Source organism: Streptomyces sp. NPDC030245 (assembly GCF_055572995.1).
In genome coordinates, this window is sequence record NZ_JBVICF010000011.1 from 106,148 (window position 1) to 214,933 (window position 108,786).

The window sequence follows — 108,786 nt, forward strand, 5'->3', positions numbered from 1 at the left end:
CGGCGTCGCCTCAGGCTTCCTTGACTGGACGCCTGGCACCGTCAACACGCAGGCGCTGGCGATGGCCGGGCTCGACCACCTCGACAGCTTCCTGTCGCGGATCGTGCCGTCCCACACGGGCGGCGGTGACGCCGGCGCTGCGGGCGCCCTGCCCCCGGGCGTCAAGGCCATCCTCGGCAACACCGTGTCGATCACGCGTGTGCGGGCGCTCGCACGGTGGGCGGGCCTGTACACCAACACCAAGGACGACCTCGGCCGCCAGGTCGAGCGGTACGGGCCCTGGACGCTGGTCGACCTCGGCGACAACCACACCGGCAGCGGACCGATCATCCCCACCGAGACGCGGGACGCGGACGGCGGCGGCGCGGGCGGCAACATCACCAACCTGACCGACCTGTACGCCGTCAGCTTCGGCCTGGACGCCTTCCACGGTGCGAGCGTGGCCAACCAGCCGCTCGTGCAGACCTTCATGCCCGACTTCACCGACCCCGGCGCCGTCAAACGCGGCGAGGTCGAGATGGGCCCGGTCGCCGCAGTGCTGCGCAACACCAAGGCGTGCGGCGTGCTCCGCAACATCAAGATCGGCTGAGGAGAGGGACCATGACGAAGTACAACATCACCGCGCCCGAGAAGGACTTCTCCGGCGAGGTCGCCGGGGTCAACTTCAGCAAGGGCGAGGCCACCCTCGACAGCGACCACGAGCACGCGACCGCGGCCCTGTCCTACTTCAGCCGCCGCGGTTACGGCATCAACGGCGATGCGGCGGCCGAGTCGCAGGAGCCGTTCGAGCCCACCGACCCGCGCACCGTCGCGGACGCCGGCGGCGGAGCGCTGCGGGACGGCGCCGTCGAGCCACGCGTCACGGACGCGGGCCTGCCGACGAACGCCGGCCGGGACAACCCGCACGGCCCTCGCGTCGTGTCGCCGGAGGCGCCGACCCCGCCCGGTGAGTCCCTGGCGACGGAGTCCGCGGTCGAGGACGGTGACAAGCGGCCCTCGCGGAGCGCGTCCAAGGCCGATTGGCAGGCATACGCGCGCTCACGGGCCGCCGACTCCGAGGAGGAGGCCGCCATCGACTCCATGACCAAGGAGGAGCTGGTCGCCAAGTACGGGGGCGGTAGCTGATGCCGCTGTCGAGCGCACTGTCCATGGCGGCCACGGTCAGCCAGACGAAGACGCTGGACCTGACCACGGTGGCCGATCCACTGATGTTCCGGCGGGCGGTCCAGCTGACCGACGGCACAGCGGCGGGCAAGGCCGACAAGGTCTTCCACGACCGCCGGACCCTGGCCGCCTCGGCGACAGAGGACCTCGACCTCGCCGGATCGCTGCTCGATGCGTTCGGCGCGGTCATCAACCTGGTCCGGGTGAAGGGCCTGTTCATCTCCGCCGCCGCGGCGAACACGAACAACGTGATCGTCGGAAACGCCGCGGCGAACGGCTGGGCCACGCTCCTCAACGCGACGGGCACGCTCACGCTGCGGCCGGGCGCCTCCGTCGGGGCGATGGCGGGGCAGGCGGACCCCACGGCGTACGCGGTCGCTGCGGGCACCGGCGACGTGCTGAAGGTCGCCAACTCGGGTGCGGGCAGCGCGGTCACGTACGACATCGTCATCGTCGGCGCGAGCGCGTAGAAGGGGGTGGCCCGGTGGGCAGGGTCTACGCGACACCAGCGGAGTACGAGGCGTTCACCGGGCAGCCTGCCCCGGCGAACGCTGTCCGGTTGCTGGCGCGGGCCTCGCGGCTCGTTTCGGGAGCCACGAAGGCCGCGCTGTACGACACCGATCCGGCGGGCTATCCGACCGACACCGACATCCGCGCGGCGTTCCGTGACGCTGCCTGCGCGCAGGTAGCGGAGTGGGCGAAGCGAGACGCGGCCGAGGCGGGGACGAGCGACGACCTCGTGGCGGGCCCGTGGACGTCGGTGTCGGCCGGGGGGCTGTCGTTCTCCCGCAAGTCGGCGCCGACGGCGACGGCCGAGGACACGGTCCTGGTCCCGGAGGCCGCCGAGATCCTCGCCGATCTGGACCTGTGCCAGGTGGTGTGGTCGCCGTGAGGATGCCGCGCTTCCTGCTCCGGCACGCGGTCATGGTGGAGCCGTACCTCGGCGTCTCCTCCGTCGGGGACGTGTTCGGCCCGGCCGTCGAGGTTCGAGGCCTGCTGGAGCAGAAGACCCGGCTCGTCCGAAACGCGGCGGGCGAGCAGGTCGTCTCGTCCTCGACGTTCCGGGCGCCGCTGGAGACGGTGGCGCCCGCCAAGAGCCGTGTGCGGCTCCCCGACGGCAAGAGGACCACCGTCATCGCGGCCGTACGGCAGGACGGCGCAGGCCTGCCGGTACCCGACCATCTGGAGGTGCAGCTCCAGTGACGCAGTACGCCCACATGACCTGGCAGGGCACCCGCCTGTGGACGTCGCGCGGCCGGCGCCTCGCCTCCGAGGGCCTGCAACGCGCGCTGGAGCACGGCCTCGGGGTCTCCAACTCCCGTGTCCCGCTGGAGGAAGGCACCCTCGAACGCTCCGGCCGCGTCGATGTCGACGGACTGAACGGCGCGATCAGCTACGACACCGTGTACGCGGTTCGTCAGCACGAAGAGTTGGAGTGGAAGCACCTTCCCGGCCGCCAGGCAAAGTACCTGGAGTCGGCGATGAACGACGAGCGCGAGGTCATGCTCCAGCTCATGGCCGTCTCCCTGCGCCGCTGGCTCCGAGGCTGACCCTTCCACCCTTTCGAACCCCCGCCCAGTGCGGGGGTTTTCGCATGTCGGGAGGTCGCCCGTGGGCCACACCAGCTCGATCGTCTCGGGGCTCGCCGAGCTCCTGGCAGCCGCCGGCCTCGGCGTGTACCGGCCCGCTGGGGTCTACGCGGACAACGAGACCGCGATCTTCCTGCACCGCATGCCTGAAGGCCCGGCTCGGGCGTATGCGATCACCCCGTACCCGGTCGAGGACACCGGCCTGAGCGACGTCACCGACGGCGTCCAGATCCGCATGCGTGCGGGCCCGGATCCGCGCGAGGTCCTCGACATGGCTGACGCCGTCCGCGACCTCCTCCACATGCGCGAGAACACGGTCGTCGGCGGGGTGCGGCTCTCGCTGATCTGGCGGCAGTCGCAGGCCCCGATGGGCCAGGACGAGCACGGCCGCGAAGAGCTGACCAGCAACTACTACGCGCGCTCGACGCGCCCCTCACCCCACGTGAACGAGTAGAAGGAGGCGGCCGTCATGTCGACGCCGACCGAGACCGCTCTGGCCCGCCGTTGGCGGCTGGAGATCAACATGGGCACGGTGGCTACACCGGACTGGCAACTGTGCCCGGCGATCACCGAATTCCAGTGGACCGCCGAGCCGAACCTGGAAGACGACACCAGCTACGACACCTCCGGCTGGGGCGAGAACACGAAGACGGGTCAGGACTGGGAGGTGGAGACGACCTTCAACAGGAAGGCCACTCCCGACTCGACCGCGTACAGCTCCGTGCACGAGAAGATCCGCACCGCGTTCTTCGCCTACGGCGAGGCCTCGAAGGTCCACCTGCGCTTCTTCGACCGCAACGGCCTTCCCGAGGCGTACGAAGGCCTCGGCCTGCCGAACTGGGAGCCCCAGGGCGGCGAGGCCCGCGACCTGGACCAGGTGCAGGTGACGTTCACCGGCACGGGTCCGCTTACCCCGATCACGAACCCGGTGGCCGCCTGATGGCCGGGGCATTCAAGGTCCTGGAGGAGTTCCAGGACGACGCGCTGACCCTGCCCGTACGTCTTGCCGACGGCACGGTGCGGGAGTTCCGTATCCCCTCCCCGTCCGCCGAGGACGGGCTCCGCGTGCAGAAGCTGATGGAGCAGGGCGCGCGCATGGCCGACTCCGGGGCCCCGATGGACACCGAAGTCCTCGATGACGCGGCGGAGCTCGACCTCTTCCAGACCGCCCTCGGCGACGCCTACGACGATCTGATGGGCGCCGGGCTGGGTTGGTCCCGCGTGCGGCACGTCGCGATGACCGCCGTCATGTGGATCACCGCCGGGCTCGACGTCGCCGAAAAGTTCTGGGAGGCCGACGGAGACCCTTCTCGGATGGCCCCGAATCGGGCGGCACGTCGGGCGGCCTCATCGGCTGCGGCGAGCAAGACCCAGAAACGGGGCTCTACGAGTGGTACGAGCACCCGCAAGGCCACCGGCCGCGCCCGAAAGGCCGCGAAGACCTGACCTGGGGCCTGCTCCTGGACGAGTGGGCCCTCATCGAGGCCGACCTCCACGAGGTCTACGGCATCGACCTCGACACCCCCGGCCTCATGCAGGCCCGCACCTGGCGATGGCTGCGCATCCGCATCCTCGGCCTGCTCTCCACCGAGTCCCGGCTGAGCAGGCACTTCGCCCCGCCTGAGCCCAAGCAGCCGCGGCGCCCCTCTCGACTTTGACCTACCCGAGGGGGTGCGCTCATGGCCCTCCACCTCGGCGATCTGGTCGCAGGCCTGCGCGCGGACGACAGTGGTTTCGTCCGCGGCCTGAACAACGCCCACCTTCGAATGGCGGGCCTGACCCGGGACGTCAACGGGCGGTTGCGAGACCTGCACGGGCGATTCGTCTCCGAAGGCGATGCGGCCGGGCGGGCGCTCGGGGACCGCATCAGCGCGGGCGCCCGCATGGCTGTGTCCGCGCTGCGGCGTGTGGGCCCGGCAGTGGCCGGTATCGCGTTGGGACTTCCGGCCGTCGCCGCGGCGACGACCGCACTGATGGGGCTGGCGGCCGCGGGGACGGCGGCCGGCCTCGCCGTGAAGGCGTTCAGCCTCGCCGCCGGCCCGCAGCTGGAGTCGGTCACGGAGGTCTCCAAGCTCGCGGAGGAGGCGCAGAAGGCCGTCGCGTCCGGGGCGTCGGACGCGGCTGAGAAGCAAAAGGCGTACGCGGACGCCATGGCAGATCTGCCGCCTGCGACTCAGCAGACGGCAAAGGCGTTCATCGGCCTGAAGAAGGACTATCAGGGCTGGTCGGACTCCATGTCCAGCACGACCATGCCCGTGTTCACCAAGGGCATCGGCATCCTGCGGGACCTGCTGCCCATGCTGACGCCGTTCGTGAAGGCGGCGGCCTCGGCGATCAGCACCTTCCTCGACGAGGTCTCGGTCGGGGTGAAGTCCGCCGGCTTCAAGGAGTGGGCGGCCGATATGGCGGCCGCGGCCGGGCCCGCGCTATTGAACTTCCTGCGGACGATCAAGAATCTGGCGGTCGGGTTCGGCGGGCTTCTCCAGGCATTCCTCCCTGCGTCGGCGGGCATGACCGGCGGCTTGCTCAGCATGTCGGAGGCCTTCGCGAAGTGGGCCACGTCCCTCAAGGGCTCGGAGGGGTTCGCCCAGTTCATGGAGGCGGCGCGGGCTGGAGGGGCCGCGCTCGGGGAGCTGGCGCTCGCCGTCGGGAATCTGCTGGTCGCCATGGCCCCCCTGATCGGCGTCACCGCCCAGGTGGCGCTCGTCCTCGCTCGGATCATCAACGCTCTGCCGCCCGGGGTGCTGTCGGTCCTGGCGACGACGATCACCGCAGTCGTCGTCGGGATGAAGGCATGGGCGATCGGCGCCCGCATGGTGGCCACCGCGAACGCCCTGATGGCGAGCAGCACGCTCGTCGCGGTGCGCGGGTGGGCGCGGATGATGGCCGTGGGCGTGGCCGCGTACGCGCGGATCGCGGCTGCGGCTGTCGCATCGGCTGCCCGCACTGCGGCGGCGTGGGCTGGGGCGGCGCTGCGCTCGATGGCCGTGTTCGCGGCGCAGATGATCCGCACCGCGCTGGTGGCGGTCGCGCAGTTCACGCTGATGGCGGCGCGCGCCGTGGTGTGGGCGGCGACGATGGCCGCGCAGTGGCTGATCGCGATGGGCCCGATCGGCTGGGTCATCGCCGCCGTCATCGCCCTGGTCGCGCTGGTGATCGCCAACTGGGACCGCGTGAAGGCGTGGACGCTCGCGGCGTGGAACGGCGTCGTGGCGGCCGTGCAGGGCGCCGTCAACCTGGTGCTGGCCGGGGTGCGCTGGCTCGCGCAGATCCCCGGCTGGGTCGCCCAGTGGTTCGGCGACATGAAGGACCGGGCGGTCCGCAAGGCCTTGGAACTCGCGGTCTGGGTTGCCACCCTGCCGGGCCGGATCCGGTCCGCGCTGGCTGGCCTGCTCGGCGTCCTGCGCTCGTCCGCGGTGAACTCCTTCAACGCCTTCAAGGTCGCGGCTGCTACCAGGGCCGTGGCGTTCATCTCCTGGGTTCGGGGGCTGCCCGCTCGCATCGCGCGCGGCATCGGCTCCCTGACGGGTCTCCTGGTCGGCAAGGGCAAAGACGTGGTGCGCGGCCTGTGGAACGGCATCAAGTCCATGGGCGGCTGGCTGAAGTCGACACTGACCAGCTGGGCCAAGAGCATCGTCCCCGGGCCCATCGCCAAGGCTCTGCGGATCGGATCGCCGTCGCGGCTGATGGCCGATGAGATCGGCCAGTGGATCCCTGCCGGTATCGCGCAGGGAGCCGAGGCGCACGCCGGGGTCCTCGACCGCACGATGGCCAACCTCGTGAGCACGCCGACCCCTTCAGCGTCCGTGGCGATGGGCGCCAGTGCGGCTGCGGCCGGTGGCGGCCTCGGCGCCGCGCGGGCGCCTCGGGTTGTGGAAGTCCGATCGGACGGCAGCGCCTTCGCGGACCTCGTTATCGGCACCCTCCGCGACGCCATCGGTGCGCGCGGCGGAGACGTGCAATTCGTACTCGGGAAGAGGTGACATGGCGTTCCCTGAAGACCCGTTGGGGCTGCGGGTCGAGATCCGTACCGGCACGGTGTGGACGGATATCACGGCGGACGTGAAGACCGCCGACCCGATCACGCACGCGCGCGGGATCCGCAACTCCGGCACGGCTGCGGATCCCGCCACGTGCCCGCTGAAGATCGACAACAAGGACGGCAAGTACAGCCCCCGCAACCCGATGAGTCCGTACTACGGGCTCATCGGCCGCAACACCCCCGTCCGCATCTGGATCGCCGGGGGCCCGCACTTCCTCGACCTCGACGGCACCACCGCCCACATCGCCTCCACCCCGGACACGGCCGCGCTCGACATCACCGGCGACCTCGACCTCCGCATCGAGCTGGAGACCTCCTGGTACGCGCCCGGCGCCCACACCCTGGTCGGCAAGTGGGATCCGGCCGGCAACCAGCGCTCCTACCTCCTGCGCCTCCAAGACGGCTCGCTGCGCCTCAACTACTCCACCGACGGCACCGTCGCGGGCGCGAGCTTCCACGCCCGCCCGCTGCCCGCACTGCCCCCGCGCGCGGCCCTGCGCGCCACTGTGGACGTCGACAACGGGGCGGGCGGGCGCACGGTGCGGTTCTACTGGGCACCATCACTGGCAGGCCCCTGGGCCGAGTTCGCGACGCCCGTCACCCTGGCCGGAACGATCAGCATCTACGCGTCCACGGCCGCACTCACCATCGCCCCCACCGATCTGACCAGCGCCCTCCCCCTTACTCCTGTCGAGGGCCGCGTGTACGCCGCGGAGGTCCGCTCCGGGATCGCCGGCACCGTCGTTGCCGCTCCGAACTTCGGGGAGCAGCCGCTCGGATCGACCGGCTTCACCGACTCGTCCGGCCGCGTCTGGTCCTACAGCTCGGGAGCCATCGCGGACCGGCAGGAGCGGTTCGTCGGGGAGATCGCGCGCTGGCCGCAGAAGTGGGTGCCGTCCGGCCAGGCCGTGTGGACCACGGTGGAGGCCGCGGGCATCCTGCGCCGGTACGGGCAGGGGCAGAAGGCTCTCGACTCGACGCTGCGGCGCCGGATCCCGTCCGGAGCGCCGATCGCGTACTGGCCGATGGAGGAGGAGCGGGAGGCAACCCGCGCCTACTCGCCGATCCAGGGCGTGACCCCGGCGGCCGTGACCGGGGTGGAGTTCGCGGCCGTCGACACCCTGCCGAGCTCGCGCGCCCTCCCGCGGCTCACCGCGGCCGCCACCCTCTCCGCGATCGTTCCCGCACACACCGACCTCGGGGAGTGGCAGGTCGAGTGTGTGTACAACGCGGACGACAAAACGCCCCCGGCAACCGGACCGTGGGCCGAAGTGCTCAGCGTGTCCAGCACGGGCACAGTGCGCCGCTGGGTGATCGCCATGCGCGCCGACACGGTTCGCGTCTACGGGTACGACGCCTCGGGAACAGACATCATCTTCCTGGCCATCAACGTAGTCGAGGACATCTTCCATGGCTGGTACCGGCTGCGCTTGTACGTGCAGGATCTGGGCGGCGGCCAGATGGAGTGGGTGCTCGGCTGGGCCAACGTCAACGGCGGCGTCCTCCAAGCTGGCAGGACCATCACCGGCTCGCCCGGCCGCGTCACCGCGGTCACCGCGAACTGGGGCTCTCTGACGGAGGGCTGGTCCGTCGGCCATCTGTCGGTCATGCCGACCGCGGCGAACACCATCTACGACGGCAGCGACTCCGCGTACTCCGGCGAGAGTGCGTGGGCGCGGATGCTGCGCCTGGCCAACGAGGAGTCCATCCCGATGGCCCGGATCGCGGGGCCGCTCACTCCCGAGCGGGTCGGCCCACAGCGTCCGCAGACCCTGCTCGCGCTGCTGCAGGAGGCGGCCGAGGCCGACGGCGGGATGCTGCTGGAGTCCCGCGAGCGGCTTGGCCTGCTGTACCGGGACCGCTCTTCGCTGTACACGCAGGAGCCCGCGCTCGTCCTGGACTACGCGGCGGGGCAGATCAGCCCGCCGCTCGACCCGGTCGACGACGATATGGCGACGAGGAACGACATCACGGTCACGCGGCAGGGCGGCTCGTCGGCGCGCGCGGTCCTCGAGGAGGGCCCGCTGTCGGTGCAGCCGCCGCCGGGCGGGATCGGCCTGTACGACGAGTCGGTCACGCTCAACCTTGACGACGACGTCCAGCCCGTCGCGCAGTCGTACTGGCGCCTGCATCTGGGGACTGTCGACGGCGCCCGCTACCCCTCGGTGCGAGTCCTGCTGCACCGACGACCTGCGCTGATCCCGCAGGTGCTCGCGCTGCGGGAGGGTGACGTCCTGCGGCTGAAGAATCTGCCCTCCTGGACGGCGTACGGCGATGTCGACCTGATCGTCACCGGCTACAGCGAGGTCATGCTGCCGCGCACGTGGGAGATCACGTTCACGTGCGAGCCGGGCAGCCCCTGGGACCTCGCGAAGATCAACACACTGCACGAGGGCTTCGAGGACGACACCTACGAGGTGCCCATCACCTTCGGCGGCAACCTGCCGTGGACACGGACCAGCACGCAGGCCCGCTCGGGGACCAACTCGCTGCGCTCCGGAGCGATCGGCAACAACCAGACGTCGGACGCGGCTGTGGCCCTGCCGCCCGGGAGTACCTCGTTCTCCTTCTGGTACCGCACGTCGAGCGAGACGAGCGGCCCCGGGTTCGAGGGTGACCGGCTCCTGGTCCTCGTCGACGGCGTGCAGGTACTGCGCGCGCAGGGCCTCACCCCGTGGACGAAGGCCACCCTCAACGTCACCGGGAAGGCCGCGGTGGTCTTCCGGTACGCCAAGGACAACTCGACCGTGTCGAGCGAGGACGCTGTCTACATCGACGATCTCCGCATCGTCCTCGGCGCCTATCAGCCCACGAAAGCGGACACGGACGGCTCCGAGCTGTCGGTCGGCGTGGATGCGGACGACACAGCGCTGTCCGTCGCCATCACCGCGGGCTCGCGGTGGACCACGGACGCGAACGAGATGCCGATCTTGATCGATGTGGGCGGCGAGCACATGTCCGTGACCGCGATCAGCGGCACCAGCAGCCCGCAGACGTTCACGATCGGCGCCCGCTCGGTCAACGGCGTCACCAAGTCGCACGCGAGCGGAACGGCCGTGCGGCTGGCCCGTCCCGCCATCGCCTCATTGTGAAGGAGGGCACGTGACCACTCCTGTTGTCTGGCAGCCCGGCATGGACGTCACCGCTGGCCGCCTCGGCGCGATGGCACAGTCCGCGTCGCTACTCGCCACGAACTTCGGGGCGGACGCGTCCGGCAGCACCAACGCGGCGCCGGGCATCCAGCTCGCCCTGAATCTGGCGCGGGACCTCGGCGGCGCGCAGGTCGTGGTGCCGCCCGGGGTGTACCTGATCGGACAGACCCTGCGGATCTACGGCAACACCAGGTTGTCCCTGATGGCCGGAGCGGAGTTCCGCCGCGCCCACGCCGGAACGATGCTGGTCAACGGCGACTCCGGGCAGACGTTCGGCGGCTACACCGGGCACTCGCGGATCGTCATCGAGGGCGGCCTGTGGAACATGCGCGGGACGACCTCCGGATTGACCGCGAGCGCCATGTGCATCTCGATCGGGCACGCCACGGACATCCTGATTCGCGACCTGGAGGTCCGCGATCTGCCCGGATTCCACGCGGTCGAACTCAACTCGACGTCCCACGGCGTGGTGCAGAACTGCAAGTTCAGGGGGTATATCGACCCCGGAGGCCGGGACTTCAGCGAGGCCGTGCAGATCGACTTGGCTAAGAGCTCAGGTGTCTTCGGAGGCTTCGGGCCCTACGATCACACACCGTGTGAGGACATCCTCGTCTCGGGCTGTCACTTCGGAGCGAGCGGCACCGCGGGCACGACCGCGTGGCCGCGCGGGATCGGCAGCCACTCGGCGACGATCACCAAGTACCATCGCCGGATCCGCGTCATCGGCAACTCGTTCGAGGGCACCCTGCAGTTCGCCGTCTCCGCGTACAACTGGGAAGACGCCACCATCTCGGCGAACACCTTCGTCTCCTGCGGGAGCGGCGTCCGCCTGCGGTCCGTGATCATCACAGACACCGAGGACACCAAGCTGCCCGATGGCACGCAGACCGGCGCGAGCCAGGTCATGCGGAACCTCGCCGTCACCGGCAACACCTTCCGCTCTGGCGGCGGCTACGACAACGTGATCGTCGCCCAAGGTGAAACCTCCGGGACGATCTTGAACCTGACCATCGTCGGCAACGCGATCGATGGGACCACCGGCAACCAGTCCGGGATCCGCCTCAACCAGGTCTCCCGGGCCACCGTCGCCAGCAACACCGTGTCGAACGTCGAGAACACCGGGATCTCCACCGAGAACCAGAACAACACCGTCATCAGCGGCAACGTCATCTGGACCCCCGGAGACCACGGAATCACCATGGTCGCCAGCGACAACAGCAACATCATTGGCAACCAGATTCGCGACCCCGGCGACTCCGGGATCTTCGTCAACGGGCCCGGCACGGACATTCAGATCAAGACCAACTTCGTAGACGGCGCCAACAGGAACAACTCGTCCTCCTACGGCATCCGCCTCTCCACCACAGCCGTCGTCGGTGCGGACATCGTCGGCAACAAGTGCCGCCCCGGCGGATCGTCCACGAAGGCCATCCGCGGCCTGTCCATCGCAGCCGCCCATACCGGCGTGCACCGCTGCGGCAACGACATGCGCGGCACCTGGTCGGGCTCAGGCGGCACCGGTATCGAGGACTCCTCGACGACGCCGAACACCACGGCGACCGACATCCAGTAGGCACACCCCATCGCACGCCCCGAGCCGCCCGGCCGGGGCCTTGTTCATGCCCTGGAGGGCCCATGTCACATGATCCGCTCCCGAGTGATCTCGGGCAGACGGCCTACGCCGCGTACGGCACGGCCACTGGCGGGCTCACTCACGATGGCCGCACGATGCCGCCGTGGGAGGAGCTCGGCGAGGACATTCAGGCGGCCTGGACGGTCACGGCCAGCACGCTCTACCAGGCCGGACTCGAAGCGGGCGGTGGCCGCTGATGGCCGCGCCGCTGTCCGCCGCGAAGGCGCTGACCGCGCTCCGCGCCGAGGGCGTGAAGGTGGTGGAGGTCTCCGGCTGGTCCACCCGCAACCGCAACCACAAGGGCGACTGGGGGCCCGTCCACGGGGTGATGATCCACCACACCGTCAGCAAAGGCTCGGCGGCCACCGTGCAGATCTGCAGGGACGGGCACAGCAGCCTGCCGGGCCCGCTGTGCCACGGCGTCATCACCAAGGACGGCCAGGTCCACCTCGTCGGCTGGGGCCGCGCCAACCACGCGGGCCTTGGCGACGACGACGTCCTCCAGGCCGTCATCGACGAACGCCAGCTGCCCGCCGACAACGAGGCGAACACCGACGGCAACGCCCGCTTCTACGGCTTCGAGTGCGAGAACCTCGGCGACGGCAAAGACCCGTGGCCGGCCGCGCAGGTCGAGGCGATCGTCCGCGCGAGCGCGGCCCTGTGCCGGGCGCACGGCTGGGGCAAGGGCGGCGACACCTCCGTCATCGGCCACAGCGAGTGGCAGCCCGGAAAGATCGACCCGCACGGGCCCGGCGTCTCCATGTCGGACATCCGCAAGCGCGTCGCCGAGCGCCTCAAGCACCCCGCCAGCTGGTCGCCCGGCGGCACGAAGCCGCCTACTCCGAAGCCAACCGTCGAGCAGCGGCTCACCGACATCGAGAAGCGCGTCACCGCGCTGGAAAAGAGGAACTGACCATGGGCACCACAGCTTTCTGGAAGGCCACCGCGGAGCGCGCGGTGCGCACCTTCGCACAGGCCGTCCTCGGCATCGCGGGCGCCGACGGCCTCGGCCTGCTCAACACGAACCTCGCCGACGCGGCCGCCGTGGGCGGCCTGGCCGCGCTCGCCGCCGTCCTGACCGCGATCGTGACGAGCGGCGGCCCCGTGGGCCCCGGCCTCACCGAGACCGTGGTCACACCCGCCACACCGCGGCGCCCGACGAGTATCTGATCGACAGGAGTTGAGCGGTGGCTGACGAGCCGACCCTCGGCGAGGTCGTCCGGCGTTTCGAGGACCGATTCGCCGACGTCCGCGACGACATCCAGCAGCTCGGCCACCGGCTCGACGAGAAAGTCGACCAGCGCATCTACGACCTACGGCACGAGGCCCTGTCCGCGCGCGTGGCCACGCTGGAGACCCTGCGCGAGAAGGAGTCCGAGAAGCTCGTCGCCACCAGAAGGTGGCTGATCGGCGCGGTGGTGGTGCCGCTGGTCGGGATTCTTCTGCCAGTGATCATCCTCCTCACCCGAGGGGCAGGGGCATGACGCGCGGGCAGATCAGGGCCGAGGAGCGCCGTTGGCGCCGCGGTGATGTCCTCGCGGTCTTGGGCGCGATCGTGCTGGGTGTCGCGGTCGCCTGGATCATCCTCACGGTGCAGGCGATGACGGACGACCTACGCACGGCGAACGAGGCGCGCGACCAGCTGGCGCGTCAGGTTGAGCGGATGGGAGGGACGCCCGTCGCCGGGCCGCCCGGTAGCCGCGGTGAGCCGGGCGAGTCCCGGCCCGGCCCCCGCGGCCCGCAGGGTCCGCCCGGCGAGGATGGGGAGCCGGGCCCGGTCGGTGCCTCGGGAAAGCCCGGCGAGGGCGGTAAGACCGGCAAGGATGGTGCGACGGGCGCTGACGGCGCGGGAGGTGAGCGCGGCAGTGACGGCCAGGCGGGCACCCCGGGCGCGGACGGCCCTGCGGGACCACCCGGGCCGCAGGGCGAGCCCGGCCCGGCCGGACCCGAGGGCCCCGCGGGTCCGCCGGGGAAGGACGGCGCCGACGGTCGGGACGGCCAAACGTGCCCGGACGGCTACTCGCTCCAGGCGCCGGCGTCCGATCCGGACGCCCTGATCTGCCGCCGTGACGGGGCACCGCAACCCGACCCAGACGAACCGGACCCCAAGACGGCTGCTCTCGATCCCGCCCGCCGCCAGTACCAATGAGGACCCGCTGATGAAGCCGGCATGCCAAGTTACTGACCGCTGAGGGTTTGCACGCAGTTCTGGCCCCTAAATGTGCCGTAGGGCGGACAGGGGACGGCAGCGGTGGGATTCTGGCAGTGGCCGGTCGCCGCCGCGGACGCGGCGGCGACCGGGGCGCGAGGGGCCCGAGGCTCCCCCTCGAACGGCCCTCGCGCGCGGCGCCCTCCTGGTGGCAGGCCGTGCGAGACCGCGGGAGGTTGTCCCACTGGCCGTCACGTCCGGAGGGCGCGGGCTGGAGCCGTGTTGTCGGCGATGCGGCTCCAGCCGGCCTCAGCAGTCGCTCACCTGGCTCGGGGGCTGGGAGCCTTGGACGAGTGCTCAACTTCGTCTGTTTCGAGCGTAGAAGGTCATTCGTGATGATCGGAAGTGGTTCCGTCACACCGCATGAAGAGCCGCTGCCGGGTGGTTCGGCAGCCGTAGGCCGCGTGGCGGCGGCTCATAAAACTCCCGTTTAGTGCCTTCTGATTCTCTGACAGCAGCCCCTTCCGTCTGCGGGCGGGAGGGGTGCCTCTTCCTGTTGATCCCGAACGTCCCCCTGGTTCGGACTCAGCTTCCTTCTGTGCCGTGGACGAAGGTTTCCGCAACCTGCGCTGGGGATAAGCTGAGGGACCGTGCGAAGGGGGCTCGTCATGACGCCTGGCCGGAAGATCCTCATCGTTGACGATCACGAGGACACGTTGTTCGCACTGGAGAGCGCGCTGGCTCCGCTGGGCTACGACGTGGCGCGAGCGATAGATGGCGAGGACGCCCTCAAGCAGATTCTGCGTGACGACATCGCGGTCATCTTGCTGGATCTGCGCATGCCGGGCGTCAACGGCCTGGACGTCGTCCGGTACGTGCGAGGCCTGGAGCAGACGCAGTTCATCCCCATCGTCCCGGTGACCGGGTATGCCGTGAACCGCGAGGTGTCCGCCGCCGCGTTCTCTCTCGGCGTCGCCGATGTGGTGCTGAAGCCGATCGATCCGTGGTCCCTACGCATCAAGATCCGTTTTCTATACGAGGTTCATGACCGACTGCACCGTCTCCAGCAAGAGAACGAAGCTCTCCGCGCTTCCCATTCCGATCTGTCACAGCCCCGGTTGCACGCACAACCCAGAGCCGTTTCCCGACCGAGCCCGGTAACAGAAAGCTGACGCTGCACCGCCCCCTTCCGCCTTCGGGCGGAAGGGGGCCTTTCGTCATGCCCGGTCAGCCAGCTGTCGCGCCTCCGCGAGCGCGACGTCCCACGGGTACGCCGTCGGCTTCCCAGATCCCGGCGGGTTGGGCGTGAACCCGCCCTCGCCGTACAGGACCGTGATGCCCTGCTCGCGCAGCTCCGTGATGCTGCGATCCAGCTGACGGTGCGCAGCGTAGGCAGCGTTCACGCACGGGACCGTCACGGTGGGGATGCCCTTGCCGATGCCCTCGGCGACGACACCGACCACGAAGGTCGAGGTGAGGCCGAGAGCCCAGGAGTTGAGGCTGTTGAACGTCGCCGGAGCGAAGAGGATCACGTCCGCCTTCGGCCAGACGTCAGGCTCGCCGGGCAGCTTGTACTCGCTGCGCACCGGGTGCCCGGTGAGCGCGGCCAGACCGTCGAGGCTCTCGTCGATCCAGCGGGCCGCGGTCGGGGTCAAGCCGAGGCAGACGTCCCAGCCGTCGGCCTGCGCGGTCTCGATCACCTTTGCCACGTCGAAGATGGGCGGCGCTGCCGAACCGAACAGGTACAGGGTCTGTGAGGTCATGTCCTCATCCCATCCTGCGCGGTCGATCACGTGCAACTGCCCCCGATCCAGGTGGATCGAGGGCAGAAGCCTGACCTGCGCCATCGAGCGCGAGTACCGTTCCAAGTGGTGAGCCAGGAACGGAGTTCCAGTATGCCCAGAGACAACCACCCCGGGAAGCAGATCGCGAAGTACCGGAAGCTGGCCGGGTACACACAACGCGGCTTGGCCACGAAGATCGGGTTCTCTTACAGCTTGCTCCACCAAGTCGAGGGCGGGCACAAGGAAGCGAGTCCCGACTTCACCGCGGCCTGTGCTCGGGAGCTGCACGTCTCCGTCCTCACCCTGAATGGACAGCCGTACATGACCGAGCTTCAGCAGGATCGCCTCGCCGAGCTGATCCGCCCCATCCGCGAATCACTCGACCTGTACGACCTCGGTGCCAATCCCGACGTTGCCACGCGCGAGACCCCCCAGCTGGTGACCGCGGCGGACTCCCTGTGCGAGCTGGTTCGAGCTACTCAACTCAACAAGGCCGCGCAGCAGCTGCCCGGCCTGATCGCTGAGCTGACGACTGCGGCGTACCGTAATCCGTCCAGCGAGCTGTGGGCTGCGCTGGGATCCGCGTACCGGACCGCCCATGACGTCACGGTGAAGCTTGGGTTCTACGACCTGTCCACCATCGCTCTGGACCGCATGGATTGGGCTGCGGAACGCGCCTCTGATCCGGTGCTCGCGGCGGTGCGGCAGTACATGCGGGGGCTCGTCTACCACCGCGAGGGCGAGCACACCATCGGGCTTCGCCTCGTGGACGCTGGCCACCGTCTGCTCAGCGCTACGCAGGAGACGCCGGAAGCGCTGGCGGTCGCCGGGCAACTGCACCTCGGCGCTACCGTCATCGCCGCGCGCGCCCGTGACGAGGCTGCGGTGAATACCCACCTGGGGGAGGCTAAGCAGATCGCCAACCATGCTGGCAGTGTCGAGCACGTCCACTGGTTGTCGTTCGGGTCGACGAACTGGGCCGCGCACGAGCTCTCCGCCTTGACGGAGATGGGGAAGTACGGGAAAGCCGTCGAGAAGGCACGCAAGCTCCGCATGCCTGCCTCGTGGCCGACCTCGCGGCGTGCGCATGTGTTGATCGACCGTGGGCGCTCGGAGATGGAGACGGGTCGCAGCGAGGCAGCGCTCAAGTCCATCGCTAAGGCCCGCAAGCTGGCCCCGCAGCAGACCCGGTACCACCCTGGGGCCCGGGCCACGATCGAAGGCCTCGTGCACCAGCAGCGCCGAACCCCCGACGCTCTGGGGCACCTGTCTGCCTGGCTCGGTCTGTGACAGCTGTCACTGAAGAGTGACAGTTAAGGGCCTTGCACGTCATCACCCTGGTCACAGAGCTGATCGGACGATGACGGCAGGGGTAGACAGTGAGCACCCAACAGACAGATTTTGCGATCGCGGAGTGGCTCGCGCGCTCACAGCGGGCGCCGGAGCAGGCGCGAAGGGAGTGGGCGACGACGGGCGTTGCGTTGTTGCCGCTCGGCAGCCGGTTCGATGCCGTCCGTTTGCCTGAGCACCTCGTGCACGCAGCGGTAGGGACTGTCGAGCCGCAGGGCGTCGCAGCGCGGCTCGCCCGCCTCCTCGGCGGCCCCGTGATCTACGACGGCCGGGCCATGGGCGGCACGTACTACGCCCTCATGCACGTGACACCGCCCACTACCAAGTGGCGGCACCAGGACGCCGCGGTCTGCCTCGGGCCCGGCAGCTTCCTCGGCGTGCCGAAGATTGACCGCACCGAGCCGCCGGGCGCGTACTGGGTGGTACCGCCCCGGGCGGCGCACGATCTGTGCGACCCCGCCACGGTGTCGGCTCTCGTCGTCGCCGGGCAGCGTGCCACCGAAGACGCACCGCTATGAGCGCCACCCAGGCCGCGCCCGGACGACGCGAGCAGGCCCTGCACCAGAGCTACCTCGCGCACCTGGACGAGTGCTCGCCCTGCCAGACAGGGGTCAATTTCTGTGAGGCCGGTGGCCGTATGCGGCGAGCGCTTCAGGCCGCGCGGTCGGCTCTGCGCGGCTCGTCGGAGGAGCCGATCCACTAACCCCCGGCCGTAGCGCTGTCGGAGCGGCTGCGGAGCGGGAAGGGGTGGCCGCCTCATCTGGGAGCTCACCTCGGGGCGGCCGCCCACCCCACACCCCCGCCCCGCCCGGGGCGGGTCATCCATCCACCATCACGGAGGTGCCACATGGGCACGCTCACGAACGGCAGCAAGACTGCTGCCTTCGACAACTCCCGACTGCCAGGGCTCGACTGGCGAAAGGCAGGTCGGACCGACCTCGACCCGATCGTGAAGGACTGCGTGATCCTCGCGGACGCCGGGACCGCCTCCGGGCATCCTCACCCGCGCATCCCGGACGGCACGCGCCTGATCGCGATCAGCGACGACAAGGACCCGGATTCCCCGGTGCTGCTCATGTCCCGGGTCGAGATCAGCAAGTTCTTCGATGGGGTGATCGCGGGTGAGTTCGACGACTTCCGGGCGAGCGAGGAAGAGCTCGAAGCCGCGTCCGCCACAGCCTGACCCAGAGCCCGGAGCGCACGAGGTCGGGCAGGCGCCGCGCGACAACCGCCAGTCGCTGGAGGGCGGTCCGGTGTGCACCACGCACACGGGCCCGCCGGCGCCGACAATCCGAAGCTCGGCAGGCACGCACATCTGCCCCATCTGTACGCCCTTGGGACGGACACCCGAGCAGACGTACGCCATCGTGCGTCGGGAGAACGCGGTCCTGGATAGCCCGTACTGGCGCGAGCGCGGGCCCGCCACGTAACGTCCGTCGGCCCCGTACCCCTGGGCAGGCGGATCTCAGGCCCCGGTCGGGACGGCGCTCTCCGGCCGGGGCCGCCCACCGCTACACGAGCCGCGGAGCGGGGCGATACGGCCTAGGGCAGATCACGCTCAGGCGACCGCCCCCACCACGACATCAGCTGGTAGGTCGACTGCAAGTTGAGCGCCGACCGCAGGAGCGCCAGCTCCTTGCTCACAGCACGCTCGCTCAGTCCGACCTGCGCCCCGACCTGCTGTTGCGGGTACCCAGCGTCCAGCTGGCGGAGGATCTGCCGCTGCCGCTCGTTCGTGATGGCCCCGCTCACTGCCTGAGCAGCCTGCTGCCAGGGCGTCGCGAGGTCCCAGTACCCGCAGAAGACCGTCCTCGACCACGCAACAGCTGACACGTCGAACACGTGCCAGCCCGCATCCGACTCAGAGTCAGGCACGACATGGTTTTCGATAAAGAGGTGTCGCCGATCAACGAGCACCATCCGCGGGGGCAGGTGGCTACCCACCCGCACCTCGCCGCCGCTCTCCAGAATCTCCGCCACGTACTCACGCGTCCCTGGGTGGGTGAGCGCACTGGCGGCGTACAACGACCGCACCTGTACTCCCCGGCTGGACGCTGCCCGGGCCCGCTCCACTCCGAGGCGCTGCACCGAGGGGTCGCGGTCCTCGGGCGGGCCGGGCTGCGACGTGAACAGTTCGGTGTCGGCCTCGCCCAACGCCTGTCCGATGCGGGTGTTCATGAGGCTCTTCGAGGGCAGGAATTCGGATCCTGGCCCCCCGTACATGCGGTTCGGGTCGAAGTGCGTGGCGAGAGTCTCCAGTGCTGGAATCCGCGCCATCCGGTCGATGGCCCGGGACATTACGGCGCGTTCTGCGGCGAGCAAACGCTGTGCGGCTGTGCGTGGATCGAGAGCGATATGCCCGCCGCCCTCGTACGGATTGCGATCGATCAGGCCCAGTGCCGCCAGTCGCGCCAATCTCGTTTCGTCGACTGGTTCTCCTGCCGCGACGGCTCTGTATGCCTCGATGTCGAGGTCAGAGAGCGGAAGCTCTGCCTCTTCTCCTGTACCTCCGCGCGCACCCATCTGCACCCCTCTCTGAAACACCCAGCGCATCTCAGTGCGCCCCCGTTACTCGCATGCGGGAACACGAACGTTCGGGTTTCCGCAGCGTGAACCGCTGGACCTTGCCCTGTGCAAATGCCAGGCTACGTACAGCAACCCAAAAGCGGAAGCATGTTCGATTCGAGGCTTCCTGTGTACGGGAATAGGGGATTCATGATCAAGAAAGCGATACGCGCCGGCGCCGCCGCACTGCTCGTCGCCGCCGCCATTGCGGGCGGCAGCGCCGCGACCGCAGCCCACAACGACCACGGCAGCGGAGCGGCAGTCAGCGCTGCGGGCGATCCCGGCTGGGGGGTCGCGACACAGGGCGGCGAAGAGGCCGCGAAGACGCCCGGGCGCGCGGGCGATCCCGGCTGGGGATGAAGCAGCCCCCAGCCCTCACGGACGCCGCCCGTCTGTCAGCACCCCAGTAGGCAGGCGGGCGGCTTTTTTCCCCGCGTGACGGACGGCAAGGTCCGTGACACGGCCACGGGGTATTCGTTGAGCTGAGCAGTCAGGGGGAGGGATCAATTCCGCCCCCCAGGTGGTAGCACCCGCCCCCTGACGCCAGACCCAGGGAAGCCCCCACCCCTCGTCCCCCATGGGAGAGACATGGGAGACGATCAAGAGCATTACGCTCGACCGGACTCTAGATAGCTCTAATAATCTCTAGTTTCCGGTTCCGCGGGTTTCCTGCTCAGACGCGGCATCCTCACCGGTCAACGCGCTGACCGGCTCTTTCTCCGGTTCCTTGAAGTCGACCTTCCGCATGTGCCGGTTCATCGACTTCATCAGGCCCCAGACGGCCAGGGCCATCACCGCGAAGACGATGAAGCCCAGGACACCCGGAGTCACCTTGTCGTCGTCGACCTCCTTGGCAAGAGGGACGAGATGCGTCATTGCCAGATGTGCGTTCACGCTAGGCATTGTCGCGGATGCCCGCAAAGAGGTCGTCCTCGGGGAGGGAAGTATCGACGAGCGACTTCGCGAGCTCGTACTCCTCCGTGGGCCAGACCTCCTTCTGGATCTCCATCGGCACCCGGAACCACCCGCCGTCGGGGTCGATCTGCGTGGCGTGCGCGATCAGGGCCCTGTCACGGACCTCGAAGTAGTCCGCACACGGAACGTGCGTGGTCAGGGTGCGCTCGACCCGCTCGAACTCGTCCCAGCGCTTGAGCCAGTCCCCGTACGGCGACTCCAGGCCACGGTCGATCATCGCGTGGTGCAGCGCCTCGGTGCGCGGCCGGTTGAAGCCCTGGTTGTAGTAGAGCTTCAGCGGCTGGAAGACCGGGCCGAACTCGCTCTCGGGGTACTTCTCGGCGTCCGCCGCACCGTCGAAGGCCACCATCGTGATCTTGTGGGTCATGATGTGGTCGGGGTGCGGATAGCCGCCGTTCTCGTCGTACGTCGTGATGACCTGCGGACGGAAGGACCGGATCTGGCGCACCAGCTCGCCGGCCGCCTTGTCGACGTCCTCCAGGGCGAAGCACCCCTCGGGCAGCGGCGGCAGCGGGTCGCCCTCGGGCAGGCCGGAGTCGACGAAGCCGAGCCAGTCCTGCTTGACGCCGAGGATCTCGCGGGCCTTGTCCATCTCCTTCCTGCGCACCTCGTGGATGTTCTCCTGGATGTAGGCGTCACCCTGGAGCTTCGGGTTGAGGATGTCGCCGCGCTCCCCGCCCGTGCAGGTCACGACGTGCACGTCCACCCCTTCGGCCACGTACTTGGCCATGGTGGCCGCGCCCTTGCTCGACTCGTCGTCGGGGTGGGCGTGTACGGCCATCAGTCGCAGCTGCTCAGTCAAGACTCGATCCTCAGGTTCTGGGCGCCCTCGGTGATTCGGCGCAACGGGCGGCTTCTATAGTGACGGAACCGGGGGGCGGAAAATTCCGGCATCCACTGTTCCTGGAGGACGATCATGGCGGCGGTGGGCTCGAAGCTCTCCGAGGGCCCTTCCGAGGGCCCCTCCACGGGCGTCCCCGAGGGTCGGTACGGCCGCTCCCGCACGGCCGACGAGGCCGCCGACCGCAAGCTGAGGATCGTCGGCTCGGTGCTCGGCGTGGTCCTGCTCGGTGTCGTCGGCTGGTTCGGCTACGACTACATCAACGGTACGAAGGTCAGCGCCGAGGTCATCAAGTTCGACGTCGTGTCGGACCGGACCGTCAAGGCTCATCTGGAAGTCCGCAAGGACACCGAAGCCCGGGGCTACTGCACCCTGCGCTCGCAGGCGGAGTCCGGCCGCGAGGTGGGCCGCGCGGACTTCCGCTTCGACCAGCGCACGGACCGTATCGACGAGGTCGTCACTCTGCGTACGACGAGCAAGGCGACCAGCGTCGAGCTGCTGGGCTGCCACTCCGACTGACGCCGGGCGACATTCCGGCGTTTACCGCGCTCACCTGCGTTGACGCAAATCTGATGGCTTATGTCCTCCCCGTTGGGCGCCTGAATTGTTAGGCTCGTGGTTTCGCCCACCCGTGAGGGAACATCCTTCTGGGTAGGGCGATGCTTTGTATTCCCAGTACCTACGAGGAGCACCTGTGACCCAGACGAGCGAGAACGTCACCTGGCTGACCCAGGAGGCGTACAACCAGCTCAAGGCCGAGCTGGAGTACCTGTCTGGTCCTGCGCGCACCGAGATCGCGGCCAAGATCGCCGCGGCGCGCGAGGAGGGCGACCTGCGGGAGAACGGCGGGTACCACGCGGCCAAGGAGGAGCAGGGCAAGCAGGAGCTCCGCGTCCGCCAGCTGACCCAGCTCCTGGAGACCGCGCGGGTCGGCGAGGCGCCGGCCGACGACGGGGTCGTGGAGCCCGGCATGGTCGTCACCATCGCCTTCGACGGCGACGAGGACGACACGCTGACCTTCCTGCTCGCCTCCCGTGAGTACGCGAGCGGCGACATCGAGACGTACTCGCCGCAGTCCCCGCTGGGCACCGGTGTGAACGGCAAGAAGATCGGCGAGAACGCGGAGTACGAACTGCCGAACGGCAAGTTCGCCTCCGTGAAGATCCTCGCAGCGAAGCCGTACGCGGCGTAGCGCTCCCTCGGAGCTCCGGTCATCACCGAGCCCCCGGCACCCTGGATGAGGGCGCTGGGGGCTCGGTCATGTGCGGTCAGGCCGTCGCCGAGCGGTACTTGCGGACCGACAGGGTGCGGAAGATCAGGATGATCAGGACCGAGTAGATCACCGAGGCCCAGACCGGGTGCTGCATGGGCCAGGCGTCGGACGGGGAGACCCCGGGGTTGCCGAAGAGCTCGCGACAGGCCTGGACGGTCGCGCTGAAGGGGTTCCAGTCGGCGACGTGCCGCAGCCAGGGCGTCATCTTGCTGGAGTCCACGAACGCGTTCGAGATGAACGTGACCGGGAAGAGCCAGATCAGGCCGCCCGAGGTGGCCGCCTCCGGGGTGCGGACCGAGAGTCCGATGAGCGCGCCGACCCAGGTGAACGCGTACCCGAGGAGGAGCAACAGGCCGAAGGCGCCGAGGGCCTTGCCGATCCCCTCGTGGATGCGCCAGCCCACCAGGACGGCCACGATCGCGAGGACCAGGAGGGTCAGCGCGGTCTGCACGAGGTCGGCGATGGTGCGGCCGGTGAGGACCGCGCCGCGCGCCATGGGCAGCGACCGGAAGCGGTCGATGAGGCCCTTGTGCATGTCGTCGGCGATGCCCGCGCCCGCGCCCGCGGTGGCGAAGGTGACGGTCTGCGCGAAGATGCCCGCCATCAGGAAGTTGCGGTAGTCCGCCGGATCGGTGCTGTTGCCGATCATCATGGAGCCGCCGAACACGTAGCTGAACAGCACCACGAACATGATCGGCTGGATCAGGCCGAAGATGACCATCTCGGGAATCCTGGACATGCGGATCAGATTCCGCTTGGCGACGACCAGGGAGTCCCTGACGGACTGGCCGATGCCGCCGGCGGGCCTGGGGGCCGCCGTGCGCACGGCGTCGCTGACGGTGCTCACTTGCCGGTCTCCTTTCCGTTGCCCTCGTCGGCCAGCTCGGCGACGTGCCCGGTGAGGGAGATGAAGACGTCGTCGAGGGTCGGGCGGCGCAGGCCGATGTCGTCGATCTCGATGCCGCGGGTGTCCAGCTCGCGGATGACCTCGGCGAGCAGCTTGGCGCCACCGGCGACGGGGACGGTCAGCTTGCGGGTGTGCTCGGCGACGGCGACCTCGCCCTTGCCGAAGCCGCGCAGCACCTCGGAGGCGGTGGGGATGTGCTCGCGGTCGTGCACGACGACCTCGACGCGCTCGCCGCCGGTCTGCGCCTTGAGCTGGTCGGAGGTGCCGCGGGCGATGACGCGGCCGTGGTCGACGACGCAGATGTCGTGCGCGAGGTGGTCGGCCTCTTCGAGGTACTGGGTGGTCAGGAGCAGCGTCGTGCCCCCGGAGACCAGTTCCTGGATGACCTCCCACAACTGCTGGCGGTTGCGCGGGTCCAGGCCGGTGGTCGGCTCGTCCATGAACATGACGGGCGGCGAGACGACGAGCGCGGCGGCGAGGTCGAGGCGGCGGCGCATGCCTCCGGAGTACGTCTTGGAGGGGCGGTCGGCGGCGTCGGCGAGGTTGAACCGGTCGAGCAGTTCGCCCGCCCTGACCTTCGCCTCCTTGGCCTTCATCTGGTAGAGCTGGCCGACCATCTGGAGGTTCTCACGGCCCGTCAGATACTCGTCCACGGCGGCGAACTGGCCGGAGAGGCCGATCGAACGCCGCACCTCATTGGGGTGCTTGAGGACGTCTATGCCCGCGACGACCGCCTTGCCGCTGTCCGGTGTGAGCAGGGTCGTCAGGCAGCGGACCGCCGTGGTCTTGCCCGCGCCGTTCGGCCCCAGGAGGCCGAGCACGGTGCCTTCCGGAACATCCAGATCGACGCCGTCCAGAGCCCGTACGTCGCCGAAGGTCTTCACCAGACCTTCGGCGTAGATGGCGCCTGGCATGTGATTCCCCCTGGTGTGGGTGACTTCCAGTGACTTTCTACGGAAAGCGTAGGTTTGCCGGACTTGGCACGCCCGACGACGAGTGACGCACAGCACACCCTAACGCGATACATCGCGTCGGCTCAGCTTATTTTTGAAAGATGATCCGGAGGCGCGGCTTCAGCCGATGACCGTGTAGCCCGCCCCCCGCAGGGCGGTGCCCACCTCGGTGCAGTGCTCGGGGCCCTTCGTCTCCAGATGGAGCTCCACCTCGGCCTCGGTGATGCCGAGCCGGGGGTCGGTGCGCACATGGCTGATGTCGAGGACGTTGGCGTCCACCTCCGACAGCACCCCGAGGAGCGTGGCGAGCGCGCCGGGGCGGTCCGTCAGCCGCAGCCGCAGCGAGAGGTAGCGGCCCGCCGCCGCCATGCCCTGCCGCAGGATGCGCTGCATCAGGAGCGGGTCCACGTTCCCGCCGGAGAGCAGCGCCACCACCGGACCCTCGAACGCCTTCGGGTCGCTCAGCAGGGCCGCCACCGGGCTCGCACCGGCCGGCTCCACGACCATCTTGGCCCGCTCCAGGCAGAGCAGCAGGGCGCTGGAGAGCTCGTCCTCGGAGACCGTGACGACCTCGTCGACCAACTCCTCGACCAGCTGAAACGGTACGTCGCCGGGGCGGCCGACCTTGATGCCGTCGGCCATCGTCGTGGGGTCGCCGATCGACACCGGGCGCCCCGCGGCCAGCGACGGCGGATAGGCCGCGGCACCCGCCGCCTGCACGCCGACCACCTTCACGTCCGGGCGCAGCGCCTTGACCGCGACCGCGATGCCCGCCGCGAGACCGCCGCCCCCGATGCCCACGACGAGGGTCCGCACCTCCGGGCACTGCTCAAGGACCTCCAGGCCGACCGTGCCCTGTCCCGCGATGATGTCCGGGTGGTCGAAGGGGTGGATGAAGACGGCGCCCGTCTCGTGGGCGTACTCCTGCGCGGCGGCCAGCGTCTCGTCGACCACCTGGCCGTGCAGCCGCACCTCCGCGCCGTACTCCCGCGTCGCAGCGACCTTGGGCAGCGGCGCACCGGCCGGCATGAAGACCGTGGAGCGCACGCCGAGGAGCGAGGAGGCCAGCGCCACGCCCTGCGCGTGGTTGCCCGCGCTGGCGGCGACGACACCGGCGGCGCGCTCCTCGGGGAGCAGGCCCGCGATCCGCACGTACGCGCCGCGCAGCTTGAAGGAACCGGTCCGCTGGAGGTTCTCGCACTTGAGGTGCACCGGCGCCCCGACCAGCTGCGACAGGTGTCTGCTGCCCTCCAGCGCCGTCATCCGGGCCACTCCGGAGAGCATCTTCTGCGCGCCGCGCACGTCGTCGAGGGTGACCGTCGGCAGGGAGTGGCGCGTGCGGTAGTTCATGACGGCAAGTCTTGCAGCCGGCGCCCGGGTCCTCCTGCGGCGACCAAGGGACGAGACCGTTCTGAGCGTGGGTTTGCGCAGCGCAGGTACGGTACGCGCCGCGGCCGCGTACCCTGTCCCCCAACCCACTGCCCTCGCATGAAGTGAGCCCCCGGCCATGCCCACAACTCCGGACATGACGACCGCCAGCGACCCCGCCCTCCTGGACAGCCTCCAGCACCAGGTGGCGGTCTTCGCCCGCCGTGCGGAGCAGACGCGCCTCGGCGGCGTAGGACAGGTCCGCAACTCCATGGACCGTGCCGCGTACCTGCTGCTCAACCGCCTCGACAAAGAAGGCCCCATGGGCGTCAAGGCGCTCGCGGCGAGCATGGGCATCGACTCGTCGACCGTCACCCGGCAGGTCGCCCCGCTGGTCGACACCGGGCTCGTCAAGCGCACCTCGCACCCCGAGGACGGCCGCGCCGTGGTGCTCCAGCTCTCCCCGCGCGGCCAGGCCAGGCTCGACGAGGTGCGCTCCTCGCGGCGCGAGCTGATGGCCGAGCTGACGCAGGACTGGGAGCCGGAGGAGCGCGAAAGCTTCTGCGCGCTCCTCACACGCTTCAATTCCGCCCTCTCGGCACGGCAGACGTCACAGCCGGCTCCCGGAGGGGAAGTTCCGGCCACTCCGGAGTCTTGACCCCGGACCCGCGTCAGGTCTCATATGAGACCGGAGGCCCCGTGCTCGTGGCCTCCGGCCGGGAGGCGCGGTGCGAGAGCGGCAGGCGTTGCGGAACGCCCGCCGTGCCCGGGAGTTCGAGGCGTTCGTCGCGGGCGCGGCAGGGCGGCTCCTGCATGCCGCGACGCTCCTCACCGCCGAGCTCCCCGACGCCAACCCACGCGCGCGTGCGCTGCTGACCGCCGCCCTCGCGCACACGTACGCGTCATGGGACCGGCTGCGCGGCGAGGATCCGTACGACCGCACCCGTCAGCAGGTCGCCCTCCGCTTCGCCCGCGCCGCCTGGCGGCGCCACCGCGGCCACGGCGGGGTGCTGGCCCGGCTCAGCCCCCAGGAGCGGCTGATTCTCGTCCTGCGGATGTACGAGGGAGTCGCCGAGGAACAGACGGCGGCGCTCCTCGGCCTGCCCGCCGACCGGGTCGCGTCGATCTGCGCCCGCGCGATGGCGACGCTCCTGCACCCGCCGCGCGGCCCCGCGCCGGCCGGGGCGCCGGTCGGGGCGGTGCCCTCATGAGTCAGTACGAGCGCAAGGAGCAGGCGGTCCGGCGCCTCCTGGAGGGCACGGCGCCCGCCGTGCCGCCCGAGCTCCACGACGACGCGGTACGGCGGGGCGGCCGGGCCCTGCGGCGGCGCAGGGCGGCACGGCGGCTGCTGTGGACCCTGCTGTTGGCCGCTGCGGTGGCGTTCGTCGTGTGGGCGTCGCTGGCCCGGCCGTGGGTGGAGCCGCCGTCGGACACGACTCCACCCCTGACGCGCTGGGGATGATCCCCCGCGGGGTCGGCTAGCCGAGCGCCTGCTGGAGGTCGGCGACGAGGTCGTCCGCCGACTCGATGCCCACCGAGAGGCGCACCAGGTCCGCGGGGACCTCCAGGGCCGAGCCGACCACCGAGGCGTGCGTCATGCGGCCGGGGTGCTCGATCAGCGACTCGACGCCGCCCAGGGACTCGCCCAGGGTGAACAGCTTCGCGCGGTTGCAGACCTCGACCGCCGCCTCCTCGCCGCCCTCGACCCGGAACGACACCATGCCGCCGAAGGACCGCATCTGCTTGGCGGCGATCTCGTGGCCGGGGTGCTCCGGAAGGCCCGGGTAGAGGACGCTGCTCACGCGCGCGTGCCGGGTCAGCATCTCGGTGACCTTGGTGGCGTTCTCGCTGTGCCGGTCCATGCGCACCGCGAGGGTCTTGATGCCACGCAGCACCAGCCAGGCGTCGAAGGGGCCCGCGACGGCACCCATCGCGTTCTGGTGGTACGCCAGCTCCTCGCCCAGGGCCGCGTCGCTGACGACCAGCGCGCCGCCGACGACGTCCGAGTGGCCGCCCATGTACTTCGTCATGGAGTGCACGACGACGTCCGCGCCGAGCGCCAGCGGCTGCTGGAGGTAGGGGCTCGCGAAGGTGTTGTCGACGACGAGGCGCACCCCGGCCTCGCGGGCGATCTGCGCGACCGCGGCGATGTCGGTGATGCCGAGCAGCGGGTTGGAGGGGGTCTCCACCCAGATCGCCTTCGTGCGGTCGGTCAGCGCGGCGCGCACGGCCTCCGGGTCGGAGGTGTCGGCCACCGACCAGTTCACGCCCCACCGCGAGACGACCTTGTCGAAGAGGCGGAAGGTGCCGCCGTACGCGTCGTTGGGGATGACGACGTGGTCGCCGGGGCCGAGCAGCGTACGGAGAAGGCAGTCCTCGGCCGCGAGGCCGGACGCGAAGGCGAGTCCGCGGCTGCCGCCCTCCAGCGCGGCCAGGTTCTCCTCCAGGGCGGTCCTCGTGGGATTGGCGCTGCGGCTGTACTCGTAACCGCCGCGCAGGCCCCCGACGCCGTCCTGCTTGTAGGTCGAGACCTGGTAGATGGGCGGGACGACGGCGCCGGTGAGGGGGTCGGCGGTGTTGCCCGCGTGGATGGCCACGGTTTCGAAGCTCTGCGTGCTGTGCGAGTCACTCATGCGGCCTGAGCGTAGTGCGCGCGGGGGCCCTTCTGCCGGGTCGGTCCGGGTACGTCCCGGCAGGTTGGCCAATTGTCCGACCCGTCTGGTTCGCTTGTGTCATGGAGATTCTCTGGTTCCTGTTCGCGGTGGTCATGATCGGTGCGGTCCTGGGGCCCGTGCTGCTGCGCAGGCGCGGCGGAATCCGGCAGGTGGCCCCCGGCTCGCCGGACGCCGCGGACCCGGCGGACTACGGCTTCCTGCGCCAGGAGGAGCTGGACATCCGCATGCCGGGACCGGACGCCGACCTCCTCGAAGTGCTCGACCTCGTGCAGCGCACGCAGGAGTGGAAGGCCGCGTCGCAGCTCCTCGCCGGCACGGAGACGCACGGCGAGCGGTGCTGGCAGCGCGTGCAGGCCTTCGCGGGCGCGGCCTCGCTGGAGCTCCAGCGGCGGCCCGGCGGCGTGAGCGACAACCCGGGCGGGCAGTGGCTGCGGGTGTGGCGCGCCGAGGCGCCCAAGGACGCGGGCGGTGCCGCGGTGCACGCGGAGTTCCTCGTCCAGCAGGCGTGGCGCACTGCGGTGCAGGGGACGGACGAGTTCCGGATCATTCTGGAGGAGGCCAAGGAGGCGTGCGCGCAGGCGGCGCTGCTCGCCCCCGGCGACCCCGTTCCGTACATCATCGAGCTCTCCATCGCGCGCGGACTGGCGTATCCCCGCGAGGAGTTCGAGCAGCTGTGGCTGAAGATCCTGGACCGCGCGCCCGCGCACATGGGCGCGCACCTGGCGGCGCTGCACTACTGGTGCGAGAAGTGGCACGGCTCCCGTGACCTCGCCCAGGACTTCGCGGAGGCCGCGGCCGCCCGCGCGCCCCGCGGCTCCCTGCTCGCCGCGCTCCCCCTCTTCGCGGTGTACGAGCACCTGCCCGAGGTCAACCTGGTGCGCGGGTTCTACGAGAGCGAGGTCGTCACCAAGGCCGTCGAGGGCGCGCTGTTCGCGGTGCACTCCGCGCGCGCGGACGACCCGATGCTGGCGCACGTCCGCCACCTCCTGGTGTTCTTCCTGGTCCGCTCCGAGCGCTGGGCGGAGGCCATGAACCAGCTGGTGCACGTGGACGGCCACATCGGCGCGCTGCCCTGGACCCTGTCCGAGGACCCCGCATCGGACTACGCGGTGTACCGCGCCCTGGCCGTCGCGGGCTACGAGGCGAACGGCGGCAGTCCGGCGACGCTGCCGCACTGACGGCGCCGGAGCGGGCGGGCACCGACCGGAATGCCCCGCCCTCTCCGTACGTTCCACCCGGTAGACCCCTGTCACCCACGAGGAGACCGCATGATCTTCGGACGCACGCCCGAGCTCCCCACCGCCGAGCAGGCCCTCAAGGGCCGGGCCACCCCGGAATTCGAGGTCCCCTCCCGCCACACGGTCCTCGGCAACCCCCTGCTCGGCCCCTACCCCGAGGGCCTGGAGATCGCGGACTTCGGGCTCGGCTGCTTCTGGGGCGCGGAGCGCAAGTTCTGGCAGACCGAGGGCGTCTGGACGACGTACGTCGGCTACCAGGGCGGTTACACGGAGAACCCCTCCTACGAAGAGGTGTGCTCCGGCCTCACCGGCCACGCGGAGGTGGTCCGCGTCGTCTTCGACCCGGCCAAGGTCTCGTACGCCGAGCTCCTCAAGGTCTTCTGGGAGTCCCACAACCCCACGCAGGGCTTCCGCCAGGGCAACGACGTCGGTACGCAGTACCGCTCGGCGATCTACACGCACTCCCCCGTCCAGGAGGAGGCGGCGACCGCGTCCCTTGAGGCGTACCAGAAGGTCCTGACGGCCGCGGGCCACGGCACGATCACGACGACGGTCCTGCCGGCCGACACCCGCCCCTTCTGGCCGGCCGAGCCGTACCACCAGCAGTACCTGGACAAGAACCCCGACGGCTACTGCGGCATCGGCGGCACGGGAGCGGTCCTCGACGCGCCGTCGGAGACGAACTGGGGCCGCGCCTGCCCCACCGGCATCGCACCGGCCCCCAGCCAGCCCTGACCGGCTCCTTGAGCCCCGACCGGGACCGCCCCGCACGGACGGTCTCGTACCGCATGCTGAAGACCGCCTGGGGCATCGCCGTGGACCTCACGGCGAATGCCTCGCTGACAGCGGTCCCGCCCGCGCACGCGGAGCGTGTCGCCGCGCACGTGTGGCTGGACGTCTCCCCCGTCCTCACCCACCCGCCCACCGACCGCACGGGCCTGCGGCTCGCTCCGGAGGAGACGGCGTGGCTGCACCACGGCGTGACGCTGGCCGCCCCCGCGGTGGCGGCCAGGAACGCCCCTGCGCACACCACGGTCACCGTCCGCCACGTCTGGTTCCCGGAAACGGACTACCAGCCGGAGGGTCTCGCGGCGGCGGTGCTCAAGTGGCTCGAAGAGGAGTTCACCCTGCCTCGCCACGAGGTGGACGCCACCTTCGACCGCTCCGCCAACCGGTACGTGTACACCTGGTAAGACCGCCTCAGTCGTCGACCCCGAGGTCCCGTCGCATCACGCGGCGCAGGTCGGCGATGGCCGCGTCGTTCCCGGCCTCCAGCTCCGCGTAGGCCGCGCTGTCGGCTGTCGCGCCCTCCAGGAGGCGGTCCCGCGTGGTCCGCAGGGCGATGAAGGCGGACCTGGCCGCCTCGACGACATCCGCCGGGGCGATGATCGCCAGCTGGTGGCGGAGTTCATAGGCGCCCGACGCCAGGAACCGGTCACGGATCTCGCGCGCGTGCTCCTCACTGCCGGGCGTCGTGCCCGCCGTCCCCTGCGCGCACTCGTGCAGGGCCGTACGGACGCGGGAGAGCGCCGCGGTGTACTCCGCGTACAGCTGCCGCCGCGTCGCCGTCTCACGGTCCGCGCTCTCACGCCGCCATCGGGCCCGGTCGGCGAGGAGCGTCGCGCCGACGCCGATCACCGCGCCCAGCACCGTACTCACAGGCGATATCCACTCCACGAGGACACGACCCTAACGGTCCTCTCCGCGCCCCTCTGCCCTCAGCGAATCTGCCACCGGCCGAGATTTCTGACAGCGGCCGTGGCCGGGGGCAACAGTGAAGTCACGCCGCGGCGTTCGGAGTCGCGGGGATTTCTGGAGGTGCCATGACAGGGGTCGGCAGCGGGTGGGACGCGGTGGTGCGGCCGCGGGGTGAGGACGGGGACACCGCTCCGTCGCGGTTCGACGACCATCTCGCCGCGCAACTGCTCAACCAGCGGATCGTGTTCCTCGGGACGCAGGTCGACGAGGTCTCGGCCAACCGCGTCTGCGCGCAGATGCTGTTGCTGTCCGCGGAGGATCCGAAGACCGACATCAGTCTGTACATCAACAGTCCGGGCGGGTCCGTCACCGCCGGGCTCGCCATCTACGACACCATGCGGCTCATCCCGAACGACGTGGCGACCCTCGCCATGGGGTTCGCCGCCAGCATGGGCCAGTTCCTGCTCAGCGTCGGCACCGCCGGCAAGCGGTTCGCGCTGCCCAACGCGCGGATCATGATGCACCAGCCGTCCGCGGGCATCGGCGGCACCACCGCCGACATCGCCATCCAGGCGGAGAACCTGGAGTTCACGAAGCGGACCATCGAGCGGCTCACCGCCGAGCACACCGGGCAGAGCGAGGAGACGATCTCGCGGGACGGCGACCGGGACCGCTGGTTCACGGCCGAGCAGGCCAAGGAGTACGGAATGGTCGATCACGTGGTCACGTCACTGGAGGACGTGCGGCCCGCCGGGTCGAAGCGCCGCATCGGGCTCGGAATCTGAGGAGGGGGAGGAAACGATGAGCCAGTACACCATTCCCACCGTCGTCGAGCGCACTCCGCAGGGCGGCGAGCGGGCGTACGACGTCTACAGCCGGCTGCTCTCCGAGCGGATCATCTTCCTCGGGACGGAGATCGACGACGGCGTCGCCAACGTCGTCATCGCGCAGCTGCTGCACCTGGAGTCCTCCGCGCCGGACCGCGAGGTCGCCATCTACATCAACTCGCCCGGCGGATCCTTCACTTCGCTCATGGCCATCTACGACACCATGAGCTTCGTCTCCGCGCCGATCTCGACGTTCTGCGTCGGCCAGGCCGCGTCGACCGCCGCCGTGCTGCTCGCCGGCGGCGACGCGGGGCGGCGGTTCGTGCTCGACCACGCGCGCGTGCTGCTCGGTCAGCCCGCGAGCCGCGGCCGGCAGGGCACGGTGTCCGACCTCGCCCTGGAGGCGCAGGAGATGCTCCGGATCCGCTCGCAGGTCGAGGAGGTCCTCGCCCACCACACGCACCACGACGTCGCCACGCTCCGCGCCGACATGGACCGCGACAAGGTGTTCACGGCACAGGAGGCCGTCGCCTACGGGCTCGCGGACCAGGTGCTCAGCAGGCGGACCCTGCCGGCCGCCGCGGCCTGAGCGGCGGACGGCGGGAGCGGCGGCGTCACGCCGCCAGGCGCACCTCGCCCTGGACCGACGCCCTGGCCGGCCTCGCGCGGGGAAGGCCGGCCAGGCGCGTCTGGGCCAGCGAGAGCACGTCGGACAGGCCGAGGCCGAGTGCGTGGGCGGCGGCCGCGAGGACCTCGGAGGAGGCCTCCTTGCGGCCGCGCTCCACCTCGGAGAGGTAGGGCATGGAGATCCGGGCGGCGTCGGCCACGTCCTTGAGCGTGCGCTCCTGGGCCAGGCGCTCGGTGCGCAGGACGTCCCCGACGACGTCGCGCCACAGGGGCTCCTTGGCCTCCCCGGACCGGCCGCCCTGCTGTGCGGGGTTCGGCGCCGCCTTGAGCGGGCGCAGGTGGATGACGCGGGCTTCGTTCGCCTTCTGGCGCTCTTGGCTGCTCACTTCCTCAGCCTAGGAGCGATACGGGCGCGGGCGCAGCGTGCGGGGTTCCGCCGCCCGCGAAATCACTCGGCCCCGGACGTCCTCGCCGAGCCGGAGCCCACCGACGCCGCGTCCCGGCCCCAGCTGGCGAGCAGCCGCAGGCCCTGCGCCGACGCCGAGTCCGGCTCCGCGTGGTACATCAGGAGCGACTGGTCGCAGTCGTCCGGCAGCCGCAGCGTCTCGAACGACAGCGTCAGGTCGCCCACCAGCGGATGGCGCAGGCGCTTGACGCCGTGGCCCTTCTCGCGGACGTCGTGGGTGGCCCACAGGCCGCGGAACTCCTCGCTCTTGACGGAGAGTTCGCCGACCAGGGAGGACAGCTCCGGGTCGTTCGGATAGCAGCCCGCGTCCATGCGGAGGTAGCCGACGATGTCCGACGCCTTCTTGTCCCAGTCCACGAAGAGCTCGCGCGAGCGCGGGTCGAGGAAGCAGATGCGCGCCCAGTTGCGCTCGGCGGGGGCGAGCTCGCCCCAGTCGCCGAAGAGCGCCGCGGCGAGCGCGTTCCAGCCGAGGATGTCGGAGCGGCGGCCCACCACGTACGCGGGGACGGTCACGATGGTGTCGAGGAGTTGCTGGAGCGCGGGCCGCATGTGCTGCTGGCGCGCCGCCCGCTTCTTCTTGACGGTCTTCGGCTTCGCGAGGCGCGTCAGGTGGGCCTGCTCGGCGTCGGTCAGCCGCAGGGCGCGCCCGATGGCGTCGAGGACCTCGCCGGAGACGTTGCGGCCGTTGCCCTGTTCCAGGCGGGTGTAGTACGCGACGGAGACCCCGGCGAGCTGGGCCAGCTCCTCGCGGCGCAGGCCCGGCACCCTGCGGTGCCGTCCGAAGTTCGGCAGGCCGACGTCCTGGGGCTGAAGCCGCGCCCTGCGGGTGCGCAGGAACTCGCTCAGCTCGGCCCTGCTGTCCAGCGGCCGCGCCTCGGGGATCTCGTCCATGGGTCCAGTATCCAGGGTCGTACGTCCATGAGCCTGACCCCGCCAGTGGTAGGCACAGTGGTCGTAGGCAGAACGGGTGGCTGGGTGACGTCGCAGGTCAGTGACAGTGTCGAAGACATGACTGAGCAGATCACCACCGTTTCCGCCTACGCCGCTCCCGCCCCCGAGGCGCCCCTGGAGCGGACCACCGTGCCGCGCCGCGCCGTCGGCGAGACCGACGTCCTGATCGACATCAAGTACGCCGGGATCTGCCACTCGGACATCCACCAGGCCCGGGACGGCTGGGGCGAGGGCATCTACCCGATGGTGCCCGGCCACGAGATCGCCGGTGTCGTCACCGAGGTCGGTCCGGGTGTCACGAAGTTCTCCGTGGGCGACCGCGTCGGCGTCGGCTGCATGGTCGACTCCTGCCGCGAGTGCGAGAACTGCAAGGCGGGCCTGGAGCAGTACTGCGTGCGGGGCAACGTCCCGACGTACAACGGGATCGGCAAGGACGGCGAGCCGACCTACGGCGGCTACTCCACGCACATCGTCGTGGACGAGGCGTTCACCGTCCGCATCCCCGACGGGCTCTCCCTCGACGTGGCCGCGCCGCTGCTGTGCGCCGGCATCACCACGTACTCCCCGCTGCACCGCTGGCAGGCGGGCCCCGGCAAGAAGATCGCCGTCGTCGGTCTCGGCGGCCTCGGCCACATGGCCGTCAAGATCGCGCACGCCATGGGCGCCGAGGTCACCGTCCTCTCGCAGACCCTGCGCAAGAAGGACGACGGCTACAAGCTGGGCGCCGACCACTACTACGCGACCAGCGACGACGCCACGTTCGAGCAGCTCGCGGGCTCCTTCGACCTGATCCTCTCGACGGTCTCGGCGCCGCTGCCGCTGGACAAGTACCTGGGCCTGCTGCGCTCGCAGGGCGCCTTCGTGAACGTCGGCGCCCCGGAGGAGCCGGTCTCCCTGAACCTCTTCTCCGTCATCGGCGGCGGCAAGACCCTCGCCGGCTCCATGATCGGCGGCATTCAGGAGACCCAGGAGATGCTGGACTTCTGCGCTGCGCACGGGCTCGGCGCGGAGATCGAGCTGATCCGCGCCGACCAGATCAACGAGGCGTACGAGCGGGTCCTCACCAGCGACGTCCGCTACCGCTTCGTGATCGACACGGCGACGATCTAGCGCGCCCGCACGTGGCGTGAACTCGTCTCGGGCACGGGGCCTAGTCCGCAGGGCGCAGCGGACCGGGTCCCGTGGCCGATGCCGGCGCCGGGCGCCCGCTCCTAACGTGGTCCGTGTCACCGCCGCCGTCACCGTCGCGCGGCGGGGCTCCGGACCAAGAGGAGGTCGCACGATGTCGATCGAGCTGAACCACACCATCGTCGTCGCCGAGGACAGCAAGGCGTCCGCCCAGTTCCTCGCGGACATCCTGGGCCTTGAGGTGGGTCCTCAGTACGGCCCCTTCTTCCCGGTGGAGATCCCCAACGGCGTGACCCTCGACTTCTACGAGGGCGACGGCGGCCCGTTCGTGCCGCAGCACTACGCCTTCCTCGTCTCCGAGGCCGAGTTCGACGACATCTTCGGACGCATCAAGGAACGCGGGCTCCCCTACTGGGCCGACCCGTACCACCAGCGCGCCAACGAGATCAACACGAACGACGGCGGCCGCGGCGTCTACTGGGAGGACCCCAACGGCCACAACCTGGAGATCATCACCAGGCCCTACGGCAGCGGCTCCTGACCCAGGAAGTCGAGCACCGGCCCGGTCGCGACGTCCGCGAACTCCTCGAAGTAGGCGTGCCGGGCCCCGGGCACGAGCAGCGTCCCGGCGCCCGGGATGCGGGCGGCGAGCAGCGGGGCGTTGGCGGCCGGGTTGAACGTGTCGTCCGTGCCGTGGACGACGAGCGTCGGCGCCGTGATCCGCGGCAGCGCGTCCCAGGCGTCGTGCCGGGCGCTGGCCCGCAGATGGCGGCGGCGGGCGTACGCGGGCATGGTGGCGTCGCCCAGCGTGTGGAACTCCCGTCCCGGGCGGGCCCGTTCCTGTCCGGCGAGCCAGGCCGGTGTGTACATGAGCTCCAGGAGGGCGCGGCGCACGGCGTCCGGATCGGCCTGGGTCAGGGCCGCGCGGACCTCGGGGCCTCGCTCGACGCCGTGCGGGCCGCCGGGCGAGGTGCAGCCGAGGACGAGGCGGCCGACGCGGGCAGGGTGGTCGGCAGCGAGCCACTGGGCGATGCGCCCGCCCATGGACGTGCCGTACACGTGGGCGCGGGTGATGCCCGCGTGGTCGAGGACGGCGAGCACGTCGCGGGCGAAGTTCGGGGTGCTGTACGTGTCGGTGTCGGGGCGGTCGCTCTCGCCGGTGCCGCGGTGGTCGAGCACGACGGTGGTGAAGCGGGCGGCGAAGTCGTCCCGTACCGGGTCCCACCAGTGGTGGTTGTTGGACTGCCCGGCGATCAGCACCAGAGGATCGCCGGAGCCGTGCAGCCGGTAGTGGATGGCGGCGCCGTCGGCCGCCCGCGCGAAGGGCACGTGCGGTCACTTCTTCCGCAGGTCGGCGACGAGACGGAAGCGCTCCAGGACGAGGGGCGTCGTGTCGTCCACGGTGAAGCCGGGGTCGCCGAGCCCGGCCCGCACCTCGGCGCTGTGCCAGAACTCCTCGTGCCCCGCCCGCCATTGCGCCACGGTCTCGTACCCCTCCCCCTCGTCGACGGCGTGGGCGAGGTCCACGTCGCCGAGCGGCACGACGCGGACGTCCGTGATCTCGATGACGGCCACGGGTTGGTCGGCGGAGTCGACGACGGCGGCGCGCTCCCCGACGGCGGGCAGCGGTTCGCCGTCCCGCTCGTAGCCGGTGAGCAGCCCGGTCGTCGAGGTCTTGGACCCGTCGAGGATGGCGGCCACCAGCTGGTCGCGCAGCGGTCCCGGGTAGGCGAACTCGGCCTTGGGCAGCGGCTCCTGGCTGCCGCCGGTGCCGCGCCCGTGCTTCGTGATCTCCGTCATGGGGTCACAGTAGGCGCACCTGCGCCCCAGTCCCACAGGGCTTGGAGCACCGTCGCCAGTTCCTTGCCGTGCGGGGTGAGTTCATAGGTGACCGTGGAGGGCCAGCCCGGGGTGCGGGTGCGCAGGACCGCGCCCGCGGTGGCCAGTTGGGCCAGGCGTTCCGTCAGGACCTTGTCGGAGAGTTGCGGGAGCGCGGCGGCCAGTTCGCCGTACGCGTGGGTCTCGCGGCGCAGCAGCTCGCGGACGACGAGCGTGGTCCAGCGGCCGCGCAGGGCGGCGAGCGTGATCTCCACGGGGCAGTCGGGGCTCGGGGCGGTGACGTCGGCGAGGGCGTCGTCGGGCAGGCCGGGGCGGGCGCCGCTTACCGTTCGGTGAGTCACGAGGGGGCCTCCTACGGTGCTGCCATGACTTCCACGACGATATCCGCCCTGCCCGCCCTGCCCACCCGCCCCGAGGACGTCCCCGCCGCGTTCGCCGCGCGGTTCAACAGCGGCGACGCGCGGGCCGTGGGCGAGATGTACGAGGAGGGGGCCGCCTTCGTGCCCGAGTCGGGCGCCGCCGTGCACGGCCGCGCCCGGATCGCCGCAGCGAACGCGCCCTTCCTCGCCCTCGGCCTGCCGATCTCCGTGCGGCCCCGGCACGTGCACGTCTCGGGGGACGTCGCGCTGCTCGTCGTCGACTGGGAGATCGAGGGCGGGGACGTCCGCTCGACGGCCACGGACGTGGCACGGCGCGGCGCCGACGGGTTCTGGCGATACGTGATCGACAGTCCCTTCGGCGCCGCGCCGTCGGAGGCGGGGGCCTAGCGGCCCCGCGCCCCCGGGTGCGTTCCTACTTGCCGTAGTACGCGTTGTAGATCGACAGAGTCGACTTGTTGCCCTTCTTGTCCGCGATCTTGGCGTGGAACGAGATTCCCTTGTCCTTCGCCGGGTTCTTCACGTGGATCTTGCCGTTGGTGACCTTGACCTTCTCCCAGGTCTGACCGTAGTCGTACGAGACGTACGTGGTCAGGGACTTGAGGTTGGCGCCGGCCGCCGCGCCGAGGACCGTGACCGGCACGTACTGCTTCTTGTCGGCCTCCGCCCTGCTGCTCAGGTCGACCGCCGGGCTGAACCGCGCCGTGGAGACGGGGAGCTTCGCGCTCTCCACCTTCTTGGAGCGGAACGTGAAGCTCGCGTCGATGCGCGTGGAGGCCGCGGCCACCTTGACGCTGCGCTTCACCGACGTCGACAGCTTGTACTCGGCGTCGGCCGACGGCACCTTGAACGACTTCTCGCCGGTCAGCGGGTCGTCGTTCTCGCCGACCTGGGTGCCGTTGCGGGTCAGGGTGGTCTTCACCGACGTGTAGAGCGAGCCTCCGACGTGCGTCTTGCCGTCGGCGAACAGCGGGAGGGAGCCCGTGATCGCGTTGCCTTCGCGGCGGACACCGAAGTCACCGCCGATGCGCGGCCCGAACACGGCCGTGTTGAAGATCTTCTCGTAGCTGCCGCCCGCCTTGAAGGTCTGCGGGGCGCCCAGGCTGTAGGCGGCCTCGACCGTCGGCCAGCCCTCCGCGTCGTCCGGGCCGTTCTGCTCGAACTCCAGGCCCCACTTCACCTTGTCGCCGGTGGACACGTACAGCGTGCGGTTGGTCCGCAGCTTCTGCGCAACGGAGATGGACCAGCCGCCGCTGGTGTCGGGCAGCTCACCGAACGCGCGGACGGAACCCGTCTTGCCGCTCGTGGAGGCGCCGAGCCCGGCCTTGACCGTGGCCAGTTCGCTCGCCTTGTAGTGCTTGGTGTAACCGGTGGCGAGCTGCTTCACGGCCCCGCCGGCGATGGTGTTGTACTCGGCGTTGTCGCCCTTGGTCCAGACGGCCGCCCACTGCTGGCTGAGCTTGACGCCGGTCGGCGCGGCACCGACGGCGCCGGTACGGAAGTTCTTGTACTCGTCGAGCAGCCAGCCGAAGCTGCTGGACAGATCCGCGGTCTCGACCATGTAGTCGGGCGCGGCCAGCACACCCTTGACGTCGGTCGCGGGCACGGTGACGTCGACCGGCTTGGCGGTCCGCGCGTCGACCGTCACCGTGGTGTTCTTGGTGATGTCGAGCTTCGGCTGGGCGAGCCAGTCGATGCCCTTGCCGAGGTCCTCCAGGTCGACCGCGACGTTCGAGTCGAGGATGTAGCTGCCCTTGGGCACCCGCACCTTGACGGTGCCGGACGGGTCGTACGGCGACACGTCCGTGCCCACGGCCTTGCCGAGGATGCCCTGGAGGGAGGCGGAGTAGTGCTTCGTCGGCTGTCCGTCACGCCCGATGTGCTTCAGCGTGAGGTCGTACGACTCCACTTCGCGGTCGACCGCGGCGGCGGTGCGCACGGACTGGCCGCCGCCGTTCGCCACGACGTACGCGGAGTAGGCGCCGTCCACCGTGCCGCCGAGCTTGGTGTCGGCGGTCAGGTCGACGGAGGCGGTGCCGCCCGCGGGGACGGTGACCTTCTTCGCGCCGAGGGCGAAGAACCCGGCGGGGGCCGGACGGCCCTTCGGGTCGGTGGCGGTCACCGTGAGGTCCAGGGTGACGGCGTCCTTGCCGAGGTTCTTGTACGTCACCTTCTTGGTGACCGGCTTGTCGTCGGTGTGCGGCCACTGCTGCGTACCGAGGTTCACCGACACCGGATCGGCGATCACGGTCTGCTTGAGCGCCTTGTCGACGGCGATACGGCCCGAACCCTGCTGGAACGGCGTGTACTTGCCGCCCTTGGTGGAGCCGGTGAGCGCGCCCTTCAGCTCGGGCTGCTTCCACTCCGGGTGCTGCTGCTTGAGCAGGGCGGCGGCGCCCGCGACGTGCGGGGCGGCCATCGACGTACCGGAGATCGTCAGATAGCCCTCCGGGCTCTGGCCGACCTCCTTCTCGATGACGGAGCCGGGCGCGGCGGCGGCCGTGATGTCCACGCCGGGCGCGGTCACGTCGGGCTTGATCGCACCGTCGCCGACCCGCGGGCCCTGGCTGGAGAAGTCCGCCAGCTTGTCGTTGTCGTCGACCGCGCCGACGGTCAGCGCGGCGTCCGCGCTGCCGGGCGAACCGACGGAGCCGGGCTCGCCCGCGTTGCCCGCCGAGATGGCGAAGAGGATGCCCTTTTCCTTGGAGAGCTTGTCGACCTGCGCTTCGAGCGGGTCGACGCCGGGGGCGTCGCCGCCACCGAGGCTGAGGTTGACGACGTCGGCGCCCTCCGCGGCCGCCCAGTCCATGGCGGCGATGATGCCGGAGTCCTCGCCGTAGCCGTCGTCGCCGAGGACCTTGCCGTTGAGGAGCTTCGCGCCGGGGGCGACGCCCTTGAGCTTGCCGCCGGACTTGGCGCCCGTGCCGGCCGCGGTGGACGCGACGTGCGTGCCGTGGCCGTAGCGGTCCTTGGCGTCGGGCGACTCCGTGAAGTTCTTCTCGGCGACGACCTGGTCCTTGAGGTCCGGGTGCGTGGCGTCGACGCCCGTGTCGAGCACGGCGATCTTGACGCCCTTGCCGTCGTACCCGGCAGCCCACGCCTTGTCGGCGCCGATCTGCTTGACGCTCTTGTCGAGCGTGGCCTTGCGGACGCCGTCCAGCCAGACGTGGCTGATGCCGGACGCCGCGGTGCGGGCGCCGTCCTTGCCGCTGGTGAGCGCGGCCCACAGGTCGCCCGCGTCCTGCTTGGGCGTGCTGACGGCGTCGGCGTTGAGCGCCTTCAGGGTCCTGCGGACGGTGGTGTCACCGGCGTCGCGGACCTCGGCCTTGGCGGCGGTGGCGGCTCCCTTGTAGCCGACGATGACCTTGAGGGCCTTCTTCTGCGCCGCGCGGTTGCGCTTCTTGTTCAGCTCCGTGACGTCGAACAGCCGCTGGTCGACCGTGCCGTCGGCGATCAGGCGCTGCGCGTCGGCGGGTATCAGCAGCGTGTGCCCGCCGGTGCGCCGCACCTGGACGGGTATGTGCTCGCGCCCCTTGGCGCGCTCCAGTCCGACGACGCGGCCCTCGGCGTCGAGGACGGCCCGGTCACCGGTGATCAGCGTGACACGGTCCTTGCCCGCGGCCTTGCCGAGGGACCCCTCCGCCCCGGCCGTCTGTCCCGCGGATGCCGGTGCCGCGGCCGCGGGGCTGGTCATGCCCGCCGCGAGGGCCACGGCGACCGCCGCGGCGATACTGGCTCCGCACGCTCTTTTCACTTGTCTGTGCAAGTCTCCCCCTGGAGGTTAAGGGGCTGCGGCCCCTGGAGGTCGAAGTATGCCGAGGGGCGAACACCTGCTCAATAGTGGGGCTGGGGTGCGGAGTTGATGCTGTCCGAAATTGGTGTGCCTTAAGGGCAATTGGCCGGATCAAGCCAATTGCGGAACGCTCGCCACCGCGTTCGGGTGATGTGCTCGGGGCCGCGGTTGCCGCGCACCCCCGCAGTGGAACGACAAAAGCCATGATCCCGACGATCTCGACGCGACCTTTGCGCCCGCGCGGCGCGATCCGGCTGGCCTGCCTCTGTGCCGCCCTCTCCCTGACCACGGCCGCGTCGGCCGAGCCGCACCCGGCGGGCCGGCACCCCGCCGCGGACGGGTCGGGCGTACTGAGGGAGCGCACCGTCGGCCTCGACCCCGCCGCCTACCGGTGGCTGTGCGCCTCCGGCGCCTTCGGCCGCCCCGCCGAGCACGATCTCGGTCTCTTCTCCGGCATGCGGGTCACCCTCGTCCAGGAAGGCCGCGAAGTGGACGGGGACACCGTCACGTGGACCGGCCACGTCAAGGGGGCGCCGGAGCAGCGGGCGGTGATCGCGGTGAGCGGGGTGTGCGGGCGCCCCGACGGGACACGGCCGAAGACGCACCCCGGCGCCCGGACCGCCCGGAGCACCGCTCCCGCCGTCGACGCCCTGGTCGACCTGGGGACCCGCACGTACCACGTCACCACCCTGCCGGGAGAGCCGGAGGGGCCGCGCGAGCCGGGAACACCGGGAGAGCCGGGCGAGCGCCCGCGGCTGCGCATCACGGAGGAGGACCCGCGGGCGCGCCGGAGCCCCGCACCCGACGACACCCCCCACCACGAGGGGGCCGCCCGCGAGCTGCACGACTCCCTGGAGGACCGCGCCCCGGCCGACCCCGCGGCCCCCGTCGTCATCGACGTCCTGGCCGGGCACACACCGGCCGCGGTGCGGCGCGTGGGCGGGGAGCAGGCGATGGCGACCCGCCTGGGGATGGCCGAGTCCTACATGAACCAGGCCCTCGCCGACAGCGGTGTGGCCGCCAGGGTCGATCTTGTCGCCAGGTACGACACCGGTTACCTGGGCGACCAGACGGCCGACCTCATGCTCGACAAGCTCTCCGACCCCACGGACGCCGACCTGGGCGCGACCGCGCACCGCCACCGGAAGCGGCTCGGCGTCGACCTGGTCACCGTCGTCAACGACGTGCCCGACGGCTCTTCGGGCCAGGCCAGCCTCCCCACCCGGGGCCGCATGGACAGCGCTCTCGCCTTCTCCGCCGTCGACGTCCAGTCCCTGGTCAAGTGGTACAACCTCGGGCACGAGCTCGGGCACAACCTCGGTCTGTTCCACGACCGCGCCACCCTCGCCCTGCACGCGTCCCCCGAGGCCTACCGCCCGCTGCTGAACTCCCCGAGCGGCACCGGCTGGATCACCCCGCGCCGCGACCACCACTCCCTGATGGCCTACGCGCGCAGCTGTGGCGGCCCCTGCCGCCCCGTCAACCAGTACTCGAACCCGCGGGCCACCGTCGCCGGCCAGCCCCTGGGCGACGAGGAGAACGACAACGCCTCCCTGGCCCGCAGGACCGCACCGATCGTCGCGGGATACCGCACGCCGACAGCGGCCCGCACCCGGCACCCGCTCACGCTGGAGGCGGCTGCGAACGGCGCGGTCCGCCCGGCCGTCCACGGCCCCTACGCTCCCGGGACCACCGTCGGCCTCACCGCGCTGCCCGCCGCCGGACACCGTGTCGCCGCCTGGGTCGTCGACGGGCGGCGACACGACATCACCGAGGAGAACGTGACGCTGACGATGGACCGCCCGCACACCGTGAGCGCGGTCTTCGTCCCGGCGTGATTCGTCCCGGCCTGCTTCGTTCCGGCCTGATGCGTTCCGTCCCGATCAGACGGCGGAGCCGGCCTTCCACTGCGCCCAGTCCATGTTCCAGCCGTTGAGGCCGTTGTCCGGGGCGATGGTCTTGTCGCCGGTGTTGCGGACGTCGACGACGTCACCGGTGATGCTGTTCTCGTAGAACCAGGAGCCCGGGGTGCTCTTGTCGTTGGCTCCCTTGGCGTCCCGCAGGCCGATGCAGCCGTGACTGGTGTTGGCGCTGCCGAAGATGGAGGGCGAGCCCCAGTAGTTGCCGTGGATGAAGGTGCCGGAGCTCGACAGGCGCATGGCGTGCGGCACGTCCTTGATGTCGTACTCGCCCTTGCCGTCGCCGTCCTTGAAGCCGACGGTCGCGCCGTCCATGCGGGTCTCCTTGAACTTCTCGGAGATCACCATCTTGCCGTTGTACGTCTTGTTCTCGGGCGAGCCCGCGGAGATCGGGATGGACTTCACGACCTTGCCGTCCCGCGTGACCTTCATCGTCTTGGTCTTGGCGTCGACGATGGAGACCTGATTGCGCCCGATCTTGAACTGGACGGTCTTCTGCTGCACTCCGTAGACACCGTCGGCACCCTCGACGCCGTCGAGCTTCAGCTTCAGGGTGACGGTGGAGTTGCCCTTCCAGTAGTTCTCGGGGCGGAAGTCCAGGCGGTTCGCGCCGAACCAGTGGCCGACGATCTCCTGGCCGCTGTCGGACGACACCTCGACCGCGGACTGGACCGCCTTCTTGTTGGTGATCGCCTTGTCGAAGTTGAGCGACACGGGCATGCCGACGCCGACCGTGGAGCCGTCCTCGGGCGTGAAGTTCCCGATGAAGCTGTTGGCCTTCGAGACGGTCGTGAACGCCGAGTTCTCGTGCGCCTTGCGGCCCTCGGAGTCCTGGGCGGTCGCCGAGATCTTGTACTTCGTGGCGCGTTCGAGCTGGCCGCTCGGCTTCCAGCTCTTCTTGTCCGCGGATATCCGGCCCTGGACGGCGGCGCCGCCGTCGGCGGGCTTCATGGTCACGGCCGTCAGCGTGCCGTCGGTGACCGTGACCTTGGCGGCGCTGTTGATGCTGGCGTTGTCGGAGCCGTTCTTCGGCGCGATGTCGATCCGGGCGGCGGAGGTCTTCTTGGCCGCCGCCTCGTCGACCTGGTTCTGCGACTCCTTGCCGCCCGAGGCCTTGTCGCCGTCGTCGCTGCTGCACGCCGAGAGCACGAGCACGCCGCCCATCAGGGCGGACACGGCCGCGACGCTCCTGCGTCCGCGTCCGAGCCTACGAGGCCCACTGTCCGTCATCACACGCATCTCCAAAGTTGCCGAATCCCCGAAGTCAACCCCGAGAGTCCCGGGAGTCCCCCGTAACCCCGCATAACGTCCTGCCCGGTTCGTCCCGTTCCACATCTGCGGGGAATGTGGGGAACACCACGTCCGCGGTGCTGGACTGGCGGCACCGGATCCCTCCTGCCGATCATCGTGCAGGCTGAGACGACGGAACCCCGGGCGGCGGTTGCTGCCCGGGGTTCCCGATTCCGGATCCTTCAATCCGGATCCGGCCTGCCGCTCATGCGCCGCCGCTCACGCGCCGCCGCTCACGCCCTACAGCTCGTCGTCCTCTTCGTCATCATCCTCGTCCGGGTCCCAGTCCGGCGCGTCAGGGTCGTAGTCGATCAGCTCGCTGCTCCAGGAGGCCCGGGTGAGCTCGGTCCCCGGCACCTGGCTGACCATGTCGAAGGGGTCCACGAGGTAGGCGAGCGCCTCGGCGACGTCCTCCCGGACGGCGGTCTCGGCGTGCGTCCGCTCCTCGGCCGGCATGTGGGCGTCCTCGGCGATGCGGCCGAGGGCGGCGCCGGTCAGCTTCTCGGCGTCGCCGACCTCGACCACCATTTCGACGCGCAGCCGTACAAACCGTGATGTCTCGTCTCCACTCATACGACGGAGCGTACGGCCCCCGCGGCTCGCGACTTTCCCGCGACCCGCACCTTTCATTAGCATCGCCCCACACGGCCAATTCGCCAGCGCCACAAGGGGGATCCGATTCCGTGTCCGCACGCCGATCGTTGCTGACCACCGCCGCCGCGGGAGCCCTCCTCGGCGCCCTGTGCTTCGTCCCCTCCGCGAACGCGACCTCCCCCGCGACACCCGACGCCCCCCGGGACGCCCGTCCCGCCACGTCGTCCGCGACCGCGGCCTCCTCCCACCACGGGACCACCACCACGGCCTCGGCCCCCCTGACCGGGACGGACGGCGTGGACAAGACTCCGTACCTGGTGGGCGGCGCGGCGTTCCTGAGCCTGGGGGCGGGCTTCGTGGTCTTCTCCGTACGCAGGGAGAGGTCTGCGCACGGGGGCGACGCGGCCTGCTGAGGCCGGGGCCGACGCCACGGCCACGGCTGCTCGTCACGGCCACGGTTGCTCGCCACGGCCACGGCTACTGTGCGCGGCATGAGCACTTCATACGCGTATGCCGATGACGTCGAGGTCGCGACCGCCGGGGCACGTGCCGGGGCGGACGTGGTGCGCGCCCTGTACGGGCAACGGCTCGACCGGTTCGACAAGGGGGCCGGGGACTTCGCCACCGCCGCCGACGTGGCGGCCGAGAAGGCGATAACCGACGTCATCCGTGCCGCCCGGCCCGAGGACTCGCTGCTCGGCGAGGAGGGCGGGCAGCGGGGCGCGGCGGACGCCGCCCGCCAGTGGCTGGTGGACCCCCTGTGCGGGACGCTGAACTACGCCGTCGGCACCATGCTCGTGGCCGTCAACGTCGCGCTGCGCGACGGGGCCGCGGCGGTGGCCGACCCGTTCAGCGGCGAGGTCTTCCGCACCGACGGGAACACGGCCTGGGTCCGGCACGAGGGGGTCGACACCCCGCTGTCGCCCACGGCGGCGACCCGCCTGGTGGACGTCAACCTGGATCCGCCGTTCCCGAGCGCCCCCGGGTTCCGTGCCGTGGAGCTGCTGGCGCACCCCGGCTTCGTCGCCGGGTTCCGGCCGCGGGTCGTGTCCACGACGCTGGCCCTGGCCTGGGTCGCGGCCGGCCGGCGCGCCGCGTACGTCACCGACGGCGGCGACCTCTCGCGGAGCGTGCACTTCGCGGCGGGCATCGCCCTGTGCCGGGCGGCGGGCTGCGTGGTCACCGGCATCGACGGCGCCCCGCTCGGCCCCGGCGGCCGCGGCCTCCTGGCGGCGGCGGACCCCGAGACCCACGGCCAGCTGCTGTCGATGATCGGCGGCCGCCCCTGACATGATCCACGTCCCGGGGATACCGTCGCCCCGTGGCACATGACGCACCCTGGGACATCCTGCTGATCGGCGGCGCCTCCGGCGTCGGCAAGAGCCGGCTGGCAGCCCGGCTCGCCTCACTGCGCACCGCCTTCGTCGTCGAGTTCGACGACGTCGTCGAGGCCGTGCAGGCGATCACCACCGCCGAACAGCACCCCGGGCTGCACCACTTCGACGAGGTCGGCGACGCCGCGGCCCTCGGCGCCGACCGCGTACTCGACCTTCAGATCGCCACCGCCCGCGCCCTGGAACCGGCCGTCCTCGGCGTCGTGCGCAACCGCCTCACGGTCGACGTGCCCGCCGTGGTCGAGGGCGACTACCTCACTCCGGCCGTCGCCGCGCGGGCCGTCCGCGAGGGGAGCGCCACGGGCCGGCGCGTGCGGGCCGTGTTCGTGCACGAGGGCGACCCGGAGCGGATCGCCCTCAACTACGCCTCGCGGGAGCCGGAGCACGGGGTCCAGAGGGAGCGTGCCGAGGTCAGCGCGGCGTACTCACGCCGGCTGAGCCACGAGGCCGCCCTGCACTGTCTGCCCGTGGTCGACGCCCGCCCCTGGGACACCCTCGCGTCCCGTGTCCAGCGGGTGCTCGCGGAAGAGGGGGCCGGCGCCCTCAAGTGACCGTGCGCCCGCTCCGGTTACGCCAACGCCCCCGTGACCGGCTCCACCGCCGCCACGAGCGCGCCCGTGCGGACGAACGCGTCCGCCGCCGCGAGGTCGGGCGCGAGGAAGCGGTCCGGGCCGGGGCCCTCCACGCCCGCCTTGCGGACGGCCTCGATGACCGCCTGCGTCGCCGGGGCGGGGGTGAGGCCCTCGCGGAGCTCGACGGCGCGCGTGGCGGCGTACAGCTCGATCGCGACGATGCGGGTGAGGTTGTCGACGGCCGTGCGGAGCTTGCGGGCGGCCGACCAGCCCATCGACACGTGGTCCTCCTGCATCGCGGAGGACGGGATGGAGTCGGCCGAGGCCGGGACGGCGAGCCGCTTCATCTCGCTGACCAGCGCGGCCTGCGTGTACTGGGCGATCATCAGGCCGGAGTCGACGCCCGCGTCGTCCGCGAGGAACGGCGGCAGGCCGTGCGAGCGGTTCTTGTCGAGGAGGCGGTCCGTGCGGCGCTCGGCGATGGAGCCGAGGTCGGCGGCGGCGACCGCGAGGAAGTCCAGGACGTACGCGACCGGGGCGCCGTGGAAGTTGCCGTTCGACTCGACGCGCCCGTCGGGCAGGACGACGGGGTTGTCGACGGCGGCCGCGAGCTCGCGCTCGGCGACGAGCCGCGCGTGCGCCATCGTGTCCCGGCCCGCGCCCGCGACCTGCGGGGCGCAGCGCACCGAGTACGCGTCCTGCACGCGCGGCGCGTCGTCCTGGTGGTGACCGGTGAGGCCCGAACCGGCGAGCACCGCCAGCATGTTGGCGGCGGAGGCGGCCTGGCCCGGGTGCGGGCGGATGGCGTGCAGCTCGGGGGCGAGGACCTTCTCCGTGCCGAGCAGGGCTTCGAGGGTGAGGGCGGCCGTGATGTCGGCCGACTTGTAGAGGGTCTCCAGGTCGGCGAGGGCCATGATCAGCATGCCGAGCATGCCGTCGGTGCCGTTGAGGAGGGCCAGGCCCTCCTTCTCGCGGAGCTCGACGGGGGTGATGCCGTGCGCGGCGAGCAGCTCGCCCGCGGGCCCGACCTCGCCGTCGGGCCCCTCGGCGTCGCCCTCGCCCATCAGCGTCAGCGCGCAGTGGCTGAGCGGCGCGAGGTCACCGGAGCAGCCGAGCGAGCCGTACTCGTGGACGACGGGCGTGATGCCCGCGTTCAGTACGTCGGCCATCGTCTGCGCGACCTCGGGGCGCACGCCCGTGTGGCCCGAGCAGACCGTCTTGAGGCGCAGGAACATCAGCGCGCGGACGACCTCGCGCTCCACGCGCGGGCCCATGCCCGCCGCGTGCGAGCGGACGATGTTGCGCTGGAGCTGGGCGCGGAGGTCGGGGCCGATGTGGCGGCTGGCCAGGGCGCCGAACCCGGTCGAGACGCCGTACACCGGCTCGGGCTTGGCGGCGAGCGCGTCGACGATCTCGCGGGAGGTGGCGAGTGCCGCCAGCGCCTCGGCGGAGAGTTCGATCCGTGCGTTTCCGCGCGCGACGGCGATGACGTCCGCCGCGGTCGTCCCGGAGGTCCCAAGGGCCACGGTGCCCACGCTGTGCATATCCATATTCAGCAGCGTACGGACTGAATCGCCGAGTGTCACGGGTGGATTCCGCGGGAGCCACTTACCGAGGTCGCAGCAGCCACTTACCGCGAGGTCGGCCGGGCCTCGGCGCCCCGACCATGCGTGTGCTCCTAGGCCCCGTCCTGGCCGGAGGTGCGCCGCCCCCGGAACCTCCGCCGCTCCCCCGCCCAGGGCACCCCCGGCGGCGCGTCGGCGAGCCGGACCACCGGGTCGTCCGCGCCCTCCCGCCCGGCCACCACCGGCTTCGCCGCGCGCGCGGCCTTCGCGCGGTACTGCGCCGCGTCGGCGAGGCGGAACAGGCGGCGGGCCGAGCGCACGGGGCCGATCGGGTCCCCGGTCGACGCGACGCCGCAGGCGACCCCGTCGCCCAGCTCCAACTCGGCCGCCCGTACGCAGAGTTCGTCGGCAGCCCGCACCACCTCGTCGGCCGTGGGGCCGACCGCGAGGAGGCAGAACTCGTCGCCGCCGAGGCGCGCCGCGAGCGCTCCGGGCAGCATCGCGCCGCAGAGCGAGAGGACCGAGCCGAAGCGCTCAAGGAGGCGGTCGCCGACCGCGTGGCCCTGGGTGTCGTTGACCTGCTTCAGTCCGTTCAGGTCGCAGACGACGAGGCTGACCACGGCCCCGTCGGCGAGGTGCCGCTCCACCGCGCGGTCGAGCCGGACGTCGACCGCGCGGCGGTTGGCGAGGCCGGTCAGCGCGTCGGTGTAGGCGAGGCGGCGCGCCTCCTCCAGGCGTTCCGTCTGCGCGAGCCCGGCGGCCACCACAGCGGCGAGGACCGTCGCGAAGTCGGCGTCGGCCCGGCCGAAGACGGGGTCGCCCGGCGGGCGCGCCACATACAGCTCGCCCCACGCGCGCCCGTGCAGCACGACCGGCGCGACGACGCAGCAGCCGCGGCCCCTGCGGCGCAGCGCGGCCACGCGCTGGTGGCAGTAGCCGGGCGCGCGGGAGTCCGCCGGGCCCTCGGCCGTCTCGACCCAGGCGTGCGGCTCGCCGCCGCCCGCCCAGTGCTCGTGCAGGAACTCGGTGATCTCGGGGAACCGGTTCACGGGATACGCCTCGTTCTCTGGGAACTCCTCCTCGCCCTGGACGCGCCGCCCGGCGTTGACCAGGACCCGCAGCCGCCCCATGTCCCGCTCCCAGACGGACAGCGCGGCGAAGCTCCCGTTCAGCGCGTGGCAGGCGCCGACGGCGGCCGCCCGCCAGGACTCGCGCGGAGTGTGCGCGGCGGCCATTCCCTGCGCCAGCTCCACCACGGCCCGCAGCCGGACGTCCTCTCCCATTTACCCAGGTTAGGAGGTTTGCTCCGGTTTGGAACCTCGGGACATCACGGAACGTGAGGCCGCGAGGGGCGTGCCTCTGTCCCCCCTACTCCCCGGGCCACTCCGGCTTCCGCTTCTCGTTGAACGCCGCGACGCCTTCCGCCCGGTCGCCGGAGAAGGCCACCGTGCGCCACGCCGCGTCCTCGACCTCCAGGCCCGCCCGCAGGTCGAGGCCGTGGCCGAGGCGCAGGGCGCGCTTGGCGGCGCGCAGGCCGACGGGCGAGTTCGCGGCGATGCGGGCGCCGAGCGCCAGCGCCTCCGCCCGGGCCTCGCCCTCCGCCACCAGCAGGTCGACCAGGCCCAACTCCCGTGCCTCCGCGGCCTCCACGCGGCGCGCCGAGAAGATCAGCTCGGCGGCGCGGGCGGCGCCGACGCGCCGCGGCAGGAGCTGGGTGCCGCCGCCGCCCGGGATGACACCGACGGACACCTCGGGAAGTCCCACGACCGCGGTCCCGTCCGCCACGATCATGTCGCAGGAGAGCGCGAGCTCGAACCCGCCCCCGAGCGCGAAGCCGTGCACGGCCGCGACGGTGGGCATGGGCAGCTCCAGTACGCCGGTGTAGGAGGCCCGCGTCGTGGGGCGCTGGCGGCGCAGCTCGGCGTCGCTGAAGGAGTTCCGCTCCTTCAGGTCGGCGCCCACGCAGAAGGCCCGCTCGTGGGTGGAGGTCAGGACGACGACGCGGGCGTCGGAGTCCTCGGAGAGGGCTGCGCAGGCGGCGGCGATGGAGCGGGCCATCTCCGAGGAGACGGCGTTCATCGCCTTGGGGCGGTCGAGGACGAGCTCGACGACGTGGCCGTGCCGCCTGACCGCCACGTACTCCCCGTACCGCTGCTCGTCACCCATGACGCCTCCTCCACCTGCCGGTTAACGACCGTTACCCGGGGATCATGACACCGGGCCGGTCCGGGAGGGAAGGGACTCGGGAAGGGACTCCTCAGCCTCTCCGCGCCAGGAGCCAGGGCTCGACCACCCCGAGGCCGCGGACCGGGCGCTGCCACATCGGCTGGAGCGCGAAGCGGTACGAGGGCGGCTCCTCGCCCTCCTTCTCCGCGGCGGCGGCCTCCTCCGCGGCCTGCGTCTCGGAGGCGGGCGCGTCGCCCGTCCGCGTCAGCTCCTCCGCGAACGCGCCGTCCACGAGGACGGCGTCCCGGGGCGCTATCGACGTGAGCCTGCTCGCGAGGTTCACGGTGGTGCCGAAGACGTCGCCCATGCGGGTCGTCACGGTCCCGAAGGCGATGCCGACGCGCAGCTCCGGCATGGTCTCGTCGTTGGCCATGGTCTCGATGAGGCGCAGTGCGATCTCCGCGGCGACGCCGGCGTCGTCGGCGGCGTACAGCACCTCGTCGCCGAGGGTCTTGATGAGCCGTCCGCCGTGCGCGGCGACGAGGTCCGCCGCCGTCGTCTCGAAGGCCTCGACGAGCTCGCCGAGCTCCTCCTCCTCCATGCGGCGGGTCAGCCGCGTGAACCCGACGAGGTCGGCGAAGCCGACGGCGAGGCGCCGGTCGACCATTTCGTCGTCGTCCGCGGCCTGCACCACGCGGCCGGTGGCGGCGGCGAGCTGGCGCCGCCACACGTAGACGAGGAACTCCTCCAGCTCGGGCAGGAGCAGCTCGATGAGGGGATACGTGACCTCGGTGCGGGTCATGCCCGGCTCGGGGGGTTCGGTGAGCCCCTCCAGGAAGGAGTCGATCTGCCACTCCGCGAGGCGGGCGGTGGTCTGTCCCGTGGACCGGGCCACCTGTACGGCCATGGCCTCGCTCAGCAGGCCCGCCTCGACGAGGCCCGCGAGGCGGCGCAGGGCGAGTACGTCCGCCTCGGTGAGGGCCTTGGCCTGGCCGATGTCCGGGAAGCCCATGGCCCGCCAGAAGCGGGACGCCAGCTCCATCGAGACGCCCGCGCTGCGGGCCGCCTGGAAGGGGGTGTAGCGGCGGTCGGCGCCGAGGATCAGCTGTTCGAGCCGTAGGGCGAGCGGGTCCCTGTCCGCGTCGCCGTCACCCTTCTCGTCCACCTCGGGCACGCCCGAGACGTCTCTCGCACCGTCCGCGTCCGGCTCCGCACCGGGGTGTGCACCCTCGCCGGAGCCCGTGTCGTCGACGGTCACGCCTGCTGCCCTTCCGATCTGCCGCGGTCAGGTATCGACCGGCGTCAACTTTACGGCAGGTGTGCCGCAGCTCACTCCCGACTCCCCCGAGCCGGCGCCCCGTGGCTCGGCGCCCCGCGCGTGCCGCGCCGGGCCGGCCGCCGCCTGCGGGTCCGCAGCACCTGCCTCGCCGGGCCGTCCCTCGCCTGCGGGCCCGCTGTGGCTGGTCGCGCAGTTCCCCGCGCCCCTAGGGGGTCCGGGCCGCCCGTCGAGCCGCGGCCCCCGCAGCAGCTGCCCCGACAGGCCGTCCCTCGCCTGCGGGCCCGCTGTGGCCGGTCGCGCAGTTCCCCGCGCCCCTGCCGGGTCCGGGTCGCCCGACCCCGCGGCCACGCACCTGCCTCGCCAGGCCGGCCGCCGCCTGCGGGTCCGCTGTGGCTGGTCGCGCAGTTCCCCGCGCCCCTAGGGGGCCGGGTCGCCCGCCCCCTGCGGCCACGCACCTGCCTCGCCAGGCCGGCCGCCGCCTGCGGGCCCGCTGTGGCCGCTCGCGCAGTTCCCCGCGCACCTGCCTCGCCGGGCCGGCCGCCGCCTGCGGGCCCGCTGTGGCCGGTCGCGCAGTTCCCCGCGCCCCTAGGGGGCCGGGTCCGCTCAAAGGGCCGGGCGCAAGTGGATGATGTCGGCTGCGCCTACCGGGTGCTGGATGCCCTCCCTCGTGGCCAGGACCAGGCGGCCGTCGCCGTCTACCGCTACTGCTTCGCCGGTGATGGAGCGGTCGCCGGGGAGGTGTGCGCGGACGTGGCGGCCGAGGGTCGCGCAGCCGGCGGCGTAGGTCTCCTGGAGGCCGCACGCGGCCGGGTCGCCCGCGGCCGTGCGCCAGTCGCCGTACCAGCGTTCCAGGGAGCGCAGCACGGCCCGCAGCAGCGGGTCGCGGTCCGTGGTCCGCGCGCCGGCCAGGGCGAGCGAGCCCGCCGTCGGGACGGGCAGCTCGTCCTCGCGGAGGGTGACGTTCAGGCCGACGCCGATGACGATGCCCCCGGCGGACGGCGAGCCCGCGCGCTCCGCGAGGATGCCGCCCGCCTTGCGCTCCTGGTCACCGACAGTCACCAGCAGGTCGTTGGGCCACTTGAGTGCGGTGTCCACGCCCGCCGCCCGCGAGAGCCCCGTGGCGACGGCGACCCCGGTGAGCAGCGGCAGCCAGCCCCAGCGCTCCACCGGTACCGAGGCGGGCTTGAGGAGGACGGAGAAGAAGAGCCCGGAGCGGGCGGGCGCGGACCACCGGCGGTCGAGGCGGCCGCGCGCCGCGCTCTGCTCCTCGGCGACGAGCACCGCGCCCTCGGGGAACTCGTCGGCCCGCGCCGCGAGGTCGGTGTTGGTGGAGCCGGTGGCGGGCACCACGTCGAGGGAGGACCACAGGCCGCCGTCCCGCAGCAGCGCCCGCCGCAGGGACCCGGCGTGGAGGGGCGGCCTGTCGAGGTCGGACCAGCGGTTGTCTTCAGTATCTGACGGCGTCATGCAAGCAACCTTAGGTGTGGTAAACGCCGCACTGCCGAACGGTATGCGCGCCGATACGCTACGGGTCAGTAGCCAGCCGCACAGCCGTAGACAAGCACCTTTGAGCAGGCAGGGAGCCGCATCCCGATGTCCGAGCCGGAAGAGCCCAACGTGCCCGCGTCAGACCGCACCGCCGAAGACGGCGCCACCGACATCCATACGACCGCGGGAAAACTTGCCGACCTGCACCGCCGCATCGAGGAGGCCAAGCACGCGGGCTCGGCCCGAGCGGTCGAGAAGCAGCACGCCAAGGGGAAGCTGACGGCGCGCGAACGCATTGAACTGCTGCTCGACGAGGGCTCCTTCGTCGAGTTCGACGAGTTCGCGCGGCACCGGTCCACCAACTTCGGCCTGGAGAAGAACCGGCCGTACGGCGACGGCGTGGTGACCGGGTACGGCACCGTCGACGGCCGCCCCGTCGCCGTGTTCTCGCAGGACTTCACCGTCTTCGGCGGCGCGCTCGGCGAGGTCTTCGGCCAGAAGATCGTCAAGGTCATGGACTTCGCGCTGAAGACCGGCTGCCCGGTCGTCGGCATCAACGACTCGGGCGGCGCCCGCATCCAGGAGGGCGTCATGGCCCTCGGGATGTACGGCGAGATCTTCCGCAGGAACACCCATGCGTCCGGTGTCATCCCGCAGATCTCGCTCGTCGTCGGGCCGTGCGCGGGCGGCGCCGTCTACTCCCCCGCGATCACCGACTTCACGGTCATGGTCGACCAGACCTCGCACATGTTCATCACGGGCCCCGACGTCATCAAGACCGTCACCGGTGAGGACGTCGGCTTCGAGGAGCTGGGCGGTGCCCGCACGCACAACTCCACGTCGGGCGTGGCGCACCACATGGCGGGCGACGAGAAGGACGCCATCGAGTACGTCAAGTCGCTCCTGTCGTACCTGCCGTCGAACAACCTCAGCGAGCCGCCCGCCTTCCCCGAGGAGGCGGACCTGGCGCCCACGGACGAGGACCTGGCGCTGGACACGCTGATCCCGGACAGCGCCAACCAGCCGTACGACATGCACCGCGTCATCGAACACGTCCTGGACGAGGGCGAGTTCCTGGAGACGCAGCCGATGTTCGCACCGAACATCCTCACCGGTTTCGGCCGCGTCGAGGGCCACCCGGTGGGCATCGTCGCCAACCAGCCCACCCAGTTCGCGGGCTGTCTGAACATCGACGCCTCCGAGAAGGGCGCCCGCTTCGTCCGCACCTGCGACGCGTTCAACATCCCGGTCATCACCTTCGTCGACGTGCCGGGCTTCCTGCCGGGCGTCGAGCAGGAGCACACGGGCATCATCCGGCGCGGCGCGAAGCTCATCTACGCGTACGCGGAGGCGACCGTCCCGCTGATCACGGTCATCACGCGCAAGGCGTTCGGCGGCGCGTACGACGTGATGGGCTCCAAGCACCTGGGCGCCGACCTGAACCTGGCGTGGCCGACCGCGCAGATCGCGGTGATGGGCGCGCAGGGCGCGGTCAACATCCTGCACCGCCGCACGATCGCCGAGGCCGGGGACGACGTCGAGGAGGTCAGGACGCGGCTCATCCAGGAGTACGAGGACGCCCTCCTGAACCCGTACACGGCGGCCGAGCGCGGCTACGTGGACGCGGTGATCATGCCGTCCGAAACCCGCTCCCACCTCGTGCGCGGCCTGCGTCAGCTGCGTACGAAGCGGGAATCCCTCCCTCCGAAGAAGCACGGCAACATCCCCCTCTAGACCCCCAGGAGGGCTCATGATCAAGGTCGTACGGGGCAATCCGACCCCCGAGGAGCTGGCCGCCGCCCTGGCGGTGGTCCAGGTGCGCGCCGCGGCGGTCGCCGGACAGCCGTCCGGCGCGCCCGCGCTGCCCGACTCCTGGGCCGACCCCGCGCGGGTGGCCAGGCACCGGCTGCCCGCACCGTCACCGACGGCGTGGGGCCGCACGTACTGGCCCGGGTAGGTGTGCCGGGCCGGGAACCTGAGTACGCGTACTCAGGCGTCCCGGCCCGCCCGGCCGCAGTATCGACTGCATGCTGTGGTCGGATCCGGAGGACAACCCTCCGAAGGACATGAGGGACCTCCAGGCGAAGATGCGCCGCGCGGGACTGGTCCTCGCCCTGGCCATGGTGGTGGCGATGTTCGTCCTCGGCATCCACTGAGGCGTCACGCCTGTACAGCCGCTGAGACGTGCACTGACGCATCCACTGAATGTTCTCGTCCGGGCGCCCTCGCTACGCTGACCGCATGAGTGATCAGCCCCGCCGTCTCGTCCTCGCCTCCCAGTCCCCCGCCCGGCTCGGTCTGCTCCGGCAGGCCGGCCTCGCCCCCGAGGTGATCGTCAGCGGTGTCGACGAGGACAAGGTCTCCGCGCCGACCCCCGCCGAGCTCGCCCTCGCCCTGGCCGAGGCCAAGGCGTCGGTGGTCGCCGCTCGGCCCGAGGCCAAGGGCGCGCTGGTGGTCGGCTGCGACTCGGTCCTGGAGCTGGACGGCCGGGCGCTCGGCAAGCCGACCGACGCCGAGGAGGCCACCGCCCGCTGGAAGGACATGCGCGGCCGCGCGGGCGTCCTCCAGACGGGGCACTGCGTCCACGACACCGTCTCCGGGCGGTACGCGTCCGCGACGGCGTCCACCGTCGTCCGTTTCGGTGAGCCCTCCGACGCCGAGATCGCCGCGTACGTCGCGAGCGGCGAACCGCTGCACGTGGCGGGCGCGTTCACCCTGGACGGCCGCTCGGCGCCGTTCGTCGAGGGCATCGAGGGCGACCACGGCAACGTCATCGGCCTCTCCCTGCCGCTGCTGCGCCGCCTCCTCGCGGAACTGGGCGTCGGCATCACGGAGTTGTGGCGGAAGTAGCTCTCAGGCGGCCTGGGGCGCGGCCACCTCGCCCTCCTGCTGCGCCTTCTTCTCGTACGCCACGAGCGTGAGGACGATCAGGCCGAGCACGCCCATCATGAAGGCGAACGCGGCCCAGCCCACCAGGCCGACGCAGAACGCCCCGAGCAGCGCGTGCACGACGGCGCAGCTGATCAGGAGTACCCGCCCGAAGCCGCCGGGCGCGCGGTCGCGCACGGCGGCGCGGGCGAGGACGAACGCGCAGAGCGCGAGGTAGCCGCCGATGAGGGCGCCCGCGATCCAGGTCGACACGGACATCGCACGGGGGTCGAGGCCCGCGAGGGACATGGCCTGGTTGTCGACGACGAGGCCGAGGAACCAGTTGAGGAGCCCGAGGCCGACGGCCTCCGCGAGGAGAACGATCGCGCCCACCCAGGCCACCGGTCTGCGCGTCATGGCGCCCACCCTCTTCCGCTTGCTGTTACCGCTGGTACGTCGGAGCCATCGCGAACGCTACTAACCGGTAAACCCTGGGACAAGAGCTGTGTCGCGGGCAAAGAATCATTGGGCCATTCGTAGGGACTCCACAAAGAAAGCCACGCGTCCGCAGCGCTGACACACAGAGACCTTGACCACACCGGAGGGCTACGCTGCCGGGGAGGGACCCTGCGTACCGCGGTACGACAAGGGATTTCACGAACCTAGCCGGTCTCGAGTCACACTCCGTGTGGGCAAGCTCACCATTGGGGACGGGTCGTAAGCCCGTGTCGGCAGTCCCTAAACTCGGCTTGTTTCAAGGAGGGAGCCATCGTGCGCAAGGTGCTCATCGCCAACCGTGGCGAAATCGCTGTCCGCGTTGCCCGGGCATGCCGGGATGCAGGGATCGCGAGCGTAGCCGTCTACGCAGACCCTGACCGGGACGCGCTGCATGTACGGGCAGCCGATGAGGCGTTCGCGCTGGGCGGTGACACTCCGGCCACCAGCTACCTGGACATCTCCAAGGTGCTGGCAGCGGCCAAGGACGCGGGGGCGGACGCCATCCACCCCGGCTACGGCTTCCTTTCGGAGAACGCCGACTTCGCGCAGGCCGTCATCGACGCGGGCCTGAACTGGATCGGCCCGCCGCCGCAGGCCATCCGCGACCTCGGCGACAAGGTCGCCGCGCGGCACATCGCGCAGCGCGCCGGCGCCCCGCTGGTCGCGGGCACGCCCGACCCGGTCTCCGGCGCCGACGAGGTCGTCGCCTTCGCCGAGGAGAACGGCCTGCCGATCGCGATCAAGGCGGCGTTCGGCGGTGGCGGCCGCGGTCTGAAGGTGGCCCGCACGCTCGAAGAGGTGCCCGAGCTGTACGACTCCGCGGTGCGCGAGGCCGTGGCGGCCTTCGGCCGCGGCGAGTGCTTCGTGGAGCGCTACCTCGACAAGCCGCGGCACGTCGAGACCCAGTGCCTCGCCGACAAGCACGGCAACGTGGTGGTCGTCTCGACCCGTGACTGCTCGCTCCAGCGCCGCCACCAGAAGCTGGTGGAGGAGGCGCCCGCCCCGTTCCTGACGGCCGAGCAGAACGAGCAGCTCTACGCCGCCTCGAAGGCGATCCTGCGCGAGGCCGGGTACGTGGGCGCGGGCACCGTCGAGTTCCTCGTCGGCGTCGACGGCACGATCTCCTTCCTGGAGGTCAACACCCGCCTCCAGGTGGAGCACCCGGTCACCGAAGAGGTCTCCGGCATCGACCTGGTCCGCGAGATGTTCCGCATCGCCGACGGCGAGGAGCTCGGCTACGACGACCCCGAACTCCGGGGTCACTCCTTCGAGTTCCGCATCAACGGCGAGGACCCGGGCCGCAACTTCCTGCCCGCGCCCGGCACCGTCACCACGTTCGCGCCGCCGTCGGGCCCCGGCGTCCGCCTGGACGCGGGCGTCGAGTCCGGCTCGGTCATCGGCCCGGCCTGGGACTCGCTCCTGGCCAAGCTGATCGTCACCGGTGCCACCCGCGAGCAGGCGCTCCAGCGTGCCGCCCGCGCGCTGGACGAGTTCGACGTGCAGGGCATGGCCACCGCCATCCCCTTCCACCGCGCCGTCGTCAAGGACCCGGCGTTCGCGCCCGAACTGACCGGCTCCAGCGACCCGTTCACGGTCCACACCCGGTGGATCGAGACCGAGTTCGTCAACGAGATCAAGCCGTTCACCGCGGCCGCCGACACCGAGACGGACGAGGAGCCGGGCCGCGAGACGGTCGTCGTCGAGGTCGGTGGCAAGCGCCTCGAGGTCTCGCTGCCGTCCTCGCTGGGCATGACCATCGCGCGCACCGCGGCGGCGGGGGGCGCCCGCCCCAAGCGCCGCGCGGCCAAGAAGTCCGGCCCCGCCGCCTCCGGCGACACCCTCGCCTCGCCCATGCAGGGCACGATCGTGAAGGTCGCGGTCGAGGAGGGCCAGGAGGTCAAGGAGGGCGACCTGGTCGTCGTCCTTGAGGCCATGAAGATGGAACAGCCCCTGAACGCACACCGCTCGGGCACGATCAAGGGCCTCACCGCGGAGGTGGGTGCGAGCCTCACCTCCGGCGCGGTGATCTGCGAGATCAAGGACTGAGCCAGGAGCTGACACGTCGGGCCGCGCTGGAAGATCCAGCGCGGCCCGACGGCATTTCGAGCCCGCCCGGCGCAGAGCTGGATTTCAAGCCCGTCCGGCGCTTGAGGACGAACCCGGCGCAGAGCTGGATTTCAAGCCCGTCCGGCGCTTGAGAACAAACCCGGCGCAGAGCTGCATCTCAAGCCCGTCCGGCGCTTGAGAACAAACCCGGCGCAGAGCTGGATTTCAAGCCCGTCCGGCGCTTGAGGACGAACCCGGCGAAGCCGGTGACAGACGCCGCCCCGGTGCAGAGCCATCGCCCCGCAACCGCAGCGCAGCGCCCCCGCGTCCTTCCTCCCGTAGAGCCGAAGACCACGGGGGGACTTCAGTGACACGCACGGGGGACGTACTGTGCCTGCTGGCCGCGGCAGGCGCCATCTCAGCCACCGGCTGGCTCGCGGCCACCGCCGGCACCGGGCAGCGCTACGAGGCGGGACTCGTCCTGGGGCTGGCCGCAGGCCTCTCCGTGGCGCTCCTGCGCCGCTTCACCCGCCTGCCACTGGGGCGCCGCCGCCCCTACACCTTCGCCCTGCCGCTGCCCGCACCCGACTGGCGCGCCCCGCTGCCGGACCCGGGCGGCGACCCCGAGGCCCTGCGCCCGCACGCCGAACACCGCGCCGCGCTCCTCAGCGACGCGTCCGCGCTCGGTGACGCCCTGGACCACACCTGCTCGCTCGCCCCGGAACTCCGCGCCGAACTGGCGCAGTTCGCCGTCACCGCGGCTATCCAGGCCAGCAACTCGGTGATCCTGCCGCCCTGCGAGGAACCGCTGAGCCCCGACCCGGCGTACGACGCCGCGCACGCGCTCGGGGAGCTCGTGGCGGGCGTCGAGTTCAGCCGCATCGGGCTGCGCGCCCTGGAGGCCCTGGTGACGGAGGTGCCGCTGCGGCCCGACCCGCCCTGCTACTTCAACCCGCTGCACGAGCGCGGCCACGCGCGCGTGGCCGTCACCGGCGGGGAGGCCGCCGCCTGCCACGGCTGCGCGAAGGAGCCCGCGCCGCTCCTGGTGCCGTCGGCGGCGGGCCCGGTGCCGTACTACGAGAGCGACGCCGTCGACCGGCGCTGGCGGCTGCTGGGCTACGGCGCGCTGACGCCGGACAACGGCGCCACGATGATCGCCGCGGCCCGCGACGGCTTCCGCCCGAGCCCCGCGCGGCCCCGTACGAAGGTGAGTTGATGATCATGGGGGAGCTGGCAGCAGGGGTGCTGACCGGACTCGCCGTCGGCACCTGCGTCACGTATCCGCTGGTGCTCTGGCTGACCCGGAACCTGCGCGGCGGCGCCCTGCCGCCGCACCGGCGCGAACGCAGGGCGAGGGCGGAGCTCGACGCCTTCTTCGCCCGCCGGGAGCCCTGAGAGCCTGTCCTACGCCGATCGCGCTCCGCGGGCAGTGGCATCCTTGAGGGACGCGTACGTTCACGAAGGGTGCGGGGATGACGACCGGCATGGGCCAGCAGGCGAGAGCGCCGCGGCAGGCGGCACAGTCGGCGCGCACCATGCGGGCCGACGCCCGCCGCAACTACGACAGGCTGCTCGCCGAGGGCCGCGCCGCCTTCGCCGAGCACGGCACGGGCGCCTCCCTGGAGGACGTGGCTCGCCGCGCGGGGGTCGGCATCGGCACGCTCTACCGCCACTTCCCCAACCGGCACGCGCTGGTCAGCGCGGTCTGGGAGGACGCGGTGAGCGACCTGCTCGCGCGCTCGCACGCGCTGCTCGACGACCCGCAGCCCTGTTCGGCACTCGTGGCGTGGCTGCGCGCCATCATCACTCATGCGGGTGAGTACCGCGGTCTGTCGAGCGCCCTCATGTCGGCGTCGCACGACGACACTTCGGCGCTCGCGCGGTGCAGCAGGCCGATGCGCGAGGCGGGCGCGGCACTGCTGGTCCGCGCGCAGGAGGCAGGGGCGGTGCGGCCCGACGTCTCCATCTCCGACCTGCTCCAGCTGACCAACGCGATCTCACTGGCGGCCGAGGAGACCCCGGACGATCCGGAGCTGGCCGACCGCCTGCTCACGCTGACCCTGCGGGGCCTGAAGGCCGACGGGCAGACCACGGCGTAACACCGCGCCCCGTCCGCCCCCGTCCGCTCCCGGCCCCACCCGCTTCCGGCCCCGCCCGGTTCAGCGGCGGCGCAGATCCGCGACCCGCGCCGCCCGCTCCCCGGGCGGCTGCTCCCCGAGTATGGCGCTGCGCAGCGGCTGGCCGGGGCCCGCCCCGTGAGTACGCCGCTGACCCGGCAGGGGCACGTCCCGGCGCGGCTGGCGCCCCGCCGGGACGGAATCGACACCGGGCCCGGCGTCAGGGCCGGCGGCACCACCGGCCACCGCGATCTGCACGCCCTGGTCGGCCAGCGCCTGCAACTCCGTGGCGGCGCGGTCGTCGTGCCCCGGCGGCTCGTCCGTGACCAGGCGGGTGATGACGTCCGTCGGCACCGTCTGGAACATCGTGTCGGTGCCGAGCTTGGTGTGGTCGGCGAGGACCACGACCTCGGCCGCCGCCTGGACCAGCGCACGGTCCACGCTCGCGGAGAGCATGTTGGACGTGGAGAGGCCGCGCTCGGCGGTCAGCCCACTGCCCGAGAGGAACGCGCGGGACACCCGCAGCCCCTGGAGGGACTGCTCGGCCCCGCTGCCCACGAGGGCGTAGTTCGAACCGCGCAGGGTGCCGCCGGTCATGACGACCTCCACCCGGTTGGCGTGGGCCAACGCCTGTGCCACCAGAAGGGAATTGGTGACGACGGTCAGGCCGGGCACCCGCGCGAGCCGTCGGGCCAGCTCCTGCGTGGTCGTACCCGCCCCGACGACGATGGCTTCGCCTTCTTCGACGAGACCCGCCGCGAGATCGGCGATAGCCGTCTTCTCGGCGGTCGCGAGATGTGATTTCTGCGGAAAGCCGGACTCCCGCGTGAATCCGCCCGGCAATACCGCACCGCCATGTCGGCGATCGAGGAGTCCTTCTGCCTCCAGCGCGCGCACGTCCCGCCGTACGGTCACTTCGGAGGTCTGGACGACGCGGGCGAGCTCACGGAGCGATACCGCCCCGTTGGCCCGCACCATTTCGAGGATCAATTGGCGACGTTCTGCAGCGAACACGAAACTGACAGTAACCCCAACGACCGTCTGCTTTCAGCAGTTTGCGCCGAATTACAGAAGTTGTGCGCACCGCAGGGTAGGAAGTGGTATAGGTGCTTACTCGGAGTGCCTATGCCGCGTGAATGGGCGACAACAGTGCGTGACCTGCGGAGAGTTGTTTACGGCCGCCGCGCGGATCAGCCCTCGCCCGCCGTCTTGCGGGTGTGGAGCTGACGCGCCACCTCGGCGATCGACCCCGAAAGCGACGGGTACACGGTGAACGCATTCGCGATCTGCTCGACCGTCAGATTGTTGTCGACCGCGATCGAGATGGGATGGATCAGTTCCGAAGCGCGCGGTGCGACGACCACACCGCCGACCACGATGCCCGTTCCCGGCCGGCAGAAGATCTTGACGAATCCGTCGCGGATGCCCTGCATCTTCGCGCGCGGATTCCGCAGCAGCGGCAGCTTCACCACGCGGGCGTCGATCTTTCCGGCGTCGACGTCGGCCTGGCTGTAGCCGACGGTCGCGATCTCGGGGTCGGTGAAGACGTTCGCCGACACGGCCTTCAGATTCAGCGGCTGCACCGCGTCACCCAGGAAGTGGTACATCGCGATGCGCCCCTGCATGGCGGCGACGGAGGCCAGCGCGAAGATCCCGGTCACGTCACCGGCCGCGTACACGCCCGGCGCGGAGGTGCGCGACACCTTGTCGGTCCAGATGTGCCCGGAGTCCTTCAGCTTGACCCCGGCCTCCTCCAGACCCATGCCGCTGCTGTTCGGAATGGCGCCGACGGCCATCAGGCAGTGCGTGCCGGAGATGACGCGCCCGTCGGCGAGCGTGACCTCGACCCGGTCCCCGACCCGCTTGGCGGAAGCGGCACGCGAACGGGACATCACGTTCATCCCGCGGCGCCGGAAGACGTCCTCCAGGACGGCGGCGGCGTCCGGGTCCTCACCGGGCAGCACGCGGTCACGGCTCGACACGAGCGTCACGTTCGACCCGAGGGCCTGATAGGCGCCGGCGAACTCGGCACCCGTCACACCCGAGCCGACCACGATGAGCTCCTCGGGCAGCTCGTCGAGGTCGTACACCTGCGTCCAGTTCAGGATCCGCTCGCCGTCGGGCTGCGCGTCGGGCACCTCGCGCGGGTGACCGCCGGTGGCGATCAGCACGGCGTCGGCGACGAGGGTCTCCTCGCTGCCGTCGGCGGCCCGCACCACGACCTTCCGCGACCCGTCGGTGTCCTGCTGCCCCTCCAGCCGCCCGCGGCCGCGCAGCACGCGCGCGCCGGCCCGCGTCACCGACGCGGTGATGTCGTGGGACTGCGCGAGCGCGAGCCGCTTCACACGGCGGTTGACCTTCCCCAGGTCGACGCCGACCACGCGCGCGGGGCTGTCGATGTGCGGGGTGTCGTCCGCGACGATGATCCCGAGCTCCTCGTACGAGGAGTCGAAGGTGGTCATCACCTCGGCCGTGGCGATCAGGGTCTTCGACGGCACGCAGTCGGTGAGCACCGACGCCCCGCCCAGACCGTCGCAGTCGACGACGGTCACCTCCGCGCCGAGCTGGGCGGCCACGAGCGCCGCCTCATATCCGCCGGGTCCGCCACCAATGATCACGATCCGAGTCACGTACTCCATTGTCCCGCACGCTTCAAGGTGGTCACGCGCCGGGGCCCTCCGTCCGTGCGAGGACCCCCCGTCCGGGCGGTCCTGCCTCTTCAGGAGGGGCGTACTTGATTGCTGCCGTACCCTCGACGTCATGTCGCTCTACGCCGCGTACGCCGGCAATCTGGATCCGCGGCTCATGTCACGCCGCGCCCCGCACTCACCGCTGCGCGCGACCGGCTGGCTGAACGGCTGGCGGCTCACCTTCGGCGGGGAGCACATGGGCTGGGAAGGCGCGCTCGCCACCCTCGTCGAGGCCCCCCGCTCCCAGGTCTTCGTGACGCTCTACGACATCGCCCCCATGGACGAGGACTCCATGGACCGCTGGGAAGGCGTCGGGCTCGACATCTACCGGCGCATGCGGGTCCGCGTGCACACGCTGGAGGGCGAGGAGCCGGCCTGGGTGTACGTACTCAACGGTTACGAGGGCGGGCTCCCCTCGGCACGCTACCTGGGCGAACTGGCGGACGCCGCCGAATCGGCCGGAGCCCCCCACGACTACGTGATGGAACTCCGCAAACGCCCCTGCTGACGACACCGTCCGTCGCCCTCGTCGGAAACGACAAGACAACGATCGGAATCCCGTGAGCATCGTCATCTACGCGCGTAGGCCATAAACGGCTACTCTCGTCCGCGTGAACGCTTCAGTTATTCCGGACGACATCCAGGGCGACCCCTACGCCTCCGCCGACGCCGCCGCCGCGCGCCTGCGTGAGCTGACGGGCGCCGAGACCCACGACGTCGCGCTCGTGATGGGCTCCGGCTGGGCGCCGGCCGTCGACGCGCTGGGCGAGCCCGAGGCCGACTTCGCCGTCACCGAGCTGCCCGGCTTCCCGCCGCCGGCGGTCGAGGGGCACGGCGGCCGCATCCGCTCCTTCAAGATCGGCGACAAGCGCGCCCTGGTCTTCCTGGGCCGCACCCACTACTACGAGGGCCGTGGCGTGGCCGCCGTCTCGCACGGCGTGCGCACCGCCGTGGCCGCCGGCTGCAAGACCATCGTGCTGACCAACGGCTGCGGCGGCCTGCGCGAGGGCATGCGCCCCGGCCAGCCGGTGCTGATCAGCGACCACCTCAACCTGACGGCGACGTCCCCGATCATCGGCGCAAACTTCGTCGACCTCACGGACCTGTACTCGCCGCGGCTGCGCGCCCTGTGCAAGGAGATCGACCCCTCCCTCGAAGAGGGCGTGTACGCGCAGTTCCCCGGCCCGCACTACGAGACCCCTGCGGAGATCCGCATGGCCCGCACGATCGGTGCGGACCTGGTCGGCATGTCCACGGTCCTCGAGGCCATCGCCGCGCGCGAGGCGGGCGCGGAGGTCCTCGGCATCTCCCTGGTCACGAACCTCGCCGCGGGCATGACGGGCGAGCCCCTCAACCACGAGGAGGTCCTCCAGGCGGGCCGCGACAGCGCGACCCGCATGGGCGAGCTCCTCGGCAAGGTCCTCAACCGCATCTGACGGGCGGGGGCGCCTTGACCGGGGGCCGGGCCCCGGAGCCCCCTCCGCACCGCCTCCGTCGGGCACCCCACCAGCCCCGCCGCTCCGCGGCGGATGTTTCCCACCCACCCACCCGTTTGCCCCGCGACGTCCTGCGGGGGTAGGGGCGGGTCGGCCGGGGTTCCCTGCGCCGTCCTGCGGGAGTAGGAGCACCAAGCCCGCCGCTTCGCGGCGGATGTATCCCACCCACCCACCCGTTTGCCCCGCGACGTCCTGCGGAGGTAGGGGCGGGTGGGTGGGGGTGACCCGCGCCGTCCTGCGGGAGTAGAGGCGGGGGGTGCCCCGTGACGTTCTGCTGGAGTAGGGGCGGGTGAGGGAGTGTGCCCCGTGACGTTCTGCTGGAGTGGGGGCAGGTCGGTTTGGGGGTGGGGCTTCGGTGGGACCAGAGGAGGCGGCAGCGTGGCGTGGCGTGGCGTTCGACTCGCGAGGTGGGTCCTTGTCTTGTCCTCGGCCGGCGCGGCACCGTCCGGCGACACGAAGCACGTACCGGCACCAGCACCAGCACCGGCACCGGCACCGGCACCGGCACACGGGCGATCACCGGCCCGGCCGAGGGCCATGCACCCCACCGGGCCGCAGCCGCAAGCGCGCCGGAGGGGACGTGGGGGTATGTGCGAACGGAGCACCGAGCACACACTGGCGCCTTTGGACTTGAGGCGCGGCGCAGGGATGGCGAGTACGCACATACCCCCGCGGCCCCGCCCCATAAGCGAGCAGTAGGCGCAAACCCGCACCCGCCCACCGCGCCCCGCCAGACAACACGCACACGAGCGACACGAGCGACACGAGAGGCTGAAGAAATCGTGCAGGACACCTCTGAACTCATCGCGCGGGCCCAGGCCTGGCAGGCCGAGGACCCGGACCCCGAGACCCGCGAGGAGCTCGGCAAGCTCATCGACGCCCAGGACGTCGACGAGCTGACCGCACGCTTCGCCGGCACCCTCCAGTTCGGCACCGCCGGCCTCCGCGGCGAACTCGGCGCCGGCCCCATGCGGATGAACCGCTCCGTGGTGATCCGCGCCGCCGCCGGCCTCGCCGCGTACCTCAAGGCGAAGGGCCGGACCGACGGCCTCGTCGTCATCGGCTACGACGCCCGCCACAAGTCCGCCGACTTCGCCCGCGACACCGCCGCCGTGATGACCGGCGCTGGCCTGCGCGCCGCCGTCCTCCCCCGCCCCCTCCCCACCCCCGTCCTCGCCTTCGCCATAAGGCACCTCGGCGCGGTGGCGGGCGTGGAGGTGACGGCCAGCCACAACCCCCCGCGCGACAACGGCTACAAGGTGTACCTGGGCGACGGCTCCCAGATCGTGCCGCCCGCCGACGCGGAGATCGCGGCGCAGATCGACGCCGTCGCGAGCCTCGACGACGTCCCCCGCCCCGAGGCCGGCTGGGAGACCCTCGACGACGCCGTCCTGGACGCCTACCTGGCCCGCACGGACGCCGTTCTCGCCCCCGGCTCCCCCCGCACCGCCCGCGTCGTCTACACGGCGATGCACGGCGTCGGCAAGGACACCCTCCTCGCCGCCTTCGCCCGCGCCGGCTTCCCGGCCCCGACACTCGTCGCCGAGCAGGCGGAGCCGGACCCGGACTTCCCCACGGTCGCGTTCCCGAACCCGGAGGAGCCGGGCGCGATGGACCTGGCCTTCGCGACGGCGGCCCGCACCACCCCCGCCCCGGACCTGATCATCGCCAACGACCCGGACGCGGACCGCTGCGCGGCGGCGGTCAAGACGGGTCCCGGCGAGGCGGATTGGCGGATGCTCCGCGGCGACGAGGTGGGCGCACTCCTCGCCTCGCACCTGGTCAAGCGCGGAGCGCACGGCACCTTCGCCGAGTCGATCGTCTCCTCCTCCCTCCTCGGCCGTATCGCCGAACACGCGGGCCTCCCCTACGAGGAGACCCTGACCGGCTTCAAGTGGATCGCCCGCGTCGAGGGCCTCCGCTACGGCTACGAGGAGGCGCTCGGCTACTGCGTCGACCCCGAGGGCGTACGCGACAAGGACGGCATCACGGCGGCGCTGGTCCTCACCGAGCTCGCCTCCGAGCTCAAGGAGCAGAACCGCACGTTCCTCGACCTCCTCGACGACCTGGCCCTGGAGCACGGCCTGCACGCCACCGACCAGCTGTCGGTCCGCGTGGAGGACCTGTCCCTGATCGCGGATGCGATGCGCCGCCTGCGCGAGCAGCCGCCGACGGAGCTCGCGGGCCTGCCCGTGACGAAGGCGGAGGACCTGACGCAGGGTACGGAGACGCTGCCGCCCACGGACGGCCTGCGCTACACCCTCGACGGTGCCCGCGTCATCGTCCGCCCGAGCGGCACGGAGCCGAAGCTGAAGTGCTACCTGGAGGTGGTGGTCCCGGTGTCGTCCAGGGCAGACCTCCCCGCGGCCCGCACCCGGGCGACGGACACCCTCGCCGCGATCAAGCGCGACCTCGCGTCGGCGGCGGGCATCTGAAGCGCCCCGCCGGCCCAGCCAGACACCCCGAGAGGCCGGGCCACCCACCCCCTCCCCCCGGGGAGGGGCCGCACCACCCCTCCGAGTGATTCCGCTGACGCAACTGCCGCAGTGCCCCGGTGCGCTGCCGGTCCCCCAGGAAGGGAGGACCGGTAGCGCACTTTCACGTTCCGCACGTTCCGGGAGCCGCCGCAGTGCCGTACGGATCCTCCGAGCCCTCGACCGCCACCCCCACCCCCGTTCCGACCCCCGCTCCCGCCCCCGTCCCGTCCCGCGTACCCGTGTCCAGGAGCCCGCAGGGCGCGGCACCCGCACCCCGGGGACCCGCGGCACACGCGGCGCGCCTGGGCCGCGCCCTGCGCCACGCCGCCCCCGCCCTCACCGCCTACGCGGCCGTACGCGGACTCGGCCTCCTCGCCTTCACCCTGTGGGCGCACCGCGACGGCCGCGGGGTGCGGCATCTGCTCATGGCGTCCTGGGACTGCGACTGGTACCTGCGGATCGCGAGCGACGGTTACGCCCAGGAGCTCGGCACCCGCATCGACGGGAACAACCTCGCCTTCTTCCCGCTGTACCCGTCACTCATCAGGGCGGGCGACGCGCTGCTCCCCTGGCTGCCGCGCGGCGCGGTGGGCCTGTCGGTCTCGGTGGCCGCCTCGCTGCTCGCGGCGTGGGGGATCTTCGCGGTGGGCGACCGGCTGTACGGCCGCAGGGCCGGGGTGATCCTGGCGCTCCTCTGGGGCAGCCTGCCGGTCGCGCTCGTGCAGTGGATGGGCTACACGGAGTCCCTGTTCACGGCTCTCTGCGCGTGGTCGCTGTACGCGGTGCTCAGCGGCCGCTGGCTGTGGGCGGGTTCCCTGGCCGCGCTCGCGGGGCTCACGCGGCCCACGGGGGTGGCGCTCGCCGCCGCGGTGGCCGTGACGGCACTGCTGTCCCTGCGCCGCTCCTTCGCCGTCCGGCCGCTCCTGGCCGCCGTCGTCGCCCCTCTCGGCTGGCTCTCGTACGTCGCCTGGGTGGGCCTGCGCCTGGGCCGCTGGGACGGCTACTTCGCCGTACAGAAGCTGTGGCGCAACGAGTGGGACGGCGGCGTCGGGACGCTGCGGCGGATGCGGGACCTGTTCCTGGTCGAGCGTCCCGCGCTGTTCGTGGCGATGGTGACGGCGGTCCTGCTGGGCTCGGTCGTGCTCTTCGTCCTGTCGGCGGGCGACCGGCAGCCGCTGCCCCTGCTGGTCTTCAGCGGCCTGCTGCTCCTGATCGTGCTCGGCAGCAGCGGCGTCTACTTCCCGCGGGCCCGCTTCCTGATGCCGGGCTTCCCGCTGCTGCTGCCGGTCGCCGTGGCGCTGGCGCGCGCGAGGACGCACGTACTGGTGACGCTGCTGGCCGCGGCGGCGCTCACGTCGGCGGTGTTCGGCGGCCACATGCTCCTGGGCTGGCACGGCCCTCCGTAGACACAGCCGCCACAGCCGAGACAGCCGACGCAGCCGAGCAGCCAACACAACCGGCCCGGCCCTCACGCCACCGCGAGCAGCACAACCGACCCAGTCCTCACGCCGCCACGAGCATCACAACCGACCCAGCCCTCACCCCACCGCGAGCAGCACCCCCAGCAGCACAGCCCCCGCCACGCACGGCGCGACGACCTCGTACGCCCAGCGCACTGTCGGCTCGCCCTGCGCGGACTCCGCGTCGGCGCGCTGCTCGGCGAGTTCGCGGAGCTCGTCCATGGACTGGTCGCCCGAGGCGCGGGTGGGCGGTGCGTGCGGGTCGAGGAAGGGGCGGCCGCCCGTGGGGTCGCCGGACGCGGCGGCCTGCGACTGGCGACGGGCCGCCTTCTTGCGCCCGCGCAGCGAGACGGGGATGGCCCAGAGCTGGAACTTGGTGCCGTCGTTGGTGAGGACCTCGTTCGAGTAGCCGGAGCGGAGCGTCGCGACGGCCGCCCAGGGCAGCGTGATGGTCCTGAAGGGGTTGCGGACGCGGAGCCGGTCGTCGTTGGCGTACACGGCGGGCCGCACGGTGAACGCGACGACGAGCGGCACCGCGAAGAGCAGCCCGGCCAGCGCGAGCCAGGGCGTGCGCCCCTCGCCGCGCACCACCGCGTCGATCCCGAGCCAGGCCCCGAGAGCGAGCAGCAGCACCCCACCGGCGATCCCGGCGGGCGACCGGAAGGTACGGTCCTTGTACACGGGCTCCGCCACGGGCTCTGCCACGGGCTCGGCCACGGGCTCGGCCACGGACTCCGCGGGCTCGCTCATACCCTGACGCTTCTGAGGGTCGCTCATACCCTGATTCTGCCTGAAGCCCGGGTGGAGCCCCGGGGGTGCCACCCCTGTACAGCAGCTACGCGCGTAGATATGCTCCCCTCGTGACCATGCCCACTGCATTCGCTGACGTGACCGCGTCCGAGAGCACGCTCCGCCGCTTCCTGCACGGACTGCCCGGCGTCGACGCGGTCGGCCTGGAGGCGCGTGCCGCCTCGCTCGGTACCCGTTCGATCAAGACCACGGCGAAGGCGTACGCCATCGACCTGGCCATTTCCATGATCGACCTGACGACCCTGGAAGGCGCCGACACCCCGGGCAAGGTCCGGGCGCTCGGCGCGAAGGCCGTCAACCCGGACCCCACCGACCGTACGACTCCGAGGACGGCCGCCGTCTGCGTCTATCCGGACATGGTCGCCACCGCCAAGGAGGCCGTCGCGGGCAGCGGCGTGCAGGTCGCGTCCGTCGCGACCGCCTTCCCCGCGGGCCGCGCGGCCATCGAGGTGAAGCTCGGTGACGTGCGCGAGGCCGTCGCGGCCGGCGCCGACGAGATCGACATGGTCATCGACCGCGGAGCCTTCCTCTCCGGCGACTACATGACCGTGTTCGAGCAGATCCGCGCCGTGAAGGAGGCCTGCGGCACCGCCCGTCTGAAGGTCATCTTCGAGACCGGTGAGCTCTCGACGTACGACAACATCAAGCGCGCCAGCTGGATCGGCATGATCGCCGGCGCCGACTTCATCAAGACCTCGACCGGCAAGGTCGGCGTCAACGCCACCCCGGCCAACACCCTGCTCATGCTGGAGGCCGTCCGCGACTTCCGCGCGCAGACCGGGGTGCAGATCGGTGTGAAGCCCGCGGGCGGCATCCGCTCGACCAAGGACGCGGTGAAGTTCCTCGTCCTGGTGAACGAGACGGCGGGCCCGGACTGGCTGGACAACCACTGGTTCCGCTTCGGCGCCTCGTCGCTCCTCAACGACCTGCTGATGCAGCGCCAGAAGCTGGCCACAGGACGCTACTCCGGCCCCGACTACGTGACGGTGGACTGACCCATGACCTCCACTCCTTTCGAGTACGCACCCGCGCCGGAGTCCCGCTCCGTCGTCGACATCGCCCCGTCGTACGGCCTGTTCATCGACGGCGAGTTCACCGAGGCCGCCGACGGCAAGGTCTTCAAGACCGTCTCGCCGTCCACCGAGGAGGTCCTCTCCGAGGTCGCGCAGGCCGGCGAGGCGGACGTCGACCGCGCGGTGCGGGCCGCCCGCGCCGCCTTCGAGAAGTGGTCGGCGCTGCCGGGCGCCGAGCGCGCCAAGTACCTGTTCCGCATCGCCCGGATCATCCAGGAGCGCAGCCGCGAGCTGGCCGTCCTGGAGACGCTGGACAACGGCAAGCCGATCAAGGAGACCCGCGACGCGGACCTCCCCCTGGTCGCCGCGCACTTCTTCTACTACGCGGGCTGGGCCGACAAGCTCGACCACGCCGGCTTCGGGAAGAACCCGGCGCCCCTCGGCGTCGCGGGCCAGGTCATCCCGTGGAACTTCCCGCTCCTGATGCTGGCCTGGAAGATCGCCCCGGCGCTCGCGACCGGCAACACGGTCGTCCTGAAGCCCGCCGAGACGACCCCGCTCTCCGCGCTGTTCTTCGCGGACATCTGCCGCCAGGCGGGCCTGCCCAAGGGCGTCGTCAACATCCTCCCCGGGTACGGCGACGCGGGCGCGGCCCTGACCGCCCACCCCGACGTGAACAAGGTGGCCTTCACCGGCTCCACCGCCGTCGGCAAGGCGATCGCCCGCCAGGTCGCGGGCACCGACAAGAAGGTCACGCTCGAACTGGGCGGCAAGGGCGCGAACATCGTCTTCGACGACGCCCCCATCGACCAGGCCGTCGAGGGCATCGTCACCGGCATCTTCTTCAACCAGGGCCAGGTCTGCTGCGCGGGCTCGCGCCTCCTCGTACAGGAGTCGGTCCAGGACGAGGTGCTCGACGCCCTCAAGCGCCGCCTCGCCACCCTCCGCCTCGGCGACCCGCTCGACAAGAACACCGACATCGGCGCCATCAACTCCGCCGAGCAGCTGGCCCGCATCACCGCGCTCGCCGAGACCGGCGAGGCGGAGGGCGCCGAGCGCTGGTCGCCGGCGTGCGAGCTCCCCACGTCCGGCTACTGGTTCGCGCCGACCCTCTTCACGAACGTGACGCAGGCGCACACCATCGCCCGCGACGAGATCTTCGGCCCGGTCCTGTCCGTGCTCACCTTCCGCACGCCGGACGAGGCCGTCGCCAAGGCCAACAACACGCAGTACGGGCTCTCCGCCGGCATCTGGACGGAGAAGGGCTCCCGCATCCTCGCGGTCGCGAACAAGCTCCGGGCGGGCGTCGTCTGGGCCAACACTTTCAACAAGTTCGACCCGACGTCGCCGTTCGGCGGCTACAAGGAGTCGGGCCACGGCCGCGAGGGCGGCCGCCACGGGCTGGAGGCGTACCTCGATGTCTGACGCACGACTTGGCGTCTTCAAGACCTACAAGCTGTACGTGGGGGGCAAGTTCCCCCGCAGCGAGAGCGGCCGGGTGTACGAGGTGACCGACACGAAGAACACGTGGCTGGCCAACGCGCCGCTGTCGTCCCGCAAGGACGCCCGTGACGCCGTGGTGGCCGCGCGCAAGGCGCAGGGCGGCTGGGCCGGCGCGACCGCGTACAACCGCGGCCAGGTCCTCTACCGCGTCGCCGAGATGCTGGAGGGCCGCCGCGAGCAGTTCGTCCGCGAGGTCGCCGACGCCGAGGGCGTCTCCAAGGCGAAGGCCGCCGCCCAGGTCGACGCGGCGATCGACCGCTGGGTCTGGTACGCGGGGTGGACCGACAAGATCGCCCAGGTCGTGGGCGGCGCCAACCCGGTCGCGGGCCCGTTCTTCAACCTGTCGACGCCGGAGCCGACCGGCGTGGTCGCGGTCCTCGCGCCCCAGGAGTCCTCGCTCCTCGGCCTGGTCTCGGTCATCGCCCCGGTGATCGCGACGGGCAACACGGCCGTCGTCGTCGCCGCCGAGAAGTCGCCGCTGCCCGCCCTCTCGCTGGGCGAGGTCCTCGCGACCTCGGACGTCCCGGGCGGTGTGGTCAACATCCTCACCGGGAAGACCGCCGAGATCGCGGCCCCGCTCGCCGCCCACCAGGACGTCAACGCGATCGACCTGACCGGCGCGGGCGCCGAGCTCGCCCGTGAGCTGGAGATCGCGGCGGCGGACAACCTCAAGCGCGTCCTGCGTCCACAGCCTGTGGACACGGACTGGACCGCCGACCCCGGCACGCACCGTCTGACGGCCTTCCTGGAGACCAAGACGGTCTGGCACCCGACGGGTTCGCTCGGCGCCTCCGGCTCGGCCTACTAGCCACTGGCGCACACCGAAGCCACTGGCGCACACCGAAGCCACTGCCGCACACCGAAGCCCCGGCCTCCGCCGTCCCGGAGGCCGGGGCTCCGTCATGTTCAGGGTGCGAGGCCGAGCCGGACCGCGATGCCGTCGAGGACGCAGTCGAGCCCCGTCTCGAACTGCCAGGCCGCGTCGTCCTTGCGCCCCGCGGCCAGCGCGTAGCGCCGGTAGGCCGGATAGCGGCCGGTCTCCATCAGGTACGTCATCTGCGGCGCGAGCCCCCGGCGCGTGTCGTCGCCGCTGGCCCAGCCGTTCTCCTCCATGTACTGGCGCAGCGCCACCTCCGACTGGCTGACGCCGTGCACGTAGGCGCCGACGGTGCGGAAGGCCGCCATGGCGGTGTCGGCGTCGGGTGCGTGCCGTTCCAGCGCGGCGAGCTGCCGCTCCGCCATCGCCATCCGGTGGGGCGTCAGGGCGAAGTGCGGTGTGGGGAGCTGGGCGAGCCAGGGGTGGTTCAGCATCAGCAGCCTGCTCGCGACGGCGTACGCGCGCAGCACCTCGCGCCAGCCGGTCACCTCCGGGGGCACGACGATCTCGGCCGTCACCTGGTCGACCATGAGCGCCCACAGGTCGTCCTTGCCGGAGACGTGGCGGTACGCGGCCATGGGCGCGACGCCCAGCTCGGTGGCGAGGCGGCGCATGGTGACGGCGGCGAAGCCCTCGGCATCGGCGACTTTCACGGCGACTTCCGCGATCTTCCGGGGCGTCAGCGCGGCGCGCTGCGTGGCCGCCGGCCGCTCGATGCGCTCCCAGAGCGAGACTTCGGTCTCGCCCTTTTTCTGTGTGGCCATGCGTACACCGTATCCACAGTAGACGGCGTACACATCAATGTGTACGTTGTACGCGCCAGATACGCCGTACACATACCCGCCGCCTGCCATCTGCCACCTGCCGCCACGTCGAAAATCCCCCGGGGGAAGCCATGAACCAGCCCGCGAGCCGACGCACAGATCACGTCCCGGCACCCGCTCCGGAACCGGAACCGGAACAGCCAGGCGCCCCCGAACTCCCGTCACGCCTCGCCGTCCTCGGGCTCCTGCTCGGCATCATCCTGGCGACGCTCGACGGCACGATCGTCGGCACCGCGCTCCCGACGATCGTCGGCGACCTCGGCGGCCTCGACCACTTCTCCTGGGTGGTGACGGCCTATCTGCTCACCACCGCCGTCTCCACCCCGATCTGGGGCAAGGCCGGCGACCTGTACGGCCGCAAGGGCAGTTATCTGACGTCGATCGTGGTCTTCCTCGTCGGCTCCGTGCTCTGCGGACTCGCCCAGAACATGGAGCAGTTGATCGCGTTCCGCGCCCTTCAGGGGCTCGGCGCGGGCGGCCTCTTCGTGGGCGCGCTCTCCCTGATCGGGACGCTGCTCCCGCCCGCGCAGGCCGGGCGCGCGCAGTCGATGATCGGTGTGCTGCTGCCGGTCGCGATGGTCGGCGGGCCGCTGCTCGGCGGCTTCCTCACCGACCAGCTGGACTGGCGCTGGGTCTTCTACGTCAACGTGCCCGTCGGCGCCATCGCGCTGCTGCTCGTCGGCGGCCTCGTCAAGCTGCGCGGCGAGCGCTCCACGGCCCGTATCGACTACGCGGGCACCGCACTCCTGACGGCCGGCATCCTGGCGCTGACGCTGCTCGGGACGTGGGGCGGATCGACGTACGACTGGCTCTCCCCGCAGATCACCGGTCTCGCGCTGCTCGCGGCGGTCGCGCTCGCCGCCTTCGTACGGGTGGAGCGGCGCGCTTCCGAACCGGTGGTCCCGCCCCGCCTGTTCCGCGACCGCAACTTCACGCTCGCCCAGCTGCTCACCTTCCTCGCGGGCGCGGCGATGCTGGGCGCGGCCAGTTACCTGCCGCAGTACATGCAGTTCGTGCGCGGCATGTCGTCGACGGAGAGCGGCCTCCTGCTGCTGCCGCTGATGCTGGGGATGATGGGCGCGCAGCTGTACATCGGCCGGGCGGTGGGCGCCGGGGGCGGCTACCGGGCGTATCCGATCGTGGGCGGCGCCGTCGCCACGGCGGGCGCCCTGGCCCTTCTGGTGGTCGGCGTGGACACGGCCACGGCGGTGGCGTCCGCGCTGACCCTCGTCCTCGGTGCGGGCCTCGGCTGCCTGCTGCAACCGTCGCTGCTGATCACCATGAACAGCGCGGAGCTCCGCGACATGGGGGCGGCGAGCGGCACGAACACGCTGCTGCGCACCATCGGCGGCTCCCTGGGCGTCGCGGTGCTCGGCTCGGTCCACACCGGCCGCCTGACCGACACCCTCACGGACCGGCTCGGCCCGGACGGGGAACGTCTCGCGGGCGGCCACGAACTGACCCCGGCGGTGCTCGGCGGCCTTCCCGACCCGGCGCGGGACGCCTTCCGGGCCGGGGTCACGAGCGGCCTGCACGGCGTCATGATCGGCACGGCCGTGCTCTGCGCGGTCACCTTCGCGGCCGCCTGGCTGATCCGCGAGGTGCCGCTGCGCTCCCGGCCCGACAGGCCCTAGCGGGGCAGCAGCCCGCCCGCCACCGGGACGTCGGCCAGGGAACCGCCATCGGCCAGCGGACCGGTGACGGCCGCCGTGCTCATCTGGTCGAAGTCCGCGACCTGCGTGCCGAGCGAATTGTCGAGCGGGTCGACACCCGTGTTGGCCAGCGGGTCCAGCTGAAGGTCACCGACCGGGGCGAGCCCGCTCATGGTCGTGTGCTGGAGCGCCCCCGTGACGGCCTGCACCGGGGCCTTCGTGTCGATGCCCCCGACCGGCGAGGGCTGCCCGGCCCGCGGTGCGGGCGGGACCGCCTCCGCCGCCGCGGCGGCCCCCGCACCGCCCGCGCCGAGGGCGGCGCCGGCGGCCGTGACGACGAGTCCGGCGCGCAGCAGTGCGCGCGAGCGGACCCGGGAGGACTCGTTGGACTTGTTCGCTGCGTGTCGCGCCATGGGAACCGCTCACATCCGTGCGTAGTTGGTGACCGAGCGAGCACGTAGCGTAGTCGAGTCGCGTCGTGCGTACCAAAGGCCGCTCCGCCGGACGGCCCACGCGCCGTGCCTCCCGGTTGATAATGACTCCCGACCACGCTGACGAGCCGTGTCGGAAGACGCGGCCCACCCCAGGTGCAAAGGTTCACAGAATTGGGCTCCCACCTCCCGATACCGACCCGCGTCGTGCTGCTCACGGGCCCCTCCGGCTCGGGGAAGTCGTCGTTCGCCGCCCGCTCCGGGCTGCCCGTCCTGTGCCTCGACGACTTCTACAAGGAAGCGGGCGACCCGACGCTGCCGCAGGTGCCGGGGAGCGCGGACATCGACTGGGACTCCCCGGCCTCCTGGGACGCGGACGTGGCGGTCGCCGCGATCGAGGAGCTGTGCCGGACGGGGCACACGAAGGTCCCGGTGTACGACATCGCGACCAGTTCGCGCGTCGGCCAGGAGGTGCTGGACATCGCGCGCACGCCGCTCTTCATCGCGGAGGGCATCTTCGCGGCGGACATCGTGGAGCGGTGCCGGGAGCTCGACGTGCTCGCCGACGCGATCTGCCTGCGGGGCCGGCCCTCGACCACCTTCCGGCGGCGGCTGCTGCGGGACCTGCGGGAGGGCCGCAAGTCGGTGCCGTTCCTGCTGCGGCGGGGGTGGCGGCTGATGCGTGCCGAGCGCGCCATCGTGACCCGGCAGGCCGCGCTGGGGGCGCACCCCTGCGGGAAGGACGAGGCGCTGGGCCGGGTCGCGGCCGCCGCGGCGGGCCGGTGCGCGAAGGCGCAGGCCGGAGCCTCGTAACGCTGCTGCCGGGGAAACGGCTGTGCGAGCGACCGCAAAAGCGGCAGGACGGGGAGAGCAGGAAGACGGGAAAAGCAGAAGGACCGGAAAGACCCCCCGGCCTTCCGGTCCTCCACTTGTTTCCCCCGTGCTTTCCCCCGTGCTCCCGTCGCGTCCCCCCGGAGCGACGGCCCCCGTGCTTCCCCCGTGTCCCCCTCCGATCCTCAGGCGACCAACTCGCCGAAGGACTCCTCCTGGTCACGGCCGAAGCTGAGGACCTCGTCCTCGCGCAGCCGGCGGAGCGACCGCCAGATGCTGGACTTCACCGTGCCCACGCTGATGTCGAGGATGTCCGCGATCTCGGGGTCCGTACGACCCTCGTAGTAGCGGAGCACGAGCATCGTCCGTTGCAGTTCGGGGAGGCGGGCCAGGGCCTGCCAGAGAACCGCGCGCAGCTCCGTGCCGCGCATCGCGTCCGTGTCGCCCACCGTCTCCGGCAGCTCCTCGGTCGGGTATTCGTTCAGCTTGCGGCGGCGCCACGCGCTGATGTGCAGATTGGTCATGGTGCGGCGGAGGTAGCCCCCGACCGCGGCCTTGTCGCTGATCCTGTCCCACGCCCGGTACGTCGAGAAGAGGGCGCTCTGGAGCAGGTCCTCGGCCTCGAAGCGGTCGCCGGTCAGGTGGTAGGCGGTGGCGTACAGGGAGGCGCGGCGCTCCTGGACGTAGGCGGTGAACTCCGCCTCCGACAGGGACTTCCGCTCCCCCGGTCCCTCCCCGTACGCGGCTCCCCCGTGAGCCCCGTGTCCCCCCTGGCAGCCGTCAACCACCGTCATGTACGCGGTGTGCTGACGCCCGGTGCCGCGAGCGCACCCCCGCCCGCTCACGGCACCGGACTTCTCAGATCCCCGCCCGACGTCGTGAAGACGCGTGACAACTGCGCTTGAGCTGGTGCTGTGCAGCGTATTCATCTCGCGCCCCCCGTCGGTGGAGTCCGGCTTCTTGCGTGTGACCAGAACTCTGCCGGACCCACTTCATGACGGTGTCCGCCGACTGTCACAGGCCTGTCACAGGGGTCGTGGACGCCTTCCGCCTGTGAAGGTCACGTGTGGGTGCGGGCTTCTGCCGCTCGATGAGGGCCCGGAGAGGCTCCAGCAGTCGTACTGGGGCCGTGACATGGGACAGAATGACGTCCGTGCCTTCCCTGTTGCTGATCGAGGACGACGACGCCATCCGGACGGCCCTGGAGCTTTCGCTGACGCGCCAGGGGCACCGGGTGGCCACTGCTGCCACCGGCGAGGACGGCCTGAAGCTGCTCGGTGAGCAGCGGCCGGACCTGATCGTGCTGGATGTGATGCTGCCGGGCATCGACGGGTTCGAGGTGTGCCGTCGCATCCGGCGCACCGACCAGCTGCCGATCATCCTGCTGACCGCGCGCAACGACGACATCGACGTGGTCGTGGGCCTGGAGTCCGGCGCCGACGACTATGTGGTCAAGCCGGTGCAGGGGCGGGTCCTGGACGCGCGGATCCGCGCGGTGCTGCGGCGCGGCGAGCGGGAGGCCAACGACGCGGCGACGTTCGGTTCGCTCGTCATCGACCGGGCCGCGATGACCGTGACGAAGAACGGCGAGGACTTGCAGCTCACACCGACCGAGCTGCGGCTGCTCCTGGAGCTGAGCCGCAGGCCCGGCCAGGCCCTGTCGCGCCAGCAGCTGCTGCGTCTGGTGTGGGAGCACGACTACCTCGGCGACTCGCGGCTCGTCGACGCGTGCGTGCAGCGGCTGCGCGCCAAGGTCGAGGACGTACCGTCGTCGCCGACCCTGATCCGTACGGTGCGCGGCGTCGGTTACCGGCTGGACACCCCTCAGTGACCAAAGCGCACAACAGGCTCCGCGGCCTGCCCGCGGCGCGCAGGGCCGTATGGGCGGGGCTGCGCTTCACGAGCCTGCGGCTCAGACTCGTCGTGGTGTTCGGCCTGGTGGCGCTCACCGCCGCCGTCTCCGCGTCCGGCATCGCGTACTGGCTCAACCGCGAGGCCGTCCTCACGCGCGCGCAGGACGCGGCGCTCAAGGACTTCCGGCAGCAGATGCAGAACCGCGCGGGCGCGCTGCCCGCCGACGCCTCGCAGGGCGAACTCCAGGCAACCGCCGAGCAGATGGCGAACAGCAGCCAGCGTTACAGCGTGCTCCTGGTCGCCGAGAAGAAGGGCGGCGGCCAGATCGTCGGCTACTCCGACCTGGACGCGTTCACGCTCGCCAAGGTGCCGCAGTCGCTGCAAAAGGCCGTCACCGACAAGCAGCCGCTCACCTCCGGCAACAAGAGCCCCTACCACCTGTACTGGCAGCGGACCGTGAACCACGGCACGCCGTACCTGGTGGGCGGCGCCACGGTGATCGGCGGCGGCCCGACCGGTTACATGCTCAAGTCCCTTGAGCCGGAGGCGAAGGACCTCAGTTCGCTGGGCTGGTCCCTCGCCATCGCCACGGGGCTCGCGCTGATCGGCTCCGCGCTGCTCGCGCAGGCCGCGGCGACGACCGTACTGAAGCCGGTGCACCGCCTCGGCGTCGCCGCGCGGCGGCTCGGCGAGGGCAAGCTGGACACCCGGCTGCGGGTGTCGGGGACCGACGAACTCGCCGATCTGTCCCGTACGTTCAACAAGACCGCGGAGAACCTGGAGAAGAAGGTCGCCGACATGAGCGCCCGCGAGGAGGCGTCCCGGCGCTTCGTCGCCGACATGTCGCACGAGCTGCGCACCCCGCTGACCGCGATCACCGCCGTCACGGAGGTCCTGGAGGAGGAGCTCGACGCGGAGACCGGTTCCGTGGACCCGATGATCGAGCCGGCCGTCCGGCTCGTGGTGAGCGAGACCCGCCGCCTGAACGACCTCGTGGAGAACCTCATGGAGGTCACCCGCTTCGACGCGGGCACCGCGCGCCTCGTCCTGGACGACGTCGACATCGCCGACCAGATCACCGCGTGCATCGACGCGCGCGCCTGGCTCGACGCGGTCGAGCTGGACGCGGAGCGCGGCATCACCGTTCGCCTCGACCCGCGCCGCCTCGACGTGATCCTGGCCAACCTCATCGGCAACGCCCTCAAGCACGGCGGTTCCCCGGTGAAGGTGTCGGTGCGCCTGGCGGACGCGAAGCTCGTCATCTCCGTACGCGACCACGGCCCCGGCATCCCCGAGGACGTCCTGCCGCACGTCTTCGACCGGTTCTACAAGGCGAGCGCGTCCCGGCCGCGGTCCGAGGGCAGCGGCCTCGGACTCTCCATCGCGCTGGAGAACGCGCACATCCACGGCGGTGAGATCACCGCCGCCAACTGCCCGGAGGGCGGCGCCGTCTTCACGCTGTGGCTGCCGCAGCACGACGCCGACACCGACACCGACGACGTCGAGGACGCCGAGCGCGCCGAGGAGGGCCAGGCATGAACGGGCGCCGGATGCGGTCCATCGCCGCCGCGGCGGGGCTGACCGCCGTGCTCGCCGGGTGCGGGATCAGGTCGACCGAGGTCCCGACCGACTACGGCGCCGCGCCGTCGCGGGTGCCGTGCGTGATGTCGGGCTCCAGCATCGCCTCGCGGTCGGGCAGCGGTGTGCCGGTGGAGGTCTTCCTGGTCTGCGCGGCCCAGCTGGTGAACGTCGACCGCGATCTTCAGCTGCGCACGGACAAGGCGACCACCGACCGGGTCCGGATCGCGCAGGCGCTCCTCGACGAGCTGGCGACGCCGCCCTCGGAGCCGGAGAAGCAGGCGGGTTTCGCCACCGACGTGCGCCGCGGCACCACCGTCACCGGGCCGCGCGCGGGCGACCCGAAGGAGGCGCTGCGGCTGAGCTCGCGTCCGGAGGACCTGTCCGCGTTCGCGCTGGCCCAGATCGTGTGCACGCTGGCGGACAACACGGCGTCGGGCGATCACGCGGTGGTCATGGGCGGCCCCGGTGACAGCCCCCTGCGGAGCTACGAGTGCACCGCGGAGGTCCGCTCCCGCCCCGGCACGGTGGCGCCGCCGGTGAAAACCGTCCAGTAGCCGTCGGTGGGTACGCGGAACCGATCCTGCCGCCTCTGACGTCCTGGGGGGTGTGCGTCAAGGCTCGGGCGGCCACGGTGCCGCCATCCGCTTCCGTGCGGCGGGGGGATTCCTCCTCGTCGCACATCTTCTGCTCGTCGGGTGGATCACGCTGCGTCCGCTGGACGTGCCCTGGGTGAGCGCCGCGAATCTGCGGCCACTCGCCGGGATCAAGGCGGATCTGGCGCTGGGCGGTCTCCAGGCCGCCCGCCGGATCGGTGAGAGCGTGCTGCTGCTCGCCCCGCTCGGTGTGCTGCTGCCGCTGGCCGGCGGCCGTCTCGTGGTCTCGCCGTGGGGTTCGCTGGTCCGCACGGTCGCCGCGGGGGCGCTGCTCTCGCTCGGCATCGAGCTGTTGCAGACCGGGGTGCCGGGGCAGGTCGTCGACATCGACTCGCTGCTCCTGAACACCCTCGGGGTGGCTGTCGCGCACCTCGCGGTCGTGCCCGCGGTCCGGGCCAGGCTCCGTCGCGGTGAGGACGGCGGGCGCCGCGCGGCCCTCCCCCGGGAGGACGTGTCTCAGGGGTCGACCCCGACGATTCCCAGGGTCGGTATCGCACCGTAGAGCGACGCTTTGACCCGCTTCGCGAACGTACTGTCGAAGTATCGGGGCACACGACAAGCCTCGTCCTCACACTCGCGAAGGAGCCCGACATGACCGCCCTTGCCCGCCCCACCCACGGCCGGATGATCGGCGGAGTCTGCGCGGCCCTGGCCAAGCGCTTCGGCACCTCCGCCACCACGATGCGCGTGATCTTCGTGGCCTCGTGTCTGCTGCCGGGCCCGCAGTTCCTGCTCTACATAGCGATGTGGATCCTGCTGCCCTCGGAGGACAAGGCCCGCCAGGCCTGGTGACGACAGCGCGATGGGGCGCCCCTCCGGAGAGGGGCGCCCCATCGGCGTACGTGTCGCGGGTCAGCCGAGCGGCAGGCCGTTGAGGGCGCTGCCGGCCGGCACGCCGCCGAGCAGGTTCTGGACCGGCGAGGTCGGGCCGCCGGGCTTGGGGGCGGCGGCCAGACCGCTGCCGAGTGCCTGCTGTCCGGCGCCCAGGGACTCGGTGAGACCGGCGGCGGGCAGTGCCGAGGAGGCGGGGGAAGCGGGGGCGGCGGGGGAAGCCGGGGCGGCGTTCGCGGCACCGGCACCGGCGGCGGCGAAGGCGGCGCCGAGAGCGGCGACACCGAGGGACTTGGCGACAGACTGCTTCATCTTCAATGCGTCCTTGCGTCTTTGCTTGCGGATGTGGGGCGGGGGGGTTGTGCGGTTCAACGACCGTAAGCAGCCCCGATCACGGGTCCCGGACACGGGAAAGCGGCCGGGAGAGAGATCTCCCGGCCGCCCTGCCCGCCGCGCGGACGCGGACGATGCGCGTCAGCTCTGGACAGAAGCGCTGGTCGAGACGGTCTGGCGGAACAGCCATTCGGACTTCAGCTCGGCGTAGCCGGGCTTGATCACGTCGTTGATCATGGCCAGCCGTTCATCGAAAGGAATGAATGCTGATTTCATCGCATTGACTGTGAACCACTGCATGTCGTCGAGCGTGTAGCCGAACGTGCCGACCAGGTGCTCGAATTCGCGGCTCATGCTGGTGCCCGACATCAGGCGGTTGTCGGTGTTCACCGTCGCGCGGAAGTGCAGCTTGCGCAGGAGTCCGATGGGGTGCTCGGCGTAGGAGGTCGCGGCGCCCGTCTGGAGGTTGGACGTCGGGCAGAGCTCCAGCGGGATCCGCTTGTCGCGCACGTACGACGCGAGGCGGCCGAGTTTCACCGTGCCGTCGTCGGCGATCTCGATGTCGTCGATGATGCGCACGCCGTGGCCGAGGCGGTCGGCACCGCACCACTGGAGGGCCTGCCAGATCGACGGCAGGCCGAACGCCTCGCCCGCGTGGATCGTGAAGTGGTTGTTCTCGCGCTTGAGGAACTCGAAGGCGTCGAGGTGGCGGGTGGGAGGGAAGCCCGCCTCCGCGCCCGCGATGTCGAAGCCGACCACGCCGAAGTCGCGGTAGCGGTTGGCGAGTTCGGCGATCTCCAGGGCGCGGGCGGCGTGCCGCATCGCGGTGAGGAGCGCGCCGACGCGGATGCGGTGGCCGTTCGCCTTCGCGCGGCGCTCGCCCTCGCGGAAGCCTTCGTTGACCGCCTCGACGACCTCTTCGAGGGTGAGGCCCTGCTCCAGGTGCTGCTCGGGGGCGTACCTGATCTCGGCGTAGACGACGCCGTCCTCGGCGAGGTCCTCGGCGCACTCGGCGGCGACGCGCTTGAGTGCGTCCTTCGTCTGCATCACCGCGCAGGTGTGGGCGAAGGTCTCCAGGTACCGCTCCAGGGAGCCGGAGTCGGCCGCCTCGCGGAACCAGATCCCGAGCTTGTCGGGGTCGGTCTCGGGCAGGTTCCCGTATCCGCAGTCGCGGGCGAGGTCGACGATCGTGCCGGGGCGCAGGCCGCCGTCGAGGTGGTCGTGGAGAAGCACCTTGGGGGCACGGCGGATCTGGTCGACGCTGGGCGTTTCACGGTCCGTGTGACCGGTCGTGTGTGTCTGGCTCGTCATTTCGGCACTCTAGCGCCTACGCGCGTAGAACTCACTGGTCGATACGTAACAGTGACCCTGCGGACGGGTGGCGTACACCATGGCTTCTGACACTGTTCTGTCATGGCACAGCAAGGGAGCGCGGGGCCGGCGGGCGCGGCCAGGCTCGGGCGCGCGATCGGGACGGCGCCCCCGGCGGTGGGCGGAGCGGTGCTCCTGCTGCCCGGCGGCACCGAGACCTCCACGCGCAGACCGTCTCCGCTCGCGGGCGCGGGCGTGCGCGCGCTGGGCCGCAGACTGGCCCACGACGGGCGCGAGGCGGGCCTCGTCACGCATGTGGTGCGCTACCGCTGCCGGGGCTGGAACGGCGCGCAGGCGGAGCTGGCCCGCGACACGGCCTGGGCGGCGGACGAGATCGTACGTCTCTACGGCGACGTCCCCGTCTGTCTCGCCGGAGTGGACATGGGCGGCCGTGCGGCGCTGCGCGCGGGCGGGCACGAGGCCGTCAACTCGGTCCTGGCGCTGGCGCCCTGGCTGCCCGAGGACGATGTGGCCGCGCCCCCCGAACCGGTGAAGCACCTCGCGGGGCGGCGGGTGCTCATCGTGCACGGCACGAACGACGAGCGGACCGACCCGGAGCTGTCGTTCCGGTTCGCCGAGCGGGCGAAGAAGGCCAACCGTGACGTGTGCCGCTTCGAGGTGCACTCCGACGGGCACCGGCTCCAGCAGCACCAGTCCGAAGTCCTCGCGCTGGCCTCGGACTTCGTGCTGGGCGCGCTGTTCGGTGCCGGGTTCGCCCGGCCGCTGGAGGACGCGCTGGCGGCTCCGCCGCCGCTGGGCCTGCGCATGCCGCTGGCCGCGGGCTTCGGGCAGTCACTCAGGCGCTGAGTGACTCTGCTGCTGGTGCAGCAGCTTTCCCTTCCTGCTCAGCAGGAACTCCTTGAACGCCGCCACGGGCGGGGTGTCCGGATGGCCGCCCAGCCAGGCCACGCCGATCTCGCGCACCGCCCGCTGCCCGGTCACCGTCAGCTCCACCACTCCGGGGCGCGGCACGGCGGGCGGCGGCAGCAGGGCCACGCCGAGCCCCGCCGCGACCAGGCCGCGCAGCGTCTCCGCCTCCTCGCCCTCGAAGGCGACGCGGGGCTTGAAGCCCGCGTCGCGGCAGAGGTCGTCCGTGATGCGGCGCAGGCCGTAGCCCGGCTCCAGGGTGACGAAGGCTTCCTCGGCGGCCTCGGCGAGACGGACCCGCTTACGGGAAGCCAGCCGGTGGTCGTCGGGCACGACCAGGCGCAGGCGCTGCTCGTCGAGGCGGCGGGCGACCAGGTCGGGGGCGTCGGGCACGGGCGAGGTGAGGCAGAGGTCGAGCTCGCCGGCGCGCAGCCGCTCGATCATCGCCTCGCCGTAGTTCTGGACCAGGCTGAAGCGCACGCGCGGGTGGTCGGCGCGGAAGGCGCGGATCAGTCCGGGCACCGTCTCGGATCCCATGGTGTGCAGGAAGCCGAAGGCGACCTTGCCGGTCTCCGGGTCGGCGTCGGCGCGCACCGACTCGGCGGCCCGCTCGACCTCGCCGAGCGCCCGCTCGACCGAGGCGAGGAAGGTGCGGCCCGCCGGGGTGAGCGAGACGGTGCGGCCGCGGCGGGCGAACAGGTCGACGCCCAGGTCCCGTTCGAGCCGGACGAGGGCGCGGGAGAGCGTCGACTGGGGGATGCGCAGCTGCTGGGCGGCGCGCGTGACGTGCTCGGTCCGCGCGGCCCCCGCGAAGTACGCGAGGCGAGGAGCGAGCAGCGCCACGATGTCCTCCACGTCACTGTTCTGTGACACGCGCGGCTGTGACCTGTGCTGATGCTGCATGGGAACGATTATGGCGATTCCATGCATTGGACGCATCAAAAAACCGGCCGTACGTTCGTGGCATGCCTCCTGCCAGTAGCGGGGCGACCGCCACCCACGCGGCCGCCCCCACCCCGTCGTCCCCCGCCGCCGATTCCCGTCTGACCCCGGGCGGACCCGGCTACCGCCGGATGAGCTTCGCGCTCTTCCTCGCGGGCGTCGCCACCTTCGCCCTCCTCTACTCCACGCAGGCCCTCCTGCCGCTCGTCTCCACCGAGTTCGGCGTGAGCGCGAGCACGGCGAGCTGGACGGTGTCGGCGGCCACGGGCGCACTGGCCCTCTTCGTCCTTCCGCTGAGCGCGCTCAGCGAGCGCTACGGACGGCGTGCGGTGATGACGGTCTCGCTGACCGTCGCCGTCGCCGTCGGACTCCTCGTCCCCTTCGCCCCCTCGGTGGAGGTGCTGATCGCGCTGCGTGCCGTGCAGGGCGCGGCGCTCGCCGGGCTGCCCGCGTCCGCGATGGCGTTCCTCGCCGAGGAGGTGCGGCCCAAGGCGCTGGTCGCCGCGATCGGCATGTTCGTGGCGGGCAACTCCATCGGCGGCATGAGCGGGCGCATCGTCACCGGCTGGGTCGCGCAGGCCTGGGGCTGGCGTGCGGCGGTCGGCGTGGTCGGTGTCATGGCGTTGTTGTGCGCGGTCGCCTTCCGGGTGCTGCTGCCCGCGCCGCGCCACTTCACCCCGGGGCCGCTCAGCCCCAAGTCGCTGGCGCGCACGGTGCGTACGCATCTGTCGAATCCGCTCCTGTGCAGGCTGTACGCGATCGGGGCGCTGTTCATGACCGTCTTCGGCGCGGTCTACACGGTGATCGGATACCGGCTCACCGAGGCGCCGTTCTCGCTCCCGCAGGGCGTCATCGGCTCGATCTTCCTCGTCTACCTCGTCGGTACGGTCTCGTCGGCGGCCGCCGGGAAGCTGGTGGCCCGGCTCGGGCGGCGCGGAGCGCTGTATCTGGCGGTGAGCACGACGGCCGGCGGACTGCTGCTCTCCCTCTTCTCCTCCCTGGTCCTCGTCCTGCTCGGACTCGTCCTGATCACCGCCGGTTTCTTCGCGGGCCACGCGGTCGCGTCCTCCTCGGTGAGCCGTACGGCGACGACCGGGCGGGCGCAGGCGTCGGCGCTCTACCAGTCCGCGTACTACCTGGGTTCCAGCGCGGGCGGCACGCTCGGGGCCGTCGCCTTCCACGCGGGCGGCTGGGCCGGGACCGTGGGGCTCGGCATCCTCGCCGTGCTCGGCGTCGTGTCGGTGACGGTGTGGGGCTCGCACGTCGCGCGCACGGAGCGGCGGCGCGGTCTCGTGGCCCGTCCCTGCTGACCTGCGGGTTTTCCCACTCCACGGGCCGTTGTCAGTGGGCTGCGGTAGCTTCCGACGTGTGGGGCCTCACACCGGGCTCCGCTCGGAAGCCAGGGGTGGGTGGGGATGAGCGACAGCGCAGGGACGACGACCGAGCTGGACGTCACACTGGAGAAGCACCGGGTCGAACTGACGGGGTACTGCTATCGGATGCTCGGCTCGGCCTTCGAGGCCGAGGACGCCGTGCAGGACACGATGGTGCGCGCCTGGCGCAGCTTCGACAAGTTCGAGGGCCGCTCCAGCATCCGCTCCTGGCTGTACCGCATCGCGACGAACGTCTGCCTGGACATGCTGAACGCCGGCAATCGCCGCGCCCGCCCCATGGACCTGACGGCCGCCGCCCCGCTGGCCCAGGCCGCGCTCAACCCCCGCCCCGACAACACCTGGCTGGAGCCGATGCCGGACGCCCGCGTCCTGCCGTCCCCGCACGACCCCGCCGAGGCCGCGGTCGCCAAGGAGTCCGTGCGCCTCGCGTTCGTCGCCGCATTGCAGAGCCTGCCGCCCAAGCAGCGTGCGGTGCTGATCCTGCGCGAGGTGCTCGCCTGGAAGGCGAGCGAGGTCGCCGAGCTGATCGACACCTCCGTCGCCTCGGTGAACAGCGCGTTGCAGCGGGCCCGCGCCACCCTCGCCGAGCGGCCGGCGGACGACACGGCCGTCTCCGATCCGCTCGACGAGGAGCAGCAGAAGCTCCTCGACCGCTATGTGGCGGCCTTCGAGGGGTATGACATGACGGCGCTCACCGCGCTGCTCGCCGAGGACGCCGTCATGACGATGCCGCCGTTCGACCTCTGGCTGCGCGGCACGGCGGACATCACGGGCTTCATGTCCACGATGGGCGCCACGTGCGCCAACGGCCGCCTCCTTCCGGTGAATGTGAATGGCACGCCGGGCTTCGCGCAGTACAAGCCCGACCCCGACAACGGCGGCTTCATGCCCTGGTCGATCCAGGTCCTGGAGATCTCAGGGGGTCGTATCGCCGGCTTCCACTGCTTCCTGGACACCCAGCGGTGGTTCCCGCTCTTCGGAGTGCCCCTCCATCTCGACGACTAAGCCGCAGAGTTCGACGAGCCCGACGAGCCCGATCAGGGCCAGCAGGGCGGGGGCGGGGTTCCTGAGCCGGATCCGGCCCCCGGCCCTGCGGGCGGCGAGGTGCAGCCGGGCGATCGCGTCGACGGTGGTGAGGTCGGCGGTGGTGACGGCGGAGACGTCGCAGATGACGTCGCCGTCGCCGGGACCGTGTCTGGCCGCCGTCACGCGCTCGCACAGGTGCGGGACGTCGCCTGCGCGCAGAGGGCCCTCGATACGGATCAGGTTCTCTTCGTTGTCAGCCACGCAGGGTTGACCGTGCGGGGGGCGGCAACTCATCGGTGGGGTGCGGGTTGCGGGGCGGGGCCTTGGGCGGTTCCTTCCCCGATCCCGCCCCTTCCCGAACTGGGACTCCGCCCCAGACCCCGCTCCTCAATCGCCGGAGGGGCTGAACCCGGACCCGCGCCCCGGCCCCGTCAGGGGCGCGGGGAACTGCGCGAACAACCCCCACTCAGCCGCGGACGGCACACCCGGGACAGCCCCGAGCTCCTAGCCGATGCGGTCGAGCACGATCGAGTTCGGGGAGAATGCCGTGCCCGCCGGAGCGATGTCGTACGACCCCTCGACCGACTCCAGCGCGTACGCGAACCGCTCCGGCGTGTCGGTGTGCAGGGTCATCAGGGGGGCGCCCGCCTCGACGGAGTCCCCCGGCTTCGCGTGGAGTTCAACGCCGGCCCCCGCCTGGACCACATCCTCCTTGCGGGCACGCCCCGCCCCGAGGCGCCAGGCCGCGACGCCCACGTCGTACGCGTCGAGACGGGTCAGGACCCCGGACGAGGGAGCCGTCACCACATGCCGCTCCCGTGCCACCGGCAGCTCCGCGTCCGGGTCGCCGCCCTGCGCCGCGATCATGCGACGCCACACGTCCATCGCGGAGCCGTCCGCGAGGGCCTTCGCGGGGTCGGCGTCCTTGAGGCCCGCCGCGTCGAGCATCTCGCGGGCGAGGGCGAGGGTGAGCTCTACGACGTCCGCCGGGCCGCCGCCCGCGAGGACCTCCACCGACTCACGGACCTCAAGGGCGTTGCCCGCCGTCAGGCCGAGCGGCGTCGACATGTCGGTGAGCAGGGCCACCGTGCGGACCCCGCTGTCGGTGCCCAACTCGACCATGGTCGAGGCGAGTTCCTTCGCGTCGTCGAGGTTCTTCATGAAGGCGCCGGTGCCGACCTTCACGTCGAGGACCAGGGAACCCGTGCCCTCGGCGATCTTCTTCGACATGATCGAGGAGGCGATCAGCGGGATCGCCTCGACCGTGCCGGTCACGTCGCGCAGGGCGTAGAGCTTCTTGTCGGCGGGGGCGAGGCCGTCGCCCGCCGCGCAGATGACCGAGCCGACGCCGTCGAGGACGCTCAGCATCTCCTCGTTGGAGAGCAGCGCGCGCCAGCCGGGGATGGCCTCCAGCTTGTCGAGGGTGCCGCCGGTGTGGCCGAGGCCGCGGCCCGACAGCTGCGGGACGGCGGCGCCGCACGCGGCGACCAGCGGGGCGAGCGGCAGCGTGATCTTGTCGCCGACGCCGCCGGTGGAGTGCTTGTCGGCGGTCGGGCGGGAGAGCGAGGAGAAGTCCATGCGCTCGCCGGACGCGATCATCGCGGCGGTCCAGCGGGCGATCTCCTTGCGGTTCATGCCGTTGAGCAGGATCGCCATCGCGAGGGACGACATCTGCTCGTCGGCGACCGCGCCGCGGGTGTAGGCGTCGATCACCCAGTCGATCTGTTCGTCGCTGAGCTCGCCCCGGTCGCGCTTGGTGCGGATGACGGAGATGACGTCCATGGCATGTCCTTCCAGCAGTTACGGCGTCGTACCGGCCAGACTCTACGCGCATAGAGCCCGACCGCGAAGAAGGCCCCCGTCAACAGACGGGGGCCCGGCTTCAGTTGAGGTGCTGCGGTCCGAACGCGTCGGGGAGCATGTCGCCGAGCGTCCGTACGCCCGACGGCGTCTCCATCACGAGTTCGGCGCCCCCGAACTCGTACAGCAGCTGGCGGCAGCGGCCGCACGGCATCAGGATCTCGCCCTTGCCGTCCACGCAGGTGAAGTGCGTGAGGCGGCCGCCGCCGGTCAGCTGGAGCTGCGAGACCAGGCCGCACTCGGCGCACAGGCCGAGGCCGTACGAGGCGTTCTCCACGTTGCAGCCGGAGACCGTCCGGCCGTCGTCGACGAGGGCCGCGGCGCCGACCGGGAAGCCCGAGTAGGGCGCGTACGCACGGGACATCGCCTCGCGCGCGGCCTCCCGCAGGGCGTCCCAGTCGGTGTCGGCAGCAGTCGTCACTTGCCTTGTCCCTTTCGGTACGGCATTCCGTCCGCCTTCGGCATCCGGAGCCGCTGGGCGGAGAGCGAGAGGACCAGCAGGGTCACCACGTACGGAGTGGCGGTGACGACCTGGTTGGGCACCTCGTCGGTCAAGCCGTACCACAGGAACATCAGCGCGGAGACGGCCGCGGTGATCACCGCGGGCACGTACCGCTTGCGCCAGGCGAGGTAGACCGCGCCGATGACCAGCAGGATCGCGATGAGCAGGAGCAGCGCGTGGACGTTGGTGCCGCCGCCCCGGAGCTTCAGGCTGTCGGTGTAACCGAAGAGTCCTGCGCCGAGCGCGAGACCGCCGGGCATCCAGTTGCCGAAGATCATGGCGGCGAGGCCGATGTAGCCGCGGCCGCCGGTCTGGCCCTCCAGGTAGATGTTGGAGGCGACGAGGGAGAGGAAGGCGCCGCCGAGGCCGGCGAGGCCGCCGGAGATGACCACGGCCAGGTACTTGTACTTGTAGACGTTGACGCCGAGCGACTCGGCGGCGATCGGGTTCTCGCCGCAGGAGCGCAGGCGCAGGCCGAACGAGGTGCGCCACAGGATCCACCAGCTCAGCGGGACCATGGCGACCGCGACGACGGTGAGCGGCGACAGATCGGTGATCAGGCCGCCGAACAGGCCGGCGAGGTCGGAGACGAGGAACCAGTGCTTGCCGTTGAGGTCGGCGAGCCAGTCGGAGAGGCCCGGCACGGAGAAGTTGCCGAGCGATTCGACGGGCGGCGACTGCTTCGACGTACCGCCCTCCTCGCCCTCGAAGGCGAAGGTCGCGAGATAGCGGGTGGCGCCGAGGGCCAGGATGTTGAGGGCCACACCGGAGACGATGTGGTTGACGTTGAAGGTGATCGTGACGATCGCGTGCAGCAGTCCGCCGAGCGCGCCGCCGAGGATGCCGAAGAGGACGCCCACCCAGGGGCCCCACTGGAAGCCGGCCCAGGCGCCGAACCAGGTGCCGAGGATCAGCATGCCTTCGAGGCCGATGTTGACGACGCCCGCGCGCTCGGCCCAGAGGCCGCCGAGGCCCGCGAGGCCGATCGGCACGGCGAGCTTGAGCGCCGTGGACATCTGGCCGGTGGACGTGATGCCGTCGGCGCCGGTGACCATGCGGACCACGGAGGTCAGCACCAGGACACCCGCGATGATCAGCAGGAGGACGGGGAGCGAGATGCGGCGGCGGCCCGGCGCGGGCTGCGTGGCCGAGGGCTTGGCGACGGTTGCCGAGCTCATCGGGCAGCCACCTCCTTCACGGAGTCGTTGTTGCCGTTGTTGCCGTTCGCCCGGGCGGCGGCGGCCAGTTCCTCACCGACGCGGCGCTGCTGGCGACGGAGGCCCCAGCGGCGCACCTCCTCGTAGGAGACGACGACCGCGATCACGATGAGGCCCTGCATGATCACCGCGATCTCCTTGTCGTACGCCTCGGGCTGGGCGTAGTCGAGGGCGGGCGAGGCCTTGTCGAGGAAGGCCCAGAGCAGCGCCGCGAAGGCGATGCCGACCGGGTTGTTGCGGCCGAGGAGCGCGATGCCGATGGCGGTGAAGCCGAGGCCCGCGGGGAAGGAGAGGCTGTACGTGTGGGTGTCGCCGAGCAGGATCGGCAGGCCCGCGAGGCCGGAGACCGCGCCGGAGATCAGCATCGCGCTGAGCACCATGCGCTTGGCGTTGACGCCGGAGGCCGCGGCGGCCGACTCGGAGGCGCCGGTGGCGCGCAGGTCGAAGCCGAACCGGGTGCGGTTGAGGACCAGCCAGTACAGGACGCCGGCGAGGACCGCGATGACCACGAAGCCGTAGATCTCGCCGCCCGCCACCTTGATGCCGGGGAACCAGCCGGACTTCTCCATCACGCCGGTGGTCTGGTTGTTGCCGACCGGGACGCCGAAGTTCTCGGTGAGGGTGAGGTAGGCGATGACGCTCGTCGCGATGGCGTTGAGCATGATCGTGGCGACCACCTCGCTGACACCGCGGGTCGTCTTGAGGACGCCCGCGATGCCGGCCCAGAAGGCGCCGGTGAGCATGGCGACCAGCATGAGCACGGGGATCTGGAGGAACGACGGCAGGGCGAGGTGCGTGCCGACGACGGCGGTGATCATCGCGGCGAGCCGGTACTGGCCGTCCACACCGATGTTGAACAGGTTCATGCGGAAGCCGATGGCCACCGCGAGCGCCGCCAGGTAGTACATCCCTGCCTGGTTGAGGATCAGCACCTGCACGTCGGAGAAGGTGGCCTGCTCCAGCATCAGGCTGTACGGCTCGATCGGGCTCTTGCCCGACGCGACCAGCACGACCGAGGTCAGCGCCACGGCCGCGATCAGCGCGATGACCGGTCCGGCCACCGCGAGGAGCACACGCTCCTTGTCGAACTTCTTCATCGGGCCTCGTCCTCCGGGGCGTCTTCTTCCACGTGCTCCAAGTGACCCGAGGCGGCACCGGTCATCGCCGAGCCGAGCTCCTCCGGCGTGATGGTGGACGGGTCGGCGTCCGCCACGAGCCGTCCGCGGTAGATGACGCGGAGCGTGTCGGAGAGACCGATCAGCTCGTCCAGGTCGGCGGAGATCAGCAGCACGGCCAGGCCCTCGCGGCGGGCCTCGCGGATCTGGTCCCAGATCTGCGCCTGCGCGCCGACGTCCACACCGCGGGTGGGGTGGGCGGCGATCAGGAAGCGCGGGTTGTGGCTCATCTCGCGGCCGACGATCAGCTTCTGCTGGTTGCCGCCGGAGAGGGAGGCCGCCGTCACGTCGATGCCGGGCGTACGGACGTCGTACTCCTCGACGATGCGGCGGGTGTCGGCCTGCGCGCCCTTGGGGTCGAGCCAGAAGCCGCGGGCGTTGGGCTTCTCGGTGACGTGGCCGAGGATGCGGTTCTCCCACAGCGGGGACTCCAGGAGGAGCCCGTGGCGGTGGCGGTCCTCGGGGATGTACCCGATGCCGTCCTCGCGCCGCTTGCGGGTGGGCACGGCGGTGATGTCCTCGCCGGCCATCCGGATCACGCCGGAGTCGGCGTGCTTGAGGCCGATGAGCGCGTCGATCAGCTCGGTCTGCCCGTTGCCCTCGACGCCCGCGATGCCGAGGACCTCGCCCTCGTGGATGGTGAAGGAGATGTCGTCGAGCAGCGCGCGGCCCGATCCGCCGTCGGCGAGCAGCTTGAGGCCCTCCACCTGGATCATCGGGCGGTCGGTGACCGTCGACTCCGCCGTCTCGGGGGTGGGCAGTTCGCTGCCGACCATCAGCTCGGCGAGCTGGCGCGGCGTCGTCTCGGCCGGGATCGCCGTGCCGACCGTCGTGCCGCGCCGGATGACGGTGATGTCGTCCGCGACGGAGAGGACCTCACCGAGCTTGTGCGAGATGAAGATGACGGACAGGCCCTCGGCCTTGAGCTCGCGCAGGTTGTCGAAGAGCGCGTCGACCTCCTGCGGCACGAGCACGGCCGTCGGCTCGTCGAGGATCAGCGTGGTCGCGCCGCGGTAGAGGACCTTGAGGATCTCCACGCGCTGCCGGTCGGCGACGCCGAGGTCCTCCACGTACGCGTCGGGGCGCACGCCGAGGCCGTAGCGGTCGGAGAGGTCGAGGATGGTGCGGCGGGCGGCGCCGCCGATGCCGTGCAGCTTCTCGCTGCCGAGAACGATGTTCTCAAGGACGGTCAGCTGGTCGGCGAGCATGAAGTGCTGGTGCACCATGCCGATGCCACGGGCGATGGCGTCGGCGGGGCTGCCGAAGGCGACCTGCTCGCCGTCGACGGTGATGGTGCCCTCGTCCGGCTTCTGCATGCCGTAGAGGATCTTCATCAGGGTCGACTTGCCCGCGCCGTTCTCACCGACGAGGGCGTGCACGGTGCCCTTGCGGACGGTCAGATGGATGTCGTGGTTGGCGACGACTCCGGGGAAGCGCTTGGTGATGCCGGCGAGTTCGACGGCGATGGGCGGAGGGTTGGTGGACGCGTCGATGGCGCACTCTCCTCGAGGGCCGGAAGGCCTGAAGGGCCTGAAGGAAAGGGGCCGCCTACGCGCGCAGTGCCCCTGCTACTGACTGCTACTCAGTTTGGGAAGTGGTCCGCGCGAACGGGGCGCGGGGGAAACATCGTCCCCCACACCCCGTCGCACGAGAATCACGCTGCCGTCACGGCAGTCGATGCGGCAACCGCGCCGTCACGGCGTGGTCTTGACCTTGATCTTGCCGCCCTTGATGCCCTCTTCGGCCTTCTTCAGGGCCGCCTGGACGTCCTTCATCTTCATGAACTCGGGGTTCGAGTCGGCGAGCGCGACACCGCCCGACTTGAGGTCGGCGCGGACGACGCCGCCCTTGGCGGTGCCGTCCTCGACGGCCTTCGCCAGGTTGTACACCGAGCCCGCGACGTCCTTGGTCGCCGAGGTCAGGATGTACTTCTTGTACTTGGCGAGAGCGTCCTGCTTGTACTGGTCGGAGTCGACGCCGATCGCCCAGACCTTCTTGGCGGCCGCGGCCTCGATGACGCCCTGACCGGAGAGGCCCGCGGCGTGGTAGACCACGTCGGCGCCCTTCTCGATCTGGCCCTGCGCGGCGGTCTTGCCCTTGTCGGGGCTGGAGAAGCCGCCGTCCTCGGCCTTCTCGGTCAGGTACTGCTTGACGACCTTGACCTTGGGGTTGGTGTCCTTGACGCCCTGCGCGAAGCCCGCCTCGAACTTGTGGATGAGGGGGACGTCCACGCCGCCGACGAAGCCGACGGTCTTGGACTTGGTGGCCTTGGCGGCGACGACGCCCGCGAGGTAGGACGCCTCCTGCTCGCTGAAGACCAGGTCGGAGACGTTGTCGGCCTTGACCGTCTCGTCGTCGACGATGCCGAAGGTGGTCTTCGGGAACTTCTCCGAGACCTCCTTGATGGCGGGCGCGTACGCGTAGCCGACGCCGATGACCGGGTTGTAGCCCTGCTTGGCGAGCTGCGTCAGGCGCTGCGTCTTGTCGGCGTCGGACTCGCCGTCGACCGGCTCGACGGCCTTCTCGCCGGTGTTGAACTCCTTGGCGGCCTTCTTCATGCCGACGGTCGCGGCGTCGTTGAAGGACTGGTCGCCGGCGCCGCCGACGTCGTAGGCGATGGCGACGCCCTTGTTCTTGTCGTCCTTGCTCGCGGCGGCGTCGCTGGACGTGCCACCACAGGCGGAGACGGTTACGGCAAGAGCGGCGGTCGCGGCGCCCGCGACAGCTATTCGAGACACCCGGCGCATAGAGACGAACTCCTTAGTACAAGCAAGCACAAGCACGTTCGAGCGCCTCACCCGGCGCTGATTTCGCCGCAGCGTAACGCGCGTAGACCCGCCATAAGAACCCTTCTGTCCGGTCCGTTATCGACCTGTGGCCACCGGGTGTCGGGGGGCCGAACGACGGGTGGGCGCCCCCCAGATGGGGAGCGCCCAGTCGCCACACGCAGTACTACGTAAAACGTCCCGGACCGTGCGCTACGGAACGATCTTCACATCGACCTTGCCGCTGACGATGTCCTTCTCCGCTTTCTCCACGGCGGCGACGACATCCTTCATCTCGCGGTACTTCGGGTTCGAGTCGGAGAAGCCGACGCGGCCCGACTTGAGGTCGTACCGCTGTTCGCCCTTCATCGGCTTGCCCTCGACGACCGACTTCGTCAGGTCGTAGACCGCGCCGCCGACGTCCTTGATCGCCGAGCCGAGGATGTACTCCTTGTACTTGGCGAGGGCCTTCTGCTCGTACTGGTCGGAGTCGACGCCGATGGCCCACTTCTTCTGCGAGCCGGCCTCCTGGATGACGCCCTGGCCCGAGAGGCCCGCCGCGTGGTAGATCACGTCCGCGCCGGCCTCGATCTGACCGCTCGCGGCGTTCTGCCCGCGGTCCGGGCTGGAGAATCCGCCCTCCTCCGGCTTCTCGGTCAGATACCGCTTCTCGATTTTGATCTTGGGGTCGACGGATTTCACGCCCTGCACGAATCCGGCCTCGAATTTGTGGATGAGCGGAATGTCCACGCCTCCCACGAATCCGACGTGTTTGGCCTTGCTCGCCTTGGCGGCGGCGACGCCCGCCAGATAGGAGCCCTGTTCCTCGTGGAAGACCAGGTCGGCGACGTTGTCCGCTTTCACGGTGTTGTCGTCGATGATCCCGAAAGTGGTCTCGGGGAACTTCTTGGCCGCCGCCTCCACCGCGGGCGCGTAGACGAAGCCGACGCCGATGACCGGGTCGTAACCCTGCCGGGCGAGCTGTTCGAGGCGCTGGACCTTGTCGGCGCTGGACTCGCCGTCGCCCGGCTCCATGTCCACGCCGCCGATCTTGAACTCCTTGCGGGCCTTCGCGTAGCCCGCGTAGGCGGCGTCGTTGAAGGACTGGTCGCCCTGCCCGCCGATGTCGTACGCGAGTCCGATGCCCTTGCCCTCGTACGAGGTTCCCGCGGAGGCCTTGTCCTTGCGGTTGTCGTCCCGTGAGGCCTCGCTGCTCGTCTCGCCGCAGCCGGCCGCGGCGAGGGCGAGGACCGCGCAGGCGGCGGTGATGTGGGTGGCGCGAGATTTACGGGACCGGGACTGCCGGATTTTCGAAGAGAGACGACGCACAGGAAGCACCCCTTGATCGCCAACGCGCCGCGTATGGCGCTGATTTCGGCGCACATTAACGCGCGTAGAAAGGGAGGGGAACGGGTTTCCGCGATGCCGTTACCCCTTCGTGCTTTTCGCGCCGCTCCCCGTCTCGCTAGCCCATCGCGTCCAAGAGGGCGGCGGCGGTGAAGAGTTCGACGCCTGCCGTGATCGCCGACTCGTCCACGTCGAAGTCGCCCTGGTGGAGGTCGCGGACGGTGTGCTCCCCCGGGGCGCGCACGCCGAGGCGGGCCATGGCGCCGGGCACGTGCTCCAGGTACCAGGAGAAGTCCTCGCCGCCGAGGCTCTGTTCGGTGTCCTCGACGGAGTGCGGGCCGCGCCGCTCGGACATCGCGTCGCGCAGCAGGTCGGCGACCGCGCCGTCGTTGACGACGGGGGGCACGCCGCGGATGTAGTTGATCCCGGACTTGGCGCGGTACATGTCGGCGACCTCCTGCACGGCGCTGTGCAGCAGGTCGGGCGCGTCCCGCCAGGCCCTGAGGTCGAGGCAGCGCACGGTGCCGGAGAGCTCGGCGTGCTGCGGAATGACGTTCGGCGCGTGGCCCGCCTCGATGCGGCCCCAGGTCACCGAGAGGCCGGAGCGGGCGTCGACGCGGCGGGCGACCAGGGCGGGCACCTCGGTGGCGACCTTGGCGGCGGCGGTGACGAGGTCCGTGGTGAGGTGCGGCCGCGCGGTGTGGCCGCCGGGGCCGTCGAGCGAGACCTCCAGGCGGTCGCAGGCCGAGGTGATGGGGCCGTGCCGCAGCCCGATGCGGCCCGCGTCGACCCGCGGGTCGCAGTGCACGGCGATGATCTTGCCGACGCCGTCGAGGGCGCCCGCCGCGATGACCTCGGTGGCGCCGCCCGGCAGGACCTCCTCGGCGGGCTGGAAGATCAGCCGCACCGGAAAGGGCAGCTGCCCCTTGCCCGCCAGCTCGGCGAGGACGAGCCCGGCGCCGAGGACGACGGTGGTGTGCACGTCGTGTCCGCAGGCGTGGGCGCGGTCGGGCACGGTGGAGCGGTACGCCACGCCGGCCTTGGAGTCCGGGATGGGCAGCGCGTCGATGTCGGCGCGCAGGGCGAGCATGGGCCGTGCGCCCCGCACGCCCCGCTCACCGCCCGCGGCCGGTCCGCCCGGCGCCCCGGGGTGCGCGCCGATGTCACAGATGAGCCCCGTGCCGCTGGGAAGCACACGGGGCTCCAGGCCCGCCTCCTCCAGGCGGGCCTTGATGGCCGCGGTGGTACGGAACTCCTGGTTGCCGAGCTCGGGGTGCATGTGCAGGTCGCGACGGAAGGCGACGAGTTCGACACGCAGCGCTTCGGGCAGCGTGCCGGGGAGTGTTTCCGCAGGTGCGGACTCCGTTGTGGACACGCCGTCGGACACCTCTTCGGACGCACGGGACATCAGTTGGTTCACCCTCTGAAGGGTAAGGCGATGCAACGGCCAACTAACCCACGATCAACAAAAGTTCAGCCCGATAGGGGAAGAATTACTGGCCTCGTGGCGCATGGCCGCCGATCGGCATGGGTAGGCTTTCAGGCCGCCTCGGAGGATGCGTAAGCCGCCCGGCGCCTGGTAGGGGGCGCGGGCGACCGCCGTCGGCACGGGCGGCCTCGCGATCAGCGCTATACAGCAGAACACGAGTAGCGTGGTTTGCGCTGTTCCGCCCGTCACATCCGTTTCGCCCGTGTCCCCGTAGTGGCCGACGTCACTCTTAGGGGCGGGGCCGGTGCCACCCCCAGGGGCCGATGTCCGTCACCCCCAGGGGTCGGAGAACGACCGTCCCGGCACGGGCTTGGCCACCAGCGCCACGGCGATGAAGAAGTTGACCTGCCCGATCGCGAACATCAGGGTGGCGAGCGCCTCGGCGTCGTAGTACGCGGCCACCTCGGCGTACAACCGGTCGGAGACCCTCTCGCCCTGGGCGGCCGGCTGGAGCACGGCCTCCACGAGCGCCAGCGCGGCCCGCTCGGCCCCGGTGAAGTACGGCGAGTCCTGCCACGACGCGACCGACGTGATCCTCTCCTCCGACGCCCCGCCCTTGCGCAGGAAGCCCGTGTGCAGCACGGTCAGATAGGTACTGCCGACGATCTGCCCGGCCCGCAGCTGCACCAGGCCGATCGTCGAACGCGGCACCGAGCCGTTGCCGGTCACCCTGAACAGCGCCGCCGAGACGTCCGCCAGCCCGGGGACGAGCTTCGCGGGGTCCTCGGCCATCCGCGGCACCATCGGGACCTCTGCCGTGATCGAACGCGTTTCCATGGCTGTCTCCTCGTGTCGTGTCGCCTGCTTTCGGTTCAGTGACGGAGCTCGTCGGGGAGATGTGACCGGATGCGCGCTAGGAAGCGGAGATTTCTCGCGCGGTGCGTGCGAACGCCGCCACGGTGCCCGTCTCGCGGTCCCTGCGCCAGACCAGCGCGTAGCCCGTCGGCTCCGCGTCCGTGAGGGGGACGTAGGTGATGCGGGGGCGGGCGAAGTACGTGGCGGTGTGGGCGGGTGCCAGGAGGGCGCCCTTGCCCGCCGCCACCAGCGTCAGGGCCTCCTGCATGTTCGTCACCCCGGGGCCGCGGCCGATCGGGCGGCCGCTGGGGGTGGTGGCGGGGACGTGGTGGTCGAGCCGGTAGTCGGGGACCTCGCCGTCGATGGTGAGGAGGGTGACGTCGGCCAGGTCCTCCAGGGACGCGGCGGGCCGGGCGGCCAGGGGGTGGCTCGCGGGCAGGGCCAGGACCCGGTCCTCCGCGAGCAGCACGGTCCCTCCGCCCAGATCCTCCTCCCGTACCGGGAGCTCTGTCAGCTGCACGTCGAACTCGCCCTTGCGCAGCTGCCCGTACGGATCGCCGAGGGGCACCTCGCACACCTCCACGGCCAGGCCGGGGTGGCTGGCGCGCAGGGCCTCCGTCGTCCTCATCACGATCTCGCCGGTGAGGGGGTTGTCGAAGCCGACGTGCAGCACGGAGTCGATGCCGCGGGCTGTCGCCACGGCCCTGGCGAGGGCGTCCTCGATGGCGCGGTGGTGCGGTTCGAGGTCGGCGCGCAGTTGGCGGCCGAGCGAGGTGAGGGCCACGCGGCGGCTGGTGCGGGTGAACAGCGGCGCCCCGACGCGGCGTTCGAGGCGCTGTACGAGCTGGCTCACCCGGGCCCTGGAGAGCCGCATGCGCTCGGCGGTGCGGCCGAAGTGCAGTTCCTCGGCGAGGAGCAGGAAGCACTCCAGTTCGTCGCGTTCCATCGCCGTACCCCCAGGTCGGTCCGCATCGGTCAGCCTGGCTGAACGAACGTTGCGATGTTCGCCGTTGTTCCGCGCCCGCGCCCGGCCGAGGGTGGCGGCATGAGCCAGAACCTCGCGCCGCACGCGCACCAGTCCCCCGACAGACCCCTCACCGGCCGCGAGTGGGGCGTCCTCCTCGTCCTCTGCGGCGCGATCTTCCTGGAGGGCATCGACGTCGCGATGCTCAACGTCGCGCTCCCCGCCATCCGCGCCGACCTCGGCCTGTCCACCGGGTCGCTACAGTGGGTCATGAGCGCGTACGTCCTCGGGTACGGCGGGTTCATGCTGCTCGGCGGGCGGGCCGCCGACCTCTTCGGGCGCCGCCGGATGTTCGTCCTGTGGCTCACCGTCTTCCTGCTCTTCTCCGGGCTCGGCGGCCTCGCCACCGAGGGCTGGATGCTGATCGTCGCCCGCTTCGTCACGGGGATCGCCGCGGCGTTCATGACCCCGGCGGGCCTCTCCGTCATCACCACCGGGTTCGAGGAGGGCCCCCGGCGCAACAAGGCGCTGCTCGTCTACTCCGGCACGGCGGCCGGGGGCTTCTCCATCGGCCTGGTCGTCGGCGGGCTGCTCACCCAGTTCGGCTGGCGGTGGGTGTTCTTCGCGCCCGTCGTGCTGTCCGCCGTGATCCTGCTCGCGGCGCTCGCGCTGGTGCCCCGCTCGCCGCGGCCGGACCGCGCCGGGCAGAGCGTCGACCTGGCGGGCGGGCTCACGATCACCGCCGCCATCGTGCTGCTGGTCCTCGGCGTGGAGCGCGCCACGCACACCGCCTTCGGGTGGACGGCGCTCACGGTCGGCGCCGGGCTCGCCCTGCTGGCCGCGTTCGTCGCCGTCGAGCGCCGCGCGCCGGCCCCGCTGGTCCGCCTCGGCATCCTGCGGAGCGGCCCGCTGGTCCGCGCCAACCTCTCCGGGCTGCTCTTCGCCGCGGGCTTCTTCGGCTTCCAGTTCCTGGTCGTCCTCTACCTCCAGGAGCTGCGGGACTGGTCGACGCTCCAGACGAGCTTCGCGATGATCGTCATCGGGGTCGACGCGATCCTCTCCCCCGTCCTCACGCCCCGGCTCGTGCGCCGCTTCGGCAACGCCCGGGTGATCTTCGGTGGTCTGCTGCTCGCCGCGCTGGCGTACGCCCTGTTCCTGCCGGTCGGCGCCGACTGGACGTACGCGATGATGTTCCCGAGCTTCATCGTCGTCGGTATCGCGTTCTCGCTCGCGTACGGCCCGCTGACGATCGTCGCCACGGAAGGCGTGGCGGAGGAGGAGCAGGGCCTGGCGGGCGCGCTGCTCTACACGTCCTTCCAGTTCGGCGCGGCGGTGGGCCTGTCGACGGTGACGGCGGCCAACGTCGCGGCGACGACGTCCGGTTCACCGGCGGCACTTCTCGACGGCTACCGCGCGGCCCTGTGGGTCCCGCTCGCCGCCGCCCTGCTCGCCGCGCTGATCAGCGCGTTCGGGCTGCGGACGGTGCGGGGGGCGCCGGTGGTGGCATCGGGTGGCCCCGCCGGGGACCGCACGCCTGCCGACGCCTCCGCGGCACACTGAACCACCCCTCCTCACACCTGTTCCGGAGCCCGCAGCTCGAACCACAGCAGCTTGCCGCCCCTCCCGAAGAGGTCGTCGCCGAGCGGATGGCCGCCCCACGCCTGGGCCCACTGCGCCACGAGGCCGAGCCCGCGCCCGCCGTCCGCCTCGTGCGGCACGGCGCGCAGCGGCCCGCTCCGGCAAGGCGGCTTGTCGAAGGGGGCGGGGATGTGCGGGTTGCTGTCCCACACGCTGACCCGCAGCCCGTACGGGTCGTCGGTGCCGTGCAGCCGGAGGGCGGCGGGCCCTTCGGAGTGCCGGTAGGCGTTGGTGACCAGCTCGGACGTCAACAGCTCGGTGACGTCGACCAGTTCGCTCATGTCGTACCGGATCAAGCGCCAGGCCGTGCTGCACGGGGACGCTCCGCTCCCGTACACCGCCCTGATCCACGAAGCCGCGCTCCACATGCGGGTCGGAGGCCCCACCGTCGCGACCGAGCAGCTCAACCACTTGGCGTCGATGAGTGAGCGGGACAACGTCTCCGTGCGCGTCATCCCGTTCGGCAGGGGCGCGTTTCCCGGCTCGGGGCAAGGCATCGACTACGCCTACGGGCCCGTCGCCCAACTCGACACGGTGCAACTGGATACCGAGCACGGCAGCGAATTCCTGGACGCCACCGCCCAGCTGGAGCGCTACACCACCGTCCTCGACCACCTGGAAAAGCTCGCTCTCCCCTCCGAAGAATCACGTGACCTGATCCGCCGCACAGCCGCATCCCAAGAGTGAAGGACGCCGAAACCCATGCCCGACCTCACCTGGCAGAAGTCCACATACAGCTCGGAGGCCTCCTCCTGCGTCTACGTAGCCGCTGCCCCCGACGGGACGATCCGCCTCCGCGAGAGCGACGACCCCGAGGTCGTACTCAGAGTGACCCGCACCCAACTCTGCACCCTCATAAACGCCGTCAGGCACACACGACGCCACTCCGTGGATGTGTGATGGGGTCCCCCGGCGGCGACTGAGAGTGGTTGTCCATTCGGAACCACTCCGGGAGCAACGATGCCCGAAGAGATGCGCGGCGGAAGCCAGCCGGCATCATCCACCGTCGTGCGCGAGCTGTCCCCCGACGCGCGCGATCAGCTGCTTCGTGCCACGGAGCAGGCAGGCATACACCGTGGGCGTATGGCCAGGAAGGCCGGCCCCGAGCTTGCCGATGACATGTGGGGGAACGTCCTTCGGGGTCTGCACTCGCGGCTCGTCAACCGTGGGCCCGTTGAGGACCTCGACAAGTACCTCAACCGCTGTGTCACCAATCAGCTGAGCAAGCTGCGCACCACGGTGGAGATCCTGGTCGGAGACGAGACCTTGGACGTACTGCGTGCACGTCAGGGCGAACATCCGACGGGTGATGTCGTGCGGCTCAACCTCGAGTTGATCGAAACAGTGCGGGGCATACGCGCACTCGATCTCCTCACGCCGCGCCAGATGGCCGTCTTCGTGCTCGGGCAGATCCTGGGCGAGGACAACCAGATGATCGCGGAGTGGCTCGGCCCGCCGACCACCGCCCGGGCCGTCGCCACGCTCAAGTGGCGGGCCAACCGGGAGGTCAATAAGGCCTGGCGCGACGGGAGGCTCGCGCACCTGGGATTCGACCCGCCGAGGTAGAAACTGCTCCGTGACGAGGGATTGGAACGCCCCGCTGCCACACGGTACGGCGACCCCGGCCCGTGCGGTGGCGGGGTGAGCTGGGAGCTCGCCCGCCGCCAGAAGGGTAGTTACTGATAGGCCTCGTCGGAGGGGTGACGGGGCCGCCACGATTTGAACCGGCAGAGCATCGGCTTGCTGGCCGTCTCCTGCCGCGAAGGAGCTCCAGTGCGAAACTGCATCGCTATCGTGATGGCTGTCCTAGCAGCCATCTGGAACGCGGTCGTCTCACGGTTCATGAAGGCCATCACGCCGGATTCCGCCGTGCGCCTGCCTCGCGTCAACCTCGCGCCGGAAACGGGGGAAGCCGTGCGAACTGATCTGCCCGGCCAGGTCGTGAGGTTGTAGGAACGGCCTGAGTGTTCCGGCCGATCGACGTGGGGCCAAGGGGGGCCTCGCGTTGATCGAGCGCCGCTAGAGAAGGGCTCCCGGTGACCGGGGGCCCTTCTCGTGTCTGGAGGTGGGCAACAGGCCCGGGTTGCTGGTGAAACAGTCGCTCCTCTCGGGCCCCGAACGGACCGTGGAGGCCTACATTGAACGGTTTCATCTCTGAGCTCATCGCAGCGGGCGTCCCGATGGAACTCGTCTTCCCTCTGCTGGTGACCCTGGCTCTGGTGCTGCTCATTCGCGCCGGGGCCGCCGCCGTGGCGAAGATCGTCAGGGCGATGCACCCCGGAGAATCCGCGGACGCCGTCGCGATGCAGGCCAACCGCATCCAGCATCGGCAGTGGAAGCTGCAACGGCGTGACGCAAACCGACGCGCCCACGCAGCGCGCCGGGCCCTCGTGCGTGCTGATGTGCGAGCCCGACGCACGAGAAAGCGGACTGGCCGTTACGTGGACGGGCCGGTGACACTGCCCAGGCTCATTCTGTCGGCGGAGGAGCCGGTGCACATGCCCAACGGCGGTGTCGTGCAAGGACTCACAGGGCGATGAGTCCCGCCCCCGTCTCCTGGAACCCGCACGCCTCCAGGTAGAAGCCGCGGTGCTCGTCGTCGAAGTCGACGTGCAGCCACTCGCAGCGGGCGGCCCGTGCGCCCCGTACGGCGCGGGCGACGAGCCCGGCCCCGATCCCCCGCTTCCGGTGCGGTCCCGCCACGACGGTGTCGAGGACGAAGGCGTGCACGCCGCCGTCCCAGGCGACGTTGACGAACCCGACGAGTACCCCGTCCTCGTCCCGCGCGCAGACCCATCCGAGGCTGTGCCGGTGCAGTTGCTCACGCCACCCGATGTCGAGCACCGCGTGCCCGAATCCCTCGGCGTGGAGGGCGTTGACCTCGTCGTCCTCGAAGGCGTCCCGCCATACGTACGTGATCGACGGGAACGCGCTGTTCGGCATGTCGCCGTCCTTTCTGTCACCTAGCCTCCAGGCATGACGCTGCCGCAGAGGCCCGAGAGCGATGAGACAAGCACATGGACGAGCGGTGCCGCCGGGGTTTTGCGGCTGCCCTCCGGGCGGCTGGTCCGGGGGCGTGGGCTGCGGCATCCGTTGCCGGACGGGGACGTGCCCGAATTCGGGGTCTATCTGCTCGGCAAGGAGCCGCCCGGCGTCCCCTGGGAGGCGCGGTGGCTGCGGTGGCCCGACTTCCGGCTTCCCGCGGACCGGGAGCTCGCGCGGGAGGTGTTGCGTGAGGTGTGGGAGCGGGCCGACCGGGAGCGGGTCGAGGTCGCGTGCGGGGGTGGGCGCGGGCGGACCGGGACGGCGCTGGCGTGCGTCGCCGTCCTCGACGGGGTGCCCGCGGCGCAGGCCGTCGCCTACGTACGCGCGCATTACGACCGGCACGCGGTGGAGACTCCGTGGCAGCGGCGGTACGTACGGAACTTCAGCCGGTAGCGGGCACCCCGTGCCGTACCGACGACAGCCGGTGCACGTCCCGGGCCGTGCCCGTCACTCCGGACAGGAAGCCCTGGGCGCGCGGCGACGCCGTCTCCGTGAGCCAGGCCGGGTCGATGTCGCAGACCGCCACCTTCACCTCTGTGCCCGCTAGGGCCAGGGGGAGGGTGTGGACGACCGTCGAGGGGAAGCTGAGGATGGTGCGGCCGACGGGGCCGCGGCGGGCGATGAGTTCCAGGGGGAGGTCGGGGCGGACCACCTGGAGGCCCGTCTCGACCGCGAGCCGGTGGAGTTTCTCGGAGCTCTCGCGGCGGTGGGCGAAGTAGCGGTTGGCGCCGTGGGTGCGGGAGAGGGCGCGGACCGCTTCCACGTAACGGTCCGGGTCGACCACTCCCGTCTCCACCAGTGACGTGCCGACCAGGTCGGCGCCGCGCGTGATGCGGGGCGGGCCGAAGCGTTCCCTGGTCCAGGAGAAGGTGTTGACGGAGACGGTCACGCCGTCGGGCGCGCTGTCGATCGGCATGGCGGAGAAGACCTCCACCGTGCGGGACGCGCCGGGGGTGAGGCGGCGCCGCGCCGAGGCCGAGACCGGGGCGAAGACCAGGTCGCGGGGGCCCGGGCGGCCGCCCTTGCGGTGCCAGCGCTGGAGGCGTTCGCCGCGGGCCAGCTGGGCGATGAACTCCATCGTGGCCGTGCCGTCGTCGACGACGACCAGGGAGCGGGCCCTGGTGATGGTGAGGAGCAGCTGCACGTAGCGGGAGAACGGGTCGCCGATGACGATCCGGTCGGCCCTGCGCAGGGGGCCCGCGAGGCCCCCGATGGTCTGGAAGGGCGCCGCCGCGCCGCCGCGCGCCTCCTCCCAGCGGACCTCGACGCCCTCCTCGCGGGCGAGCTGCGCCATGCGGCGCAACTGGCCGCGCGTCATGGGGTCGTTCGGGGAGAGGACGACGACGGTGAGGCCCCCGGTCGGGCCGGTCGCGGCCGCGGAGTGCGCCCACTCAAGGACGTTGAGGAGCTGGACCGGGCTCTCCACGAACGCGAGCGTCGTGGCGGCCCCGGCCGTAACCGTGGTGTCGTCGGCTCGGCCGACTCGGGGGCTCATCGTCGTATGTCCGTCTCCCGGCGGGCGGCTCAGACCGCGACCGGCTCGGCGTCCGCGGAGTTCTCGCTCTCGGCGACGACGCCGGCGACGCGGCGGAGCTTCTTCATGGGGCCGAGCTCCGACTCGTAGACCTTCTTGACGCCGTCACCGAGGGACGCCTCGATGGTGCGGATGTCGCGGACGAGGCGGGTGAGGCCCTGCGGCTCGACGGAGGCGGCCTGGTCGGAGCCCCACATGGCGCGGTCGAGGGTGATGTGGCGCTCGACGAAGGTGGCGCCGAGGGCGACGGCGGCGAGCGTCGTCTGGAGGCCGGTCTCGTGGCCGGAGTAGCCGATCGGGACGTTCGGGTACTCGGCCTGGAGGGTGTTGATGACGCGGAGGTTGAGCTCCTCGGCCTGCGCCGGGTACGTCGACGTGGCGTGGCACATCAGGATGTTGTCGGAGCCGAGCACCTCCACCGCGTGGCGGATCTGCTTCGGGGTCGACATGCCCGTGGAGAGGATGATCGTGCGGCCCGTGGCGCGCAGGGCGCGGAGCAGCTCGTCGTCGGTGAGCGAGGCGGAGGCGACCTTGTGGGCGGGCAGGTCGAACTTCTCCAGGAAGGCGACGGCCTCGGTGTCCCACGGGGACGCGAACCAGTCGATGCCGCGCTTGGCGCAGTGCTCGCTGATGGCCTGGTACTCGGCCTCGCCGAACTCCACGCGGTGGCGGTAGTCGATGTACGTCATGCGGCCCCAGGGGGTGTCGCGCTCGATGTCCCACTGGTCGCGCGGGGTGCAGATCTCCGGGGTGCGCTTCTGGAACTTCACCGCGTCGCAGCCGGCCTCGGCGGCCACGTCGATCAGCTTGAACGCGTTCTCCAGGTCGCCGTTGTGGTTGATGCCGATCTCGCCGGTGATGTACACGGGCTGGCCGGGACCGGCCGTCTTCGAACCGAAGCGGCGGAGACGGGAGTTGGCGCCGATGGAGGTGATGTTGCTCATGGTGGGAACAGTCCTTAATTGTGGAGGGAGTCGAGAGAGGGGCCGAGGATCCAGGTGGCGATCTCTCGGATCGCGCCTTCACCGCCGGGGAGGGTGGTGACCGCGCGTGCGGCGCCGCGCACGACGTCGTGGGCGCTCGCGACCGCCACGGGCCAGCCCACGAGGGCGAAGCACGGGAGGTCATTGACGTCGTTGCCGACGTAGAGCACGCGCTCGGGAGCGATGCCCTGTTCCTCGCACCACTGCTTCAGTGCGAGGTCCTTGCGGTCGATGCCGTGCAGGACGGGAAGTTTCAGCTTCCTGGCGCGCGCGGCGACGACCGGGTTCTGTTCCGTGGACAGGATCAGCATGTGCAGGCCGCTCCTGCGGAGGGCCGCGATGCCGAGGCCGTCCCCGCGGTGCACGGAGACGAACTCCCGTCCTTCGGAGTCGATCAGCACCCTGTCGTCGGTCTGGGTGCCGTCGAAGTCGAGGACGACCGCGTCGATGTCGGCGGCGGTCGGGAGGGCGGCCTCGTCCCCGGGACGGGCCGCGTCGAAGAGCGGGGCGAGCGCGCGGGCACGGGCGAGGTCGTGCGGGTCGTCGACCTCCAGGACGCGCGCCGGGTCGGTGCGGACGGGCTCGGTGCGGCCGAAGAAGCGGTGCTTCTCGGTGCGGAAGCCCGCCGCGTCCATCGCGTAGGCGGCGCCGGTCTCCAGGAGGTCCTGGGGGCGGTCCTGGCGGCGCGGGCGGAACGACTTGTCGTGGTTGACGCCGTAGCCGCCGAGGACACGGGTGGAGTTGGCGAGCGTCGCCGTGCCGCCCAGCGAGCCGGTGCGCTGCGCGGGTACGTCGGTGGAGCCGGCGGAGTCCCCGACGGCATCGGCCGCGTCGCGCCAGATGAAGCCGTGGAACGGCGCCACCGTGACGGCCGTGTCGGCGCCGTGCTCGGCGACGGCCGACGCCACCCCGTCGATGTCCTCGTGGGTGAGGAAGGGGCTGGTGCACTGCACGAGCAGGACGACGTCGACCCGCGTGCCGTGCAGCGCCTCGTGGGCGTCCATCGCGTGCAGCACGGCGGCCTCGCTGGTCGCGGTGTCCCCGGCGATCGCGGCGGGGCGCAGGACCACTTCGGCGCCTGCGGCGCGGGCGGCCTCGGCGATCACGTGGTCGTCGGTGGAGACGACGACGTCGGTGACGAGCCGGGCGGCGAGGCAGGCGCGGATGGCGCGGGCCACCAGCGGCACGCCGCCGACGGGGGCGAGGTTCTTGGCGGGCACGCCCTTGGAGCCGCCGCGGGCGGGGATGACGGCGAGCACGCGGCGGGCCGGTGCGCTCGCGGGGTCGGGGAGGGGCATGGGGGCTCCTTGAAGGGGGTGGGTGCTCACGGCTCGCCCGGGGTTCACGGCTCGCCCGGAGTTCTCGGCTCGCCCGGGGTCGACAGCTCGCCCGGCGC

General features: G+C 71.3%; 119 protein-coding genes and 1 pseudogene (1 of these 120 running past the window's edge). 72 read left to right on the forward strand and 48 right to left on the reverse strand.

Features of this window, described 5'->3' with window-relative positions; translation table 11 throughout:
* From ACZ4Z4_RS27770 to ACZ4Z4_RS27860, 19 genes and pseudogenes are all read left to right on the forward strand, one after another.
* A protein-coding gene (locus tag ACZ4Z4_RS27770) for a major capsid protein (RefSeq protein ID WP_468332933.1) crosses the window boundary here: on the forward strand, positions 1-589 show its 3' portion. 476 nt of this gene lie to the left of the window's left edge; 589 of the gene's 1,065 nt are visible here — the last part of the coding sequence; its start codon lies beyond the left edge, outside the window; its stop codon occupies positions 587-589.
* An 11-nt stretch (positions 590-600) separates the two neighbouring features.
* The gene (locus ACZ4Z4_RS27775; RefSeq protein ID WP_468332936.1) at positions 601-1,125 is read left to right on the forward strand and encodes a hypothetical protein; all 525 of its coding nucleotides are present in this window, start codon (positions 601-603) and stop codon (positions 1,123-1,125) included.
* On the forward strand, positions 1,125-1,634 hold the full coding sequence (locus ACZ4Z4_RS27780) for a hypothetical protein (protein WP_468332939.1): 510 nt from the start codon (positions 1,125-1,127) through the stop codon (positions 1,632-1,634). The genes ACZ4Z4_RS27775 and ACZ4Z4_RS27780 overlap by 1 nt, the downstream gene beginning before the upstream one ends.
* A gap of 14 nt (positions 1,635-1,648) precedes the next feature.
* Positions 1,649-2,056 carry a hypothetical protein gene (locus tag ACZ4Z4_RS27785; protein WP_468332942.1) on the forward strand — a complete coding sequence of 136 codons (408 nt, stop codon included), beginning with the start codon at positions 1,649-1,651 and terminating at the stop codon, positions 2,054-2,056.
* A gap of 2 nt (positions 2,057-2,058) precedes the next feature.
* The gene (locus ACZ4Z4_RS27790; protein ID WP_468333477.1) at positions 2,059-2,367 is read left to right on the forward strand and encodes a hypothetical protein; all 309 of its coding nucleotides are present in this window, start codon (positions 2,059-2,061) and stop codon (positions 2,365-2,367) included.
* Complete coding sequence (locus ACZ4Z4_RS27795) at positions 2,364-2,714, forward strand: hypothetical protein (RefSeq protein ID WP_468332945.1); 351 nt, start codon at positions 2,364-2,366, stop codon at positions 2,712-2,714. Before ACZ4Z4_RS27790 ends, ACZ4Z4_RS27795 begins: the two co-directional genes overlap by 4 nt.
* A 61-nt stretch (positions 2,715-2,775) precedes the next feature.
* Positions 2,776-3,207 (forward strand): minor capsid protein, encoded by a 432-nt coding sequence (locus tag ACZ4Z4_RS27800; protein ID WP_468332948.1) that lies wholly within the window; start codon positions 2,776-2,778, stop codon positions 3,205-3,207.
* Between the two features lie 15 nt (positions 3,208-3,222).
* The gene (locus ACZ4Z4_RS27805) at positions 3,223-3,693 is read left to right on the forward strand and encodes a phage tail tube protein (protein ID WP_468332951.1); all 471 of its coding nucleotides are present in this window, start codon (positions 3,223-3,225) and stop codon (positions 3,691-3,693) included.
* Positions 3,693-4,199, forward strand: a complete 507-nt coding sequence (locus ACZ4Z4_RS27810) for a DUF7426 family protein (RefSeq protein WP_468332954.1) — start codon at positions 3,693-3,695, stop codon at positions 4,197-4,199. Before ACZ4Z4_RS27805 ends, ACZ4Z4_RS27810 begins: the two co-directional genes overlap by 1 nt.
* 86 nt (positions 4,200-4,285) lie before the next feature.
* Entirely contained in the window at positions 4,286-4,411 is a 126-nt protein-coding gene (locus ACZ4Z4_RS27815) for a hypothetical protein (RefSeq protein WP_468332957.1), read from the forward strand.
* Positions 4,412-4,432: 21 nt separating this feature from the next.
* Positions 4,433-6,736: a phage tail protein gene (locus tag ACZ4Z4_RS27820; protein ID WP_468332959.1), complete on the forward strand. Its 2,304-nt coding sequence runs from the start codon at positions 4,433-4,435 to the stop codon at positions 6,734-6,736.
* Between the two features lies 1 nt (position 6,737).
* Positions 6,738-9,887, forward strand: a complete 3,150-nt coding sequence (locus tag ACZ4Z4_RS27825; RefSeq protein WP_468332962.1) for a hypothetical protein — start codon at positions 6,738-6,740, stop codon at positions 9,885-9,887.
* A 10-nt stretch (positions 9,888-9,897) separates the two neighbouring features.
* Positions 9,898-11,520, forward strand: a complete 1,623-nt coding sequence (locus ACZ4Z4_RS27830; protein ID WP_468332965.1) for a right-handed parallel beta-helix repeat-containing protein — start codon at positions 9,898-9,900, stop codon at positions 11,518-11,520.
* 62 nt (positions 11,521-11,582) lie between these two features.
* Positions 11,583-11,777: a hypothetical protein gene (locus ACZ4Z4_RS27835; RefSeq protein WP_468332968.1), complete on the forward strand. Its 195-nt coding sequence runs from the start codon at positions 11,583-11,585 to the stop codon at positions 11,775-11,777.
* Positions 11,777-12,439, forward strand: a pseudogene (locus ACZ4Z4_RS27840) (N-acetylmuramoyl-L-alanine amidase); the annotation flags it as partial. The gene ACZ4Z4_RS27835 and the pseudogene ACZ4Z4_RS27840, both read left to right, overlap by 1 nt.
* A gap of 56 nt (positions 12,440-12,495) precedes the next feature.
* The gene (locus ACZ4Z4_RS27845) at positions 12,496-12,750 is read left to right on the forward strand and encodes a holin (RefSeq protein ID WP_468332971.1); all 255 of its coding nucleotides are present in this window, start codon (positions 12,496-12,498) and stop codon (positions 12,748-12,750) included.
* Positions 12,751-12,767: 17 nt separating this feature from the next.
* On the forward strand, positions 12,768-13,064 hold the full coding sequence (locus tag ACZ4Z4_RS27850) for a hypothetical protein (RefSeq protein WP_468332974.1): 297 nt from the start codon (positions 12,768-12,770) through the stop codon (positions 13,062-13,064).
* Complete coding sequence (locus ACZ4Z4_RS27855; RefSeq protein WP_468332977.1) at positions 13,061-13,729, forward strand: collagen-like protein; 669 nt, start codon at positions 13,061-13,063, stop codon at positions 13,727-13,729. The genes ACZ4Z4_RS27850 and ACZ4Z4_RS27855 overlap by 4 nt, the downstream gene beginning before the upstream one ends.
* A gap of 668 nt (positions 13,730-14,397) precedes the next feature.
* A complete protein-coding gene (locus tag ACZ4Z4_RS27860; protein ID WP_468332980.1) occupies positions 14,398-14,901 on the forward strand; it encodes a response regulator in 504 nt (167 codons plus the stop codon).
* Between the two features lie 45 nt (positions 14,902-14,946).
* Here ACZ4Z4_RS27860 and ACZ4Z4_RS27865 read toward each other — a convergent pair whose 3' ends face one another.
* On the reverse strand, positions 14,947-15,492 hold the full coding sequence (locus ACZ4Z4_RS27865; protein ID WP_468332983.1) for a flavoprotein: 546 nt from the start codon (positions 15,490-15,492) through the stop codon (positions 14,947-14,949).
* A 132-nt stretch (positions 15,493-15,624) separates the two neighbouring features.
* Here ACZ4Z4_RS27865 and ACZ4Z4_RS27870 point away from each other — a divergent pair, with 132 nt between their 5' ends.
* From ACZ4Z4_RS27870 to ACZ4Z4_RS27885, 4 genes are all read left to right on the forward strand, one after another.
* On the forward strand, positions 15,625-16,803 hold the full coding sequence (locus ACZ4Z4_RS27870) for a helix-turn-helix domain-containing protein (protein ID WP_468332986.1): 1,179 nt from the start codon (positions 15,625-15,627) through the stop codon (positions 16,801-16,803).
* Between the two features lie 89 nt (positions 16,804-16,892).
* Positions 16,893-17,381 (forward strand): hypothetical protein, encoded by a 489-nt coding sequence (locus ACZ4Z4_RS27875; protein WP_468332989.1) that lies wholly within the window; start codon positions 16,893-16,895, stop codon positions 17,379-17,381.
* Positions 17,378-17,566, forward strand: a complete 189-nt coding sequence (locus tag ACZ4Z4_RS27880) for a hypothetical protein (protein WP_468332992.1) — start codon at positions 17,378-17,380, stop codon at positions 17,564-17,566. The genes ACZ4Z4_RS27875 and ACZ4Z4_RS27880 overlap by 4 nt, the downstream gene beginning before the upstream one ends.
* A 144-nt stretch (positions 17,567-17,710) precedes the next feature.
* On the forward strand, positions 17,711-18,046 hold the full coding sequence (locus ACZ4Z4_RS27885) for a DUF397 domain-containing protein (protein ID WP_468332995.1): 336 nt from the start codon (positions 17,711-17,713) through the stop codon (positions 18,044-18,046).
* A gap of 359 nt (positions 18,047-18,405) precedes the next feature.
* Here the strand turns inward: ACZ4Z4_RS27885 and ACZ4Z4_RS27890 are convergent, their stop codons facing one another.
* Positions 18,406-19,386: a hypothetical protein gene (locus ACZ4Z4_RS27890; protein WP_468332998.1), complete on the reverse strand. Its 981-nt coding sequence runs from the start codon at positions 19,384-19,386 to the stop codon at positions 18,406-18,408.
* A 192-nt stretch (positions 19,387-19,578) separates the two neighbouring features.
* On the opposite strand from ACZ4Z4_RS27890, the gene ACZ4Z4_RS27895 reads away from it, so the two are divergent.
* The gene (locus ACZ4Z4_RS27895) at positions 19,579-19,788 is read left to right on the forward strand and encodes a hypothetical protein (RefSeq protein ID WP_468333001.1); all 210 of its coding nucleotides are present in this window, start codon (positions 19,579-19,581) and stop codon (positions 19,786-19,788) included.
* 285 nt (positions 19,789-20,073) lie between these two features.
* Here ACZ4Z4_RS27895 and ACZ4Z4_RS27900 read toward each other — a convergent pair whose 3' ends face one another.
* Positions 20,074-20,304 (reverse strand): hypothetical protein, encoded by a 231-nt coding sequence (locus tag ACZ4Z4_RS27900; protein ID WP_468333480.1) that lies wholly within the window; start codon positions 20,302-20,304, stop codon positions 20,074-20,076.
* Between the two features lie 19 nt (positions 20,305-20,323).
* Positions 20,324-21,205 carry a mycothiol conjugate amidase Mca gene (gene mca / locus ACZ4Z4_RS27905; RefSeq protein ID WP_468333004.1) on the reverse strand — a complete coding sequence of 294 codons (882 nt, stop codon included), beginning with the start codon at positions 21,203-21,205 and terminating at the stop codon, positions 20,324-20,326.
* Between the two features lie 114 nt (positions 21,206-21,319).
* Between mca and ACZ4Z4_RS27910 the strand changes: the two genes are divergently transcribed.
* Both ACZ4Z4_RS27910 and greA read left to right on the forward strand, forming a co-directional pair.
* A complete protein-coding gene (locus ACZ4Z4_RS27910; protein ID WP_468333007.1) occupies positions 21,320-21,763 on the forward strand; it encodes a DUF4307 domain-containing protein in 444 nt (147 codons plus the stop codon).
* 175 nt (positions 21,764-21,938) lie between these two features.
* Complete coding sequence (gene greA, locus ACZ4Z4_RS27915) at positions 21,939-22,436, forward strand: transcription elongation factor GreA (protein ID WP_468333010.1); 498 nt, start codon at positions 21,939-21,941, stop codon at positions 22,434-22,436.
* Between the two features lie 76 nt (positions 22,437-22,512).
* Here the strand turns inward: greA and ACZ4Z4_RS27920 are convergent, their stop codons facing one another.
* The 3 genes from ACZ4Z4_RS27920 to ilvA form a co-directional block, all read right to left on the reverse strand.
* A complete protein-coding gene (locus tag ACZ4Z4_RS27920; protein ID WP_468333013.1) occupies positions 22,513-23,364 on the reverse strand; it encodes an ABC transporter permease in 852 nt (283 codons plus the stop codon).
* Positions 23,361-24,338, reverse strand: a complete 978-nt coding sequence (locus ACZ4Z4_RS27925; protein WP_468333016.1) for an ATP-binding cassette domain-containing protein — start codon at positions 24,336-24,338, stop codon at positions 23,361-23,363. Before ACZ4Z4_RS27925 ends, ACZ4Z4_RS27920 begins: the two co-directional genes overlap by 4 nt.
* Before the next feature lie 159 nt (positions 24,339-24,497).
* A complete protein-coding gene (gene ilvA, locus ACZ4Z4_RS27930; protein WP_468333019.1) occupies positions 24,498-25,727 on the reverse strand; it encodes a threonine ammonia-lyase in 1,230 nt (409 codons plus the stop codon).
* 157 nt (positions 25,728-25,884) lie between these two features.
* Here ilvA and ACZ4Z4_RS27935 point away from each other — a divergent pair, with 157 nt between their 5' ends.
* The 3 genes from ACZ4Z4_RS27935 (at position 25,885) to ACZ4Z4_RS27945 (ending at position 27,207) form a co-directional block, all read left to right on the forward strand.
* A complete protein-coding gene (locus tag ACZ4Z4_RS27935) occupies positions 25,885-26,403 on the forward strand; it encodes a MarR family winged helix-turn-helix transcriptional regulator (protein ID WP_468333021.1) in 519 nt (172 codons plus the stop codon).
* Positions 26,404-26,473: 70 nt separating this feature from the next.
* The gene (locus ACZ4Z4_RS27940; protein ID WP_468333024.1) at positions 26,474-26,956 is read left to right on the forward strand and encodes a sigma factor-like helix-turn-helix DNA-binding protein; all 483 of its coding nucleotides are present in this window, start codon (positions 26,474-26,476) and stop codon (positions 26,954-26,956) included.
* Positions 26,953-27,207: a hypothetical protein gene (locus tag ACZ4Z4_RS27945; RefSeq protein WP_468333027.1), complete on the forward strand. Its 255-nt coding sequence runs from the start codon at positions 26,953-26,955 to the stop codon at positions 27,205-27,207. The genes ACZ4Z4_RS27940 and ACZ4Z4_RS27945 overlap by 4 nt, the downstream gene beginning before the upstream one ends.
* 16 nt (positions 27,208-27,223) lie before the next feature.
* Here ACZ4Z4_RS27945 and ACZ4Z4_RS27950 read toward each other — a convergent pair whose 3' ends face one another.
* Entirely contained in the window at positions 27,224-28,378 is a 1,155-nt protein-coding gene (locus ACZ4Z4_RS27950) for a cystathionine gamma-synthase (RefSeq protein WP_468333030.1), read from the reverse strand.
* Positions 28,379-28,479: 101 nt separating this feature from the next.
* Between ACZ4Z4_RS27950 and ACZ4Z4_RS27955 the strand changes: the two genes are divergently transcribed.
* The 3 genes from ACZ4Z4_RS27955 (at position 28,480) to ACZ4Z4_RS27965 (ending at position 30,851) form a co-directional block, all read left to right on the forward strand.
* Complete coding sequence (locus tag ACZ4Z4_RS27955; protein ID WP_468333033.1) at positions 28,480-29,598, forward strand: hypothetical protein; 1,119 nt, start codon at positions 28,480-28,482, stop codon at positions 29,596-29,598.
* 90 nt (positions 29,599-29,688) lie between these two features.
* A complete protein-coding gene (msrA, locus tag ACZ4Z4_RS27960; RefSeq protein ID WP_468333036.1) occupies positions 29,689-30,393 on the forward strand; it encodes a peptide-methionine (S)-S-oxide reductase MsrA in 705 nt (234 codons plus the stop codon).
* Between the two features lie 53 nt (positions 30,394-30,446).
* Positions 30,447-30,851: a hypothetical protein gene (locus ACZ4Z4_RS27965; protein WP_468333039.1), complete on the forward strand. Its 405-nt coding sequence runs from the start codon at positions 30,447-30,449 to the stop codon at positions 30,849-30,851.
* 7 nt (positions 30,852-30,858) lie between these two features.
* On the opposite strand, the gene ACZ4Z4_RS27970 is transcribed toward ACZ4Z4_RS27965, so the two are convergent.
* A complete protein-coding gene (locus tag ACZ4Z4_RS27970; protein WP_468333042.1) occupies positions 30,859-31,317 on the reverse strand; it encodes a hypothetical protein in 459 nt (152 codons plus the stop codon).
* Between the two features lie 164 nt (positions 31,318-31,481).
* Here ACZ4Z4_RS27970 and ACZ4Z4_RS27975 point away from each other — a divergent pair, with 164 nt between their 5' ends.
* Positions 31,482-32,141: a ClpP family protease gene (locus ACZ4Z4_RS27975; protein WP_468333045.1), complete on the forward strand. Its 660-nt coding sequence runs from the start codon at positions 31,482-31,484 to the stop codon at positions 32,139-32,141.
* Positions 32,142-32,157: 16 nt separating this feature from the next.
* Entirely contained in the window at positions 32,158-32,772 is a 615-nt protein-coding gene (locus tag ACZ4Z4_RS27980) for a ClpP family protease (RefSeq protein ID WP_468333048.1), read from the forward strand.
* A 25-nt stretch (positions 32,773-32,797) separates the two neighbouring features.
* Here ACZ4Z4_RS27980 and ACZ4Z4_RS27985 read toward each other — a convergent pair whose 3' ends face one another.
* On the reverse strand, positions 32,798-33,196 hold the full coding sequence (locus tag ACZ4Z4_RS27985) for a helix-turn-helix domain-containing protein (protein ID WP_468333051.1): 399 nt from the start codon (positions 33,194-33,196) through the stop codon (positions 32,798-32,800).
* 62 nt (positions 33,197-33,258) lie between these two features.
* On the reverse strand, positions 33,259-34,167 hold the full coding sequence (locus ACZ4Z4_RS27990) for a helix-turn-helix domain-containing protein (RefSeq protein ID WP_468333054.1): 909 nt from the start codon (positions 34,165-34,167) through the stop codon (positions 33,259-33,261).
* A gap of 117 nt (positions 34,168-34,284) precedes the next feature.
* Between ACZ4Z4_RS27990 and ACZ4Z4_RS27995 the strand changes: the two genes are divergently transcribed.
* The gene (locus ACZ4Z4_RS27995; RefSeq protein WP_468333057.1) at positions 34,285-35,337 is read left to right on the forward strand and encodes an NAD(P)-dependent alcohol dehydrogenase; all 1,053 of its coding nucleotides are present in this window, start codon (positions 34,285-34,287) and stop codon (positions 35,335-35,337) included.
* Between the two features lie 172 nt (positions 35,338-35,509).
* Complete coding sequence (locus ACZ4Z4_RS28000; RefSeq protein WP_468333060.1) at positions 35,510-35,896, forward strand: VOC family protein; 387 nt, start codon at positions 35,510-35,512, stop codon at positions 35,894-35,896.
* Here ACZ4Z4_RS28000 and ACZ4Z4_RS28005 read toward each other — a convergent pair.
* From ACZ4Z4_RS28005 to ACZ4Z4_RS28015, 3 genes are read right to left on the reverse strand one after another with little or no spacing between them, the layout of a single operon-like run.
* Positions 35,878-36,684, reverse strand: a complete 807-nt coding sequence (locus tag ACZ4Z4_RS28005; RefSeq protein WP_468333063.1) for an alpha/beta fold hydrolase — start codon at positions 36,682-36,684, stop codon at positions 35,878-35,880. The genes ACZ4Z4_RS28000 and ACZ4Z4_RS28005 overlap by 19 nt on opposite strands.
* Before the next feature lie 6 nt (positions 36,685-36,690).
* Entirely contained in the window at positions 36,691-37,155 is a 465-nt protein-coding gene (locus ACZ4Z4_RS28010; protein WP_468333065.1) for an ASCH domain-containing protein, read from the reverse strand.
* The gene (locus ACZ4Z4_RS28015; RefSeq protein WP_468333067.1) at positions 37,152-37,535 is read right to left on the reverse strand and encodes a winged helix-turn-helix transcriptional regulator; all 384 of its coding nucleotides are present in this window, start codon (positions 37,533-37,535) and stop codon (positions 37,152-37,154) included. The genes ACZ4Z4_RS28010 and ACZ4Z4_RS28015 overlap by 4 nt, the downstream gene beginning before the upstream one ends.
* Positions 37,536-37,559: 24 nt before the next feature.
* Here ACZ4Z4_RS28015 and ACZ4Z4_RS28020 point away from each other — a divergent pair, with 24 nt between their 5' ends.
* Positions 37,560-37,961 carry a YybH family protein gene (locus tag ACZ4Z4_RS28020; protein WP_468333070.1) on the forward strand — a complete coding sequence of 134 codons (402 nt, stop codon included), beginning with the start codon at positions 37,560-37,562 and terminating at the stop codon, positions 37,959-37,961.
* A 25-nt stretch (positions 37,962-37,986) separates the two neighbouring features.
* Here ACZ4Z4_RS28020 and ACZ4Z4_RS28025 read toward each other — a convergent pair whose 3' ends face one another.
* Positions 37,987-41,325: a S8 family peptidase gene (locus ACZ4Z4_RS28025; protein WP_468333073.1), complete on the reverse strand. Its 3,339-nt coding sequence runs from the start codon at positions 41,323-41,325 to the stop codon at positions 37,987-37,989.
* A gap of 242 nt (positions 41,326-41,567) precedes the next feature.
* On the opposite strand from ACZ4Z4_RS28025, the gene ACZ4Z4_RS28030 reads away from it, so the two are divergent.
* A complete protein-coding gene (locus ACZ4Z4_RS28030) occupies positions 41,568-43,202 on the forward strand; it encodes an InlB B-repeat-containing protein (RefSeq protein ID WP_468333076.1) in 1,635 nt (544 codons plus the stop codon).
* Positions 43,203-43,247: 45 nt separating this feature from the next.
* Here the strand turns inward: ACZ4Z4_RS28030 and ACZ4Z4_RS28035 are convergent, their stop codons facing one another.
* Both ACZ4Z4_RS28035 and ACZ4Z4_RS28040 read right to left on the reverse strand, forming a co-directional pair.
* Positions 43,248-44,513, reverse strand: a complete 1,266-nt coding sequence (locus ACZ4Z4_RS28035; RefSeq protein ID WP_468333079.1) for a L,D-transpeptidase — start codon at positions 44,511-44,513, stop codon at positions 43,248-43,250.
* A gap of 300 nt (positions 44,514-44,813) precedes the next feature.
* The gene (locus ACZ4Z4_RS28040; protein ID WP_468333082.1) at positions 44,814-45,146 is read right to left on the reverse strand and encodes a hypothetical protein; all 333 of its coding nucleotides are present in this window, start codon (positions 45,144-45,146) and stop codon (positions 44,814-44,816) included.
* A gap of 110 nt (positions 45,147-45,256) precedes the next feature.
* Here ACZ4Z4_RS28040 and ACZ4Z4_RS28045 point away from each other — a divergent pair, with 110 nt between their 5' ends.
* The 3 genes from ACZ4Z4_RS28045 (at position 45,257) to ACZ4Z4_RS28055 (ending at position 47,112) form a co-directional block, all read left to right on the forward strand.
* Positions 45,257-45,580, forward strand: coding sequence for a hypothetical protein (locus tag ACZ4Z4_RS28045; RefSeq protein WP_468333085.1), 324 nt, complete (start codon positions 45,257-45,259; stop codon positions 45,578-45,580).
* A gap of 78 nt (positions 45,581-45,658) precedes the next feature.
* Positions 45,659-46,456 carry an inositol monophosphatase family protein gene (locus ACZ4Z4_RS28050; RefSeq protein ID WP_468333088.1) on the forward strand — a complete coding sequence of 266 codons (798 nt, stop codon included), beginning with the start codon at positions 45,659-45,661 and terminating at the stop codon, positions 46,454-46,456.
* A 32-nt stretch (positions 46,457-46,488) separates the two neighbouring features.
* The gene (locus tag ACZ4Z4_RS28055) at positions 46,489-47,112 is read left to right on the forward strand and encodes an AAA family ATPase (protein WP_468333091.1); all 624 of its coding nucleotides are present in this window, start codon (positions 46,489-46,491) and stop codon (positions 47,110-47,112) included.
* Positions 47,113-47,129: 17 nt separating this feature from the next.
* Here the strand turns inward: ACZ4Z4_RS28055 and hutH are convergent, their stop codons facing one another.
* From hutH to ACZ4Z4_RS28080, 5 genes are all read right to left on the reverse strand, one after another.
* Complete coding sequence (gene hutH, locus ACZ4Z4_RS28060; protein WP_468333483.1) at positions 47,130-48,668, reverse strand: histidine ammonia-lyase; 1,539 nt, start codon at positions 48,666-48,668, stop codon at positions 47,130-47,132.
* Positions 48,669-48,811: 143 nt separating this feature from the next.
* Complete coding sequence (locus ACZ4Z4_RS28065) at positions 48,812-49,981, reverse strand: GGDEF domain-containing protein (protein WP_468333094.1); 1,170 nt, start codon at positions 49,979-49,981, stop codon at positions 48,812-48,814.
* A gap of 85 nt (positions 49,982-50,066) precedes the next feature.
* Complete coding sequence (locus ACZ4Z4_RS28070; RefSeq protein ID WP_468333097.1) at positions 50,067-50,864, reverse strand: enoyl-CoA hydratase/isomerase family protein; 798 nt, start codon at positions 50,862-50,864, stop codon at positions 50,067-50,069.
* Positions 50,865-50,955: 91 nt separating this feature from the next.
* Positions 50,956-52,122: an adenylate/guanylate cyclase domain-containing protein gene (locus ACZ4Z4_RS28075; protein WP_468333100.1), complete on the reverse strand. Its 1,167-nt coding sequence runs from the start codon at positions 52,120-52,122 to the stop codon at positions 50,956-50,958.
* Positions 52,123-52,746: 624 nt separating this feature from the next.
* Positions 52,747-53,610 carry a biotin--[acetyl-CoA-carboxylase] ligase gene (locus tag ACZ4Z4_RS28080; protein WP_468333103.1) on the reverse strand — a complete coding sequence of 288 codons (864 nt, stop codon included), beginning with the start codon at positions 53,608-53,610 and terminating at the stop codon, positions 52,747-52,749.
* Positions 53,611-53,736: 126 nt separating this feature from the next.
* On the opposite strand from ACZ4Z4_RS28080, the gene ACZ4Z4_RS28085 reads away from it, so the two are divergent.
* From ACZ4Z4_RS28085 to ACZ4Z4_RS28100, 4 genes are all read left to right on the forward strand, one after another.
* The gene (locus tag ACZ4Z4_RS28085; protein WP_468333106.1) at positions 53,737-55,365 is read left to right on the forward strand and encodes an acyl-CoA carboxylase subunit beta; all 1,629 of its coding nucleotides are present in this window, start codon (positions 53,737-53,739) and stop codon (positions 55,363-55,365) included.
* A gap of 16 nt (positions 55,366-55,381) precedes the next feature.
* On the forward strand, positions 55,382-55,588 hold the full coding sequence (locus ACZ4Z4_RS28090) for an acyl-CoA carboxylase subunit epsilon (RefSeq protein WP_365365909.1): 207 nt from the start codon (positions 55,382-55,384) through the stop codon (positions 55,586-55,588).
* A gap of 70 nt (positions 55,589-55,658) precedes the next feature.
* Positions 55,659-55,787 carry a morphogenic membrane protein MmpB gene (mmpB, locus tag ACZ4Z4_RS28095; protein WP_361170439.1) on the forward strand — a complete coding sequence of 43 codons (129 nt, stop codon included), beginning with the start codon at positions 55,659-55,661 and terminating at the stop codon, positions 55,785-55,787.
* An 85-nt stretch (positions 55,788-55,872) separates the two neighbouring features.
* Positions 55,873-56,481 carry a nucleoside triphosphate pyrophosphatase gene (locus tag ACZ4Z4_RS28100; RefSeq protein ID WP_468333109.1) on the forward strand — a complete coding sequence of 203 codons (609 nt, stop codon included), beginning with the start codon at positions 55,873-55,875 and terminating at the stop codon, positions 56,479-56,481.
* Between the two features lie 3 nt (positions 56,482-56,484).
* Here the strand turns inward: ACZ4Z4_RS28100 and ACZ4Z4_RS28105 are convergent, their stop codons facing one another.
* The gene (locus ACZ4Z4_RS28105; RefSeq protein ID WP_468333112.1) at positions 56,485-56,916 is read right to left on the reverse strand and encodes a hypothetical protein; all 432 of its coding nucleotides are present in this window, start codon (positions 56,914-56,916) and stop codon (positions 56,485-56,487) included.
* Between the two features lie 354 nt (positions 56,917-57,270).
* On the opposite strand from ACZ4Z4_RS28105, the gene ACZ4Z4_RS28110 reads away from it, so the two are divergent.
* The 4 genes from ACZ4Z4_RS28110 (at position 57,271) to ACZ4Z4_RS28125 (ending at position 61,142) form a co-directional block, all read left to right on the forward strand.
* A complete protein-coding gene (locus ACZ4Z4_RS28110; protein ID WP_468333115.1) occupies positions 57,271-59,043 on the forward strand; it encodes an acetyl/propionyl/methylcrotonyl-CoA carboxylase subunit alpha in 1,773 nt (590 codons plus the stop codon).
* A 367-nt stretch (positions 59,044-59,410) separates the two neighbouring features.
* Positions 59,411-60,259 carry a hypothetical protein gene (locus tag ACZ4Z4_RS28115; RefSeq protein WP_468333118.1) on the forward strand — a complete coding sequence of 283 codons (849 nt, stop codon included), beginning with the start codon at positions 59,411-59,413 and terminating at the stop codon, positions 60,257-60,259.
* Between the two features lie 5 nt (positions 60,260-60,264).
* Entirely contained in the window at positions 60,265-60,438 is a 174-nt protein-coding gene (locus ACZ4Z4_RS28120) for a hypothetical protein (protein ID WP_468333121.1), read from the forward strand.
* Between the two features lie 140 nt (positions 60,439-60,578).
* Entirely contained in the window at positions 60,579-61,142 is a 564-nt protein-coding gene (locus ACZ4Z4_RS28125) for a TetR/AcrR family transcriptional regulator (protein ID WP_468333486.1), read from the forward strand.
* A 60-nt stretch (positions 61,143-61,202) separates the two neighbouring features.
* On the opposite strand, the gene ACZ4Z4_RS28130 is transcribed toward ACZ4Z4_RS28125, so the two are convergent.
* Positions 61,203-62,174 carry a DeoR/GlpR family DNA-binding transcription regulator gene (locus tag ACZ4Z4_RS28130; protein WP_468333124.1) on the reverse strand — a complete coding sequence of 324 codons (972 nt, stop codon included), beginning with the start codon at positions 62,172-62,174 and terminating at the stop codon, positions 61,203-61,205.
* 176 nt (positions 62,175-62,350) lie between these two features.
* Positions 62,351-63,799 (reverse strand): NAD(P)H-quinone dehydrogenase, encoded by a 1,449-nt coding sequence (locus tag ACZ4Z4_RS28135; protein ID WP_398300558.1) that lies wholly within the window; start codon positions 63,797-63,799, stop codon positions 62,351-62,353.
* 121 nt (positions 63,800-63,920) lie between these two features.
* On the opposite strand from ACZ4Z4_RS28135, the gene ACZ4Z4_RS28140 reads away from it, so the two are divergent.
* From ACZ4Z4_RS28140 to ACZ4Z4_RS28155, 4 genes are all read left to right on the forward strand, one after another.
* Positions 63,921-64,358 carry a gamma-glutamylcyclotransferase family protein gene (locus ACZ4Z4_RS28140; protein WP_362998771.1) on the forward strand — a complete coding sequence of 146 codons (438 nt, stop codon included), beginning with the start codon at positions 63,921-63,923 and terminating at the stop codon, positions 64,356-64,358.
* 103 nt (positions 64,359-64,461) lie between these two features.
* Positions 64,462-65,286, forward strand: coding sequence for a purine-nucleoside phosphorylase (locus tag ACZ4Z4_RS28145; protein WP_468333130.1), 825 nt, complete (start codon positions 64,462-64,464; stop codon positions 65,284-65,286).
* A gap of 842 nt (positions 65,287-66,128) precedes the next feature.
* Positions 66,129-67,781 (forward strand): phospho-sugar mutase, encoded by a 1,653-nt coding sequence (locus ACZ4Z4_RS28150; protein ID WP_468333133.1) that lies wholly within the window; start codon positions 66,129-66,131, stop codon positions 67,779-67,781.
* A 194-nt stretch (positions 67,782-67,975) separates the two neighbouring features.
* On the forward strand, positions 67,976-69,229 hold the full coding sequence (locus ACZ4Z4_RS28155) for a glycosyltransferase family 39 protein (RefSeq protein WP_468333136.1): 1,254 nt from the start codon (positions 67,976-67,978) through the stop codon (positions 69,227-69,229).
* A 132-nt stretch (positions 69,230-69,361) separates the two neighbouring features.
* Here the strand turns inward: ACZ4Z4_RS28155 and ACZ4Z4_RS28160 are convergent, their stop codons facing one another.
* A complete protein-coding gene (locus tag ACZ4Z4_RS28160; protein ID WP_468333139.1) occupies positions 69,362-70,033 on the reverse strand; it encodes a PH domain-containing protein in 672 nt (223 codons plus the stop codon).
* Positions 70,034-70,149: 116 nt separating this feature from the next.
* On the opposite strand from ACZ4Z4_RS28160, the gene deoC reads away from it, so the two are divergent.
* From deoC to ACZ4Z4_RS28175, 3 genes are read left to right on the forward strand one after another with little or no spacing between them, the layout of a single operon-like run.
* Positions 70,150-71,088, forward strand: coding sequence for a deoxyribose-phosphate aldolase (gene deoC / locus ACZ4Z4_RS28165; protein ID WP_468333489.1), 939 nt, complete (start codon positions 70,150-70,152; stop codon positions 71,086-71,088).
* Between the two features lie 3 nt (positions 71,089-71,091).
* The gene (locus tag ACZ4Z4_RS28170) at positions 71,092-72,531 is read left to right on the forward strand and encodes an aldehyde dehydrogenase family protein (RefSeq protein ID WP_468333142.1); all 1,440 of its coding nucleotides are present in this window, start codon (positions 71,092-71,094) and stop codon (positions 72,529-72,531) included.
* Positions 72,524-73,417 carry an aldehyde dehydrogenase family protein gene (locus ACZ4Z4_RS28175; RefSeq protein WP_468333144.1) on the forward strand — a complete coding sequence of 298 codons (894 nt, stop codon included), beginning with the start codon at positions 72,524-72,526 and terminating at the stop codon, positions 73,415-73,417. The genes ACZ4Z4_RS28170 and ACZ4Z4_RS28175 overlap by 8 nt, the downstream gene beginning before the upstream one ends.
* Before the next feature lie 98 nt (positions 73,418-73,515).
* Here ACZ4Z4_RS28175 and ACZ4Z4_RS28180 read toward each other — a convergent pair whose 3' ends face one another.
* The gene (locus ACZ4Z4_RS28180) at positions 73,516-74,250 is read right to left on the reverse strand and encodes a TetR/AcrR family transcriptional regulator (protein WP_468333147.1); all 735 of its coding nucleotides are present in this window, start codon (positions 74,248-74,250) and stop codon (positions 73,516-73,518) included.
* Between the two features lie 131 nt (positions 74,251-74,381).
* Between ACZ4Z4_RS28180 and ACZ4Z4_RS28185 the strand changes: the two genes are divergently transcribed.
* On the forward strand, positions 74,382-75,944 hold the full coding sequence (locus ACZ4Z4_RS28185; protein ID WP_468333150.1) for an MDR family MFS transporter: 1,563 nt from the start codon (positions 74,382-74,384) through the stop codon (positions 75,942-75,944).
* Here ACZ4Z4_RS28185 and ACZ4Z4_RS28190 read toward each other — a convergent pair.
* Positions 75,941-76,375: a hypothetical protein gene (locus ACZ4Z4_RS28190; RefSeq protein ID WP_468333153.1), complete on the reverse strand. Its 435-nt coding sequence runs from the start codon at positions 76,373-76,375 to the stop codon at positions 75,941-75,943. The two genes, ACZ4Z4_RS28185 and ACZ4Z4_RS28190, sit on opposite strands and share 4 nt — an antisense overlap.
* A 192-nt stretch (positions 76,376-76,567) precedes the next feature.
* Here ACZ4Z4_RS28190 and ACZ4Z4_RS28195 point away from each other — a divergent pair, with 192 nt between their 5' ends.
* Positions 76,568-77,206 carry a uridine kinase family protein gene (locus tag ACZ4Z4_RS28195; protein ID WP_468333156.1) on the forward strand — a complete coding sequence of 213 codons (639 nt, stop codon included), beginning with the start codon at positions 76,568-76,570 and terminating at the stop codon, positions 77,204-77,206.
* A gap of 203 nt (positions 77,207-77,409) precedes the next feature.
* Here the strand turns inward: ACZ4Z4_RS28195 and ACZ4Z4_RS28200 are convergent, their stop codons facing one another.
* Positions 77,410-78,153 carry a SigE family RNA polymerase sigma factor gene (locus ACZ4Z4_RS28200; RefSeq protein ID WP_468333159.1) on the reverse strand — a complete coding sequence of 248 codons (744 nt, stop codon included), beginning with the start codon at positions 78,151-78,153 and terminating at the stop codon, positions 77,410-77,412.
* Positions 78,154-78,377: 224 nt separating this feature from the next.
* On the opposite strand from ACZ4Z4_RS28200, the gene afsQ1 reads away from it, so the two are divergent.
* From afsQ1 to ACZ4Z4_RS28225, 5 genes are all read left to right on the forward strand, one after another.
* Positions 78,378-79,055, forward strand: a complete 678-nt coding sequence (gene afsQ1, locus ACZ4Z4_RS28205) for a two-component system response regulator AfsQ1 (protein ID WP_033264947.1) — start codon at positions 78,378-78,380, stop codon at positions 79,053-79,055.
* Positions 78,953-80,617 (forward strand): ATP-binding protein, encoded by a 1,665-nt coding sequence (locus tag ACZ4Z4_RS28210; protein ID WP_468333162.1) that lies wholly within the window; start codon positions 78,953-78,955, stop codon positions 80,615-80,617. Before afsQ1 ends, ACZ4Z4_RS28210 begins: the two co-directional genes overlap by 103 nt.
* Positions 80,614-81,213: a hypothetical protein gene (locus ACZ4Z4_RS28215; protein ID WP_468333165.1), complete on the forward strand. Its 600-nt coding sequence runs from the start codon at positions 80,614-80,616 to the stop codon at positions 81,211-81,213. Before ACZ4Z4_RS28210 ends, ACZ4Z4_RS28215 begins: the two co-directional genes overlap by 4 nt.
* A 52-nt stretch (positions 81,214-81,265) precedes the next feature.
* Positions 81,266-81,814 (forward strand): VanZ family protein, encoded by a 549-nt coding sequence (locus tag ACZ4Z4_RS28220; RefSeq protein WP_468333168.1) that lies wholly within the window; start codon positions 81,266-81,268, stop codon positions 81,812-81,814.
* An 89-nt stretch (positions 81,815-81,903) separates the two neighbouring features.
* A complete protein-coding gene (locus ACZ4Z4_RS28225) occupies positions 81,904-82,104 on the forward strand; it encodes a PspC domain-containing protein (RefSeq protein WP_468333170.1) in 201 nt (66 codons plus the stop codon).
* A 60-nt stretch (positions 82,105-82,164) separates the two neighbouring features.
* Here ACZ4Z4_RS28225 and ACZ4Z4_RS28230 read toward each other — a convergent pair whose 3' ends face one another.
* Positions 82,165-82,455: an ATP-binding protein gene (locus ACZ4Z4_RS28230; protein WP_468333173.1), complete on the reverse strand. Its 291-nt coding sequence runs from the start codon at positions 82,453-82,455 to the stop codon at positions 82,165-82,167.
* Between the two features lie 162 nt (positions 82,456-82,617).
* Positions 82,618-83,787: an adenosine deaminase gene (locus tag ACZ4Z4_RS28235; RefSeq protein WP_468333176.1), complete on the reverse strand. Its 1,170-nt coding sequence runs from the start codon at positions 83,785-83,787 to the stop codon at positions 82,618-82,620.
* Positions 83,788-83,889: 102 nt separating this feature from the next.
* On the opposite strand from ACZ4Z4_RS28235, the gene ACZ4Z4_RS28240 reads away from it, so the two are divergent.
* A complete protein-coding gene (locus ACZ4Z4_RS28240; protein WP_468333179.1) occupies positions 83,890-84,654 on the forward strand; it encodes an alpha/beta hydrolase in 765 nt (254 codons plus the stop codon).
* Here the strand turns inward: ACZ4Z4_RS28240 and ACZ4Z4_RS28245 are convergent.
* The gene (locus ACZ4Z4_RS28245) at positions 84,640-85,617 is read right to left on the reverse strand and encodes a LysR family transcriptional regulator (protein ID WP_468333182.1); all 978 of its coding nucleotides are present in this window, start codon (positions 85,615-85,617) and stop codon (positions 84,640-84,642) included. The two genes, ACZ4Z4_RS28240 and ACZ4Z4_RS28245, sit on opposite strands and share 15 nt — an antisense overlap.
* Positions 85,618-85,679: 62 nt before the next feature.
* Between ACZ4Z4_RS28245 and ACZ4Z4_RS28250 the strand changes: the two genes are divergently transcribed.
* Together ACZ4Z4_RS28250 and ACZ4Z4_RS28255 are read left to right on the forward strand one after the other, a co-directional pair.
* Positions 85,680-86,966, forward strand: a complete 1,287-nt coding sequence (locus ACZ4Z4_RS28250; RefSeq protein WP_468333185.1) for an MFS transporter — start codon at positions 85,680-85,682, stop codon at positions 86,964-86,966.
* 105 nt (positions 86,967-87,071) lie between these two features.
* On the forward strand, positions 87,072-88,055 hold the full coding sequence (locus ACZ4Z4_RS28255) for a sigma-70 family RNA polymerase sigma factor (protein ID WP_468333187.1): 984 nt from the start codon (positions 87,072-87,074) through the stop codon (positions 88,053-88,055).
* Here the strand turns inward: ACZ4Z4_RS28255 and ACZ4Z4_RS28260 are convergent.
* From ACZ4Z4_RS28260 to ACZ4Z4_RS28310, 11 genes are all read right to left on the reverse strand, one after another.
* Positions 87,966-88,337 (reverse strand): STAS domain-containing protein, encoded by a 372-nt coding sequence (locus tag ACZ4Z4_RS28260; RefSeq protein ID WP_468333190.1) that lies wholly within the window; start codon positions 88,335-88,337, stop codon positions 87,966-87,968. The two genes, ACZ4Z4_RS28255 and ACZ4Z4_RS28260, sit on opposite strands and share 90 nt — an antisense overlap.
* 243 nt (positions 88,338-88,580) lie before the next feature.
* The gene (locus tag ACZ4Z4_RS28265) at positions 88,581-89,858 is read right to left on the reverse strand and encodes a thymidine phosphorylase (protein WP_468333193.1); all 1,278 of its coding nucleotides are present in this window, start codon (positions 89,856-89,858) and stop codon (positions 88,581-88,583) included.
* A gap of 100 nt (positions 89,859-89,958) precedes the next feature.
* Positions 89,959-90,357: a cytidine deaminase gene (locus tag ACZ4Z4_RS28270; RefSeq protein ID WP_468333196.1), complete on the reverse strand. Its 399-nt coding sequence runs from the start codon at positions 90,355-90,357 to the stop codon at positions 89,959-89,961.
* Positions 90,354-91,616, reverse strand: a complete 1,263-nt coding sequence (locus ACZ4Z4_RS28275) for an ABC transporter permease (protein WP_468333200.1) — start codon at positions 91,614-91,616, stop codon at positions 90,354-90,356. The genes ACZ4Z4_RS28270 and ACZ4Z4_RS28275 overlap by 4 nt, the downstream gene beginning before the upstream one ends.
* Positions 91,613-92,752 (reverse strand): ABC transporter permease, encoded by a 1,140-nt coding sequence (locus ACZ4Z4_RS28280; protein WP_468333203.1) that lies wholly within the window; start codon positions 92,750-92,752, stop codon positions 91,613-91,615. Before ACZ4Z4_RS28280 ends, ACZ4Z4_RS28275 begins: the two co-directional genes overlap by 4 nt.
* Positions 92,749-94,296, reverse strand: coding sequence for an ABC transporter ATP-binding protein (locus ACZ4Z4_RS28285; protein WP_468333492.1), 1,548 nt, complete (start codon positions 94,294-94,296; stop codon positions 92,749-92,751). Before ACZ4Z4_RS28285 ends, ACZ4Z4_RS28280 begins: the two co-directional genes overlap by 4 nt.
* A gap of 228 nt (positions 94,297-94,524) precedes the next feature.
* Positions 94,525-95,577, reverse strand: coding sequence for a BMP family lipoprotein (locus ACZ4Z4_RS28290; protein ID WP_468333205.1), 1,053 nt, complete (start codon positions 95,575-95,577; stop codon positions 94,525-94,527).
* A 231-nt stretch (positions 95,578-95,808) separates the two neighbouring features.
* Positions 95,809-96,903, reverse strand: a complete 1,095-nt coding sequence (locus ACZ4Z4_RS28295; RefSeq protein WP_468333495.1) for a BMP family lipoprotein — start codon at positions 96,901-96,903, stop codon at positions 95,809-95,811.
* 157 nt (positions 96,904-97,060) lie between these two features.
* Positions 97,061-98,350: an amidohydrolase gene (locus tag ACZ4Z4_RS28300; protein WP_468333498.1), complete on the reverse strand. Its 1,290-nt coding sequence runs from the start codon at positions 98,348-98,350 to the stop codon at positions 97,061-97,063.
* A 351-nt stretch (positions 98,351-98,701) separates the two neighbouring features.
* Positions 98,702-99,208 (reverse strand): carboxymuconolactone decarboxylase family protein, encoded by a 507-nt coding sequence (locus ACZ4Z4_RS28305; protein WP_468333208.1) that lies wholly within the window; start codon positions 99,206-99,208, stop codon positions 98,702-98,704.
* Between the two features lie 76 nt (positions 99,209-99,284).
* Positions 99,285-100,172: a LysR family transcriptional regulator gene (locus ACZ4Z4_RS28310; RefSeq protein WP_468333210.1), complete on the reverse strand. Its 888-nt coding sequence runs from the start codon at positions 100,170-100,172 to the stop codon at positions 99,285-99,287.
* A gap of 99 nt (positions 100,173-100,271) precedes the next feature.
* Between ACZ4Z4_RS28310 and ACZ4Z4_RS28315 the strand changes: the two genes are divergently transcribed.
* A complete protein-coding gene (locus tag ACZ4Z4_RS28315) occupies positions 100,272-101,750 on the forward strand; it encodes an MFS transporter (protein ID WP_468333213.1) in 1,479 nt (492 codons plus the stop codon).
* 11 nt (positions 101,751-101,761) lie between these two features.
* Here the strand turns inward: ACZ4Z4_RS28315 and ACZ4Z4_RS28320 are convergent, their stop codons facing one another.
* Positions 101,762-102,109 carry an ATP-binding protein gene (locus ACZ4Z4_RS28320; RefSeq protein ID WP_468333216.1) on the reverse strand — a complete coding sequence of 116 codons (348 nt, stop codon included), beginning with the start codon at positions 102,107-102,109 and terminating at the stop codon, positions 101,762-101,764.
* On the opposite strand from ACZ4Z4_RS28320, the gene ACZ4Z4_RS28325 reads away from it, so the two are divergent.
* From ACZ4Z4_RS28325 to ACZ4Z4_RS28340, 4 genes are all read left to right on the forward strand, one after another.
* Positions 102,108-102,515, forward strand: a complete 408-nt coding sequence (locus ACZ4Z4_RS28325) for a DUF5753 domain-containing protein (RefSeq protein WP_468333219.1) — start codon at positions 102,108-102,110, stop codon at positions 102,513-102,515. The two genes, ACZ4Z4_RS28320 and ACZ4Z4_RS28325, sit on opposite strands and share 2 nt — an antisense overlap.
* 15 nt (positions 102,516-102,530) lie before the next feature.
* A complete protein-coding gene (locus tag ACZ4Z4_RS28330) occupies positions 102,531-102,728 on the forward strand; it encodes a DUF397 domain-containing protein (protein ID WP_468333222.1) in 198 nt (65 codons plus the stop codon).
* A gap of 60 nt (positions 102,729-102,788) precedes the next feature.
* On the forward strand, positions 102,789-103,394 hold the full coding sequence (locus tag ACZ4Z4_RS28335; protein WP_468333225.1) for an RNA polymerase sigma factor: 606 nt from the start codon (positions 102,789-102,791) through the stop codon (positions 103,392-103,394).
* 572 nt (positions 103,395-103,966) lie between these two features.
* Positions 103,967-104,368, forward strand: coding sequence for a hypothetical protein (locus ACZ4Z4_RS28340; protein ID WP_468333228.1), 402 nt, complete (start codon positions 103,967-103,969; stop codon positions 104,366-104,368).
* Here the strand turns inward: ACZ4Z4_RS28340 and ACZ4Z4_RS28345 are convergent.
* Complete coding sequence (locus tag ACZ4Z4_RS28345; RefSeq protein ID WP_468333231.1) at positions 104,355-104,771, reverse strand: GNAT family N-acetyltransferase; 417 nt, start codon at positions 104,769-104,771, stop codon at positions 104,355-104,357. The two genes, ACZ4Z4_RS28340 and ACZ4Z4_RS28345, sit on opposite strands and share 14 nt — an antisense overlap.
* Before the next feature lie 33 nt (positions 104,772-104,804).
* Between ACZ4Z4_RS28345 and ACZ4Z4_RS28350 the strand changes: the two genes are divergently transcribed.
* The gene (locus ACZ4Z4_RS28350) at positions 104,805-105,266 is read left to right on the forward strand and encodes a protein-tyrosine phosphatase family protein (RefSeq protein ID WP_468333234.1); all 462 of its coding nucleotides are present in this window, start codon (positions 104,805-104,807) and stop codon (positions 105,264-105,266) included.
* Here ACZ4Z4_RS28350 and ACZ4Z4_RS28355 read toward each other — a convergent pair.
* Genes ACZ4Z4_RS28355 through ACZ4Z4_RS28365 form a run of 3 tightly spaced genes read right to left on the reverse strand, consistent with a single transcriptional unit; the run spans position 105,256 to position 108,688 of the window.
* A complete protein-coding gene (locus ACZ4Z4_RS28355; RefSeq protein ID WP_468333237.1) occupies positions 105,256-106,368 on the reverse strand; it encodes a hypothetical protein in 1,113 nt (370 codons plus the stop codon). The two genes, ACZ4Z4_RS28350 and ACZ4Z4_RS28355, sit on opposite strands and share 11 nt — an antisense overlap.
* Before the next feature lie 29 nt (positions 106,369-106,397).
* Positions 106,398-107,351 carry an N-acetylneuraminate synthase family protein gene (locus tag ACZ4Z4_RS28360; RefSeq protein WP_468333239.1) on the reverse strand — a complete coding sequence of 318 codons (954 nt, stop codon included), beginning with the start codon at positions 107,349-107,351 and terminating at the stop codon, positions 106,398-106,400.
* Positions 107,352-107,365: 14 nt separating this feature from the next.
* Entirely contained in the window at positions 107,366-108,688 is a 1,323-nt protein-coding gene (locus ACZ4Z4_RS28365) for a cytidylyltransferase domain-containing protein (RefSeq protein WP_468333242.1), read from the reverse strand.
* Positions 108,689-108,786 lie beyond the last annotated feature (98 nt).

Coding starts and splice junctions, on each gene's coding strand:
- ACZ4Z4_RS27775 (WP_468332936.1), top strand. CDS start 601: ATGACGAAGTACAACATCACCGCGCCCGAGAAGGACTTCTCCGGCGAG.
- ACZ4Z4_RS27780 (WP_468332939.1), top strand. CDS start 1,125: ATGCCGCTGTCGAGCGCACTGTCCATGGCGGCCACGGTCAGCCAGACG.
- ACZ4Z4_RS27790 (WP_468333477.1), top strand. CDS start 2,059: ATGCCGCGCTTCCTGCTCCGGCACGCGGTCATGGTGGAGCCGTACCTC.
- ACZ4Z4_RS27805 (WP_468332951.1), top strand. CDS start 3,223: ATGTCGACGCCGACCGAGACCGCTCTGGCCCGCCGTTGGCGGCTGGAG.
- ACZ4Z4_RS27810 (WP_468332954.1), top strand. CDS start 3,693: ATGGCCGGGGCATTCAAGGTCCTGGAGGAGTTCCAGGACGACGCGCTG.
- ACZ4Z4_RS27815 (WP_468332957.1), top strand. CDS start 4,286: ATGCAGGCCCGCACCTGGCGATGGCTGCGCATCCGCATCCTCGGCCTG.
- ACZ4Z4_RS27820 (WP_468332959.1), top strand. CDS start 4,433: ATGGCCCTCCACCTCGGCGATCTGGTCGCAGGCCTGCGCGCGGACGAC.
- ACZ4Z4_RS27825 (WP_468332962.1), top strand. CDS start 6,738: ATGGCGTTCCCTGAAGACCCGTTGGGGCTGCGGGTCGAGATCCGTACC.
- ACZ4Z4_RS27835 (WP_468332968.1), top strand. CDS start 11,583: ATGTCACATGATCCGCTCCCGAGTGATCTCGGGCAGACGGCCTACGCC.
- ACZ4Z4_RS27845 (WP_468332971.1), top strand. CDS start 12,496: ATGGGCACCACAGCTTTCTGGAAGGCCACCGCGGAGCGCGCGGTGCGC.
- ACZ4Z4_RS27855 (WP_468332977.1), top strand. CDS start 13,061: ATGACGCGCGGGCAGATCAGGGCCGAGGAGCGCCGTTGGCGCCGCGGT.
- ACZ4Z4_RS27860 (WP_468332980.1), top strand. CDS start 14,398: ATGACGCCTGGCCGGAAGATCCTCATCGTTGACGATCACGAGGACACG.
- ACZ4Z4_RS27865 (WP_468332983.1), bottom strand. CDS start 15,492: ATGACCTCACAGACCCTGTACCTGTTCGGTTCGGCAGCGCCGCCCATC.
- ACZ4Z4_RS27870 (WP_468332986.1), top strand. CDS start 15,625: ATGCCCAGAGACAACCACCCCGGGAAGCAGATCGCGAAGTACCGGAAG.
- ACZ4Z4_RS27880 (WP_468332992.1), top strand. CDS start 17,378: ATGAGCGCCACCCAGGCCGCGCCCGGACGACGCGAGCAGGCCCTGCAC.
- ACZ4Z4_RS27885 (WP_468332995.1), top strand. CDS start 17,711: ATGGGCACGCTCACGAACGGCAGCAAGACTGCTGCCTTCGACAACTCC.
- ACZ4Z4_RS27890 (WP_468332998.1), bottom strand. CDS start 19,386: ATGGGTGCGCGCGGAGGTACAGGAGAAGAGGCAGAGCTTCCGCTCTCT.
- ACZ4Z4_RS27895 (WP_468333001.1), top strand. CDS start 19,579: ATGATCAAGAAAGCGATACGCGCCGGCGCCGCCGCACTGCTCGTCGCC.
- ACZ4Z4_RS27900 (WP_468333480.1), bottom strand. CDS start 20,304: ATGACGCATCTCGTCCCTCTTGCCAAGGAGGTCGACGACGACAAGGTG.
- ACZ4Z4_RS27910 (WP_468333007.1), top strand. CDS start 21,320: ATGGCGGCGGTGGGCTCGAAGCTCTCCGAGGGCCCTTCCGAGGGCCCC.
- ACZ4Z4_RS27925 (WP_468333016.1), bottom strand. CDS start 24,338: ATGCCAGGCGCCATCTACGCCGAAGGTCTGGTGAAGACCTTCGGCGAC.
- ilvA (WP_468333019.1), bottom strand. CDS start 25,727: ATGAACTACCGCACGCGCCACTCCCTGCCGACGGTCACCCTCGACGAC.
- ACZ4Z4_RS27935 (WP_468333021.1), top strand. CDS start 25,885: ATGCCCACAACTCCGGACATGACGACCGCCAGCGACCCCGCCCTCCTG.
- ACZ4Z4_RS27945 (WP_468333027.1), top strand. CDS start 26,953: ATGAGTCAGTACGAGCGCAAGGAGCAGGCGGTCCGGCGCCTCCTGGAG.
- ACZ4Z4_RS27950 (WP_468333030.1), bottom strand. CDS start 28,378: ATGAGTGACTCGCACAGCACGCAGAGCTTCGAAACCGTGGCCATCCAC.
- ACZ4Z4_RS27955 (WP_468333033.1), top strand. CDS start 28,480: ATGGAGATTCTCTGGTTCCTGTTCGCGGTGGTCATGATCGGTGCGGTC.
- msrA (WP_468333036.1), top strand. CDS start 29,689: ATGATCTTCGGACGCACGCCCGAGCTCCCCACCGCCGAGCAGGCCCTC.
- ACZ4Z4_RS27965 (WP_468333039.1), top strand. CDS start 30,447: ATGCTGAAGACCGCCTGGGGCATCGCCGTGGACCTCACGGCGAATGCC.
- ACZ4Z4_RS27975 (WP_468333045.1), top strand. CDS start 31,482: ATGACAGGGGTCGGCAGCGGGTGGGACGCGGTGGTGCGGCCGCGGGGT.
- ACZ4Z4_RS27980 (WP_468333048.1), top strand. CDS start 32,158: ATGAGCCAGTACACCATTCCCACCGTCGTCGAGCGCACTCCGCAGGGC.
- ACZ4Z4_RS27990 (WP_468333054.1), bottom strand. CDS start 34,167: ATGGACGAGATCCCCGAGGCGCGGCCGCTGGACAGCAGGGCCGAGCTG.
- ACZ4Z4_RS27995 (WP_468333057.1), top strand. CDS start 34,285: ATGACTGAGCAGATCACCACCGTTTCCGCCTACGCCGCTCCCGCCCCC.
- ACZ4Z4_RS28000 (WP_468333060.1), top strand. CDS start 35,510: ATGTCGATCGAGCTGAACCACACCATCGTCGTCGCCGAGGACAGCAAG.
- ACZ4Z4_RS28010 (WP_468333065.1), bottom strand. CDS start 37,155: ATGACGGAGATCACGAAGCACGGGCGCGGCACCGGCGGCAGCCAGGAG.
- ACZ4Z4_RS28020 (WP_468333070.1), top strand. CDS start 37,560: ATGACTTCCACGACGATATCCGCCCTGCCCGCCCTGCCCACCCGCCCC.
- ACZ4Z4_RS28030 (WP_468333076.1), top strand. CDS start 41,568: ATGATCCCGACGATCTCGACGCGACCTTTGCGCCCGCGCGGCGCGATC.
- ACZ4Z4_RS28035 (WP_468333079.1), bottom strand. CDS start 44,513: ATGACGGACAGTGGGCCTCGTAGGCTCGGACGCGGACGCAGGAGCGTC.
- ACZ4Z4_RS28040 (WP_468333082.1), bottom strand. CDS start 45,146: ATGAGTGGAGACGAGACATCACGGTTTGTACGGCTGCGCGTCGAAATG.
- ACZ4Z4_RS28050 (WP_468333088.1), top strand. CDS start 45,659: ATGAGCACTTCATACGCGTATGCCGATGACGTCGAGGTCGCGACCGCC.
- ACZ4Z4_RS28065 (WP_468333094.1), bottom strand. CDS start 49,981: ATGGGAGAGGACGTCCGGCTGCGGGCCGTGGTGGAGCTGGCGCAGGGA.
- ACZ4Z4_RS28070 (WP_468333097.1), bottom strand. CDS start 50,864: ATGGGTGACGAGCAGCGGTACGGGGAGTACGTGGCGGTCAGGCGGCAC.
- ACZ4Z4_RS28080 (WP_468333103.1), bottom strand. CDS start 53,610: ATGACGCCGTCAGATACTGAAGACAACCGCTGGTCCGACCTCGACAGG.
- ACZ4Z4_RS28085 (WP_468333106.1), top strand. CDS start 53,737: ATGTCCGAGCCGGAAGAGCCCAACGTGCCCGCGTCAGACCGCACCGCC.
- ACZ4Z4_RS28090 (WP_365365909.1), top strand. CDS start 55,382: ATGATCAAGGTCGTACGGGGCAATCCGACCCCCGAGGAGCTGGCCGCC.
- mmpB (WP_361170439.1), top strand. CDS start 55,659: ATGCTGTGGTCGGATCCGGAGGACAACCCTCCGAAGGACATGAGGGAC.
- ACZ4Z4_RS28100 (WP_468333109.1), top strand. CDS start 55,873: ATGAGTGATCAGCCCCGCCGTCTCGTCCTCGCCTCCCAGTCCCCCGCC.
- ACZ4Z4_RS28105 (WP_468333112.1), bottom strand. CDS start 56,916: ATGACGCGCAGACCGGTGGCCTGGGTGGGCGCGATCGTTCTCCTCGCG.
- ACZ4Z4_RS28120 (WP_468333121.1), top strand. CDS start 60,265: ATGGGGGAGCTGGCAGCAGGGGTGCTGACCGGACTCGCCGTCGGCACC.
- ACZ4Z4_RS28125 (WP_468333486.1), top strand. CDS start 60,579: ATGCGGGCCGACGCCCGCCGCAACTACGACAGGCTGCTCGCCGAGGGC.
- ACZ4Z4_RS28135 (WP_398300558.1), bottom strand. CDS start 63,799: ATGGAGTACGTGACTCGGATCGTGATCATTGGTGGCGGACCCGGCGGA.
- ACZ4Z4_RS28140 (WP_362998771.1), top strand. CDS start 63,921: ATGTCGCTCTACGCCGCGTACGCCGGCAATCTGGATCCGCGGCTCATG.
- ACZ4Z4_RS28160 (WP_468333139.1), bottom strand. CDS start 70,033: ATGAGCGAGCCCGCGGAGTCCGTGGCCGAGCCCGTGGCCGAGCCCGTG.
- deoC (WP_468333489.1), top strand. CDS start 70,150: ATGCCCACTGCATTCGCTGACGTGACCGCGTCCGAGAGCACGCTCCGC.
- ACZ4Z4_RS28170 (WP_468333142.1), top strand. CDS start 71,092: ATGACCTCCACTCCTTTCGAGTACGCACCCGCGCCGGAGTCCCGCTCC.
- ACZ4Z4_RS28175 (WP_468333144.1), top strand. CDS start 72,524: ATGTCTGACGCACGACTTGGCGTCTTCAAGACCTACAAGCTGTACGTG.
- ACZ4Z4_RS28180 (WP_468333147.1), bottom strand. CDS start 74,250: ATGGCCACACAGAAAAAGGGCGAGACCGAAGTCTCGCTCTGGGAGCGC.
- ACZ4Z4_RS28185 (WP_468333150.1), top strand. CDS start 74,382: ATGAACCAGCCCGCGAGCCGACGCACAGATCACGTCCCGGCACCCGCT.
- ACZ4Z4_RS28190 (WP_468333153.1), bottom strand. CDS start 76,375: ATGGCGCGACACGCAGCGAACAAGTCCAACGAGTCCTCCCGGGTCCGC.
- ACZ4Z4_RS28200 (WP_468333159.1), bottom strand. CDS start 78,153: ATGAATACGCTGCACAGCACCAGCTCAAGCGCAGTTGTCACGCGTCTT.
- ACZ4Z4_RS28215 (WP_468333165.1), top strand. CDS start 80,614: ATGAACGGGCGCCGGATGCGGTCCATCGCCGCCGCGGCGGGGCTGACC.
- ACZ4Z4_RS28225 (WP_468333170.1), top strand. CDS start 81,904: ATGACCGCCCTTGCCCGCCCCACCCACGGCCGGATGATCGGCGGAGTC.
- ACZ4Z4_RS28230 (WP_468333173.1), bottom strand. CDS start 82,455: ATGAAGCAGTCTGTCGCCAAGTCCCTCGGTGTCGCCGCTCTCGGCGCC.
- ACZ4Z4_RS28235 (WP_468333176.1), bottom strand. CDS start 83,787: ATGACGAGCCAGACACACACGACCGGTCACACGGACCGTGAAACGCCC.
- ACZ4Z4_RS28240 (WP_468333179.1), top strand. CDS start 83,890: ATGGCACAGCAAGGGAGCGCGGGGCCGGCGGGCGCGGCCAGGCTCGGG.
- ACZ4Z4_RS28245 (WP_468333182.1), bottom strand. CDS start 85,617: ATGCAGCATCAGCACAGGTCACAGCCGCGCGTGTCACAGAACAGTGAC.
- ACZ4Z4_RS28250 (WP_468333185.1), top strand. CDS start 85,680: ATGCCTCCTGCCAGTAGCGGGGCGACCGCCACCCACGCGGCCGCCCCC.
- ACZ4Z4_RS28255 (WP_468333187.1), top strand. CDS start 87,072: ATGAGCGACAGCGCAGGGACGACGACCGAGCTGGACGTCACACTGGAG.
- ACZ4Z4_RS28265 (WP_468333193.1), bottom strand. CDS start 89,858: ATGGACGTCATCTCCGTCATCCGCACCAAGCGCGACCGGGGCGAGCTC.
- ACZ4Z4_RS28275 (WP_468333200.1), bottom strand. CDS start 91,616: ATGAGCTCGGCAACCGTCGCCAAGCCCTCGGCCACGCAGCCCGCGCCG.
- ACZ4Z4_RS28280 (WP_468333203.1), bottom strand. CDS start 92,752: ATGAAGAAGTTCGACAAGGAGCGTGTGCTCCTCGCGGTGGCCGGACCG.
- ACZ4Z4_RS28290 (WP_468333205.1), bottom strand. CDS start 95,577: ATGCGCCGGGTGTCTCGAATAGCTGTCGCGGGCGCCGCGACCGCCGCT.
- ACZ4Z4_RS28300 (WP_468333498.1), bottom strand. CDS start 98,350: ATGTCCCGTGCGTCCGAAGAGGTGTCCGACGGCGTGTCCACAACGGAG.
- ACZ4Z4_RS28305 (WP_468333208.1), bottom strand. CDS start 99,208: ATGGAAACGCGTTCGATCACGGCAGAGGTCCCGATGGTGCCGCGGATG.
- ACZ4Z4_RS28310 (WP_468333210.1), bottom strand. CDS start 100,172: ATGGAACGCGACGAACTGGAGTGCTTCCTGCTCCTCGCCGAGGAACTG.
- ACZ4Z4_RS28315 (WP_468333213.1), top strand. CDS start 100,272: ATGAGCCAGAACCTCGCGCCGCACGCGCACCAGTCCCCCGACAGACCC.
- ACZ4Z4_RS28325 (WP_468333219.1), top strand. CDS start 102,108: ATGTCGTACCGGATCAAGCGCCAGGCCGTGCTGCACGGGGACGCTCCG.
- ACZ4Z4_RS28320 (WP_468333216.1), bottom strand. CDS start 102,109: ATGAGCGAACTGGTCGACGTCACCGAGCTGTTGACGTCCGAGCTGGTC.
- ACZ4Z4_RS28330 (WP_468333222.1), top strand. CDS start 102,531: ATGCCCGACCTCACCTGGCAGAAGTCCACATACAGCTCGGAGGCCTCC.
- ACZ4Z4_RS28335 (WP_468333225.1), top strand. CDS start 102,789: ATGCCCGAAGAGATGCGCGGCGGAAGCCAGCCGGCATCATCCACCGTC.
- ACZ4Z4_RS28345 (WP_468333231.1), bottom strand. CDS start 104,771: ATGCCGAACAGCGCGTTCCCGTCGATCACGTACGTATGGCGGGACGCC.
- ACZ4Z4_RS28350 (WP_468333234.1), top strand. CDS start 104,805: ATGACGCTGCCGCAGAGGCCCGAGAGCGATGAGACAAGCACATGGACG.
- ACZ4Z4_RS28355 (WP_468333237.1), bottom strand. CDS start 106,368: ATGAGCCCCCGAGTCGGCCGAGCCGACGACACCACGGTTACGGCCGGG.
- ACZ4Z4_RS28360 (WP_468333239.1), bottom strand. CDS start 107,351: ATGAGCAACATCACCTCCATCGGCGCCAACTCCCGTCTCCGCCGCTTC.
- ACZ4Z4_RS28365 (WP_468333242.1), bottom strand. CDS start 108,688: ATGCCCCTCCCCGACCCCGCGAGCGCACCGGCCCGCCGCGTGCTCGCC.